This is a genomic window from Comamonas sp. JUb58 (assembly GCF_004364775.1).
In the GTDB taxonomy this organism is placed as follows: domain Bacteria; phylum Pseudomonadota; class Gammaproteobacteria; order Burkholderiales; family Burkholderiaceae_C; genus Comamonas.
Window position 1 is genome coordinate 1 of sequence record NZ_SOAL01000022.1, and the last position, 98,447, is coordinate 98,447.

Annotated in this window: 83 protein-coding genes; 42 read left to right on the forward strand and 41 right to left on the reverse strand. The window is 63.9% G+C overall.

Annotation, left to right across the window (positions count from 1 at the left end):
• Positions 1-173 precede the first annotated feature (173 nt).
• Positions 174-2,408, reverse strand: a complete 2,235-nt coding sequence (locus EDF71_RS20610; RefSeq protein WP_133858422.1) for an NADP-dependent isocitrate dehydrogenase — start codon at positions 2,406-2,408, stop codon at positions 174-176.
• Between the two features lie 364 nt (positions 2,409-2,772).
• Here EDF71_RS20610 and arfB point away from each other — a divergent pair, with 364 nt between their 5' ends.
• The 6 genes from arfB (at position 2,773) to EDF71_RS20645 (ending at position 10,987) form a co-directional block, all read left to right on the forward strand.
• Positions 2,773-3,189: an alternative ribosome rescue aminoacyl-tRNA hydrolase ArfB gene (arfB, locus tag EDF71_RS20615; protein ID WP_133858423.1), complete on the forward strand. Its 417-nt coding sequence runs from the start codon at positions 2,773-2,775 to the stop codon at positions 3,187-3,189.
• A 73-nt stretch (positions 3,190-3,262) separates the two neighbouring features.
• Complete coding sequence (locus tag EDF71_RS20620) at positions 3,263-4,012, forward strand: response regulator transcription factor (RefSeq protein ID WP_133858424.1); 750 nt, start codon at positions 3,263-3,265, stop codon at positions 4,010-4,012.
• Positions 4,009-5,427 (forward strand): ATP-binding protein, encoded by a 1,419-nt coding sequence (locus EDF71_RS20625; RefSeq protein ID WP_133858425.1) that lies wholly within the window; start codon positions 4,009-4,011, stop codon positions 5,425-5,427. Before EDF71_RS20620 ends, EDF71_RS20625 begins: the two co-directional genes overlap by 4 nt.
• Positions 5,411-5,917 carry an ankyrin repeat domain-containing protein gene (locus tag EDF71_RS20630; RefSeq protein WP_133858426.1) on the forward strand — a complete coding sequence of 169 codons (507 nt, stop codon included), beginning with the start codon at positions 5,411-5,413 and terminating at the stop codon, positions 5,915-5,917. Before EDF71_RS20625 ends, EDF71_RS20630 begins: the two co-directional genes overlap by 17 nt.
• Positions 5,918-7,440: 1,523 nt before the next feature.
• Positions 7,441-8,439 (forward strand): hypothetical protein, encoded by a 999-nt coding sequence (locus EDF71_RS20640; RefSeq protein ID WP_133858428.1) that lies wholly within the window; start codon positions 7,441-7,443, stop codon positions 8,437-8,439.
• 412 nt (positions 8,440-8,851) lie between these two features.
• Positions 8,852-10,987, forward strand: a complete 2,136-nt coding sequence (locus EDF71_RS20645; protein WP_133858429.1) for a TonB-dependent receptor — start codon at positions 8,852-8,854, stop codon at positions 10,985-10,987.
• A 69-nt stretch (positions 10,988-11,056) separates the two neighbouring features.
• On the opposite strand, the gene EDF71_RS20650 is transcribed toward EDF71_RS20645, so the two are convergent.
• The 3 genes from EDF71_RS20650 to kduD all read right to left on the reverse strand — a co-directional run bounded on the left by EDF71_RS20650 (position 11,057) and on the right by kduD (position 14,230).
• On the reverse strand, positions 11,057-12,280 hold the full coding sequence (locus EDF71_RS20650; protein WP_133858430.1) for an MFS transporter: 1,224 nt from the start codon (positions 12,278-12,280) through the stop codon (positions 11,057-11,059).
• Between the two features lie 229 nt (positions 12,281-12,509).
• Positions 12,510-13,361 carry a DNA-binding transcriptional regulator KdgR gene (gene kdgR / locus EDF71_RS20655; protein WP_133858431.1) on the reverse strand — a complete coding sequence of 284 codons (852 nt, stop codon included), beginning with the start codon at positions 13,359-13,361 and terminating at the stop codon, positions 12,510-12,512.
• Between the two features lie 41 nt (positions 13,362-13,402).
• Positions 13,403-14,230 (reverse strand): 2-dehydro-3-deoxy-D-gluconate 5-dehydrogenase KduD, encoded by an 828-nt coding sequence (gene kduD / locus EDF71_RS20660; RefSeq protein WP_133858432.1) that lies wholly within the window; start codon positions 14,228-14,230, stop codon positions 13,403-13,405.
• A gap of 257 nt (positions 14,231-14,487) precedes the next feature.
• On the opposite strand from kduD, the gene kdgT reads away from it, so the two are divergent.
• The 12 genes from kdgT to cydX all read left to right on the forward strand — a co-directional run bounded on the left by kdgT (position 14,488) and on the right by cydX (position 28,447).
• On the forward strand, positions 14,488-15,519 hold the full coding sequence (gene kdgT, locus EDF71_RS20665) for a 2-keto-3-deoxygluconate transporter (RefSeq protein ID WP_133858433.1): 1,032 nt from the start codon (positions 14,488-14,490) through the stop codon (positions 15,517-15,519).
• 84 nt (positions 15,520-15,603) lie between these two features.
• Positions 15,604-16,365, forward strand: a complete 762-nt coding sequence (locus EDF71_RS20670) for an SDR family oxidoreductase (RefSeq protein WP_133858434.1) — start codon at positions 15,604-15,606, stop codon at positions 16,363-16,365.
• Between the two features lie 98 nt (positions 16,366-16,463).
• Positions 16,464-17,309 carry an ureidoglycolate lyase gene (locus EDF71_RS20675; RefSeq protein ID WP_133858435.1) on the forward strand — a complete coding sequence of 282 codons (846 nt, stop codon included), beginning with the start codon at positions 16,464-16,466 and terminating at the stop codon, positions 17,307-17,309.
• Between the two features lie 188 nt (positions 17,310-17,497).
• Positions 17,498-17,803, forward strand: a complete 306-nt coding sequence (locus EDF71_RS20680) for a hypothetical protein (protein ID WP_133858436.1) — start codon at positions 17,498-17,500, stop codon at positions 17,801-17,803.
• Positions 17,804-17,917: 114 nt separating this feature from the next.
• The gene (locus EDF71_RS20685) at positions 17,918-18,940 is read left to right on the forward strand and encodes a P1 family peptidase (protein WP_243854378.1); all 1,023 of its coding nucleotides are present in this window, start codon (positions 17,918-17,920) and stop codon (positions 18,938-18,940) included.
• A 42-nt stretch (positions 18,941-18,982) separates the two neighbouring features.
• Positions 18,983-20,407, forward strand: coding sequence for a TAXI family TRAP transporter solute-binding subunit (locus EDF71_RS20690; RefSeq protein WP_243854379.1), 1,425 nt, complete (start codon positions 18,983-18,985; stop codon positions 20,405-20,407).
• Positions 20,404-20,892: a hypothetical protein gene (locus tag EDF71_RS20695; RefSeq protein ID WP_133858438.1), complete on the forward strand. Its 489-nt coding sequence runs from the start codon at positions 20,404-20,406 to the stop codon at positions 20,890-20,892. Before EDF71_RS20690 ends, EDF71_RS20695 begins: the two co-directional genes overlap by 4 nt.
• Positions 20,893-21,980: 1,088 nt before the next feature.
• A complete protein-coding gene (gene cydD, locus EDF71_RS20700; protein WP_133858439.1) occupies positions 21,981-23,711 on the forward strand; it encodes a thiol reductant ABC exporter subunit CydD in 1,731 nt (576 codons plus the stop codon).
• Positions 23,708-25,429, forward strand: a complete 1,722-nt coding sequence (locus EDF71_RS20705; RefSeq protein WP_133858440.1) for an ATP-binding cassette domain-containing protein — start codon at positions 23,708-23,710, stop codon at positions 25,427-25,429. Before cydD ends, EDF71_RS20705 begins: the two co-directional genes overlap by 4 nt.
• A 93-nt stretch (positions 25,430-25,522) precedes the next feature.
• Positions 25,523-27,124: a cytochrome ubiquinol oxidase subunit I gene (locus EDF71_RS20710; RefSeq protein WP_133858441.1), complete on the forward strand. Its 1,602-nt coding sequence runs from the start codon at positions 25,523-25,525 to the stop codon at positions 27,122-27,124.
• 4 nt (positions 27,125-27,128) lie between these two features.
• Entirely contained in the window at positions 27,129-28,283 is a 1,155-nt protein-coding gene (gene cydB, locus EDF71_RS20715; protein WP_133858442.1) for a cytochrome d ubiquinol oxidase subunit II, read from the forward strand.
• Between the two features lie 29 nt (positions 28,284-28,312).
• Positions 28,313-28,447, forward strand: coding sequence for a cytochrome bd-I oxidase subunit CydX (gene cydX, locus EDF71_RS20720; RefSeq protein ID WP_021025677.1), 135 nt, complete (start codon positions 28,313-28,315; stop codon positions 28,445-28,447).
• A 63-nt stretch (positions 28,448-28,510) separates the two neighbouring features.
• Here the strand turns inward: cydX and EDF71_RS20725 are convergent, their stop codons facing one another.
• Both EDF71_RS20725 and EDF71_RS20730 read right to left on the reverse strand, forming a co-directional pair.
• Positions 28,511-29,845, reverse strand: a complete 1,335-nt coding sequence (locus tag EDF71_RS20725) for a L,D-transpeptidase family protein (RefSeq protein WP_133858443.1) — start codon at positions 29,843-29,845, stop codon at positions 28,511-28,513.
• Positions 29,846-29,914: 69 nt separating this feature from the next.
• Positions 29,915-31,270: a tetratricopeptide repeat protein gene (locus EDF71_RS20730; RefSeq protein WP_243854380.1), complete on the reverse strand. Its 1,356-nt coding sequence runs from the start codon at positions 31,268-31,270 to the stop codon at positions 29,915-29,917.
• Positions 31,271-31,674: 404 nt separating this feature from the next.
• On the opposite strand from EDF71_RS20730, the gene EDF71_RS20735 reads away from it, so the two are divergent.
• Complete coding sequence (locus tag EDF71_RS20735; RefSeq protein ID WP_133858444.1) at positions 31,675-33,129, forward strand: hypothetical protein; 1,455 nt, start codon at positions 31,675-31,677, stop codon at positions 33,127-33,129.
• Between the two features lie 101 nt (positions 33,130-33,230).
• On the opposite strand, the gene EDF71_RS20740 is transcribed toward EDF71_RS20735, so the two are convergent.
• Complete coding sequence (locus EDF71_RS20740; RefSeq protein ID WP_133858445.1) at positions 33,231-34,304, reverse strand: tetratricopeptide repeat protein; 1,074 nt, start codon at positions 34,302-34,304, stop codon at positions 33,231-33,233.
• Between the two features lie 576 nt (positions 34,305-34,880).
• Here EDF71_RS20740 and EDF71_RS20745 point away from each other — a divergent pair.
• The 21 genes from EDF71_RS20745 to EDF71_RS20845 all read left to right on the forward strand — a co-directional run bounded on the left by EDF71_RS20745 (position 34,881) and on the right by EDF71_RS20845 (position 63,282).
• A complete protein-coding gene (locus tag EDF71_RS20745) occupies positions 34,881-40,130 on the forward strand; it encodes a hypothetical protein (protein ID WP_208301103.1) in 5,250 nt (1,749 codons plus the stop codon).
• Between the two features lie 101 nt (positions 40,131-40,231).
• Positions 40,232-40,750: an OmpA family protein gene (locus tag EDF71_RS20750; RefSeq protein ID WP_133858446.1), complete on the forward strand. Its 519-nt coding sequence runs from the start codon at positions 40,232-40,234 to the stop codon at positions 40,748-40,750.
• Between the two features lie 67 nt (positions 40,751-40,817).
• Positions 40,818-42,362: a hypothetical protein gene (locus tag EDF71_RS20755; protein ID WP_133858447.1), complete on the forward strand. Its 1,545-nt coding sequence runs from the start codon at positions 40,818-40,820 to the stop codon at positions 42,360-42,362.
• Between the two features lie 299 nt (positions 42,363-42,661).
• A complete protein-coding gene (locus EDF71_RS20760) occupies positions 42,662-44,533 on the forward strand; it encodes an ATP-binding cassette domain-containing protein (RefSeq protein ID WP_133858448.1) in 1,872 nt (623 codons plus the stop codon).
• The gene (locus tag EDF71_RS20765; RefSeq protein ID WP_133858449.1) at positions 44,530-45,858 is read left to right on the forward strand and encodes an HlyD family type I secretion periplasmic adaptor subunit; all 1,329 of its coding nucleotides are present in this window, start codon (positions 44,530-44,532) and stop codon (positions 45,856-45,858) included. Before EDF71_RS20760 ends, EDF71_RS20765 begins: the two co-directional genes overlap by 4 nt.
• A 3-nt stretch (positions 45,859-45,861) precedes the next feature.
• Positions 45,862-47,769: a TolC family protein gene (locus EDF71_RS20770; RefSeq protein ID WP_243854381.1), complete on the forward strand. Its 1,908-nt coding sequence runs from the start codon at positions 45,862-45,864 to the stop codon at positions 47,767-47,769.
• Between the two features lie 81 nt (positions 47,770-47,850).
• Positions 47,851-48,033: a Flp family type IVb pilin gene (locus EDF71_RS20775; protein WP_133858450.1), complete on the forward strand. Its 183-nt coding sequence runs from the start codon at positions 47,851-47,853 to the stop codon at positions 48,031-48,033.
• Positions 48,034-48,039: 6 nt separating this feature from the next.
• The gene (locus EDF71_RS20780; protein WP_243854382.1) at positions 48,040-48,594 is read left to right on the forward strand and encodes an A24 family peptidase; all 555 of its coding nucleotides are present in this window, start codon (positions 48,040-48,042) and stop codon (positions 48,592-48,594) included.
• 126 nt (positions 48,595-48,720) lie between these two features.
• A complete protein-coding gene (gene cpaB / locus EDF71_RS20785; protein WP_133858451.1) occupies positions 48,721-49,758 on the forward strand; it encodes a Flp pilus assembly protein CpaB in 1,038 nt (345 codons plus the stop codon).
• Between the two features lie 99 nt (positions 49,759-49,857).
• Positions 49,858-51,267, forward strand: coding sequence for a pilus assembly protein N-terminal domain-containing protein (locus tag EDF71_RS20790; protein ID WP_133858452.1), 1,410 nt, complete (start codon positions 49,858-49,860; stop codon positions 51,265-51,267).
• A 4-nt stretch (positions 51,268-51,271) separates the two neighbouring features.
• Positions 51,272-52,723: a pilus assembly protein CpaE gene (locus EDF71_RS20795; protein WP_133858453.1), complete on the forward strand. Its 1,452-nt coding sequence runs from the start codon at positions 51,272-51,274 to the stop codon at positions 52,721-52,723.
• Positions 52,724-52,728: 5 nt separating this feature from the next.
• The gene (locus EDF71_RS20800; protein WP_133858454.1) at positions 52,729-54,054 is read left to right on the forward strand and encodes a CpaF family protein; all 1,326 of its coding nucleotides are present in this window, start codon (positions 52,729-52,731) and stop codon (positions 54,052-54,054) included.
• Positions 54,051-55,031 carry a type II secretion system F family protein gene (locus EDF71_RS20805; protein ID WP_133858455.1) on the forward strand — a complete coding sequence of 327 codons (981 nt, stop codon included), beginning with the start codon at positions 54,051-54,053 and terminating at the stop codon, positions 55,029-55,031. The genes EDF71_RS20800 and EDF71_RS20805 overlap by 4 nt, the downstream gene beginning before the upstream one ends.
• Positions 55,032-55,120: 89 nt before the next feature.
• Positions 55,121-56,110: a type II secretion system F family protein gene (locus tag EDF71_RS20810; protein WP_133858456.1), complete on the forward strand. Its 990-nt coding sequence runs from the start codon at positions 55,121-55,123 to the stop codon at positions 56,108-56,110.
• A 2-nt stretch (positions 56,111-56,112) separates the two neighbouring features.
• On the forward strand, positions 56,113-57,132 hold the full coding sequence (locus EDF71_RS20815) for a tetratricopeptide repeat protein (protein WP_133858457.1): 1,020 nt from the start codon (positions 56,113-56,115) through the stop codon (positions 57,130-57,132).
• Between the two features lie 18 nt (positions 57,133-57,150).
• Positions 57,151-57,594, forward strand: coding sequence for a DUF3613 domain-containing protein (locus tag EDF71_RS20820; RefSeq protein ID WP_243854383.1), 444 nt, complete (start codon positions 57,151-57,153; stop codon positions 57,592-57,594).
• A gap of 24 nt (positions 57,595-57,618) precedes the next feature.
• Positions 57,619-58,170: a TadE/TadG family type IV pilus assembly protein gene (locus EDF71_RS20825; protein WP_133858458.1), complete on the forward strand. Its 552-nt coding sequence runs from the start codon at positions 57,619-57,621 to the stop codon at positions 58,168-58,170.
• Positions 58,167-58,658: a TadE/TadG family type IV pilus assembly protein gene (locus EDF71_RS20830; RefSeq protein ID WP_133858459.1), complete on the forward strand. Its 492-nt coding sequence runs from the start codon at positions 58,167-58,169 to the stop codon at positions 58,656-58,658. Before EDF71_RS20825 ends, EDF71_RS20830 begins: the two co-directional genes overlap by 4 nt.
• 14 nt (positions 58,659-58,672) lie before the next feature.
• Positions 58,673-60,511: a TadE/TadG family type IV pilus assembly protein gene (locus EDF71_RS20835; protein WP_166656609.1), complete on the forward strand. Its 1,839-nt coding sequence runs from the start codon at positions 58,673-58,675 to the stop codon at positions 60,509-60,511.
• 45 nt (positions 60,512-60,556) lie between these two features.
• Positions 60,557-61,987: a sigma-54 dependent transcriptional regulator gene (locus EDF71_RS20840; protein ID WP_133858461.1), complete on the forward strand. Its 1,431-nt coding sequence runs from the start codon at positions 60,557-60,559 to the stop codon at positions 61,985-61,987.
• 26 nt (positions 61,988-62,013) lie between these two features.
• Complete coding sequence (locus EDF71_RS20845; protein WP_133858462.1) at positions 62,014-63,282, forward strand: glycosyltransferase; 1,269 nt, start codon at positions 62,014-62,016, stop codon at positions 63,280-63,282.
• Between the two features lie 13 nt (positions 63,283-63,295).
• Here the strand turns inward: EDF71_RS20845 and queC are convergent, their stop codons facing one another.
• A complete protein-coding gene (queC, locus tag EDF71_RS20850; protein WP_133858463.1) occupies positions 63,296-63,997 on the reverse strand; it encodes a 7-cyano-7-deazaguanine synthase QueC in 702 nt (233 codons plus the stop codon).
• A 52-nt stretch (positions 63,998-64,049) separates the two neighbouring features.
• Positions 64,050-64,394 (reverse strand): helix-turn-helix domain-containing protein, encoded by a 345-nt coding sequence (locus EDF71_RS20855; RefSeq protein WP_133858464.1) that lies wholly within the window; start codon positions 64,392-64,394, stop codon positions 64,050-64,052.
• A gap of 289 nt (positions 64,395-64,683) precedes the next feature.
• On the opposite strand from EDF71_RS20855, the gene fusA reads away from it, so the two are divergent.
• Positions 64,684-66,795 (forward strand): elongation factor G, encoded by a 2,112-nt coding sequence (gene fusA / locus EDF71_RS20860; RefSeq protein ID WP_133858465.1) that lies wholly within the window; start codon positions 64,684-64,686, stop codon positions 66,793-66,795.
• Between the two features lie 97 nt (positions 66,796-66,892).
• Here the strand turns inward: fusA and EDF71_RS20865 are convergent, their stop codons facing one another.
• Positions 66,893-67,696 (reverse strand): hypothetical protein, encoded by an 804-nt coding sequence (locus EDF71_RS20865; protein WP_208301104.1) that lies wholly within the window; start codon positions 67,694-67,696, stop codon positions 66,893-66,895.
• Positions 67,697-67,847: 151 nt separating this feature from the next.
• The gene (locus EDF71_RS20870; protein WP_133858466.1) at positions 67,848-68,738 is read right to left on the reverse strand and encodes a LysR substrate-binding domain-containing protein; all 891 of its coding nucleotides are present in this window, start codon (positions 68,736-68,738) and stop codon (positions 67,848-67,850) included.
• Positions 68,739-68,869: 131 nt separating this feature from the next.
• Between EDF71_RS20870 and EDF71_RS20875 the strand changes: the two genes are divergently transcribed.
• Positions 68,870-69,607, forward strand: a complete 738-nt coding sequence (locus EDF71_RS20875; RefSeq protein ID WP_133858467.1) for an SDR family oxidoreductase — start codon at positions 68,870-68,872, stop codon at positions 69,605-69,607.
• On the opposite strand, the gene EDF71_RS20880 is transcribed toward EDF71_RS20875, so the two are convergent.
• From EDF71_RS20880 to EDF71_RS21025, 30 genes are all read right to left on the reverse strand, one after another.
• The gene (locus tag EDF71_RS20880; protein WP_133858468.1) at positions 69,604-70,353 is read right to left on the reverse strand and encodes a 4'-phosphopantetheinyl transferase superfamily protein; all 750 of its coding nucleotides are present in this window, start codon (positions 70,351-70,353) and stop codon (positions 69,604-69,606) included. The genes EDF71_RS20875 and EDF71_RS20880 overlap by 4 nt on opposite strands.
• Before the next feature lie 15 nt (positions 70,354-70,368).
• On the reverse strand, positions 70,369-70,809 hold the full coding sequence (locus EDF71_RS20885) for an excinuclease ATPase subunit (RefSeq protein WP_133858469.1): 441 nt from the start codon (positions 70,807-70,809) through the stop codon (positions 70,369-70,371).
• Complete coding sequence (locus EDF71_RS20890; RefSeq protein ID WP_133858470.1) at positions 70,806-71,240, reverse strand: hypothetical protein; 435 nt, start codon at positions 71,238-71,240, stop codon at positions 70,806-70,808. The genes EDF71_RS20885 and EDF71_RS20890 overlap by 4 nt, the downstream gene beginning before the upstream one ends.
• A gap of 54 nt (positions 71,241-71,294) precedes the next feature.
• Positions 71,295-72,548, reverse strand: a complete 1,254-nt coding sequence (locus tag EDF71_RS20895) for a beta-ketoacyl-ACP synthase (protein WP_133858471.1) — start codon at positions 72,546-72,548, stop codon at positions 71,295-71,297.
• Positions 72,545-73,291 carry a 3-ketoacyl-ACP reductase FabG2 gene (locus tag EDF71_RS20900; RefSeq protein WP_133858472.1) on the reverse strand — a complete coding sequence of 249 codons (747 nt, stop codon included), beginning with the start codon at positions 73,289-73,291 and terminating at the stop codon, positions 72,545-72,547. The genes EDF71_RS20895 and EDF71_RS20900 overlap by 4 nt, the downstream gene beginning before the upstream one ends.
• The gene (locus tag EDF71_RS20905; protein WP_133858473.1) at positions 73,292-73,756 is read right to left on the reverse strand and encodes a hotdog family protein; all 465 of its coding nucleotides are present in this window, start codon (positions 73,754-73,756) and stop codon (positions 73,292-73,294) included. It lies immediately after the preceding gene.
• A gap of 21 nt (positions 73,757-73,777) precedes the next feature.
• On the reverse strand, positions 73,778-74,974 hold the full coding sequence (locus EDF71_RS20910; RefSeq protein WP_133858474.1) for a beta-ketoacyl-ACP synthase: 1,197 nt from the start codon (positions 74,972-74,974) through the stop codon (positions 73,778-73,780).
• Positions 74,971-75,558: a DUF3261 domain-containing protein gene (locus EDF71_RS20915; protein WP_133858475.1), complete on the reverse strand. Its 588-nt coding sequence runs from the start codon at positions 75,556-75,558 to the stop codon at positions 74,971-74,973. Before EDF71_RS20915 ends, EDF71_RS20910 begins: the two co-directional genes overlap by 4 nt.
• Positions 75,555-76,808, reverse strand: coding sequence for an NAD(P)/FAD-dependent oxidoreductase (locus EDF71_RS20920; protein WP_133858476.1), 1,254 nt, complete (start codon positions 76,806-76,808; stop codon positions 75,555-75,557). The genes EDF71_RS20915 and EDF71_RS20920 overlap by 4 nt, the downstream gene beginning before the upstream one ends.
• A gap of 7 nt (positions 76,809-76,815) precedes the next feature.
• The gene (locus tag EDF71_RS20925) at positions 76,816-79,200 is read right to left on the reverse strand and encodes a hypothetical protein (RefSeq protein WP_208301105.1); all 2,385 of its coding nucleotides are present in this window, start codon (positions 79,198-79,200) and stop codon (positions 76,816-76,818) included.
• A 14-nt stretch (positions 79,201-79,214) separates the two neighbouring features.
• Positions 79,215-79,835 carry an outer membrane lipoprotein carrier protein LolA gene (locus EDF71_RS20930; protein ID WP_133858477.1) on the reverse strand — a complete coding sequence of 207 codons (621 nt, stop codon included), beginning with the start codon at positions 79,833-79,835 and terminating at the stop codon, positions 79,215-79,217.
• Positions 79,836-79,852: 17 nt separating this feature from the next.
• Positions 79,853-80,293 (reverse strand): acyl-CoA thioesterase, encoded by a 441-nt coding sequence (locus tag EDF71_RS20935; protein WP_133858478.1) that lies wholly within the window; start codon positions 80,291-80,293, stop codon positions 79,853-79,855.
• Positions 80,283-81,833 (reverse strand): aromatic amino acid ammonia-lyase, encoded by a 1,551-nt coding sequence (locus EDF71_RS20940; protein ID WP_133858479.1) that lies wholly within the window; start codon positions 81,831-81,833, stop codon positions 80,283-80,285. The genes EDF71_RS20935 and EDF71_RS20940 overlap by 11 nt, the downstream gene beginning before the upstream one ends.
• Positions 81,830-82,846 carry an acyltransferase gene (locus EDF71_RS20945; RefSeq protein ID WP_133858480.1) on the reverse strand — a complete coding sequence of 339 codons (1,017 nt, stop codon included), beginning with the start codon at positions 82,844-82,846 and terminating at the stop codon, positions 81,830-81,832. Before EDF71_RS20945 ends, EDF71_RS20940 begins: the two co-directional genes overlap by 4 nt.
• Positions 82,846-83,601: a glycosyltransferase family 2 protein gene (locus EDF71_RS20950; RefSeq protein WP_133858481.1), complete on the reverse strand. Its 756-nt coding sequence runs from the start codon at positions 83,599-83,601 to the stop codon at positions 82,846-82,848. The genes EDF71_RS20945 and EDF71_RS20950 overlap by 1 nt, the downstream gene beginning before the upstream one ends.
• Positions 83,602-83,604: 3 nt before the next feature.
• Positions 83,605-85,329 carry an AMP-binding protein gene (locus EDF71_RS20955; RefSeq protein ID WP_243854384.1) on the reverse strand — a complete coding sequence of 575 codons (1,725 nt, stop codon included), beginning with the start codon at positions 85,327-85,329 and terminating at the stop codon, positions 83,605-83,607.
• Between the two features lie 79 nt (positions 85,330-85,408).
• Complete coding sequence (locus EDF71_RS20960; RefSeq protein WP_133858502.1) at positions 85,409-85,960, reverse strand: hypothetical protein; 552 nt, start codon at positions 85,958-85,960, stop codon at positions 85,409-85,411.
• Between the two features lie 11 nt (positions 85,961-85,971).
• Positions 85,972-86,232 carry an acyl carrier protein gene (locus EDF71_RS20965; protein ID WP_133858482.1) on the reverse strand — a complete coding sequence of 87 codons (261 nt, stop codon included), beginning with the start codon at positions 86,230-86,232 and terminating at the stop codon, positions 85,972-85,974.
• Between the two features lie 45 nt (positions 86,233-86,277).
• A complete protein-coding gene (locus EDF71_RS20970; RefSeq protein ID WP_133858483.1) occupies positions 86,278-86,538 on the reverse strand; it encodes a phosphopantetheine-binding protein in 261 nt (86 codons plus the stop codon).
• Positions 86,525-87,301 (reverse strand): lysophospholipid acyltransferase family protein, encoded by a 777-nt coding sequence (locus tag EDF71_RS20975; protein ID WP_133858484.1) that lies wholly within the window; start codon positions 87,299-87,301, stop codon positions 86,525-86,527. The genes EDF71_RS20970 and EDF71_RS20975 overlap by 14 nt, the downstream gene beginning before the upstream one ends.
• Positions 87,294-88,010: a beta-ketoacyl synthase chain length factor gene (locus tag EDF71_RS20980; RefSeq protein ID WP_166656611.1), complete on the reverse strand. Its 717-nt coding sequence runs from the start codon at positions 88,008-88,010 to the stop codon at positions 87,294-87,296. The genes EDF71_RS20975 and EDF71_RS20980 overlap by 8 nt, the downstream gene beginning before the upstream one ends.
• Before the next feature lie 590 nt (positions 88,011-88,600).
• On the reverse strand, positions 88,601-89,749 hold the full coding sequence (gene dgoD / locus EDF71_RS20985) for a galactonate dehydratase (RefSeq protein WP_021027234.1): 1,149 nt from the start codon (positions 89,747-89,749) through the stop codon (positions 88,601-88,603).
• 49 nt (positions 89,750-89,798) lie between these two features.
• Positions 89,799-90,836, reverse strand: coding sequence for an L-idonate 5-dehydrogenase (locus tag EDF71_RS20990; protein WP_133858486.1), 1,038 nt, complete (start codon positions 90,834-90,836; stop codon positions 89,799-89,801).
• Positions 90,837-90,873: 37 nt separating this feature from the next.
• A complete protein-coding gene (locus EDF71_RS20995; RefSeq protein ID WP_133858487.1) occupies positions 90,874-91,899 on the reverse strand; it encodes a DctP family TRAP transporter solute-binding subunit in 1,026 nt (341 codons plus the stop codon).
• 102 nt (positions 91,900-92,001) lie between these two features.
• On the reverse strand, positions 92,002-93,282 hold the full coding sequence (locus tag EDF71_RS21000; RefSeq protein ID WP_133858488.1) for a TRAP transporter large permease subunit: 1,281 nt from the start codon (positions 93,280-93,282) through the stop codon (positions 92,002-92,004).
• On the reverse strand, positions 93,279-93,860 hold the full coding sequence (locus EDF71_RS21005) for a TRAP transporter small permease (RefSeq protein ID WP_133858489.1): 582 nt from the start codon (positions 93,858-93,860) through the stop codon (positions 93,279-93,281). Before EDF71_RS21005 ends, EDF71_RS21000 begins: the two co-directional genes overlap by 4 nt.
• 163 nt (positions 93,861-94,023) lie before the next feature.
• Positions 94,024-95,037 carry a TRAP transporter substrate-binding protein gene (locus tag EDF71_RS21010; RefSeq protein WP_133858490.1) on the reverse strand — a complete coding sequence of 338 codons (1,014 nt, stop codon included), beginning with the start codon at positions 95,035-95,037 and terminating at the stop codon, positions 94,024-94,026.
• Between the two features lie 64 nt (positions 95,038-95,101).
• Complete coding sequence (locus tag EDF71_RS21015; protein ID WP_133858491.1) at positions 95,102-96,349, reverse strand: enolase C-terminal domain-like protein; 1,248 nt, start codon at positions 96,347-96,349, stop codon at positions 95,102-95,104.
• A 14-nt stretch (positions 96,350-96,363) separates the two neighbouring features.
• Positions 96,364-97,134, reverse strand: coding sequence for an SDR family oxidoreductase (locus EDF71_RS21020; RefSeq protein ID WP_133858492.1), 771 nt, complete (start codon positions 97,132-97,134; stop codon positions 96,364-96,366).
• Positions 97,135-97,270: 136 nt separating this feature from the next.
• Positions 97,271-97,972, reverse strand: a complete 702-nt coding sequence (locus EDF71_RS21025; protein WP_166656612.1) for a FadR/GntR family transcriptional regulator — start codon at positions 97,970-97,972, stop codon at positions 97,271-97,273.
• Positions 97,973-98,447 lie beyond the last annotated feature (475 nt).

The window sequence follows — 98,447 nt, forward strand, 5'->3', positions numbered from 1 at the left end:
TACTTCTGGACCATCTTGAGCTTGAAGCTCTCATCGTATTTCGTCATGAAAAACACCCCAAAGGTTGGACTGGTGTCCAACTTTTGGGGTGCAGTCCACACGGGACTGCCGGTTTTACTTGGAGGATCACAACCCGGGCGGCATCAGCCAGCCCAGGCCAGGCCAGGGCCCTATCAGGCCAGTGCATCCACCGCTGCGTTGAAGGTGCTGCTGGGGCGCATCACGGCGTCCAGCTTGGCAACGTCAGGCTGGTAGTAGCCGCCGATGTCGGCAGGCTTGCCTTGCACGTCCTTCAGCTCGCCAACAATCTTGGCTTCGTTCTCGCTCAGGCTCTTGGCCAGTGGCGCAAACTTGGCGGCCAGTTCGGCATCGGTGGTTTGGGCGGCCAGGGCCTGGGCCCAGTACAGGGCGATGTAGAACTGCGAGCCACGGTTGTCCAGCTCACCGGTGCGGCGCGATGGCGACTTGTTCTCGTCCAACAGCTTGCCGGTGGCCTGGTCCAGGGTCTGGGCCAGCAGCTTGGCGCGCTCGTTGTTGTTCTTGATGCCCAGCTCTTCGAAGGACACGGCCAGCGCCAGGAACTCGCCCAGCGAATCCCAGCGCAGGTGGTTTTCCTCCACCAGCTGCTCAACGTGCTTGGGGGCCGAGCCGCCAGCGCCGGTTTCGTACAGACCGCCGCCTTGCATCAGTGGCACCACCGACAGCATCTTGGCCGAGGTGCCCAGCTCCAGGATCGGGAACAGGTCGGTCAGGTAGTCACGCAGGATGTTGCCGGTCACCGAGATGGTGTCCAGGCCACGGGCTGCACGCTCCAGGGTGAAGCGCATCGCGCGCACTTGCGACAGGATGTGGATGTCCAGGCCGTTGGTGTCGTGGTCCTTCAGGTAGGTTTGTACCTTCTTGATCAGCTCGGCTTCGTGTGGGCGGTACGGATCCAGCCAGAACACGGCAGGCATGCCGGAGTTGCGGGCGCGGGTGACGGCCAGCTTGACCCAGTCGCGGATAGGCGCATCCTTGACCTGGCACATGCGCCAGATGTCGCCCTGCTCCACGTTCTGGCTCATCAGCACTTCGCCGGTGGCGATGTCGACGATGTTGGCCACGCCGTCTTCGCTGATCTCAAAGGTCTTGTCGTGCGAGCCGTACTCTTCGGCCTTTTGCGCCATCAGGCCCACGTTGGGCACGGTGCCCATGGTCTTGGGGTCGAAGTTGCCATGCCACTTGCAGAAGTTGATCACTTCCTGGTAGATGCGGGCAAAGGTCGACTCAGGCATCACGGCCTTGCAGTCGTAAGGCTTGCCATCGGCGCCCCACATCTTGCCGCCAGCGCGGATCATCGCGGGCATCGATGCGTCCACGATCACGTCGTTGGGCGAATGGAAGTTGGTGATGCCCTTGGCAGAGTCCACCATGGCCAGCGCGGGGCGGCCTTCCTGGCACTTGTGCAGGTCGCGGATGATTTCTTCGCGTTGCGATGCAGGCAGGGTTTCAATCTTTTCGTACAGATTGGCCATGCCGTTGTTCACGTTCACGCCCAGCTGCTCGAACAGCTTGCCGTGCTTCTCGAACGCTTCTTTGTAGAAAATGCGCACACAGTGGCCGAACACGATGGGGTGGGACACCTTCATCATCGTGGCCTTGACGTGCAGCGAGAACAGGATGCCCGACTGCTTGCAGTCTTCGATTTCCTTTTCGTAGAAAGCCAGCAGGGCCTTCTTGCTCATGAACATCGAATCGACCACTTCGGCGTCCTGCAGCTTGACCTTGTCCTTGAGCACCACGGTCTTGCCGGACTTGGTCTCCAGCACCATCTTCACTTCGCGGGCCTTGTCCAGGGTCATGGACTTTTCGCCGTGGTAGAAGTCGCCCTCTTCCATGTGCGACACATGGGTTTGCGACCACTGCTTCCACTCGCCCATCGAATGGGGGTGCTTCTTGGCGTAGTTCTTCACGGCCAGCGGTGCGCGGCGGTCCGAGTTGCCTTCGCGCAGCACGGGGTTCACGGCCGAGCCGATGCACTTGCTGTAGCGGGCCTTGATGTCTTTTTCTGCGTCACTGGCAGGGCTGTCTGGGTAGTCAGGCAGCTTGTAGCCGTGGTCTTGCAGTTCCTTGATCGCTTCTTGCAGCTGGCCCACCGATGCGGAGATGTTGGGCAGCTTGATGATGTTGGCATCCGGCGTCAGGGTCAGCTTTCCCAGGTCGGCCAGGTTGTTGGGCACGCGCTGTGCTTCGGTCAGAAACTCGGGGAATTCACCCAGAATACGGGCTGCCAGCGAAATATCACTCTCGGCCACATTGATGCCAGCGGCGCTCGCAAAGCTGCGAACTACGGGCAGGAACGCTGCGGTCGCCAGACGAGGCGCTTCGTCGGTCAGGGTGTAGATGATGGTGGGTTGCTGGGTAGTCATCTGGTCTTTCAAGTGGCAAAAGTTCTGATGTGCGTCGCGCCTTGGCCTGTCTCCACGGCTCAGGGCGCGCCCGCGTAAACTCCCTCATGATGGACTGCTCGCCTGCCGTTGGGAAGCCTGCTCCTCAAATGCTGCAATGCAATATCACAATACGGAATTCAACGCCAAGGATTGTCGCTGCTTTTTAAGTCTTATACAAGAGTTGGCCCAGCGATTTGTTGAGGCTTCCCGGGCAGCTGCCGCAAAATACAAGGCTGGGGATCCAAGCAACGGTTATGCCAGCGCTGCACGACAGCCCTGTGAAACCCCAGCCAAGCCTCCCCCAACGCTTTACCGTTTCTTTCAACGCGATACGCCTCCTGACATGACCACGCCCCTGCCCTCCGCCCTCACCCTGCATGAAGCCGATGTGCAGTGGACGGCCATCCGCGCCCAGGGGCCCGGCGGGCAGAACGTGAACAAGGTCAGCTGCGCCATCCACCTGCGCTTTGATGTGCGTGCCTCGCGCCTGCCCGAGCCCGTGCAAACGCGGTTGCTGGCCCTGGCCGATTCGCGCATCACCCAGGAGGGCGTGGTCGTCATCAAGGCCCAGAGCTACCGCACCCAGGAGCAAAACCTCTGGGATGCGCTGGAGCGCCTCAACGCCCTGGTGGCCAGCGTGGCGGTGGAGCCGCGCAAGCGCCGCGCCACCAAACCCACCTGGGGCTCGCAGCAGCGCCGCCTGCAAAGCAAGAGCCTGCGCGCCAATGTCAAAGCCCAGCGCGGCAAGGTGCGGGATTGACCATGCACTGCTCCCACTGGCGGATGGCCGGTGATAATAAGAAGTAATCTCATTTGCCAATGCCCGAATTTCCATGAATGTGCGACGCAGCATCCTGATCGTCGATGACCACCAGAGCATCCGCGACCCTCTTGCCACCTTCATGCGCCGCTATGACTTCGATGTCGACACCGCCTGCGATGGGCTGGCCATGCGGCAGCTGCTGAAGGAGCGCAGCTATGACTTGGTCATTCTGGACGTCATGCTGCCCGGCGAAGACGGTCTGTCGCTGTGCGGCTTTGTGGCCGAACACATCGGCACCCCCGTTATCCTGCTGACCGCGATGACCGACCAGGCCGACCGGGTGGCGGGCCTGGAGATTGGCGCCGACGACTATGTGCTCAAGCCCTTTGACCCGCGCGAGCTGGTGGCCCGGGTCCGCAGCGTGCTGCGGCGCGGTGCCCGCCGCCGGGCAGACGATGCAGCGCAGGCGGCACCCGCCGCCGACGTATCAGCAGAAAAGCGCTACCGCTTTGAAGGCTGGTCCTTTGACCTGACCACCCGCGAACTGCAGGACCCCAACCTCAGCCCCGTGCCGCTGACCACGGCCGAGTTTCACCTGCTGCGCGCACTGTTGGAGAACCCCAACCGCGTGCTGAGCCGCCAGCAGCTGATGGACCTGACCCAGCGCGAGGGCGACGCATTTTTTGACCGCAGCATCGACACCCAGATCAGCCGCCTGCGCAAAAAGCTCGAATCCGACCCGCGCCAGCCGCGCATGCTCAAGACCGTGCGCGGCGACGGCTACCTGCTGGCCGCCAGAAACATCAGCCTCGCTCCATGAAGCTGCTGCCGCGCACCTTAGCCGGCCAGTTGCTGGCCCTGTTGCTGCTGGCCCTGATCGTCGCCCACCTGGTCGCCGTCTTGCTGCTGACCTGGCTGCGCCAGGACAGCGATGTTGTGCACCCGCTGTCGGCCCACACCATCGAGACCCGGGTGGCCGCCGCCTACCGCGCACTGGAGAGCAGCCCCGAATCCGCCCAGCGCCTGGTGCAAAGCATCAGCCTGCCTGATTCGCAGTTCCGCATCCGCCCACGCCCTTTTGACGACGGCCAGCCCGTCACCGAGCAGGAAGCCAAGCTCACCGCCAGGCTGCAGGAGCGCCTGGGTCTGGATGCCGGCGCCAACGCTGCTGACCCGCCTGTGCGCATCCATCTGCGCATGCGCTCGCCCCTGGCCGCCAGCCAGGCCGGCGATGTGGACCAGGACATCCTCGCGCTGCTGAGCCCGGCCTTTGAGGAAGATGGCAACTGGATGCTGCATGTCGATGTGCGCCTGCCCGATGGCCAGTGGCTCAGCAGCTGGCACCTGCCCACCATGCTGCTCAGCCACTGGAGCCGGGTGCTGAGCTTCTCCATCCCCGTGGGCATGCTGCCCATCATCGTCATTGCGGTGCTGTTTGGCCGGCGCATCATGCAGCCGCTGCGCATGCTCACCGACGCGGCCCAGCGCATCAGCCGGGGCGAACGCTCCGCCCACCTGCCGCTGTCCGGCCCCGAAGGCGTGCGCGAAATCATCGAGGCCTTCAACGAGATGCAGGACCGCCTGCTCGGCGTCGTGAACGACCGCACCCGCATGGTCGCCGCCATCGGCCACGACCTGCGCACCCCCCTCACCTCGCTGCGCATCCGCGCCGAGCTGGTGGACGACGACGAGCTGCGCCAGGCGATGGTGATCACCATCAACGAGATGCACAGCATGGTCGAAGAAATCCTGCACTTTGCCCAGGACGACGCGATGCGCGAAACCACCCAGCCGGTGGATCTGGATGCGCTGGTCGGCGAAGTGGTCGAGCAGCAGCGTACCCTTGGCCGCCAGGTGGACTGGAGCCCGCCAGACAGCATCAGCTACCGCTGCCGCCCCGCCCACCTCAAGCGTGCCCTCGCCAACCTGATCGACAACGCCGCGCGCTACGGCCGTGTGCAAGTCCGGTTGACCGTGCCGGACGCCGCAGACCCGGGCACCCCCGGCACCGTGCGCATGGAAATCGAAGACGAAGGCCCCGGCATTGCCCCGCAGGACATGGAGCAGGCCTTTCAGCCCTTTAGCCGGCTGGAGGTCGCCCGCAATGGTGAGACTGGTGGTTTTGGATTGGGGCTGGCGATTGCGCGCTCATGTGTACGGGCGCATGGGGGCGAGTTGAAGCTGCATAACCGCAGCGAGGGTGGGCTGAGGGCGGTGATTGAGTTGCCTGCTTGAATACATCTGGACGCCGGATTTCAAGGCATTTGTGAAACAGTCCATAGAGCCAATGCCAGCCGCTAAACTGCCCCAGTTTCAAGCCCAGACTATTTTTCGCCGCGCATTGAATACCGTGAACGACTCCGTACTTGAAAATTTCTTGGAGAAAATTGCCTCCTTACCAGAATTCATTGGCATGGCAGGCATTGGTGTGCACACCCGTGGTAACTGGAACTCCACACCACTGCACGTAGCGGCCACCCAAGGTGATATTGAAGCCATCGCCGCAGTGCTGGACGCGGGAGCCAATATCGACAGCCCCGGTGAGCACGGTTATCGCCCCTTGCATGAAGCGGTGGAGCAAGGCCATATCGATGCGGTCCGGCTACTGCTGGAGCGTGGCGCTTCGGCCCATGCCAAAAATGATGACGGTGCAACGCCGATTCAAACTGCAGCCATTCATGGCCATCAGGAAATCATAAAACTGCTTCAAGCCGACGCTGGCTGAGCTTGCGCTCAACAGCACCCCAAAATCGCTCCCCCGCCATATGCTCAGCCTCCCTCCATCCATTCAGCAGCTCTTCCTCGCTGCAGGATGGCAGCCGCATCCCGCATCCAAGTCTGCGGACCTCGACCATGCAAGCGCAGCGGGGCTAGCAGCCGCAATACTTCAACAGTTCGCAGGTCTTCATGTCGGTGAAGTTGGCTCTGGGGCAGAGCAAGCCAAAAGCGATATCAGTTTCTATTTCCAGCTCCGCCCCACCGTCAGCGTTGTGGCCTCACCGTGGCGCCTTCAGGTCGGCAATTGCGCCGCCTTCGCAACTGCACACCACGACCACATGGTCTTATTTGTCAACGACCAGGGGCGGTATTTCGTCTTCACGGACCCAGACAGTTGCCTTTACCCATTGGGAGATTCGTTTGGCAACGCCATGCATACGCTGCTGCTGGGCTACAGCTATGGTGCCTCACTCACTTGCGATTCCTAGCCCTGCAAAGCAATAGTTTTGGCGATAAGGCTCAGACCAAAATCCCCATCGGCACATTTTCGAGAAGCGGTTCAAAAAAATGTTGGACTATCTGCAATTTTTACATAAGCCATAGCGGAGGACCAGATCTCAGAAAATCTTCATCTCCGCTGCAGGAAACACCATGCCCCATGCTATCTGTTCGGCGTCAATTTTGTGGGCTGGTATCTTGCATACTAAGCAACACTTATTTATTGCACAACAATAACGAAGACTCGCGACTAGTTGCCGAATACAAGCTACAGTTGCTCGGTTTGGCTACTATCTAACTTATCGAGGCAAAGGCTGAGCTTTCACCGAATCTGAAATTCTGATCGAATGAAGTGCAAGCCGGCAAATCATGGACAAGTAAAAAATGAACATCGCTTCGCAAATTTTCTCTATCTCAAATTCAAATTCCTAGAAGTAAATACTATGAATTCACTATTTTCCCAATAATGCTGCTGACGAGTGGTCCGTATGCTTGTTTTCGCAATTATCACTTCTTGCGAATAAGCATGCACTTCGAGAGTACATGCAAAACAGTCAGAAGCAGCACTGTGAATCAGAGATATGGTTTTCGGGGAAACAAAGATAACACACGACACTTTCCTCCCACTGGGACATGTAATTTCTATGGCTTTATGGGACATGTAATTTCTATGGCTTTATATTCGCCAATGGATGAGCCTTTGGCGCACATATCTGTGAATTAGGGCATCACAAGCAATTTTCATATGTAGACAAAATCATCCACATCAATCTTGAGGTGGCACATTGCATCGTCAACCCTATTAACAATTTTGCCGCATACCCAGCGAAAAGGATTTTACTCCTGGGGCTAGCGTCTACAAAGTCTTATTTCTTTGATACATTGTGTATTTCAGACCTCTCAAGCATCATTGGAATCGGGATAATTTTCACGGCACTTTAAAAATCCAAAAATTATAATTTTCAAATAAAATTATTAAAATTCGATTGATAATGCACAATCAATAATTAGCCATTTAACGAGAATTAACAAATGATCAACAGCTATTCATTTCGCATAAGAATTATCCAATCTCCCAGCGACTACATTTCAGCAGATGAATCAGAAATTCTTCTAGTTAACGAGCCAAACACTCCCCTTATATCATTGAAAATCCCATCCCGGAATCAATCACTCAATCAAAAACAATATATTTCACTTACGGGCAAAGGCTACTTAAGTCAAGTAGATGCAGAAAACGCCGGAAAGGCTTATGAAACTATACTCATGATTGCATTTGCAAGCGTGCGCATTGGGGCAGACTTTGGCGATAGAGCCGCAAGAGGTATTTTTACCAACGAGGGAATTAAATATTTAGAACAATCGCATGGCCAGCGAGTATTGAATGATACTCATGGCCTAATGGTATTCCTTACCGAACCCAAACCATTATTCGCTCTTACAGAGATGAGTATGCAGCGAGGTGTAAATAAGGAAAAATTCCGACAGTCTTTCGAAGCAGCAAAAAAGGCAATTCCGACCCTTACCGAACGTGATCGCCTAGCATTCGGACTATTTAATGCATCCCTTTTTCAGACCACAGCAGAAGGCCGTTTTTTACTACTTGTAATGGCGCTGGAAGCGATGATTGAGCCAACAACTCGATCGCCTGAATGTCAAGCTCATGTCGATTGGCTCATGGCAGCTACGAAGAAAGCAGAAATCTCTAAAGAGGAGCGTGAGTCGATGCTTGGAGCAATTAGGTCGCTAAAAAAGGAATCCATAAATCAAGCAGGTCGTCGATTAGCGGAAGATCGCCTCAATAACCGTCGATATGATGATCTAAGTGCACCAGATTTCTTCACTTATGTTTATAGATTACGAAGCAACTTGGTGCACGGAAATATTCCATACCCAACTGTCCAAGCGGTAGGAAACGCTGCTGCTCCCTTGGAGGTATTTGTATCAGAGCTTCTAACAATTCCATTTATTGGAATTGTTAATGAAACGAGTTTTAACAAAACACCGCCACCCCACCCACAAATTGAATAAATATTCGCACTTATTATTAATATATTGCGAACATAGTTACACCAACTAAATTCAGGCCTCCATATTTCGACTATTGCCCAATGTTGGACTGCACAACAGTCAACTGGCGCGCTATTCACCATTAGTAGGATCAACGGTCACCCGAAAACTGCCGAGTAGACTCACATTCAGTTCACATGACTCTGCGCTCCCAATAGTAGGCTAAACAGTCACAAACTGACACAAACAGGCAAACACCAGCCACATGCGTCGCAAATGATTCCGATTGCGAATTCATTTGCTCACCCAGCCAACGTGGTCGGCTCCGCGCCGCGTCCACACCAGCCAGCTCCGCTCTGCATACCTTTGGCCTGCCCGGCTTTACCCAGGGTTGCGCCGCCTGCAGGCCGTCTTATCGCCATTGTTTGTTGTCATGTCCCATCCCGCTGCTTCATTCCCCCTTCTTCCCATTGCGCTGGCCGCAGGCCTGTGCCTGGCGTCGGCCGCTTCTGCGCAAGACCGTGCCGAGCCCAGCACCACGCTGGACACCATCACCGTGACGGCAGCCGCCACGGCCACCGCTGTCAAGGACGCGCCCGCCAGCCTGACGGTGCTGACCGCCGAAGACATCGAGCGCGTGCCTGCCACTGATTTGAACGAGGTGCTGCGCCGCGTGCCCGGCCTGACGCAGGCCACCACGCCCGATGGCGGCACCAGCATCCAGATTCGTGGTCTGCCGCAGCAGTACACCTTGATCCTGGTCGATGGCGTGCGCGTGGGCAGCTCCAGCGAGACCTTTGACCGCTACACCCGCAATGAGCTCAACTGGATTGCGCCCGAAGCGATCGAGCGCATTGAAGTGGTGCGCGGCCCCATGTCCTCGCTCTACGGCTCGGACGCGATGGGTGGCGTGATCAACATCATCACCAAGAAAGGCGGCGACAAATGGGGCGGCCAGGTGTCTGCCGGTGCCGAGATCAATCCCGAATCCATCCGTGGCAATGACTACAGCGGTGGCTTCAACATCAGCGGCCCGCTGGGCAAGGGCTTCAAGCTGCAGCTGAATGGCCAGCAAACCTACCGCCAGGCCGACAGTGGCCTGGAAGACGGCACCACGGCGTTCCGCTGGGGCGGCGGGCGGGAAGGCGCTAAGCGCCAGTCTCTGGGTGCACGCCTGGATTGGGACATCAACGACAACCACAAGCTGAGCCTGGATGTGCAGCGCGCCGAGTGGAAGACGCTGGGCGGCCCCTCGCCCTCGACCAGCAACCCGGGCGGCTTTGCGGCTGCGGCCACCACGCGCGGCCCCTCCAATATGGAGCGCGAAAACACCAGCCTGACCCACCAGGGCAAGTACAGCTTTGGTACGTCCAAGCTCTCGCTCAGCCACAGCAAGTACAGCAACGAGACGACCGCGCCTCGGATTGAAAACGGCCAGTTTGTGCCCGTGCCCGGCGGCACCGCGACCCAGACCTACAACACGCATTCGGTGTCGGAGGACCTGATCCTCGACGGCTCGGTGACCATGCCCTTCAAATTAGGCTTTGACCAGATGCTGACCGTGGGCGCGCAGTGGCAGCGCCAGGAGCTGGACAACCCAAACTCGGTGGGCTCGGTCGCCAATGAGGCGGGTGTGGTCGGCCTCAGCTACAAGCAGGCCAAGTCGCAGGCCTTGTTTGTTGAAGACCAGATCTTTCTGCGCGACAACCTGACCCTGACCCTGGGCCTGCGCGGTGACCGCCATGACGACTACGGCTCGCACATCAGCCCGCGCGCCTACCTGGTCTACCACCCGACTGCTGCCTGGACCCTGCGTGGCGGCTACTCCGAAGGTTTCCGCGCGCCCAACCTGCGCCAGTCCAACGAGAACTTTGTGAGCCAGTCGCAAGGCGCGGGCTGCGGCTTTGCCGGCTACACCGGCGGCGGTTGCAGCATCCGAGGCAATTCCGACCTCAAGCCCGAGACCTCGCAGAACTGGGAGTTTGGCGCAGCCTGGGAGCATGAAGGCTGGCAAGCGGGCCTGACCTTCTTCAACACCGACTTCAAGGACAAGATCGATTCGCAAGGCATTGGCTACCTGCCGGGCGGCAGCAACTACTGGGCCCAGTATGTGAACATCGACTCGGCCATCACGCGCGGGCTGGAAGCCAACCTGCGCGTGCCGCTGAGCCGCAGCATCACCTGGAACAACAGCCTGACCCATATGCTCAAGGCCGAGAACAAGACCACCGGCGTGGCGCTGACCACCGTCTCCAAGTGGAGCGGATCCTCGGTGCTGGATTGGCAGGTCAACTCCGCCTTGGGCCTGAGCCTGGGCGCCGAGCTGGTGGGCAAGCAGATGGGCCTGGCCCAGCGCCTGGCCGACAACTCCAACTTTGGCGAGCAGCGCATCCAGAACAGCTATGTGCTGTACGACCTGGCAGCCAACTACCGCATCAACAAGGCGCTGCGCATCAACGCCGGCGTGAAGAACCTGTTTGACCGCAATGCCAGCGGCAACCGCGATGTGGGCAACAATTTCTACCTGCCCGGCCGCCGCTTCTTTGCCACCTTGACGGCCAGCTTCTAAGCTGATTTAACGCCCTAAGGCAAAGGCGCTGAGAGTCTTATCTCAGCGCCTTTTTCTACGTCTGCTCTGTCAGGGCTGGGCCGCTGCAAAGCCATGGCGTTTGGCCAGCAGCACCACCGCCAGGCTCAGCAGCATCAGCAGCAGCACCGCTGGTGAGAAAGCCGCTACTCCCCACTGCGCCAGCAATACGCCACCAGCCATGCCGCCCCCGGCAATGGCCAGGTTCCATGAGGTCACCAGCATCGACTGCGCCACATCGGCTGCCGGCCCTGCACTCTTGGCCAAGGCCGTTTGTAGCAACGGCGGCAGCCCCCCAAAACCCAGGCCCCAGACGGCCACCGCCAGGTAGACGGCAGCGGGCAACTGCATCGCCAAGGCCAGCAACACAGCACCCAACAGGAACAGGCCCGTGCTCGCCAGGCTCAGCGCACGCAGATGGCGGTCAATCAGCAGGCCGGTGATCCAGATGCTGAGCACCGACATCAGCCCAAACACCAGCAGCACGCGGTCGATCTGCGCGCCCAGATCTGCCGGCGCAAGCAGGGGCGCGATATAGGTGTAGAGCAGGTTGTGCGCCAGCACATAGGCCAGCACCACCAGCAGCACTGGCCGCACCCCAGGCAGGCGGAAGACCTGGCCCAACCCAAAGGACTGGCCAGCAGGCTGGCCGGCAAAATCGGGCAGGCGCAGTTGCACCCAGGCCATCAGCAGCAGCGCCAGCACGCTCATGCTGGCAAAGCACAGGCGCCAGCCCAGGTGCTGGCCCATCCAGGTGCCCAGCGGCAGGCCCAGCGAAAGCGCCAGCGGCGCGCCCAGCATCGCAATCGCAATGGCGCGCCCGCTTTGGTGGGGCGGCACCATGCGCGTGGCATAGCCGGCCAGCAAGGCCCAGAGCAGGCCTGCCGCCACCCCCGCCACAAAGCGCGCCAGCAAGGTGAGCGCATAGCTGCCCGACACCGTGGTGATGCTGTTGGCCAGCACAAAGCCCGCCAACGCCGCCAGCAGCAAGGGCTTGCGGCGCATGCGCTGGGTGGCCGCCGTCAGCGGTATCGCCGCCACCAGGGAGCCAATCGCATACAGGCTGACCAGCTGGCCGGCCATGGACTGCGACACCCCCAGCCCGGCGCTGATCTGCGGCAGCAATCCGGCCGGCAAGGCCTCCGTCAGGATGGTGACAAAGCCCGCCAGTGCCAGCGCCAGCAGCGATGCCAGCGGCAGGCCGCTGCTATGGGGTGGGCAGCTGGATTCAGGATGGGGGGATAGGTGGGAGGAGAGCGAAGAAGAATCTGCCATGGCGCTACGCGAAGGTCCTGTACAAACCCGCACAGGCCAAGGGCCGCTGGCGGGTGAAAAACATCAGCCGCCATGGTGCAGCGATTGCCACAGCAAGACAATCAGGCCGAGATTCAGAACATATCGGACAGAAATGTCCGCAATCCAGCAGTAGTCAGCGGCCACCTATGGCGTGAAGGACTCTTCTCTTGGTGTGTACTGCCCATGCGCCCAAGCAGCGCCAACACCGTTAAAGCGGCGCGTCGCCTGTGCTGATCGGCTCGCCTTCTGCATCTTTCGCATCTTTGGCAATGTGCGGCGCATGCCAGCCCATTTTTTGCGAGATCGCCGCGCTGGCGGTTTTCAGCAAGCTGCGGTAGTAGTGCGGCGTGTCGGCGCCGCAGCGCATGATGGGAAAGGACACCGACAGCGCGGCAATCACATGGCCAAAGCGGTCAAACACGGGCACCGCGATGCAGCGCAGACCGGGTTCGGCCTCCTCGTCGTCCTCTGCCACCTCTTGGGCGCGCACGCGGGGCAGGATGTCCATCACAGCATCGACGGAGCTCAAGGTTCGGGGCGTGAACAGCTTGAGCGGCTGCGACGACAGAAGGCTCTGCGCCTGCTCGGCAGGCATAAAGGCCAGCAGCACCTTGCCAATGGCGGTGCTGTGCAAGGGCTTGCGCCGGCCAATGCGCGACTGCATGCGCAGTCCAAAATCCGATTCGATCTTGTGGATGTAGATGATCGCGTCTTCATCGAGCGCGCCCAGGTGGATGGTCTCGCGGGTCAGCGCGCCCAGGCGGCGCATTTCCTCATCGGCCTCGCGCACCAGGTCGGTGTTCTCCAGCGCCTTACCGCCCAGCTCAAACAGCCGCAAGGTGGCGCGGTACAGCTCCGATTCGCCATCCTGCGCCACATAGCCCAGGGCCTTGAGGGTTTGCAGCAGGCGGTGCACGGAGGACTTGGACAGCGACAGCTGCTGGGCCAGCGCGGTCACGCTGACATCGCGCTGGTTGCCCAGGCATTCCAGAATGGCAAAGGCTTTCTCCACCGCGGCGACGGTGTCGGTCTTGTCCATGGCTGCGGGGCTCTCGCTCATCGGTCCGTCCTTCTGTGTTGGGCTGTGGTGGATGGGCTCGATTATCGGGCCAGCCAGCCGCCATCGACAGCCAAGGTATGGCCGTTCACATAATCGGCCGCGCTGGAGGCCAAAAACACCGCCGCACCGCCCAGGTCTGCTGGCTGCCCCCAGCGCCCGGCGGGGATGCGCTGCAGGATCTCGCCCGCGCGGCCGGCGTCCTGGCGCAGCGCCTCGGTGTTGTTGGTCTCGATATAGCCCGGCGCAATCGCATTCACATTGATGCCCTTGGCGGCCCATTCATTGGCCATCAGGCGCGTGAGGCCCAGCACACCGCTCTTGGCTGCCGTATAGGAAGGCACACGCACGCCCCCCTGGAAAGACAGCAGCGATGCGATATGGATGATCTTGCCGCCGCGCCACTGCGCACCCTGCTGCGCGGCGCAGTCCAGCATATGGCGCGCCACCGCCTGCGACAGAAAGAACAGGCTTTTGAGGTTGGTGTTCATCACCGCATCCCAGTCCTCTTCGCTGAAGTCCAAGGCATCCGCACGGCGAATGATGCCGGCATTGTTCACCAGGATGTCGACCTGGCCCACCGCTGCCAGCACCTGGGCTAGGACATCGGCCATCGCCTCCGTACGCGACAGATCTGCCTGTACCGGCACAAATCTGCGCCCCAGCTCCTGCACCTGCGCGGCCGTCTCGCTGGCATCGCTGCGATTGAGCCCGACGATATCGGCCCCCGCTTGCGCCAGCGCCACCGCAATGCCCGCGCCAATCCCGGTATTGCAGCCCGTCACCAATGCCACGCGGCCCTGCAGATCGAAAGGGTGGCGAGGGCTGGATGGGGCCGTAACAGGCACATGGGCGATGGAGGGATGGGACATGAAACCGGGGGATAGATGGGATCAAAAACAGCCAGCCCAGGAAGCGGCCAGCCAAGAGATATGGCAACCATTGGAACACAATCTTAATTTTCTGGAACTATGTTCCGTAAATTTTTATGAACAGAAATAGATAAAGGGTTTACCAGCTATTTTTCCATTTTGAATTTATGGAACACTGTCCCGGTTGCTTCGATAGTCATCGGACAACACCTCTACAAGCGATAACAAATTCATCACCAAAGTGTGAGGAGCGAGACATGGAAATCCAGAAAACCATTGAGCGTGTGCCCGGCGGGCTCATGCTGATCCCCCTGCTGCTGGGCGCCTGCGTGCACACCTTTGCACCGGATGCCGGCAAGTACTTTGGCTCGTTCACCAACGGGCTGATGACCGGCACCGTGCCCATCCTGGCGGTCTGGTTCTTTTGCATGGGAGCGACGATCAACCTCAAGGCGACGGGCATCGTGCTGAAAAAATCCGGAACCTTGGTGCTGACCAAAATTCTGGTGGCCTGGGTCGTGGCCATGGTGGCCACGCGTTTTCTTCCCGCAGGCGGTATCCAGACAGGGTTGTTCACCGGCCTGTCGGTGCTGGCCCTGGTCACCGCGATGGACATGACCAATGGCGGCCTCTATGCCGCGCTGATGCAGCAGTACGGCACGCAAGAGGAGGCAGGCGCCTTTGTGCTCACCTCCATCGAGTCGGGCCCGCTGGTCAGCATGCTGATCCTGGGCGCCACCGGCGTGGCGGTGTTTGAGCCGCGCTTATTTGCCGGCGCGGTGCTGCCGTTTCTGATCGGCTTTGCACTGGGCAACCTGGATGCCAACCTGCGCGAGTTCTTTGGCCGCTGCGTGCACCCGCTGATCCCCTCCTTCGGCTTTGCGCTGGGCTGCTCGATTGATCTGGGCGTCATCGCCAAGAGCGGCTTTACCGGCGTCTTTGTCGGCGTGGCCGTCATCATCGTCACCGGCATTCCGCTGATCCTGGCGGACAAGTTCATTGGTGGCGGCAATGGCACGGCCGGGCTGGCCGCCTCATCCACGGCCGGTGCTGCCGTCGCCAATCCGCAAATCATTGGCACCATGGTGCCCGAGCTCAAGTCCATGGCCGATTCGGCCACGGCCATCACCGCCACGGCTTGCCTGTTGACCGCCATTCTGGTGCCCATCCTCACCGCCATGTGGGCGCACAAGTATGGCCGCCGCCCACAGACAACGGCAACCGCCCCCAGCCCGGCAACCAGTGCCGCCGGCAGCCCGCCCAAGCTGGCCCAGGACGGGCACTTCTAAACCCGCAGCGCTTTCCCCCCGCCCGGCTGCGCTGACCTGCGGCGCAGCCGGGCCTGTTGATAGTTGATGAATAGGACTGACTCCATGACCCAATCTTCCGTCTCCACCGGCCGCCTGGCAGGCAAGGTGGCCCTGGTGACCGCAGCGGCGCAAGGCATTGGCCGCGCCAGCGCCGAGCGCCTGGCAGCCGAAGGTGCCCGCGTGATTGCCACCGACTTGCACATCGGCCCGCTGGCAGGCTCCGGCCTGGATGCGCGCCAGCTCGATGTGCGCGACAGCACCCAGATCCAGACCCTGGCCGAGGTGCTCGGACCCATCGACATCCTCTTCAACTGCGCAGGCTTTGTGCATGCCGGCAGCGTGCTCGAATGCAGCGAAGAGGACTGGGACTTTGCCTTTGACCTGAATGTCAAAGCCATGTACCGCAGCATCCGCGCCTTTTTGCCGGGCATGCTGCAGCGAGGCCAGGGCAGCATCATCAATATGTCCTCGGCCGCCTCCAGCATCAAGGGCGTGCCCAACCGCTTTGCCTACAGCGCCTCCAAGGCGGCAGTCATAGGCATGACCAAGTCCATCGCCGCCGATTACTGCACCCGGGGCGTGCGCTGCAATGCCATCTGCCCGGGCACCGTCGATTCGCCCTCGCTGGGCCAGCGCATCGCCACCCAGGCGGCGCACGATGGCCTGTCAGTCGACGCCGTGCGCGCTGCCTTCGTGGCCCGCCAGCCGATGGGCCGCGTCGGCAAGCCCGAAGAGATTGCCGCACTGGTGGCCTATCTGGCCTCGGACGAAGCAGCTTTCACCACGGGCCAGGCCCATGTGATTGATGGTGGCTGGTCCAACTGAGCCTGCCGCCCCAGCTAGATTTTTTCGCTGCGCGACAGCACCCTGGCGGGCAGGCGCCTAGACTGGCGGCTGCCAGCCCTTGATCCTTTGGAGATGACATGAAATTACTGCGTTACGGCCCGGTGGGCCAGGAAAAGCCCGGCCTGCTCGACAGCAGCAACACCTTGCGCGACCTCTCCGGCGTGCTCAGCGATATTGAAGGCGCAGAGCTTGGCGATGCCGCCCTGGCCCGCCTGCGCGCAATCGACCCCAGCACCCTGCCAGCGGTGCCAGGCCAGCCCCGCATCGGCCCTTGCGTGGCGCGCGTGGGCAAGTTCATCTGCATCGGCCTCAACTATGCCGACCATGCCGCTGAATCGGGCGCCGCCATCCCCACCGAGCCGGTGATCTTCAACAAATGGACCAGCGCCATCTGCGGCCCCAATGACGCGGTCGAAATCCCCCGTGGATCCACCAAGACCGACTGGGAAGTCGAGCTGGGCGTGGTCATCGGCAAGGCCGCCAAATACATCACCGAAGCCCAGGCGCTGGAGCATGTGGCTGGCTACTGCGTGGTCAATGATGTGTCTGAGCGCGAATGGCAAATCGAACGCGGTGGCACCTGGGACAAGGGCAAGGGCTTTGACACCTTTGGCCCCATCGGCCCCTGGCTGGTGACGCGCGATGAAGTGCCAGACCCACAAAACCTGTCCATGTGGCTGGATGTGGATGGCAAGCGCTTCCAGAACGGCAACACCAAGACGATGATCTTCACGGTCGCCCAGATCGTCGCCTACGTCAGCCAGTGCATGAGCCTGCAGCCGGGCGACATCATCTCGACCGGCACGCCTCCTGGCGTGGGCCTGGGCATCAAGCCCCAGCCCGTCTACCTGAAGGCCGGGCAGACCATGCGCCTGGGTATTGAAGGCTTGGGTGAGCAGCAGCAAACCACCGTCAACGCCTAACGAGACGCAGCACCCGGCGCCAGCGCGGCAACGGGTGCTTACAGATGGAAAAATCGCAGCAGCCATCGCCATAGATTTACACCATCAAAACAGCCGCAACAGCTGATGTACAAAGCAACCATTGCTCATCTTTTGATACAGGATTTTCCGCTAAGCTGCCAGCATCGTTCACCACCCCACCCCCTGCCATGAACCGTTTGTTGACCCCTTTGCTCACTGCGTTGGCGCTCTCCTGCCTGGCCGATGCCAGCTGGGCCCATGGCGGCGGCCACCGCCACCACCACCGCAAGGAACACAAGGAACAGTTCTGGGACGGCAACTGCAAGGTGGAGCGCAAGTGGAAGCGCAATGGCGAATACAAGGAAAAGCGCCGTTGCCATGACCGCCCGGCCGCCTACTACGCGCCGCAGCCGGCCTATGCGGCCCCGGTGCTGGTGGCGCCCCGCACCCCCGATGCGATTGTCATCAGCCCGCAGATCGTCATCCGCCCCTGACCGGCACGCGCTCGCACTCCTGCCCAACCATGTTTGCGGGCTGTCAGACACCTGCTTGACAGCCCGCTGTCTTTGCCGCTGCAGCTGCAAGCCCAGTTGGCCCACAATCGGGCCATGTCCTCCTCCCCCCTCCCCATGGCTCCGGCCGGCTCCATCACCTTGGTGCAAGGCATCGAAGTGGGCCACTTCACAGACACGCGCCGCCCCACCGGCTGCACGGCCATCCTGGCCAAGGCCGGGGCGGTAGGCGGCGTCGATGTGCGCGGCGCTGCACCCGGCACGCGCGAAACCGACTTACTCCACCCCACCAACCTGGTCGAGCGCGTACACGCCATCATGCTGGCGGGCGGTAGCGCCTGGGGCCTGGATGCGGCCAGTGGCGCGATGCGCTGGCTGGAAGAGCAAGGCGTAGGCCTCGATATCTCCGTGGGCCGCATTCCACTGGTGCCTGCCGCCGTGCTGTTTGATGTGCTGGTGGGCGATATGCGCATCCGCCCCGATGCCCAGGCCGGCTATGCCGCCTGCCAGGCCGCCAGCAGCGCCATGCCCGCGCAAGGCAATGTGGGCGCCGGGGCCGGTGCAGCCGTGGGCAAGATCTTTGGCATCCAGCGCGCGATGAAGGGCGGCATCGGCACCGCGTCGGTCACCGTCGATGGTGTCACCGTGGGCGCCATCATTGCCTGCAATGCGCTGGGCGATGTGCTGCACCCGGACACCGTCCAGGTGGTAGCCGGCGCGCGCACCAGCGATGGCTTGGGGCTCATTGACACGCGCCGCGCGCTGCTGCGCGGCGAGCCACCCCAGCCACTGCTGGCAGGCACCAACACCACCATCGGCGTGATCGCCACCGACGCGACCATCACCAAGGCCCAGGCCAACCGCCTGGCGACGGTAGGCCACGACGGCCTGGCCCGCGCCATCAACCCGGTGCACACCATGTCGGACGGCGACACCTTGTTCTGCCTGGGCACGGGCGCTACCGGGCGCAGCCCCGGCATGATGGTGCTGGCCACGATGGCTGCCGAGGCCGTCGCCCAGGCCACCTTGCAGGCGGTGCTGCATGCCAATCGTTTACAAATCGATGCCGGAGAAAACCACAAGGCCTTGCACCTGCCCAGCGCGGCTGATTTACAGTAAGCGCCATTCCAACAGCGCTGCGCCGGCAGCCCGCCACACACCATGGGTGACCGCTCCACGTCCATGCGCCAAAAAGCCTACGGGCTGCGCCAAACCCTGATCACCCTGGTGCTCAATATCCGCGATGCGCTGGTCTCCGGCGGCCCGCTGGTGATCCTGGCCGTGGCCTTGATCGTGGCCGCCTACTGGTGGCTCAAGCCCAACCCGCCCTCGCAGGTCAAACTGGCCACCGGCCCGGCCCAAAGCGCCTATGCCAGTTTTGGCGAGCAGTACCGCACGCCCCTGGCCAAGAACAAGATCCGGGTTGACCTGGTCGGCAGCGAAGGCTCTTTCGACAACCTGCAGCTGCTGCGCGAGGGCAAGGTCGATCTGGCCTTTGTGCAAGGCGGCACCGCCGAGCTGACCGAGAACGACCTGGACAGCCTCACCTCGCTGGGCGCGCTGTTTGTTGAGCCCGTCTGGCTGTTCTACCGCACCGACTCGGCCCAGCGCCTGACCAAGCGCCCCCACCTGAACAGCCTCACCCAGCTCGCCGGCTGGCGCATCAACGTCGGCACCGCCGGCAGCGGCGTGCCCAATCTGTTCAACCAATTGCTGGAGGCCAACCACCTGAGCCTGGCCCAGCTGCGCGTATCGCACCTGGCCGAAACGCCTGCGACCGTGGAGTTTCTGGCCGGCAAGATCGATGCGCTGGTGCTGGTCTCCGCGCCCGAATCACCAATGGTGCAAATGCTGCTGAAAACACCCGGCGTGCAGCTGATGGATTTTCCGCAGAACGAGGCCTATGGCCGCAAGTTCAAGTTCCTGAGCCCCGTCACCCTGCCGCGCGGCATTGTTGATCTCGCCGCCAATGTGCCGCCGCAAAATGTGCACCTGCTGGCCTCCACCACCTCGCTGCTCGCCCGCGATGACACCCACCCTGCCATCAAGCAGCTCTTCGCCCAGGCCTCGCAGGGCATCCACAGCCAGGCGGGTTGGTTCAACCGCGCACGCGACTTTCCCAACACCCGCAGCAGCGAACTGGCCGTCGCCCCCGAAGGCGTACGCGCCATCAACGAACCCGCCCCCTTGCTGCAGCGCTACCTGCCCTTCTGGCTCGCCAACCTGGTCGAGCGCATGTGGCTGGTGCTGGGCGTTTTGCTGGCCTTCATGCTGCCGCTCTCACGCATCGTGCCGCCCCTCTACCAGTTCCGCGTGCGCTCCCGTGTGTTCAAGTGGTACGGCCAGCTGCGCGCCATCGAGCACGACATGGAACAACCCAACCCCGACAGGGCGAGCATCCAGGCAGAGCTGCTGGAGCTAAGCCGCAAGGTCGAGAAGATTACTGTGCCGCTGTCGTATGCGGATGAGCTGTATGCGCTGCGTAGCCATATTCATTGGGTGTTGAAGAAGTTGAGGCAGCAGGGGGACGCCGAGAATGCCAGCACTCATCCCTCCACTGAAAATCTACAGGGAGAAACCGCATGATGAAGATTTTCCTCGCCTGCGGATTTTCGCTACTTGGAACCAACACCTCCGCCAACGCACAAGCGCCAATCTATCTCACACAAAGCCAATGCGCTGCTATTTTTCAAGCAGCGGGAGATAGCTATGCAGGAATGTGGCTGGCCGAAGATGGGCAATTCGTGCTCGGTCTGACATCCGAGGTTTATTTAGACGATGCCATTTTGAAAAAACTCCGCATCGAGCGCGTCAAATATAGCGAGGTGGAGTTGGAGAGGTTCCACAACGAGGTCGTCAAAAGAAAGTTCAGCAGCCACCCTGATATTTCCAGCACGCACATCGACCGCAAGGTCAACCGGGTCGTTGTAACGGCTCCAAAAAATCGATTACAGGACGTGATCAATTTTTTCAAAGCCAGCAGTGTTGATTTGGCCATGCTTGATTTTAGAGTCCAGACCACAACGGTCACTTTTATGGCGATCTTAGACGATGGCAGTTGCAAGACGTAATGAATGCAGTTTGGCAAGCGTACGTATCTAGGTAGCAGCACAGCTCGCTCCATCTAGTTCACACTGATGCCACAACAATTCCCGGCTCTGGTACATGACGGAGACATAATTACCAGAACCTCGTGGTAAACGCTTCCTTCAAGTCCATCTTCAGCCTGCTTACCCTCACCTGAATGCAAGACCAGAGGAATTCTCTCGATGTTCATGGCATCTATGATCTTAGAGATATTCTGCATTCGATCTTGAGAAAGATCAGCGAATTTTCTATTGTTTTTTGGATAGATTGACACAATGTCAATTTCATCATGAGACCTGACATCTCTTTGATGTACAAACCATATAGCAAGAGCCACAGCTTCTTTCTTCCCAAGAGTAGATTCATCAACGCTGAATTTTATCTCGTGCTGCAATCCGGTTATTTAGCAGGCAAAAACAGAAGACGACATTCCAAACTTTAATAACGACACAAACGCGATATTCTTGGAAAAATTCAGCAATTTAGACAACATCTGCTCCTAACTTGGATCTACCCAATAATATATGCAGCGAGACCAGTTGCATTGAAACGGATTTCCAATGTCTTGAATGCATTTTCCGCTTGATGTCTAAAAGCCATGACCACCGCGATCTGGAATGATCAGCACCCCCTAAGCAGTCAGACCTAGCCGGGCCGCACCTGACTACATCACCCTGCTTTTGCCAGTTAGCGGCGATTCCAGTCGCCCCCCAACAACGCTCCATCTCCCCCAGCCCACCCCCTAGGGAGAACCCGCGTTCTTCTTGACTTACAGCAAGCTCTGTTCACACTCTAGGCAACACAATCGGCTCAAGCTCTTGGCAAAGCGGGCCCGAAACACCGTGCTGCAGCCAGGACTGAAGGCTCTTGGGACTGCAGCAACTTCTGCGTTATCTATGTTTCTAGAGCCTTTGATGCTCTGAATTTCGTAGCAATTTATGCCCATGCATTGACCGACCAGTGCAGCGCCTTTGACCAACGTAGTTCGTATCAGGTATTCGATAAATTGAATTAATGAGCGTCTTGGAGATACAATACTTTCAAGAATTTCTGAAAACTAAAAACTTTCCCCATGCCAGCCAACCGCGCCACCCCTTCCACCAGCAGCCCTGCTGTGGCAACGCGCCCCTCTGCCCAGGGAGCGTGGTGGCAGGTGCTCGCGGCCCTACTGTGGCTGCCACAAGCGGCGGTGATTGCCTGGGGGATTGAGGCGATTCAGCAGCACGCGGCCTGGTCGGCCTTGGCCAAGGCTTGCGCCCTGTTCCTGGCGCTGGGTTTGCTGCGGGCCCTGGTGGATGGCTATGGCCTGCGCCGGGCTTTTGCAGCGGCGCGCGCCCATACCCAGCAGCTGCGGCTGCAGGCACTGCAGGCCTTGGCGTTGCACTCGCCCTTGCACCCACAGCGCCCCACGGCCGGGCTGGCGGCCAGTGTGCTCAACGAGCAGGCTGACAACATCACGTCCTACTTTGCCCGCTACACCACGGCGCGCACCAAGGTCATGGTGGTGCCGTTGGTCATCCTGGTCTGTGTGTTCAGCCTCTCTTGGGTGGCTGGCCTGGTGCTGCTGGTGGCTGCGCCCCTGATCCCCATCTTTATGGCGCTGGTGGGCTGGCGGGCCGAGGCGGCCAGCAAGAAGCATTTGCAGGATGTTGGCAACCTGAACCAGTTTTTGCTCGATCGCCTGCAGGGCCTTGCCAGTATTCGCGGGCTGGGCGCCGTTGCCCAGGTGGCGCAGCAGCTGGCCAGTGCGGCAGAGCAGCTGCGCGCCAACACCATGGCGGTGCTCAAGATTGCGTTCTTGTCTTCTGCGGTGCTGGAGCTGTTCTCTGCGCTGGGCGTGGCCCTGGTTGCTGTCTATGTCGGCTTTCACATGCTGGGCCAGATCCCGTTTGGCAGCTGGGGCGGTACCTTGGGCCTCGCCCAGGCCATGTTTGTGCTGTTGCTGGCCCCCGCGTTTTTTGAGCCACTGCGCGAGCTGTCTGCGGTTTGGCACGACAAGGCCGCCGGTGTGGCTGCAGAGCAGGCACTGCAAGCGCTGCAAAAGCCTGGCCCGCAGTTGCTGGGTGGCGGAGATGGCCAGCCCGACCGCGCTGCCCGCGCCAACCAGACAACGGCTGCGGCGCTGGCGATCAACGACCTCAGCTTTCAATACAGCGCCGAGAGCCCCCGGGTGGTCCATGCCTTCAGCGCAGAGATTGGCTCTGGCGAGCGCGTCGCGCTGTGGGGTGAGAGCGGCAGCGGCAAATCCACCGTGATGGCGCTGATCGCGGGCCTGGCCGCGCCCAGCGCTGGCTACATCCTTATCGATGGCCAAGTCATGGATGCCACCCATGCAGACAGCCTGCGCAGCGGCATGGCCTGGGTCGCGCAAAAGCCCCATGTGCTGGCCGCCAGTCTGGTGGACAACATCCGCCTTGGCCGCGACATTGACGACGCCGCACTGCAGCAAGCGGTGCAGAGCGCAGCCCTGGGCCCCGTGCTGGCTTTGCGCGGCAATGCCGTGGTGGGCGATGGGGGGCTGGGCCTGTCGGGTGGCGAGGCCTTGCGCCTGACCCTGGCACGCGCAGCCGCCACGCCTGGCTGCCGCCTGGTGCTGGCCGATGAGCCCACCGCCCACCTGGATGCCGAGACCGCCCAATTTGTGCGCCAGGGCCTGCTGGCCTTGGCAGCGCGCGGCGCCACCTTGGTGGTGGCCACCCATGATCCGCTGCTGGCCGCCTGCATGGACCGGGTGCTGTCGCTCGACGGCAGCCAGCCACCCATTGCCACCGGCCTGCCCGCCGCCACGAGGAGCATCGCATGAAGGCCTGGAACGCGCTGCGCCCCATTGTTCAGCTGTTTGCGCAATCGCCCTACCGCCGGCGCATGCTGCTGGGCAGCTTGCTGGCCGCCATCACTGTGTGTGCCGGGATGGCGCTACTGGGCCTGTCGGGCTGGTTCCTTACGGCCGCCTATGTAGCGGGTCTTTCCAGCGCCACGGCGGTGGTGTTCGATGTGTTTGCACCCGGTGCCGGTGTGCGCTTTTTCTCGATGCTGCGCACCGGCGCGCGCTACAGCGAACGGGTGGTAACCCACGATGCCACCTTGCGCGTACTGGCCGCCCTGCGGGTGCAGCTGTTCTCGCGCCTCGCCGCCGCTGACACCGCATTGGCACTGCGCCAGCGCCCCGCCCGCCTGCTGCATCGCCTCACCGCCGATATCGATGCGCTCGACGCCGTCTACCTGCGGCTGCTGACCCCGGCAGTGTCGCTGCTGGTCAGCGCCTGCGTCACGGCCTTGGCGTTGACGATCTTCCTGAACTGGCAAAGCGGCTTGCTCGTTGGCGCCATGGTGCTGGCCGGCGGCCTGGCCTGCGTGGCCTGGTGTGTGCGCCATGGCTTTATGACCGCGCTGCGCCGCAGCTTTGCCGGCGAGCAGCTGCGGGCCCAGGTGATTGATGCCGTCGGCGCGCAGACCGAGCTGGTCATGGTCGGCACCCTGCCCCGCCAAATGGCCCGTATTGCTGCGGCCGAGCGCCAGCAGTTTGCTGCCGATATCCGCCTGAATCGGCTGGAATCGGGGGTCGCCGTCGCGATGGCCATGCTGGGCCACCTGGCCACCGCAGCCGCCTTGCTTTGCGCCGCCTGGCTGGCCCAGAAGGGTGACATTGGCGCGCCCATTGCCGCGCTGGCCACCTTGCTGCTGCTGGCGGCGCTGGAGCCCCTCGTCCACATCCGCCGTGGCGCGATGGAAGCGGGCCGCACCTTGCTCGCTGCACGCCGCATTGCACCGCTGCTGGGTGCCGCTGTCGACGCGCCCTCCAGCGAAACCCAAGCGCCCGCCACCGGCTTGGCCGTAGACATGCAAGCCGTCCGCCTGCAACACCCCGGCAGTGCCAGCGCCTTGCTGCAGCAGATCGATCTGCAAGTGGCCGATGGCGAATGGCTGGTGCTGGCGGGGCCCAGCGGCGCTGGCAAATCCAGCCTGATGGCACTGATAGCGGGTGACCTGGCGCCCAGCGCCGGCCAGGTACTGCGCGCGCCCTGTGCCAGCCTGCCCCAGCGCACAGAGCTGTTCCAGGCCAGTGTGGCAGCCAACCTGCGCCTGGGCCGCCCTGACGCCAGCGATGCCGAACTCTGGGCCGGGCTGCAAACGGCAGGCCTGGCTGATGTCATCCGCGCCCTGCCCCAGCAACTGAACACGCCCTTGGGCAGCCAGGGCGCCGGCCTGTCGGGGGGCGAATCACGCCGCCTGGCCCTCGCCCGCCTGCTGCTGCACCCAGCCCCCTTGAGCCTGCTGGACGAACCCACCGAGGGCCTGGACCGCCAGACCGCTGCCCAGGTGATGCAGGCGATTGCGCAATGGCATGCCCAGCGCGCAGCCAGCGGCCAGGGCGCCATCGTGATGGCCAGCCATTTGCAGCGCGAGGCGCGCCACGCCGACCGCATTGTTTGGATAGCCCCCTTGCAAGGAGGCATGGCGCAAGCGCGCAAGGGCACCGCAGAGTTTGAAGCGCTGTTACAGCGATTGCGGCCCGGCTAGCCCCGCCGCTTGCGCAAGCCAGGAATTTGTCAGTTTGGAACCCACGTAGTTTTTCTACCAGATCGAGCACTTACAACACGGAAGGACCAGTTCATGGATCTCGACATCGTCGGGCTATCAAGATTGCAGTTTGCACTCACAGCCCTGTACCACTTTCTCTTCGTACCCCTGACCCTGGGGCTGTCCATGCTGATCGCCATCATGGAGACGGTCTATGTGATGACGCGGCGCGTCATCTGGCGCCAGATGACCAAGTTCTGGGGTGTGCTCTTTGGCATCAACTTCGCCATCGGCGTGGCCACCGGCCTGGTGATGGAGTTCCAGTTCGGCATGAACTGGAGCTACTACAGCCACTATGTGGGCGACATCTTTGGCGCGCCGCTGGCCATCGAAGGGCTGATGGCCTTCTTCCTGGAGGCGACCTTTGTCGGTCTGTTCTTCTTCGGCTGGGACAAGCTCTCGCCGGTCAAGCACTTGATGGTCACCTGGCTCACCGCGATCGGCACCAACCTGTCGGCGCTATGGATTCTGATCGCCAATGGCTGGATGCAGAACCCGGTGGGTGCTGTCTTCAACCCACAGACCATGCGCATGGAAGTCAATGACTTCGCCGCCGTGCTCAGCAACCCGGTGGCGCAGGCCAAGTTCGTGCACACCGTCTCTGCCGGTTATGTCTGCGCGTCCATCTTTGTGCTGGGCGTGTCGGCCTGGTACCTGCTCAAGGGCCGCCATGTGGCGCTGGCCAAACGCTCGATGACGGTGGCCGCCGCCTTTGGCCTGGCCGGTTCGCTGTCGGTGGTGGTGCTGGGTGACGAGTCCGGCTACCTGTCGGGCGAACACCAGAAGATGAAGCTCGCCGCGATCGAAGCCATGTGGGAGACCGAGCCTGCGCCAGCCGCGTTCACCGCCTTTGGATTCCCCGACCAGGAAGCACGCGAAACCCATTACGCCATCCACATCCCGTGGGCCATGGGCCTGATCGGCACGCGCTCGCTCGACACCGAACTGCAGGGCATCAACGACCTGGTCAAGCATGCCGAGGTGCTGATCCGCGACGGTATCAAGGCCTATGACGCGCTGGAGAAGATCCGCGAAGCGGGCTCCACCACCACCATCTCGCCCGAGTTGAAGGAACAGTTCGAGGCCAATGGCCAGTCGCTGGGCTATGCGCTGCTGCTCAAGCGCTATGTCGATGATCCACGCCAGGCCACCGACGAACAGATCGCCAAGGCCGCATCGGACACCATCCCCCAGGTCGCACCGCTGTTCTGGACCTTCCGCATCATGGTCGCGCTGGGCATGTTCTTCATCGTGCTGACGGCGGTGTTCTTCTACCTCGCGTCGCGCCACCAGCTGGAAAACCGCCGCTGGCTGCTGTGGGTGGCCGTCTGGGCCATCCCGCTGCCCTGGGTCGCCATCGAGTGCGGCTGGTTCGTGGCCGAGTTCGGTCGCCAGCCCTGGATCATTGAAGGCGTGCTGCCCACCGCCGTAGCGGCCTCCAACCTGGGCGTCACCACGCTGCTGATCACCATCCTGGGCTTTGTGGCGCTGTACACGGTGCTGCTGATCATCGAGATGAAGCTGATGCTCAAGGCCATCCAAAAGGGCCCCGAGCTGGAGCCCGAGCAGCGCGACCCGCAGCCGCTGAGCTATGCCTCGATCGCCACGGCACAACCTACCTATTCGGGAAAGTAACACCATGATCTTGCATACACTTTTGAACTACGACACACTGCGTGTCATCTGGTGGGTGCTGCTGGGCGTGCTGCTCATCGGCTTTGCCGTGATGGACGGTTTTGACCTGGGCACTGGCATGCTGCTGCCCTTTCTGGGCAAGAACGATCTGGAGCGCCGCGTCATCATCAACGCCGTCGGCCCCACCTGGGAAGGAAACCAGGTCTGGCTGGTGCTGGGCGGTGGCGCCATCTTTGCCGCCTGGCCACAGCTGTATGCGGTGTCCTTCTCGGGCTTTTACCTGGCCATGTTCGTGATCCTGATCGGTCTGATCCTGCGCCCGGTCGCCTTCAAGTACCGCAGCAAGAACGAGTCCCCTACCTGGCGCAGTCGCTGGGATTGGGCGCTGTTTGCCGGCAGCTTCATCCCTGCGCTGATCTGCGGCGTGGCCATGGGCAATGTGCTGCAGGGCGTGCCCTTCCGCCTCACGCCTGAGCTCTACATCCACTACGACGGCAGCTTCTTCGGCCTGCTCAACCCCTTCGCCATCCTGGCTGGCCTGATCTCCGTCTCCATGCTGCTGATGCATGGCGCGGCCTGGCTGTGCATCAAGACCGAAGGTGCGATTGCCGCCCGGGCGCGCAGCGTAGGCAGCATCGCGGCCGTCGTCACTGCGGTGCTGTTTGTGCTGGCCGGTATCGTGCTGTGGAAGTTTGTCGATGGCTACAGCATCACCTCGGTGCTGAACACCACCGGCCCGTCGAACCCGCTGTTCAAGACTGCAGCCCACGCCCCTGGCGCCTGGATGCAGAACTACCAGCAGCACCCCTGGACGATGGCAGCGCCCATCCTCGGCGTGCTGGGTTGCCTGGTTGCTGCGGTGCTGATCCGTGCGCGCAAGGATGGCCTGGCGATGATCAGCAGCGGCCTGGGCATTGCCGGCATCATCCTGACCGTCGGCGCCTCGATGTTCCCGATGATCCTGCCCTCGTCGGTGGATCCACGCTTCAGCCTGACGGTCTGGGATTCCTCGTCCAGCCACATGACCTTGTTCATCATGCTGGTCTGCACCGTCGTCTTCATTCCGCTGATCATTGCCTACACCAGCTGGGTTTACTCGGTGCTCTGGGGCAAGGTCAATGCCAAGGACATCAATGACGGCAACGGCCACGCGTACTGAGCGCCGCCGCACACAGAAAGGATTCAACTATGTGGTATTTCTCCTGGATTCTCGGCCTGCCACTGGCCGCCGCCTTTGCGGTGCTCAACGCCATGTGGTTTGAGATGACCGAAGACCAGAAGCTGCGCCAGCAGCTGCTGGACGACCCGGACTCGCAGCACTAAGCCGCTGCACAAAGAACAAGGCCCAAACCTAGGTTTGGGCCTTTTGCTATGGATGGAGCCCGATCAGCTCTGGTTTTGCAGGTCTTCCGAGAACAAGCGCCAATCCTTGCCCACCTTGCGCCAGTACTGGCGCAGCGACAGGGGTTGGGCCTGCTCACGGCTCTTGAGCTTGAGGTTGGCGACGCGGATCTCGCCCTTGTCGTCTTTCCAGCCGTAGGTGGAGATGTCCTGCAGCTCCACCTTGCGGCCCTTGAACAGCCCGGCCATGCGCGTCTGCCAGGCCTGGCCTTCGGTCGAGGCCGTCCATTGCGGCGTGGCCAGCTGCAAGGCGGCCTGGGGGTCGTCCTGCATCCAGGCCTGGTGCCACTGCTGCAGCACGGCTGTGAAGGCCTCGCTGTTCTGGCGGTGGGAGGCATCGCTTTGCGCCACCCAATTCAGCTGGTCGCGGATCAGCACCGGTGTCAGCTTGTCCACCGTGCGCATCAGCGCGATCAAATCGGGGTTGGCCAGCACCACGCAGCCATCGCTGGCCTGGGGCAGGCGCGCAAACTGGTCCGGCGGCGCGCCATGCAGCCAGATGCCGCTGCCCGAGCGGCCCATGGCCTTGTCCCAGTCATTGGGGTAGTTCAGGGTCAGGGCACCCTTGCCATAAAACTCGGGCAGGCGCTGGCCAGCAATCTGCCGGCCAATAAAGTAGATACCTTCCGGCGTGCGCTGGTCGCCCTCTTCGAGCTTGCCTACGCCAAGCTTGCCGACGGAGACATAAAAGCTGTCCACCAACTGCAACTGGCCCTTGTCATGGCGCAGCAGGTAGAGGCGCGACTGGCTGGCATCGATGGCGATGACCTGGCGCACCGATGGCGACAGCGACAGAAACTCCGAAGGCACCTGACCAGCGGCCGGCAAGGACTGGGCGCCATGCATGCGGCGGCGGATTTCGTCCTGCAGGCCCTGGAGCTGCTCCAGGCTGTGCGCGCCTTGGGGGTTGCTGGCGGGGATGGGCAGCACCGCGGCCTCGGCCTGCGGCAGCGGAATATGTTTGACCGGCAGCATCTTGGCCCGCTGGACCACCGCAGCGGGCGTCAACGCACCGGGCTGGCCGGAGCGAAAACGCAGCAGATCGGCATACACCAGCTGCGCCGCCTGAAAATGCGGCACATCGGCCGTCAGGCTGGCAGCAGCGCGCAAGGCCTGGTCCAGCTGCTGGTTTTGCACCAGCGCAATGATCTGCACCAGGCGCTCTTCGGCATCGGGCTGGCGGGCCTTGGCGGCAGCGGCCGTATTGGCCTGCGCAGCAGCTCGCGGCGTGGCGGGGGAGCCGGCGGCCAGCGCCGCAGCTGCGGCGGCCACCATGGCTGCGCCCACCCCTGAGCGCCAAAACTGCTTGCGAAAAGGCATAGCCTGTGATTCCTTCTACTGACTTCTGTGCGGACCAACGCCGATCATAGCCTGTGCAGCTTGGCCCGTTCAGCCACCGGTGGTCTCGCGCATGATGCGCCAATGGCCTTTTTCCAGGCGCATCACCAAGGTCTTGCGGGTGGTTGTCTTGAGGGCCCCCGCCGCATAGTACTGGCGGAACTTGGCCGTTGCCTGCTCGCCATCGACACTGACCTGCAGATTGCGCACATTCACCACAATCGCCTGCTTGCCGACAATGCGTTGGCGCCGCTCTTCCTTCCAGGCGCTCAGGCTGCCGCCACCGGCCGGGCTGAAGTGGTCGCTATAGGCGGCCAGGTAGCCGGGCATGTCCTTCTTCTCCCAGGCCGTGGCCCAGGTGTTGACGGCGCGCTCCACATCCAGCTTGGCGGTATCCCGCGCTGGCTTGGGCTTGGTTTCTGCCACCGGTGCTGCCGGCTTGGCAGCTGGGGCGGCGGCCACGGCCTTGGCGGGCTCGGCAGACACAGGCGCCGGAGCGGCTGCTGGCGTGGGCGCAGGAGCCGGAGCCGCCTTGGGCGCCGGGGCCGGCGTGGGTGCTGGCGTAGCTGCAGGTGCTGGCGTTGGAGCGGGCGCCGCAGCCGCCTTGGCGGGAGCCGGCGCAGGCGTGGGTGCTGCTTGGGCCACAACGGCCGGTGCCGGGCTGGGTGCAGGCGGTTTGGGCGCTGCAACCGGGGCTGGGGCTGGGACAGGTGCGGGCACCGGTGCAGGAACCGGCGCGGGTGCTGGCGGTGGAGGCGGCGGTGCCACCGGTTTGGGCGGCACATCGGCACGGGCCTGCACCAGCGCGTTCTTTCCATTGGCGAGCGAGGCCGGAACAATCTGCGTGATCAGCGCCAGCTGAGGCCCCTGTTGCTTGGGCGCGCCTTCCAGCTGCAGCGCCTTGGCATAGGCATCGCTGGCCATGCGGGCATACAGGTCGCCCAGGTTCTCATGCGCCGTGGTGTAGCTGGGGTTGGTGCGCATCGATTGCTCCAGCGCCTGCGCTGCCTTGCGGTCCTGGCCGTCGGCTGCATACAGCACGGCCAGGTTGTTGTAAGGCTCGGGCATGCCGGGGTAGTCGCGGGTCAGCTCCTGGAAGATCTTGATCGCCTGCGCATTCTGCTTTTGTTCGGTGGCAATCACGCCCCGCAAAAAGCGCATTTCCACGTCGCCGGGTTGCTTGCGCAGATAGGCATCGGCCTCTTTGGCGGCTTGCGCGGCCTTGCCCTGTTGCAGCAACTGGCTCACTTCTGCCACGGCGGGCGATGCCGGCGATGTGGGAGTCGCCTGCGCCTGCAGCGCGGCACCCCCCATCAGCACACCGACGCAGACCGCCGCCCAGCGCTGGCGAAAAAGAACGGGCACCAGGGATCGCAGGGAAGAGCGCGCTGGAAAAGCACTTTGCATGGGGGATTTTCTCGTTGCAATGGACCAAAGCCGCAGAAAACAGCCAGAAATCTTGTGTCTCTGATGCGCAGCCGCAAGCGGCAAAAAGCGCCGCCTGGCGCGCGCCAAAAACCGGCCGATTATACAGACCCGGCCTGCGCCAAGGGCCGGCTGCCGGGCGGCGGAACGCTCCCGGCACAACGCAGGAACGTTACGTAACACCTCCGTAACAACTAGGCCAAAAACAACAATTTTCAAAGCATAGAAATGGCATCACAAACAATAAACATTATATAAAACAACGCACTTTAAAATTTCACAGATGTAACCGCATTAGGTTTTGACACTGGCATGGGAGTTGCACCAGTCAGCACAAGGCCTGGGCATTTGTCCGTCAGGCCAGCCCTTAGACCGGAGACCTGCACATGACCCAAAACGCCCCCTTGCTCAGCCCAGAGGTCTGCGAAACCCTGTTCGATGAGATGCAAGAGCGCCATATGTGCATGGAGGTGCATTGCACCCCCGGCCTGGCCCACCAGCTGAACATGGCCGCGCGCTTTGTGGCGCAGCAGGCGGTGGATCTGCCCAAGCCCTATGAGGGCTGCCTGTTGTTTTTCACCATCACGGCGCAGAACCTGCCCATCACCAGCTTTAGCATCCAGCAGCCCAGCCTGGCCGATGCCTGGTCCGAAGGCGCAGCGCGCATGCGCCAATGGGCCTGGGCCTTCAACGCCAGCGGCGTGGAACTGCGCATTGACTGGGCCAAGGCGGTACTGCCCCTGCCCGGTGATGACCCGCAGGATGCGCTGGCTGATCTGCGCCAGTCCTGGACCCTGGCCGACAGCGCGCAGGAACGCGCCGAAATGCTGGCGCTGCTCAGCCACCGCATGACGCGCTCGCTCTCGCGCCTGCAGCTGCTGAGCGATCCGGTGCCAGCCAGCACCCAGGGCCGCTGGCAACTGGTGCTCGAAGGCCTGCACATCAGCCCGCTGGGCGAGATGCGCACCCTCCCCCGCTACGACCCCTCGTCGCCCCGCAGCGGCCATGGCAACGCCGCCTCGGCCATCTATGAGGCCACGCAGGAGCTGCTGGCCCGCAGCCAGAGCGAGGACGGCAGCTGGTCGGAGGCCAGCACCTTGATCGATCACCTCGGCATCACCTACGCCTTGCTGCTGACCCAGCGCCAAATCGCGCCCACGGAAGCCTCGTCGATGACGGTGCACCGCGCCATCGCCTACCAGGCCGAGCAGATGCAGCGCTGGAGCCTGCATGAATGCGGTAGCGACCTGCTCAAGGCCATGAGCCTGATCGTGCTGGTGCAGTATGTACACCTCTACCCAGGCGCCGGCTGCGCCACCTCGCTGCGCGACCTGATTGGCCTGCTGTCCCGCCAGCTGCATGGCAAGGCTGCACGCGGTGCCAACGCCAGCGCCCCCTGGGCCCAACTGGCGCTGCAAAGCCTGCAAAAGAGTGGCCAGCAGCCCTCCGACCTGCAGGCCGCCGGCAGTGCCGCTGCCGATGGCGACAGCCAATGGCTGCATGCCGCCTGGCAGCAACTGCAAGCGCTGGCGCAGGATGAGGAACACAGCAAGCTGCATCCCGAGCCCTGGGTGTCTGCTGCGTTGATGGAATGCTCGCTGCAGCAAGGCAAGCCGCTGTTCGCCAGCCATGCGCAGCGCAGCCAGTTTGTCTCGGGCATGCAGTCCGTGTTCAAGACCTGCTACCAGCGCATGGTCTGGCCCAAGCTGCCCCACACCCAGGCCAGCCGCCAGCGCTGGGGTTCCAGCACCGCTCCCCTCACCGATTGCCGTGTGGCCAGCCAGTTGCTGATCACGATCAGCGCGGCGGTGAGCTTCTCCAACCTGTCTCAGGCACGCTAACGGCTACCCCACACAGTCATTCATAACCACCCTCCACGCCACCTAAAAAAGGCGCCTGCTCAAGAAAGAGCAGGCGCCTTTGCTTTATGCCGGAGGGTCGATCAACGCCCCACGGTCTCACTCACGATGCGCCACTGGCCTTGGTCGGCTTGTAGCACCAAGGTCTTGCGGGAGTTGCTCTTGAGTGCCCCAGCAGTGTAGGCCTGCATAAAACGGGCCGTGGCGCGTGGGCCGTCCACGGCGACTTGTACGTCGCTGAGTGCCACGCTGATCTCGCGCTTGCCCTCAATGCGCTGTCGGCGTGACTGCTTCCAGGCCGCCAGGCTGCTGCCATCCGCAGGTTTAAAGCTGGGGCTGTAGGCGGCCAGGTAGGCATCCATATCTTGCTGCGCCCACGCCTTGGCCCAGGCCTGCACGGCCGCCTCCACCGCTGCGGGAGAGGCATCCAGCGCCGGCGATGCCTTGGCCGTGGGCGCCGCCTCTGCAGCCGAGCTAGGGTTGGCGGCTGCCCTGGCCGCCTCGGCAGCGGCCAGTTGCAAGGGGGTTGCGGAGGATATGCGCTCAGTGGCCGGCGGGCTGCGCTCTGCGGTGACCGGTTCGGCGACTGGCAAGGCGGCCGCAGGCTGCACTGGCGTCAGGCTGGGGGTGGGGGCCGCTGCCACCGCAACCGCTGCCGTGGGCAAAGCGGCAGTGGGAACGGGAGCAGCAGCCTTGCCAGGCGCAATCTGTGCTATCAGTGCCTGCTTGGGCGCAATGCCCTGGCGGTTGCTGTCCAGCTCCAGGGCCTTGCCATAGGACTGGCTGGCCATGCGCGCATACAGATCACCGAGGTTTTCATAGGCGGTGGCATAGCCCGGTTGGGCGCGGATGGCCTGCTCCAGCGCATCGACAGCCTTGCGGTCCTGGCCCTGGGCGGCATACAGCACGGCCAGGTTGTTATAGGGCTCGGGCATGGCCGGGTAGTCGCGCGACAGTGCGGAAAAGATCTGGATGGCCTGCGCCGGCTGCTTTTGCTCGGTGGCGATCACACCCCGCAAAAAGCGCATCTCGGCGTCATTCGGGTTCAGCTGCAAGAACTGGTCGGCCTGCGCCGCCGCCTGCTCGGTCTGCCCCTGCTCCAGCAGCTGGGCCACGGCATCCACTTCACGTGCCGCTTGGGCAGGCAGCGCCAGCATTACAGCGCTACCACCTGCGCAAATGGCAGCCAACAGCTTGGGGAGACGTGCCTGCATTAACCGGAGAGGGGAAGAGAAATGGCGAGACGCAATGCGCATAGATGGCTTTTTAAAAGTCATGAAAACAGAAGAGTACGGCTGAAGTTCCCGGTGCCAGCGCTTCAGAGACTAGGAGAAACACTAATGTGGCAAGAGACAACAGAAATAGTATGCGAGCCCGGCAGCTGATTCATTATGTAAATTTTTATGGATAGCCCAGGATCATGATTTAAAGCCTATTAATCGCAAAAGGAGACGAGAAATGCTCCGCAGTAACGGCAGAACGTTACGTAACGGGCGAGGGAACAACATTGGACATTGCTTGAATCTCAGATCACACCATAGTTTTTAAACTGGCATTCATCGACGCCTAAATATATTTATCCATATATTTCAATGACTTATGAAATACCAAAAGAACGCAAATAAAAAACAAATCTATGGCACGCAAGTTGCACAGGCTCCACCCAGATAAGCCTCGCGAGGCGAGTCGGAGCCCTTGCGTTTGATATTCCACTCTCCAACAGGACAGAGAACATGACCACCTCTACCGCCCTCCCTTCCAATACCGCAGCTGCCGCACTGGCAACCCACGGCATGGCATCCCAAACCGGCAGCGGAGCGGCGATGGCCGCGTCGGCCAAGGGGACGCCGGCCACACTGTCCCAGGCGACTGCCGGGGTGCAGATCGTGCGCGACGGCCAGACCATGGCAGCCCCCGCAGGCACCGCCTTGCAGGTGGGTGACAAGATCATCGTCCCGGCCGATGGGAGTGCGCAGGCGCAGTTCACCGGCGCTGGTGGCCAGAAGCTGATCGGTACCTTCGCAGGTGGCACCGAAGCGACTTTGGGCTACCAAGCCGGTGCTGACGGTGGCGGCGCGATGGCCCTGGATCTCGCATCGGGCAAGGTCGATGTGGCCCCTGCCAACGACGACAGCAACGCGCTGGGCCTGATCGTGACCCAGGAAACGGCCGAGGCCGGTGGCTCCACCTTGGGTGATTTTCTGCTGGCCGGCCTGGTCGGCATTGGTGGCGGAGCGCTGATTGCGGCCGCACTGGACAGTGGTGACGATGACGACGACCGCACGCCGCCCGTTAACCCCACCAATCCAACCAACCCCACCAACCCCACGGATCCGACCAATCCGACGAACCCCACGAACCCTACTAATCCTACGGATCCGACCAACCCCACGGATCCCACGAATCCAACCAACCCAACGAATCCGACCAATCCCACGGATCCGACCAACCCTACCAACCCTACCAACCCTACCAACCCCACGAATCCTACGAACCCGACCAATCCAACGAACCCTACGAATCCGACCAACCCTACCAATCCAACGAACCCCACGAATCCGACCAACCCGACGGATCCTACGAACCCGACCAATCCAACTAACCCCACGAATCCTACGAACCCGACAAATCCAACCAACCCTACGGATCCCACCAATCCGACCAACCCTACGAACCCCACCAATCCGACGAACCCGACGGATCCTACGAACCCGACCAATCCAACCAACCCCACGGATCCCACCAATCCGACCAACCCAACGAATCCGACGGACCCTACCAATCCGACGAATCCTACGAACCCGACCAACCCAACCAACCCTACGGATCCAACGAATCCGACGAACCCGACCAATCCTACGGATCCAACCAATCCAACAAATCCAACCAACCCTACGAACCCCACCAATCCGACCAACCCAACGGACCCGACCAACCCTACCAATCCGACTAATCCAACGGACCCCACGAACCCGACCAATCCCACCAACCCCACGGATCCAACGAATCCGACCAACCCGACCAATCCTACGGATCCAACCAACCCCACCGATCCCACGGATGGCCATGGTCTGATCACCTCGGTGGAGGACGTACTGGGCGCGCTGGGTGGTGGCACCTTGGTCGCACCGGTGACGGATCTGGTGAACTCGCTGATCAACCCATCGACGGGAACCCTGGCAGTGGTGACCAGCGTGCTGGAGCAGTTGACCAACACCAACGGCGGCCCTCTGGGTGTGCTGACTGAACTGGTCGATGGCCTGGTCAATATCCAGGACCAAGGGCTGGAGCCGCTGGTGTCGACCCTCAACCAGCTGATCGCCGGTCTGGGCGATCCCACCTCCACCGAAGGCATCCCCGGCCTGGTGAACCAAGTGCTGGGCGGCCTGCTGGGTGAGAATAGCCCGCTGGGCGACCTGCTCGCCGGTGTCGGCGGTCTGCTCGGCGGTTTGCTCGGTGGTGGTTCCGGCACGCCTCCCGGCGGCACGGATGGCCCTGGCATCGTGACCACGGTGCAAGAAGTGGTGGATGGTTTGCTGGGTGGCACGGTGGCCGAACCCGTTGGCCAGTTGATCGACAGCCTGCTGCACCCCACCGATGGCACCTTGGCAACGGTGACCGGTTTGCTCGAAGGCCTGACCAGTGTGGAAGGCGGCCCGCTGGGTGTGTTGACCGAGTTGGTCAATGGCCTCACCCAAGTGGACGGCCAGGCACTGCAACCGCTGATTGGCACCTTGAACGAGCTGATTGCCGGCTTGGGCAACATTGGTGAAGGTGGACTGAGCGGTGGCCTGATCGGCTCCATCGTGGAAGGCATTTTGGGCGGCCTGGTACCTGGCGGTGGTGCCACCGACGGTGGCGTGGTCACCAGCGTGCAAGACGTGCTGGACGGTTTGCTGGGCGGCACGGTGGCCGAGCCGGTGGGCCAGCTGCTCGACAGCCTGCTCAACCCTGGCACGGGCACCCTCTCTACCGTGACCTCGGTGCTCGAAGGCCTGACCTCGGTGAACGGCGGCCCGCTGGGCGTGCTGACCGAGCTGGTCAATGGCCTGACCCAGGTCGATGGCCAGGCGCTGCAACCCGTTATCGGCACCTTGAACGAGCTGATTGCCGGTTTGGGCAATGTGGGTGAAGGCGGCCTGGGCGGCGGCATCATCGGCACCATCGTCGGCGGTGTGCTGGGCGGGCTCGTGCCTGGTGGCGGCGCCACCGATGGCGGCATCGTCACCACGGTGCAGGATGTCGTCGATGGCTTGCTGGGCGGCACGGTGGCTGAGCCTGTGGGCCAGCTGCTGGATAGCCTGCTCAACCCGGGCAGCGGCACCCTTGCCACCGTCACCAGCGTACTGGAAGGCCTGACCTCGGTCGACGGCGGCCCGCTCGGTGTGCTGACCGAGTTGGTCAGCGGCTTGACCCAGGTGGAAGGCCAAGCCCTGCAGCCTGTGATCGGCACGTTGAACGAGCTGATTGCCGGCCTGGGCAGCATCGGTGACGGTGGTGCTGGCGGCGGTCTGGGCGGTGGCCTGATTGGCAGCATCGTCGGCGGTGTGCTGGGCGGCCTGGTCCCTGGTGGCGGCGCCACCGATGGCGGCCTGGTCACCACGGCACAGGATGTCGTCGATGGCTTGCTGGGCGGCACGGTCGCCGAGCCGGTGGGCCAACTGCTCGACAGCCTGCTCAACCCTGGCACGGGCACCCTGGCCACTGTGACGAATGTGCTCGAAGGCCTGACCTCCGTCGAGGGCGGCCCGCTGGGTGTGCTGACCGAGCTGGTCAGCGGCCTGACGCAGGTCGAAGGCCAAGGTCTGCAGCCGGTCATCGGCACCCTGAACGAGCTGATTGCCGGCTTGGGCAGCATCGGTGATGGTGGTGTCGGAGGCGGCCTGGGTGGCGGCCTGATTGGCACCGTAGTCGGCGGCGTGCTGGGCGGTCTGACGGGCGGCAACGGCGGCCTGCTGGGCGGCCTCACTGGTGAAGGCGGCCTGCTCGGCGGTTTGACCGGAGAAGGTGGTCTGCTGGGTGGCCTGACGGGCGAAGGCGGTCTGCTGGGCGGCGTCGTCGGCGGCAATGGCGGCCTGTTGGGCGGCCTGACCGGTGAAGGTGGCCTGCTTGGCGGTTTGCTGGGCGCCGGCTCTGGCGGCAGCGATGGCAGCGGCGTGGTGACCACGGCGCAAAACGTGGTGGGCGACCTGGTCGGTGGCACGGCCGCCGCCCCGGTCAGTGCAGTGGTCGATACCCTGCTCAATCCACAAAGCGGCGTGCTGGCCCCCGTGACCAGCATCGTCGAGAGCCTGACTAACAGCAGCAGTGGCCCGCTGGGTACGGTTACCTCGGCCGTCAACGGCCTCACCCAAGTGCCTGGCCAGGCGCTGGAGCCAGTGGTCTCTGCCGTGCACGATGTGGTCGCGGGTCTGAGCGGCGGCCTCAGCGGTGAAGGTGGTCTGCTCGGCGGTGTTATCGGTGGCAATGGCGGCCTGCTGGGCGGCCTGACCGGCGAAGGCGGTCTGCTCGGTGGTTTGATCGGTGAAGGTGGTCTGCTGGGCGGTGTCGTCGGCGGCAATGGCGGCCTACTGGGTGGCCTGACTGGCGAAGGCGGTCTGCTCGGCGGTTTGACCGGTGAAGGTGGTCTGCTGGGCGGTGTCGTCGGCGGCAATGGCGGCCTGTTGGGTGGCCTGACCGGCGAAGGCGGTCTGCTCGGCGGTTTGACCGGTGAAGGCGGCCTGCTCGGCGGTGTTGTCGGCGGCAATGGTGGCCTGCTCGGTGGCCTCACCGGTGACGGTGGTCTGCTGGGCGGCTTGCTGGGCAATGGCTCCGGTGGTGCCGATGGCAGCGGCGTGGTCAGCACGGCGCAAAACCTGGTCGGCGATCTCGTCGGCGGCACGGTGGCAGCGCCAGTCAACGCGGTGGTCGATACCCTGCTGGATCCGCAAAGCGGCGTCCTGGCACCGGTGACCAGCCTGGTTGAAGGCCTGACCAACACCGGCAGCGGCCCACTGGGTGTGGTGACCTCGGCGGTCAACGGCCTCACCCAGGTGCCTGGCCAGGCGCTGGAGCCGGTCGTCTCTGCGGTGCACGATGTGGTCGCGGGTCTGAGCGGCGGCACATCGGGTGGCGCGGTCGGCGGCCTGCTGGGCGGTTTGACCGGTGAAGGCGGTTTGCTCGGTGGCGTGCTGGGTGGCAACGGTGGCCTGCTCTCCGGCGTCACCGGCGAAGGCGGCCTGCTCGGCGGTGTCGCCGGCGGCAATGGCGGTCTGCTCGGTGGTCTGACCGGTGACGGCGGCCTGCTGGGCGGCTTGCTGGGCTCCGGCACCGGCGGCGCCGATGCCAGCGGTGTGGTGACTACGGCGCAAAACGTCGTGGGCGACCTGGTCGGCGGCACGGTGGCAGCACCGGTCAATGCGGTGGTCGATACCTTGCTGGATCCGCAAAGCGGCGTCCTGGCACCGGTCACCAGCGTGGTCGAAAACCTGACCAGCACCAGCAGCGGCCCACTGGGCGTGGTGACCTCGGCGGTCAATGGCTTGACCCAGGAAACCGGCCAGGCGCTGGAGCCGGTGATCTCGACCGTGCACGATGTGGTCGCAGGTCTGGGTGGTGCCACCTCGGGCGGCACGGCGGGTCTGGGCGGTGTCGTCAGCGGCCTGCTGGGCGACCAGGGCGTGCTCGGCAGCGTGCTGGGCTCCACGGGCGCAACCGGCGGTCTGCTGAGCGGTCTGACGGGCAACGGTGGCCTGGTCGGCGGCTTGCTGGGTGGCAACACCGGCCTGCTCTCAGGCATCACCGGTGAGCACGGTGTCGTCGGCGGTCTGCTGGGCGGCAGTGGTGTGCTGGGTGGCTTGCTGGGCGGCACGGCAACGCCGCACCTGGCCGCCAGCAACGACAGCAGCGCGCTGCAACCGGTCGCTACCGCGATCAGCAGCGTGGCCAGCGGCGATGCACACAACGTGCTGCCGCAGGACCTGCTGCATCACCAGTTGGCCTGATGCACAGCGCGCCCCGCGCTGATCACTGACCCGCTTCCATCCCATGGGTCTGCAGCGCTTGCCTGGCAACAGGCAAGCGCGGGACCCCATCAAGGATTGCCATGTTCAAACATCTACCTCTCTCCATCGCCGCCGTGCTGGCCCTGAGCCTGACCGCCTGCGGCACCAGCTCCACCACCTCCAAACGCGAGGAGCATATTTACGCAGTGTCCAAACCGGCACCAGCGCCAGCCCAATCGGGCGTGGCACCCGTCGTGGCCACCGCACAGCCCGGCAAAAAAGGCCCGGCCGATACCGCCCATATCGTGTATTTCGACTTTGATTCCTACACCGTGCGCCCGGCCGATCGCCCGATTCTGGAAAGCCATGCGCGCTGGATGCGCAGCCACCCCGGCCAATCGCTGACCCTGCAAGGCCATACCGATGCGCGCGGCGGCATCGAGTACAACCTGGCGCTGGGCCAGAAACGCGCCGAATCCGTACGCAGCAGTTTGCAGACCCTGGGGGTCGACCCCGCCCGTGTCGAGGCGGTGAGCTATGGCAAGGAACGCCTGGCCGATACCGGTACCAGCGAAGAAGCGCACCAGCGCAACCGCCGGGTCGAGTTCGAGTACCGCTAAGCGCCGCGCTGCATGGCGTGTAGCAGCGCCATGCCTTTCCCTTGTCTCAGCCCCTGGAGGACGCGTGTTGGCGCACCAAGCACCCCACCGCTGGAGCAAACAGCCCAGCCTGGTCCAGCAACTGGGCCTGGGCCTGGACTATCTGAAGACCCGCACCAGCCCCCTGCCCGAGCCCTTTGGCGATTGCATCTTGCTGCTGAGCGTGGCCACCCCGGGTGAGCCCGTGGCCACCTTCTATGTGCGCCGTGCCACCCTGGATGCGGCCTGGCGTGCCGGCACCACCCAGGTGCGCCAATGGGCCTGGAGCCGCAGCCTGGACTGCCTGGAGCTGCGCATAGACTGGCCCTTGCACATCAGTGCGCTGCCAGCCAGCACGCCCTCCTGCAGCCCGCTGCCCGCCGTATCGGCCTGGGCGCTGGCCGACGAGAGCCTGGAGCAGGTGCAACTGGTGCCGCCCCAGCGCTGGTCATCAACAGCCCCCGCTCCCAGCGCATGGCTGCCCGGCATGGCCGAGCCGCCCGACAGCCTGCCCCGCGCCCATTGGCTGCTGCATCTGCAAGGCCTGTTTGTGAACAGCGAAGGCAGCCTGACACAGCTGCCGCGTGTGGACCCGGCCCCGGTACCCAGCACTGCGCCTGCGCTGCCGCTGCCCCTTCCTTTGGGCGATGCCAGTATCGCCATGCTGCAGTCCCTGGCTGTGCCTGAACCCGCGCTCAGCCCCTGGAGCAATGAGCGCCTGGAAGCCTTTTGCGCGCGGCTCTATGCGCTGCTGCTGGTGCAGCAGCACTACCAGCAGCAGCCGGGCGATGCGCTGCCCCAACAGCGTGGCCTGTCCCAGCTGCTGGGTCGTGCTGCGCTGCAGCTGTGCCAGCAAGTCCAGCGCCAGCAGGCAGAGCCAGCGCAGAAACTGAACCATGCACTGTGCCTGCTGGTACTGGCCCGCTATGCACAGGCCCAGCGCGCCGACGCGCTGGACAGCGTGGTGCCGGTGATGGCCCAGTTGGCCCAGCGCATCGGCCCTAAGGAACGGCCCGCGCACAGCGACCTGCAGCCGCCCTTGCCCACACCCAAACCGGCCGCCCTGGCACCCGCCTGGCGCCTGGTGGCGCTGGCGGCCTATGCCGATTGCATGGCTACCGACGGGGCAGCATCGACAGGACCCACCGCGCTGAGCGATGCCAGCGCTGCCAAACCCGGTAGCAAGCTTGCCAATGAAGCCAGCACTGCCAGCATCGCAACACCTGAAATGAATGCCATCGAAACCCTGACCCGGCACTGGCTGCAGTGGCACCTGCTGGCCCATGGCGGGGCCTCAGCGCCGCAACCCGATTGGTCCGTCATCGCAGTGGCCGAGCTGGCCTTGCAACCGGGCCTGGTCGCTGCGCGCCAGCATTTGCAAAGCTGCAGCTGGCTGGCGGCGCTGCGCCAGCCCTTGCGCGCCAGCTTGCCGCAATACATCCAGCCTGAGGCTGCGATGTTCGTTCCACCCGACACCCGGGAGCAGGCCGCGTTTATCGAGCCTTTTGCCTATGCCGATCCCTTCCAAGCCAGCAGTTGGCGCAGTTACCAGTGGATTCACCGTATCGCTGTTCCCCAATTAATCAATTTTTGATTAGCAAATACCTTTAATTTGTTGAACATTTACATAGAAAAAAGCTTTAAGAAACCCTCTCTCGCAATATTTAGATAAACCCTATATTTAGTATCTGGGTGGGAGACATTTGTCATAAAAAAATACAATTTCTTACTAACGCTGTTCCGGGATATGTTTGATAAAAATCAAAGTAAATTACAAAAAATGGCGGCTAGAACCGCAGTCGAGTTAGCGAGTTAATAAGAAAAACCAATAACGTATTTGCATATTTGTGCAGCGCAACAGTGGATCGCTGAGAGGAATTGGGAGAGACCAACATGATCGAGTACCTGCTACCCCGCGCCTTGGTGTCCCGCACCGAAGCCACGGCGCAGGCCCAGGAGGCCGAAGCGGCGACGGCCAGCCCGTTTGCCTCTGCCATGGCGACGTCGTTCGCTCATGCCAAAGGCCACCTGCACCAGGCCGTCTGGCTGTCCCTGCCCATCAGTCTGCTGGGCCTTCTGCCCTCCATCTTCTTGCTGCAGGTCTATAACCGCGTCATCTCACGCGGCGGCACGGCCACCCTCACCGCCATGGTGGCCGGCGTGCTCTGCATGCTGGGCCTGGAGCTTTACCTGCGCCGCAAGCGTGCCCGTGCACTGCGGGAAGCCGGCGCCACGATTGACCGCGAAGTCTCGCAAAGCTTGATGCGCTCCATGCTGGGCCACCCCTTGTTGACTCTGGAGCAACGCTCTGCCACGCAGTGGTTGCAGCTGTTCCGCGATGTCGGCTCGATGCGCTCCTGCATCTCGGGCGGCGTGGCCTCCTCGGTACTGGATCTGCCGATGGCCCTGCTCGCGTTGATCGTGATCGGCATCATCGCCTGGCCCGTCCTGCCGGTGATTGTGGTGGCCATGATTGTGCTGGGCGTGCTGGCCTGGTGGTGGGCCGATGAGGTGCGCAGTGGCCGGGTCGAAGAAGTCGAGCAGGCGCGCCAGTTGGACCGTGGCACGGCCGAGATCTGCAATGCACGCGGCACCCTCAAGGTGCTGGGCTATGACGCAGCGGCCCAGCAGGCCTGGCAGTCCGGTTATGACCGCTGGCTGGCCGAGAGCTTCGACAAGAACGGCGAAATGGAAAACGCCAAGGAAACCAGCCATGTGCTGCTGACCTTTTTCTCGATGGCCGTCATCACCGTCGGTGCGCTGGCCATCAATGCGCAATGGATGAGCATCGGCAGCCTGATGGCCGTGAACCTGCTGTCAGGCAAGGCCCTGGGCCCGATCGCCCAGCTGGCCAGCAACTGGCGCTCATTGGCCCGTGCCAACGAGGCCACCGTGCGCCTGCAGGAAGCGCTGGAAGAGCCGCTGGAGCCCGAAAGCCAACGCATTGCGCTGCCCCGGCCACGCGGCGTGTTCCGCCTGGAGCAGGCCAGCTTCCAGTACCCCTCGGGCCATCTGGCGCTGGACCAGGTGTCGCTGCAGATCGGCCCTGGCGGCATCCATGCCATCCTGGGCCGCAATGGCGCCGGCAAATCCACCCTGGCCAAGCTGTTGGCCGGCCTGTACCAGCCCACGCAGGGCACGATCTCGATCGACGAATACGACATGGCGCAGTTCCCGCGCAATGACCTGGGCCGTTGGGTGGGCTGCCTTGCGCAGCAGACCTACTGGTTCAGCGGCCCCATCGTCGATATCCTGCGCATGGTCAGCCCCGATGCCGATGACGGCCAGATCTTGGCGGCTTGCCAACTGGCGGGCGCGCACAGCTTCATCAGCCGGCTGCCCCAGGGCTACCAGACCATCCTGGGCGAAGGCGGCGCGGGCCTGTCCGCCGGCGAGCTGCGCAAGCTCGGCCTGGCCCAGCTGTTCTTGCGCAACCCCTCGGTGCTGATCCTGGACGAGCCCAGCAACGACCTGGATTTCGAAAGCGAAACCGCGCTGCTGCAAACCCTGCGCCAGATTGCGACCAAGCACACGGTCATCATCGTCACCCATTCGCTGCGCGTCGCATCGCTCGCCCAGCATATCTACCATGTGCGCGGCGATGGCCAGGTTGACCAGGGCCAGCCCGAGCAGATGCTGCCACTGCTCTTTGGCCTCAGCAACAAGCCAGCGGCGGCCGCCAATGAGGCCACCGCATCGCGCAGCGCAGCCGCCAAGCCATCGGCCCCATCCGGCCCCACACAAGCCCAGGGGTTGGCATCATGAGCGCCCGCACCCTCCACGACCTGCCCCAGGTACTGCAAAACCTGGAGCGCGCACCCGATCCCGGTACGCCCGCACCCGGCCGCAACCAGCGCCGCATCGCGCTGGCGGCCCTGGGCGTGCTGGTGCTGGTCGGCCTGTTCTACCCGGTAGAGAACGTCGTGGTGGCCACCGGCCAGGTGATTCCTTCCGACCGCGTGCAGACCGTGCAGCATCTGGAAGGCGGCATCGTCACCACCGTGCATGTGAAGGAAGGCCAGGAAGTACACAAGGGCGAGCCGCTGCTGGAGATTGACCTGGGCGGCAGCAGCCTGAACCTGGAGCAACTGACGGCCCGCAGCGCCACCGCGCAGGCCAGCCGCACGCGCCTGACGGCCGAGAGCCAGGGACTGGCGCTCAAGGCCACAGATTTCCCCAAGGAGCTGGAGAGCAAGATCGTGCGCGCCGAGATGGGCGCCTTCACCTCCCGTGCACTGGAATACCAGGGCAGCCTCGCATCCAGCCAGGCCATGCTGCTGCAGGCCCGCGGCGATGTGGCCCAAAGCCAGGCCCGTATTGACGGCCTGCGCAGCAGCCTGGCCCTGCACGAGCAAGAGGCGGGCATTGCCCAGCAATTGGCGGCCGAGCAGCTGATTGGCCAGCTTGAAGTGCTGGACAAGCAGCGCGCCCTGACCCTGGTACGCACCGATCTGGCGGCCGCCGTGCAAAGCCTGGTCAGCAACCGTGCCAAGGTCGAGCAGGCCCAGGCCAAGATTCTGGAAACCCAGGGCGCGTTCCGCCGCCGTGCCTCCGAAGAGCTGGCCCAGACCGAGCGCGAACTGCTCAGCCTGAGCGAAGACCTGTCCCGCGCCCGCAGCCAGCGCAGCCGCACCGTCGTGCTGGCTCCCACCGATGGCGTGGTCAAAGGTCTGCGCAGCTCGGGCGCCGGCTGGGTGGTCAAGCCCGGCGAGGCGATTTTGGAAGTGGTGCCCGACAAGGACGAGGTCATCGTCGAAGCGCGCCTGAACCCGGCCGACCGGGGCTATGTGCGCGCCGGCCAGGAAACCAAGGCCAAGGTCAGTGCCTACGACTACCTGCGCTATGGCTTTGTGCCTGGCAAGGTGACCCTGGTGTCAGCCGATGCCGACCACGACCCGAACGTGCCCGATTCGCCCTCGTATTTCCGCATCCAGGCCAGCCTGAGCCAACCCTGGGTCGGCCGCAAGGACAACCGCATCACCACCGGCATGCAGGCCGAGCTCGATCTGCTGCTGGGCCGCGAACCCTTTATCTGGTACCTGCTGCGCCCCGTGCTGCATATCCAGAGCGAAGCTTTCCGGGAGCCTTGAGCCATGCGCCTCTTTGCCCCGCTTCCCCCCAGCAGTCTGCCAGCCCGCTACCTGGTGGCCCAGCCGCGCCTGGCTTGCCCAGGGCGTGCCGAGCCGCAGGGGTCTGCGGTGTGGGGAATCGTCTGCGCGCTCACCATGGCCTTGGCCAGTAGCGATCTGCAGGCGCAGGGCTTCTCCGATGGCACCGTGCCGGCGCAGGACAGCAGCCAGGCCGAAGCCACGCCAGTGCTGGAGATGCCGCTGCGCGTGCAGATGGCCGAACCCGCGCCAGACAGCAGCGATACCGCGCTTGAACTGGCCAGCAGCGCCGAAGCCACAACCACGGCAGAACTGCCTGCTGCCCCGACACCTGCGCCAGCGGCACCAACTGCCCCCGTCATACCCGCCTACAACGGTCCGGCTGCCCTATTGCAGATGGCGCCCAAGCTGATGCCCGGCACGCTCGCCGGCAACTCGTCCCAGCAGCAGCTGCTGGCGGCGCTCTACACCATGCTCAGCGAGCATCCCGATGTGCGCAAGGCGCGCGCCGCGGTGGAATCGGCGGGCTACGACACCCACACGGCAGAAGGCGCACGCTGGCCTACCTTCAAACTGGGTACCTCGGCCGGCAATGCGGCCCTGCCCCAGGGCGGGCGCCGCAGCTCGTACACGGCAGTGAATGCCGAGGTGCGCATGAACCTGCTCGATGGCGGCGCCATCAGCGCCGGCATCGATTCGGCCCAGGCCATGGAAGCGGCGCAAGGCAGCGCCCTCTACACCACGCGCCAGAATGTGCTGCTCGACGCGCTGTCGGCCTTGCTGGAGCTGCACCGCTTTCAGACCAAGGCCCGCATTGCCTCCGAGTCGGCCGAGATCATCGGCCAGCTGGCCCGGGTGGAAGAGCGCCGCGCCGAGCTGGGTGCCGTGGGCCGCAATGACCTGCGCCAGGCCGCATCGCGCCGCGCCAGCGCACTGGCCCAGCAAAACGCCCTGGAAGCCCAGCGCATCGATGCGCAGGCCCGCTTTACCCGGTTCTTCAACTACATCCCCAGCCTCACGTGGCTGCCCGAGCCCCAGGTGCCCAGCTTCTGGGTGCCAACGAATGAACAAGCCGCACTGCTGGCCGCCGAAGACCAAAGCGCCGAGCTGCGCGAGATCGGTCATCTGATCGAGCGCGCCCAGGCCGAGGTGGACCGCAGCAAGGCCCAGCGCTGGCCCACGGTGGCAGCGGTGGTCTCGCACACCCGCGACCCCAAGAGCGTGCTCTACACCGAAGGCACGCGCTATGGCGTGGAGCTGAACTGGAACTTTGGCAATGGCTTTGAGCTACGGGACCGCATCCTCAAGGCCATCAGCGAGCTGCAGGCCCAACAAGCCCAGCAAGAAGCCGTGCGCCGCCAGGTGCATGAGGCCGCCTCATCGGCCTGGGGCCGCTGGCAAGCGGGACGCGCCCGCGAAGCCCAGCTGCGCGATGCCGTGCGCGAAGCCAGTGCCGCCTTTGAGGGCTACCGGCGCCTCTTGGAAGTGGGCCGGGGCAACCTCTCGCAGGTGCTCGATGCCCAGCTCGACGTACAGCGCCTGATGCTGGACGCCGCCGATGCCATGTATGACCAGCGCATCAATGAATTGCGCCTGACCCGCACCACCGGCCAGTTGCTGCCCCGCGACTTGCCCGAGCACTGGCTGGACCAGCTCTTTGCCCAGCGCTTTGCGAATGCCCCCGCGCCTGCCACCGCGCAGCGCCCCTTTGCCGGCCCTGGCTCCGCGCCACTGGCCAGCAGCCGCGCAGCCCCTGCCCGGCCCGGCACACCTTATACCTCCCCCCCTGTTTTGACTGCACAGCACCTGCCGCTGCGCCTGGACCACCGATGGGACACGCAGCTGCTCAGCCAGCCGCAAGGCCCTGGTGCGCCGCGCGCTCTGCGCTGGTAAGAGGTACGGGTTTCCACAGCGACAGGCGCTTGCCCACGCCTGCCACTGTTTTTCAGCTGGGCTATGTAAATGGAGAGCATCATGACCAACATCATCAAGAACTTCTGGAACGATGAAGAAGGCGCGACCGCCATTGAGTATGGGTTGATTGCGGGGCTCATTGCGGTCGGTCTCCTTGCAGCACTGACTGATATCGGGAAGGAGCTAAAAGTCGTTTTTGAAAAGATCGCTGAATCTTTGACTGCTGCTGCCACACCCGGTTGAGCAGACGTGGCTACCACTGCCTTCACCTGGATCCTGCTGCTGTGGCTCGTCGCCATAGCAGTCATGGACCTGCGCAGCCGCAAGGTGCGCAACTGGATGGTGCTACTGGGCCTGGCAACCGGCCTAGCAGCACTGTTCGGAGGTGCACAACCGTTCGACATGCTGGCCTGGCAAGGCCTGGCAGGTATGGCGGTGGCCTTTGTCGCTCTGCTGCCCCTGTACGCCATCCGCTGGATGGGCGCCGGGGATGTCAAGTTTGCGGCGGTGGCTGGGCTGTGGTTTGGGCTGTCCCCCTATCTGCTGGCCATCTGGCTGGGTGCCAGCCTGCTTGCCGGTCTGCACAGCATGGTCGTATTGGGATGCCGCATTCTGCTGCGCAGCCCCCTAGGCGCACTGCTGCTGGCCAGGCTGCCCATGCTGCAACCCGTACTGCCAGCCGGTGCCGATGCGCCTGCCAACGACCGACCCCGTGGTCCCCGGCGCAGCATTCCCTATGCCGGGTATATGGCCCTGGTGGCAATCGTGCTGATGATGCGCAATTCCGTTCCTTTCCAGGGTTGAAGGACTGCTGACATGCACCTCTATCCACCTCCCCCTTCCATGTGCTTTGCTGTCGTCCCCCTGGGCCGCATGCGCTGCCGCGACAGCAAAGCATATGCCGCGTTCAACCTCTAGGAGCCCTCGACCATGAACCTCACCAAGATACTTGCCGGCCTGCTGCTGGTACTGGCCTTGGCCCTGGGCCTGGGCGCCTTGCTGCTGGGCCGCCAGACGGCCAATCGGCCGGTGGCGCCGACCACCGCGCCAAGCAGCGGTGCTGCCAGCCAAGCTGCGCCCACCTTTGCCGTTGTGGTAGCGGCCAAGCCTATTGCGGCAGGCCAGCGGCTGGTCGCGGACGATATCAAGATCGCGCAGTTGCCGGTGGCCGTGGCCTCCAGCTTTGCCACCACCGATGTGCTGCTGGGCCGCACCACCACCATGGCCTTGGCGCCTGATGCCCCCTTGTTTGAGCAGCAGCTGATCAGCGGCTTAGCGCTGCAGGTCGAGTCCGGTCAACGGGCGGTGTCCGTCGGTATCCGCGAGGCCATGGCTGCGGGCCACCATGTGCGGCCGGGTGATTTTGTCGATGTGTTCTTCACCTTGGACGGCAAGACCGATGCCGCCGAGGTAGACAGCCAGACCCGGCTGCTGCTGGCACGCACCCGTGTGCTGGCCTATGGCGCAGCCAGTGTGGAAAACCCACCGCTCACCCAGGCCCAGCGCCAGCAGGAAGAGCAAGAAGCCGCCAAGACCGGCAGCAGCGCCAATGCGGCGCGGCGCAATACACAAGATGCCCAGGCGGCGCGCAGTGCTGCCACCGCCGTGCTGGCCGTGCCTTTGCAGGACGTAGAGCGCCTGACCCTGGCCGAGAAATATGGCCAGCTGAGCCTGGCACTGCGCAACCCCGATGACAGCCGCTTGCCCGACCCGGCGCTGTTTGCGGCCCTGCCCACCGTGCTGCAGCCCGTAGCGGGCAAGCTGGCCAAGGGCGAACAACTGCAGGACATGGACCGCTCCTTTGCCGGCCTGCGCTTCAAGGATCTGGCAACGGGCGCTGACAGCAAACCAGCGCGCCGCCCCCCCACCATCACGCAGGCCAAGGCGCCCGCGCCCGCTGCACCCATGGCGCCACCACGCTCGCTGGAGGTCTACCAAGGCGGCAGCGTGCAGACCGTACGTTATTGATGGCGGCCGGGGTTGTCAGCCCCGGTTGACCGCGCCGCCACAGGCGCACACGGGCCCGCAAGGCCCGGAACCAGAACGAGACAGACGAGGGAACCGACTATGAGAACCACCGCACTCGCATCCGCCGCCTGGCTGCCCCTGCTGGTCAGCGCCCTGGCCGTGCAGGCCCAGACTGTAGCGCCCGCTGCCAATAGCGCACAGCCCCTGGCGCTGGTGCAAGGCCAGCAGCAGCTGTTCAAGCCCGGTATCGCCATTGCACGCATCGCCATTGGCGACCCTGCCGTGTTGGATGTGCAGGTGCTGGGCGAACTGCCCCAGACTGGCAAGCCTGCCACAGGCAAGGCAGCCGGCCAGCGCCCCGTCCGCCATGCCGAGCTGCTGCTGACCCCCAAGGCCGCAGGCAGCACCACCTTCATGGTCTGGCCTAGCCAGGGTGAGCCTCAAACCTGGAACGTCGTGGTCAGCGGCCCGCGTCTCTTGCTGGAGCGCCGCCTGCAATCCTTGCCCGAGCATGCACGCGCATCGGCCGACTTGGCCCTCACCGCACCCAAGGGCACGCCACTGACCGACCTCTCCCAGGTGAATGTGCGCAGCAATACCGTGCAGGTCGATGTGCAGGTGGTGGAGTTCAAGAAGTCGGCCATGCGGCGCGCGGGCGTGCAGCTCAACAGCGGCGGTGCCAATGACCATGGCTTCCAGTTTGGGGTCTACACCCCGGGCAGCAATGGCAGCAGCAGTGGCTCGTCGAGTGGCAGCAGTGGCAGTGGTAGTGGTACTGGCAGCGGTACCGATGGGGGCACCTCGGCCATTGCCAGTGCGATGAACCTGGTGCTGGGCTTTGGCCGGGCCTTCAGCGGCAAGGGCATTACCGCGCAGCTGGGCTTTCTGGAAGGCAATGGCCTGGCGCGTGTGCTCGCCAAGCCTACGCTGGTGGCCCAAAGCGGCCAGACCGCGAGCTTCCTGGCTGGCGGCGAAATCCCCATCCCCGTGCCCAGCGGCGGCAGCAACAGCATTTCCATCCAGTACAAGGAGTTTGGCGTCAAGCTGCAGCTGACGCCGACCATTCTTTCCAATGAGCGCATCGCCCTCAAGGTCGCGCCCGAAGCCAGCGACCTGGACTACACCCAGGGCGTCACCATCAACGACATCTCGGTGCCGGCCTTGCGCACCCGCCGTGCCGACACCTTTGTCGAGCTGGCCGATAGCGAGAGCTTTGTCATCGGTGGGCTGGTCAGCCGCTCAACCCTGTCCAATGTCAACAAGGTACCCCTGCTCGGTGACCTGCCCATCCTGGGCACCTTCTTCAAAAACCTCAACTACTCGCAGGAAGAGACCGAGCTGGTGATCATCGTCACCCCACGCCTGGTGCAGCCCTTGCCCGCAGGCACCAACCTGGAGGCACTGCTGCCCGGTGCCCAGCAAGAGCTGCCCAATGCCGGCCGCGTCTGGGCGCCTTATGCCGTGGGTGCGCCCTATGCCGACTCTCCCCTGCCCGGCTTTTCGTACTGATGCCATGAACAAGGATTCTCTCGCCCCCCACGGCGCAGGCCCCACGCCCGAGAACCCCTCGCTGGCCGACCTGCTCACGCCCAGGCCCGGGCAGGCACGGCCTGCGCCGGCAGATGCCAACGAGCGCCCAGCCCTGCGCGCTGTGCCGCCCTCGCTGACGCCGGTGCCGGCCGCGGCCGAACACGCTGGCGACATGCCTGCCACCGTGCCACTGCTGCTGGTGCAGGCGCCGCCGCCGCAAGGCGCTCTGGCCCTGGTCTGGATGCAGCGCCTGCTGGGCGGCGCCCAGCCCCATGTCGCCCAAAGCCTGTACACGGTGGCCGATCAAGTGCAGCAGCTGCAACCCCAGGCCGTCCTGGTGCAGTTTGACTGCGCCAATGTCGAGGCCTCCACCGCGCTGGTCAGCCAGTTGCAGCAGGCCTTTCCGCACATCCCCCGGGTGGCGATTGGCCATGCGCAAGACGCAGAGTGCCTGCTGGCGGCACTGCGTGCAGGCGTGCAGGATTTTCTGGATCTGGATGCGCCGCTGGAGCCGGCCCAGCGCGTGGTCAGCCAGTTGCTGGCACGCCCCGCTGCTGTTGACCACCGCCGCGCGGATGCCGCGCCCATCACCGCGCTGCTCTCGGCCCGGGCGGGCCTGGGCTGCAGCCTGCTGGCATCGCACCTGGCCTGGCATCTGCAAGAAGGCCTGAGCCCGGCACGCGCAGGCAAGGCTGCTGCAACCACCAACCATGCAGCCGATGCGCAGAGCCTGCACACCCTGCTGCTGGACATGGGTGCCTCCGGCGGGGACTGCGCCATCTACCTCAACACGCCAGGCGAGTTCAGCCTGGCCGATGCGCTCAGCCAGCAGCGGCGCCTGGACAAGCGCATGGCGGCCAGTGCGCTGTCGCGCCACCCCAGCGGCCTGCGGCTACTGACCATGCCGCGCCATGCCGCATTGCCAGCGGCCGGAGAGATTGACGCGCTGGTCCAGCGCCTGGGCCAGTATTTTGAGCACCTGGTATTGGACCTGGGTGCCGATACGCCGCTGCCGGTGATGGCCGAGGTGCTGCCCCAGGCCGACCAGATCTGGTTGGTTTGCGACCAGAGCGTGGCCAGCGTGGTCTGGACGGCCGAGCTGCTGCAGCAGCTGCAGGCCATGGGCATTGCGCCCGAGCGCATCGAGCTGATCGTGAACCGCCATGACAGCCGCCTGGAGCTGGCAGCCGCGCATATGGCGGCCCAGTTGCAACTGCCTTTGCTGGCCAGCATTCCAGAGCGCCGCCGCCCCTTGATGCAGGAGGTCAACCGGGGCCAGCTGCTGCAGGCGCAGCAGCGCAGCGAGCCCTATGTGAAGGCCGTTGGCCAGCTGGCCGATCAGCTGCTGGCCGAGCACCACCCTCAGCGCCTGAGCCAGCGCAGCAGCGCGGTCGGGCCCTTGCAATACCTTCTCCAGCGCCTGCGCGGACACTGAAAACCATGACGACCACGGACTACACCCACTCCGCCACCGCTGCCAGCGAGAGCCTGCAGCATGCCCAGCTGCTCGCCGATCTGAAGAACCATGCCTATGAGCATTTGCTCAGCCGCATTGAGGAGCTGGGGGCGGAGTTTGGCCGCTGGTCGCAGGCGGCAATTGCGCAGTTTGTGAAGCTGGAGCTGGACAGCTTTATCCGCCTGCATGCGGTGCCGGTCAACGACCAGGAAGCGCGGCAGGTAGCCGAGGCGCTCAGCCGCGAGCTGACCGGCCTGGGCCCGCTGCAGCCGCTGCTGGAAGACCCACGTGTCGAGGACATCCTCATCAATGGCTACCGGGACATCTATGTCTCGCGCGGCGGCATGCTTGAGCGCGAGGCCTCGCACTTCAAGGATGACGAGCATGTGCTGCGCATCGTGCGGCGCATTCTGGCGCCGCTGGGCCGGCGGCTCGATGAATCCAGCCCCATGGTCGATGCCCGTCTGCCCGATGGTGGCCGTATCAATGTGATCATCGGCCCGCTGGCCATTGACGGCCCGACGGTCTCGATCCGCAAGTTCCGCAAGGATCCGCTCACCCCCAAGGACCTGGTGCAGCTGGGCAGCTTCAACGAAGACATCTGCCGCATTCTGGAGATGGCCGTCAAGGCCCGCTGCAACATCTTGGTCAGCGGCGGCACCAGCTCGGGCAAGACCTCCTTGCTCAATGCGCTGGCCAGCTTCATCCCCAGCAACGAGCGCATCGTGACCATTGAGGACACCGCGGAGCTGGCCCTGAACCACAGCCATGTGGTGCGGCTGGAGAGCCGGCCGGGCAGCTTTGACGGCTCGGGCCATGTGAGCATCCGCGACCTGCTGGTCAACAGCCTGCGCATGCGGCCCGACCGCATCATCGTCGGCGAAGTGCGCAGCGGCGAAGTGCTGGAACTGCTGCAGGCCATGAACACCGGCCACGATGGCTCCATGGGCACCATCCATGCCAGCTCGCCCCGTGAATGCCTCTACCGCGCCGAGATGCTGGCCGGCTTTGCCGGCTTTCAGGGCAGCGAAGTGAGCCTGCGCCGCCAGATTGCCAATGCGGTGGACTTTATCGTGCAGATCGGCCGCCTCTCCAACGGCCGCCGGCGCCTGCTGTCGCTGACCGAGGTCACCGGCATGACCGACAACATGATCTCTACCCAGGAGCTTTACCGCTACGAGTCCCAGATCGGGCCCGACGGCCAGGAGCAGGACCAATGGGTCTCCATGGGCATCTCCCCACACTCGCCCAAATTGCTGGCCTGGTGGCGGGGTCAACAGCAGGCTGGCAACAGCGGAGGGCAACGATGAACATCCACCCGGTCGTCCTGGTCATCGCCGCCCTCGCCTGCGCGCTGCTGGCCCTGGCGCTGTGGCTGTTCTCCCGTGCGCGCCAGCAGCAGGCGCGGCAATCGATTGCCGGCCATATGCAGCGCAGCCGAGATATCCAGCGCGATCTGATGGCCAGCGTTGCAGCAGCGCCCATGCCCGGCATGGTGGCCGATCCGCGTGCCTCCGCCGCCTTGCCGAGCGCGCTCAGCCCCTCGGCATCGGCACGGCAATGGCTGTATGACCATCTGGGTTATGGCGCCTGGGGCATCACCCCGCGCGGCCTGGTCATGATCGCCGGCCTGGGGCTGTTACTCGCGTGTCTGGTGGCATTGCAAGCAGGCGCCTTGCTGGGCCTGATGGTGCTGGCCGTCTACGCACTGCTGACCTGGTTTGGCATCTGGCACCGGGTGAGCAAGCGCCGCGCCAAGATGCTCTCGCTGCTGCCCGGCTTTCTGGACAATATGGTGCGCCTGATCTCCATCGGCAACTCGCCCCATGCCGCCTTCCAGTTTGCCAGCGGCAATGTGCCCGAGCCACTGGGCAGTGCCCTGCAGCATGTCAATGCCTCGCTCAGCGTCTCGCCCGATTTGGGCCAGGCGATGACCCAACTCGAACGCACCTGGAAGCTGGCCGAATTTGGTCTGCTCGCCGCCGTGTTCCGCATGAGCACGCGCTATGGCGGCCGGGTGGACCAGGTGCTGGAGCGGGTATCGGCCTATATCCGAGACCGCCAATCGGCCGAGCGCGAACTCCATTCCCTCTCCACCGAAGTGCGCCTGTCAGCCTGGATCCTGGCCTTGCTGCCCATCGTTGTGGGCAGCTTGATCATGCTGCTCAACCAGGGCTACTTTATGCGGCTGTGGCAGGACGGTACGGGCCAAAAAATGATCTTTATCGCAGCAGGCCTGGAAGTGTTTGGCTCCTTCCTGCTGTACCGGCTGGCACGCCTGAAATAAGGAGGGCTAGAGATGCTTCTATCCATTTGCCTTCAAGACCGCCGGGGTACATCGCCGTCGGCGCACGCCTGCTGTGCAGAGGAGCGCCCATGACCGCTGACCAACTGTGGATCGCAAGCCTGGTGCTGGCTGCTTTGGGTCTGCTGATGCTTGCTGGCCGGCTGCTGCTGCGCCAGCACCGCGCCGAACGCACCGAGCAGCGTGTCGTACAGCTGCTGCGCCAGCGCGAAGCGTCAGCGGCGGTAATTCAGCCTTTCCCGATACCCGGCCTGCAGCCCTTGCCCAGCTCCGCGTCTCAAAGCGAGCAGGAAGCGGCCCAGCAGGTGATCGAGCGCCTCAAGCCCCCTGCCTGGCTGGAAACGGGCTTGGCCAAGGCCTTGTTTGCCGACGAAGACCGCAAACTCATGGAGCAGGCAGGCATCGAGATGGCACGTGGTGGCCTCACGTTTGTGGTGAGCCGCACGGTGCTGTGCTTGGCCCTGCCGGCTTTGGCGCTGCTGATTTTTGAGCCCCAGGGCACCATGGCTGTGTTCTATGCTTTTGCGGCTTTCAGCCTGGGCCTGATGCTGCCCAAGTGGATTCTGCGCTCCAAGGCCACCAACCGCCGCAAGCAGGTGGTCGAAGAGCTGCCGCTGTTTGTGGACCTGTTGCGCCTGCTGCAAGGCGTGGGCCTGAGCATTGACCAGAGTTTGCATATTCTGGCGACCGAGTTTGGCAGCGTGCTGCGGGTGCTGAGCGCCGAGCTGGGCCTGGCCAACCGGCTCTACAGCTCGGGCCGCACGCGTGAGCAGTCGCTGCAGCGCCTGGCCATGCTGGGGGCCGACGACGACATGAGCGCCGTGGTCAACCTGCTGGTGCAGGTGGACCGGCATGGCGGCGCCGTGCAGGAGCCGCTGCGCGAGTTCAGCCTGCGCCTGCGTGAAAAGCGCCAGGCCAACTTCAAGGAAAAGATCGGCACCATCACGGTCAAGATGACCGGCGTGATGGTGCTGACTTTGCTCCCTGCCTTGATCGTGATCACCGCAGGGCCCGGCTTTACGGCGGTGATCCGCTCCCTGTCATCCATTGGAGGGCGATAAGCATGCGCCAAACCAACCGCAACACCTCTCTACTCGCCATGCCGCTGCTGGCCTTGGCGGCCGCGTTGCTGACCGGCTGCGCCTCCAAAGGCCCGCAAGGCTATGGCGCTGCCGAGCAAAGCACGGCGGCCCAGGCCCAGCAGCAAATGGAAAAGGCCGCGCAGCTGACCCAGATCGATCCGCAGCAAACCTATCTGAACCTGATCCGCCAGATGCAGCAGGCCAACCAGTGGTATGCGTCACTGGCGCACACGCAGGCCTTTGAGCGCCAGTACGGCAGCCAGCCGCAGATCCGCTTGATGCGCGCGGATGCACTGCGCAATACCGGCCAAGGCAAATTGGCCGAGCAGGGTTACCAGGCCTTGCTGGCGGACCCTGACAGCAGCACCGTGGCGCGTGCGCGGCGTGGCCTGGGCCTGCTGTACGCCAGCCAGGGCCAGTACCCCAACGCCATTGCGCAGCTGGAGATGGCACGCCAGATTAACCCCATCGATGCCGATGTGTTGAGCGACCTGGCCTACGCCCATATGCTCGATGGCCAGACGGAGGCTGCCCACCTGCCGGTGCTGCAAGCGGCGCAACTGGCCCCCAGCAATGCGCGGGTGCAGCTCAACCTCGCCCTCTACCTGATGGCCAGCGACCAGAAGGCACAGGCCTCGCAACTGCTGCAACGGCTCAGCCAGCCCGCCGCCAAGAATGTGCCCGCGCTGATTGATGCGAACTCGATGCAGACCCTCCAAGCGCAGTTGCAGACGGTGCAGACCGCCATGCGCCGGCGCAACGGTGGCGAATTGCCAACGCCCGCACCCGCTGCGGCGGTGCCCATGGTGGACAGTGCCACGCTTGCAGCCAGCCCGCTGACCGCTCCGGCTACTGCCCCTGTTGTAGCCCCGGCAGCAGCGCCATCCGAAGTGCCAGCGGCAGGCCCCGGGCCTGCCGTGCCCACGGCCTTGCGCAGTGCGGCCGCTGGCAGCGACAGCCCGCCCATCACCGCATCCCCGGCACGCCCCATCGCGCCTTAGCACCACCAGGAGTACCCCATGTCTCAGTCTCTTTCTCTTCCCACCTGGCGTTCCGTGCTGATGCTGGGCCTGGCTGCTGCAGGCCTCTCGGCATTCGCCGTGCATGCAGAATCCAGCCGCGCCGTGGTCTCGGTCGAAGCCGAGGTGCCCAGCCTGGAGATGACGCGGCAAGCGCCGGTGGTGGATATCCCCGAGCGCGTCTCGCCTGCCACGCAGCCCTATATCCCGCTGACCACAGAGAACAGCAATCCTTCGCTGGAGAACCCCGTCATCTGGCGCAGCCGTCCCATCATCATCGGCAGCGCTACCGAGCGCTTGCTGGCCATGCAGGTCGCATCGCCCGGCGTGCATCCACGCCCTATCGATGGCGAGCAGGCCAGCCGCAGCTACCAGCGCTATATCAAGAGCTTTGAGACCAAGATCCCCGAGCGCTTTGATACCGGCCTGGATGTGAAGAAGTAAAGCCAAGCCGCCCAGGAGCCCAGCATGCGCCCGCACCCCAACCCGTCCATGTACCGCTGCAGGCGTGCGCGCCAGCAGCGCGGGGTGTATGCGCTGGAGTGGGCGATCATCTTTCCGGTGTTCTTTGCGCTGCTCTACGGCATCGTCTGCTACGGGCTGACCTTTCTGGTGCGCCAGTCAATGCAGTACGCGGTCGAAGAAGGGGCCCGGGCGGCGCTGCGCTATCCCAGCTCCACCATCATTGGGGCCAGCCCGCCGACCTGGGTACACCGCAGCCTGCAGGCACGCCGCACCACTGCCAATGCCCTGAACTGGCTACCGCCAGCCCTCCGACCTGCCGAGGGTGATATCAGCTTTACCCTCTGCCGCCTGAACGACAGCAGCTGCAACCAGAACACTGCCTTCAACCCGGGGCTGGATTGCAATATCGACAACCCGTGCCTGGTACTCGTCAGCTACCGCATGGCCAACTATAGCCAGGGCGCCATCGCCCCTGCCATTCCCGGTTTGGGCCTCGTACTGCCTGCCAGCCTCCAGGCCCAGGCCAGTGTGTTGGTCGACAGGAGGATGCTATGAAACGCAGCGCCCTGACACAACAGATTGGATGCCTTCAGCGGCAACGCGGCGTAGCGGCCATCGAGTTTGCGCTGATTGCCGTTTTCATGATCATCATGCTGCTAGGTCTGGCGGTGTACTGGCGCGCTTTCCAGGCCCAGCAATCGCTCACCCGGGCTGCTGGCGATGGTGGGCGAGCGATTCTCAGTGTGCTGGCCGCAGGTGTGGGAGACCCTTGCGACCCTCTGCACGCCTCAGTCAACCGAGCCATGATTCAGCTGCGTGTGGAGCAATCGGTACGCGCGAGCCTGGAGCGCAGTGCCATTCCGGGCACGGTTGGCAGTCAGCTCACGGTCACGGCCATTCAATGGCAAGGTGCTTGTCCTAACAGTGCCAGCTTCGAGCTGCGTTACCAGCTCCCACCGATGTTCGACATTTCAGGCCCATGGATCGCCGAGCCGAGCCAGCTCTACGAAAAAACCGTGGTGCACTTTGCATCCATGTTGTGAGGAGGATTGCCACCATGTCCCCCCATGCCCCCCAAGCGCCTCTCCGCCCATCCGAGCGCGGTTCTGTGCTGGTGCAGTTTGCGCTGCTAGCCGCCGTGATTGTCACCCTGCTGGGTGTTGTGCAGATTGGCTATATGTACTACGCCAAGCGCGATCTGCAGCGCGTGGCAGATATTGCAGCCATTGAGGCGGTCAATGCCATTACCTATAACGACTTCGACACATGTCCACTGGGAAGAATCGCTGGCAGCCGGAGCGTGTCTACTCAATTGCGTGCTTCCATCGACCTCAACACTCCCGACCCTCAGTGCGGACACTGGGACGGTAGCAAAGCAGACGCAATGCGTTTTGATGAGGACCGTGTCGGGACATTTAATGCGATGCGCGTTCAACTTCAAGGCGAGGTGTTGCAGCTGCTCCCCATGGTGGGCTCACGCGTGATAACTGCCACCGCTACAGCTGCTAAGGACAGCGAGCCGCTAGCCGCCTTTTCTATTGGCTCTCAGCTGATGCGCTTTAACAAGAACGGCTTGCTCGGTCGTATCACTGCGGCGGTGGGCCTCGACATTGAGCGCCTGACCATCCTCGACAAGGATGGCATTGCCAACGCCAAGATCACGCCAGCCGGTCTGTTGAAGCTGATAGGTTTGCCCATTGGTGTCAGTGACTTGTCCTTGCTCACACCCAATGACCTGGCCAATGTCAACGCGTCGGTGATCGATCTGCTTAATGCGGCAATCAACGCTGGGGGGAGTAGCCTGCTCAATGCTGGGGTCGATATTGCCGCACTGATCGACCTGCGCGCCTACCTGTCGGCCTTTCAGCTCGCCAATGTCAAGATACCGCTGGGCGGCGACAAGGGCTTGCTGGCACTGATCTCCGCGGGTGGCAATGCCTCGCCTATAGGTGCCAGCTTGGATGTGGCAGTAGATCTGAGCGACCTGGTACGCACGCAGTTGCTGCTGGCCAATGGAACCAATAGCGTCGCACTGGGCCTTGGGCTGCCAGGTGTCTTGGGTGCCAAGATGACTGTTGTGGAGCCTCCTAGTTACGCCATTGGCGCAGCAACCGGCAAGACGAAAGCGCGCAGTGCGCAGGTGCGCCTGTCTATTGATATTGGCGAACAAAAGAATGTCACCACCCCCAGCTTGTTGAGTGCATTGCTGGGCGGGCTGCTGGGCATCCGCGTGCATATCCCCATACAAGTTGATTTGGTACGAAGTACCGGCACCCTGGAAGCCATTCAGTGCACCCCTGACAAGAATCAACGCACCGCCAACATCTCAGTGCGCTCTGCTGTCGGCGATGTCTGCATTGGCGAGCTGGATGCGAACGGTGTCTGCCAAAAGACTGAGTTGGTGGACCTAAATCTGTTGAATGTTCTGGGAGGCGTTCGCATTCAAAGCAAGCTGTCCACCTCATTGCTGCAAGGCGCAACCTACTCTTCAGCGCCCAATGCGCAGGCTTGCCCCCACAACAACAGCAGTGTGGACGAATGTCTGGTCGGGATGCAAGTGGGGGTAGAGAAGCCTAGCGGCCCTAATGGATTGCATTTGGGTACCACGGTAGCTGATCTGCTGAAGCAAGTGCCACCGCTGGTAGGTGATGTGAAAAACGCGGAGTTCTATGGTGTGCTGGGCGGTGTATTGGGCGTATTGCTGAACGCTCTTCTTGGAGGCGTTAGTACCCTGCTCAATGTGATAGTCACTGTGGTCACGGCGTTGCTCGCCCCCCTGCTCAACACCATCGGCGGTGTGCTGGACCTGCTGCTGCAGGGACTAGGTATTGAACTGGGACGCGCAACCGTTGAAGTACTCAAAATCCAGTGCGACACCGCCCAGATCGTGCAATGAAGACAGGAGTGAGCGCAGCGACATGAAGAACCGAGGGAATAGAACGTGAATCAGAACGATTTGGTCATCTACGTCTGGGAAGGCCAAGCGGACATTGCGGAGCGGGTCGAGCGCTGCATGGTCAACTTGGATGTGGACGTGGTGCGCGCCGATGGCCTGACCCTGTCGCCGATGGCGGCACAAGGGGGCAATGCCGTTGCCGTGGTGAGTGTGTCGGTGCTGGAAGGTGCGCGCTTTACGCGCCAGGGGATCGAGGGCAATTTTGGCGGCATGCCGGTGCTGTGGGTCAGCGCCAAGCCGCGTGGCGAAGGACCGGGCACCTATGCCACCGAGTACTCCCATGTGCTGCCCTTTGACTTTACCGGCGCCGAGCTGCGGGCCATGCTGGTGCGCATCGTGCGGCGCCTGCAAAGCACCAGGCACAGGCAGCCGCGTGCTGACGACATCATCGCCGAGGCCGAGGTCATGCTGGCCCTGCTGCGCGATGTGGACACTTTTGCCGACTGCGAGCACAGCGTGCTGATCTTTGGCGAGACGGGCACCGGCAAGGAGCGCATTGCCGAGCGCCTGCATGAGCGCAACACGCACTACGGCCAGGGGCCCTTTGTCGTGGTCAACTGCGGCGCCATCCCCGATGGCCTGTTTGAGTCGCTGTTCTTTGGCCATGCCAAGGGCTCGTTCACCGGTGCTGTAACGGCACACAAGGGATTTTTTGAGCAGGCCAATGGCGGCACCTTGTTTCTGGACGAAATCGCCGACCTGCCGCTGTACCAGCAGGTCAAGCTGCTGCGCGTGCTGGAAGAGCGCACGGTCACCCGGCTGGGTGCCACCTCGCCGGTGGCGCTGGATTTCCGGCTGGTGGCGGCCACCAACAAATCGCTGCGCGAGCTGGTGCATGCCGGGCGCTTCCGGGCCGATCTGTTCTTTCGCCTGGCGGTGATCGAGCTGCAGATGCCCAGCCTGGAAGAGCGCGGTGAGGCCGACAAGCTGGCCATCTTCAACAGCATCCTGCGCAAGGTGGTGGGTGAGGAAATGATGGAGCGCCTGGGCGGGCCGCCCATGTTCATCCTGGATGCGATTGCGCAGATGTACTTTCCCGGCAATGTGCGCGAGCTGCGCAACCTGGCCGAGCGCATTGGCGTGGCCGCCCGCCAAACCCAGGACTGGCATGCCGGTGGCGCCACCGAGCGCCTGCTGCAGCAGGCCCAGAGCCTGTCAGCCACCACCTTTCCACTGGAGCCCCATGCCGCCGAGCCGCTGCTGGCCGACCGCAGCAACTGGGATCTGGAGGAGCGCAACCGCATCATCGAAGCACTGCACGCCAATGCTTGGAAGCGCCAGAACACCGCGCAGCAGCTGGGCATCAGTCGCAAGGTGCTGTGGGAGAAGATGCGCAAGTACCAGATCTCGGACGGCGAACCGCTGGTGCCCCTGGCACGGGCGGCCGCGCAAGCCAACGACAACCTGCCCCTGTGACCCTGCAAACCCAGCCTTTGCCGACCATGATAGACATACCCCTGATCGTTTTTGTAGGCGCGGTGTACCCGAGCCAGTACAGCCTGCTGTGCAGCCACCTGCGTGCCCAGGGCCTGGCGGACGCCTGGTTCATGACCACACCCGGCCACAAGGCCAACCATGAAAAGCACTGCGACCACCTGCTGTCCTTCCAGCCCGATGGCCTGATCGTCGGCCCGCAGAGCTACTACTACTCGGACAAGGTCGAGCGCTCGGCGCGCATCTGCCGGGGCGTGCTCAAGGCGCTGGAAGACTTTGAGGCTGCGCAAGGCCGCAAGATCGATGTGGTGGTGGCCCATTCGCTCTGGGGCGCGCCCAACTGGCTGTATGGCGAGCTGGACGCCGCCATCATCAGCTACATCGAGTTCCCCAGCTACCTGGCGCATGGCTGGGATGCCGCCTACCCGCCCGACCAGGCCCAGCGCCTGGGCGACCGCAACACCGAGATGCTGAGCTTTCACCAGGTGCTGTGTAGCGACCTGACCATTGTGCCCAGCGCCTATGCGCGCTCGATGTTCCCGCCGCTGCTGCAGGACCGGGTGGCGGTGCAGTTCGAGGGCTTTGACATCCAGCCGCCGCTGCGCAATTTTGGCGCGGCCGGCGATGCAGCGGACGGTACCCAAAAGCCTTTCACCATCGCGTTCTCGGCGCGCGATCTGTCGAGTGCCAAGGGCTTTGAGACCTATATCCGGCTGGTGGACCGCATGGTGCACGAAGGCGATGGCCAGAACACGCGCTTTATCGCCATTGGCGATGCCAAGGCCTCCACCTATGGCTATGAACAGCAATGGGTGGAGCGGCGCTACGGCGGCAAGGTGGAGAGTTTTCGCGACCACCTGCTCAAGGTCTACCCGGCGGCCGATGTGATCGAGTTCCCCGGCCACCTGCCCTATGACCAGTTCTCGGCGCTGCTGGCCGAGGTCGATCTCTTCCTCTACCCACTGCGCTATGGCGTGGCCAACTGGGGCCTGATGGAGATCCTGGCGCGCGGCGGCTGTGTGATTGGCTCCAACTGGGGCTTCGCGCCCGAGCTGATTGCCCACAACGTCAATGGCCTCTTGCTGCCTGACAACGACGACGACTGGATCCAGGCGATACGGCAGCTGCGCAAGGACCCGGCCCGGCGCCAGCGCTATGCACAGGCCGCGCTGGAGACCGGCAAGGCCTACCATATCGCCAAGGTGGCGCCCCGCTTCATGGCGCTGTTTGAGCGGGCGATGGCCAACCGCAAGGCGCAGCTGGTGGCGCCGCGCTGACCGGGGCTGTTGTCTAGGCCGCTTGCTTCCAACGCGCGAAGCCCTGTGCGCGCAATGCACAGGCCGGGCATTCGCCGCAGCCATAGCCCCAGTCATGGCGCTCACTGCGGTCGCCCTTGTAGCAGGTGTGCGTGTCTTCCTGTACCAGGGCGGTCAAGGCGTCGCCGCCCAGGTCTTGCGCCAGCTGCCAGGTCGCGCCCTTGTCGATCCACATCAAGGGCGTCTCCACCACCAGTTGCCGGCCCAGGCCCAGGCTGAGCGCCACCTGCATGGCCTTCATCGTGTTGTCGCGGCAGTCGGGGTAGCCGGAGAAATCGGTCTCGCACATGCCGCCGACCAGCACCGTGCACTGGCGGCGGTAGGCCACGGCAGAGGCCAAGGTCAGGAACACCAGGTTGCGCGCCGGCACAAAGGTATTGGGCAGGCCATCGGCCTGGTAGGCCAGCGCGGCATCGCTGGTCAGCGCCGTGTCGCTGATCTGGCCGAGCACATCGATGTTCAGCAGGTGGTCATCCCCCAGCTTTGCCGCCCACTGCGGGAACTGCGCGCGCAGATTAGCCAGCACGGTGCCGCGACATTCCAGCTCCACCCGGTGGTTCTGGCCGTAGTCGAAGCCAATCGTTTCGACATGGGCATAACGGCTCAAAGCCCAAGCCAGGCAGACGGTGGAATCCTGTCCACCCGAAAAAAGTACCAGCGCCTTGGCGTCTTGCATGCTGCGCTTCTCCATCCATCAAAAATCTAAAAACCAGGCTTGTATTGGCAATCTAGCTGCGCTCGCCCCAGGCCGTGCTGGCATCAGTCAGCGCGTCGCTGCGCGTGGCTGAGAGTATCGCGTCGAGCAGACCGGGAAAGCGGGCATCGAGGTCCTCGCGCCGCAGCGACAGCAGGTTTTCGCGCCCCGCAGGGCGCTGCCAGATCACGCCGCTGCTGCGCAGCACGCGCCAGTGGTGCGTCATCGTGGACTTGGTCTGGTCGCGCAGCAGCGCCGTGCAGCTGCGCTCCTGGCCATCGGCCAGCACACGCACCACCGCCAGCCGGGTGGGGTTGCCCAGGGCGGTGAGCACATTTTCCAGATGGATCTGTGCCGCTTCAGGGTGGTGAGGAATCATCGGGGTCCAAGCGCCACAGTGGCGCACATCGATCGACCCGTCAGGCCGGGTCATTGCCAAAGGGCGCCATTCTGCCTGCGTCTGCAGACCAGTCAGCCCGAATGGCGCTATTGTCCCCAAACCGCCAATACCCATGACGACAGTACGATTGTCTTCGTACTATTAATATCACTCTTTTCTGGCCCTGTGCCGGTGCTGTCTTGAAGGCGCCGGATGTCGCAAAGTGGGAGCGCACAGGGCTGTAACACGCAGCTGAATCCGGCTGAAAAACCGACCCAAGGAGGTCAACATGGCCCGCCATACCCCCATAGAACGCTATCGCAACATCGGCATCTCTGCGCACATCGATGCCGGAAAAACCACGACGACCGAGCGCATCCTGTTCTATACCGGGGTGAGCCACAAGCTGGGCGAGGTGCATGACGGCGCCGCCACGATGGACTGGATGGCCCAGGAGCAAGAGCGCGGCATCACGATCACCTCGGCAGCGACAACGGCCTTCTGGTCGGGCATGGAACGCAACTTCCCGGCCCACCGCATCAACATCATCGACACCCCCGGTCACGTGGACTTCACGATCGAGGTCGAGCGCTCCATGCGCGTGCTCGACGGCGCCGTCATGGTCTATGACTCGGTGGGCGGCGTGCAGCCGCAGTCGGAAACCGTCTGGCGCCAGGCCAACAAGTACAAGGTGCCACGGCTGGCCTTCGTCAACAAGATGGACCGCATTGGTGCAGACTTCTTCCGCGTGCGCCAGATGATGGTGGACCGCCTGAAGGCCAACCCCGTGCCCATCGTGATCCCGATTGGCGCCGAGGCCGAGTTCTCCGGCGTGATCGATCTGATCAAGATGAAGGCCATCATCTGGGACGAGGCCTCGCAGGGCATGAAGTTCGAGTACCGGGACATCCCCGCCGAGCTGCAGGCCTCTGCGCAAGAGTGGCGCACCAAGATGGTGGAAGCCGCGGCCGAAGCCAGCGAAGCGCTGACCGACAAGTACCTGAACGATGGTGACCTGCCTGAGGCCGATATCATTGCGGGCTTGCGCCTGCGCACGATTGCGACGGAGATCCAGCCCATGCTGTGTGGCTCGGCCTTCAAGAACAAGGGTGTGCAGCGCTTGCTGGACGCCGTGGTCGAGCTCATGCCGTCGCCACTGGATGTGCCTGCGGTGACCGGCCACAGCGAAGACGAGAACGACAGCACGGTGCTGACGCGCCGCGCTGACGACGGCGAGAAGTTCTCTGCCCTCGCCTTCAAGCTGATGACCGACCCGTTTGTGGGCCAGCTGACCTTTGTGCGCGTCTACTCCGGCGTGCTCAGCAAGGGCGACCTGGTCTACAACCCGATCCGTGGCCGCAAGGAGCGCATTGGCCGCATCGTGCAGATGCATGCCAATGAGCGCCAGGAAATCGATGAGATCCGCGCCGGCGACATTGCCGCCTGCGTGGGCCTCAAAGAGGTGACGACCGGAGAGACCTTGAGCGACCCGAGCGCGCCCATCATCCTGGAGCGCATGTCCTTCCCTGAGCCCGTGATTGCGCAAGCGATCGAGCCCAAGACCAAGGCCGACCAGGAAAAGATGGGCATCGCCCTGTCGCGCCTGGCCGCCGAGGACCCTTCGTTCCGCGTGCGCACCGATGAGGAATCGGGCCAGACCATCATCGCCGGCATGGGCGAGCTGCATCTGGAGATCATCGTGGACCGGATGAAGCGGGAGTTCAACGTGGAAGCCAATGTGGGCAAGCCCCAGGTGTCCTACCGCGAGACCATCCGCAACACGGTCAAGGATGTGGACGGCAAGTTTGTGCGCCAGTCGGGCGGCAAGGGCCAGTATGGCCATGTGGTCTTCACGCTGGAGCCGATGGAGTCCGGCGAAGGCTTTGCCTTTGTCGACGAGATCAAGGGCGGTGTGGTGCCACGCGAGTACATCCCTGCCGTGGAGAAGGGGGTGCGCGAGGCGCTGACGACCGGCGTGCTGGCCGGCTACCCGGTGGTGGATGTGCGCGTGCGCCTGACCTTTGGTTCGTACCACGATGTGGACTCGTCCGAGCAGGCCTTCAAGATGGCGGCCATCTTCGGCTTCAAGGAAGGCATGAAGAAGGCCAACCCGGTCATCCTGGAGCCGATGATGGCGGTCGAGGTGGAAACGCCGGAGGACTATGCCGGCACCGTGATGGGCGACCTGTCGTCACGCCGGGGCATGGTGCAGGGCATGGACGACATCGCCGGTGGCGGCAAGAGCATCAAGGCCGAGGTCCCCTTGTCCGAGATGTTTGGCTATGCCACGCAGCTGCGCTCGATGACGCAGGGCCGTGCCACCTACACGATGGAGTTCAAGCGCTACACCGAAGCGCCTGCCCATGTGGTGGCGGGCATTGCGACCCGGTCGAACCGCTAAGGCCTAGGCCTGCCTCAGCAGGCCACGCCCCATAGGCAAGCAAGTCAACAGGCACACAGCTCCCAAGGCTGTGTGCCTGTTTTTTTATGCGCAGTCCTCAAAAGCGCCAGGTGGCACCCAGCAAAGGCCCGGCCATCGTCACGTCGATGCGCGTACCGCCCCGGCGGTAGTCCAGGGTCAGCACCCGGTAGCCCAGCGAGACAAAGGCTTGCTCGCTCCACTGGTAGTTGACGGTGGCAGCGACCTGGTGCGTGGCGCGCGAGCCTACGCCAAAGCCCCCCACATCGCCATAGGCCAGGGCTGACCAGCGTGCTGCGATGGGGATATGGGCGCGCAAGCCGAGGACGGGATCGACAAAGCGCTTTTCTGGCGAGGTCTGCACCAGACCGCCCGCCACATCGACGGAGGCCTTGACGCTCCAGGCGCGCAGGCCCGCCAGCAGATCCAGGTTGATATCAGCGTTGGAGACCGCGCGGTAGCCCGCTGCCAAAGTGGCCGAGGCCTGGCGGAAGCTGCCCGATGCCGGCAGGCCAGGCGGCAACTTGCCCGAGCGCGAACTGGACGAATAGCTGATGTCGCCCAGCAGCACCAGGCGGTCCTTGCGGGCATAGCCGGTCAAAAAGAACGCAGCATCCAGGTCCTTCATCACCTCGGAAAACGACTTGTCCATCGACACCACACTGCCACCCCGGAAAGGCCGCAGATCACCGCCCACCCCACTGGCCCAGACATAGGGCGTGAGCTGAACAGCCCAGGCGCCGGTGGCGCCCTCCTCGGCGGGTGCTGGCAGCTGCTGCGCCACAGCGGCCAAGGGCAGGCCTGCGATGGCAGCCAGCGCTGCATGGCGCCAGGCGTTGGCGCAAAGGCGCACCCGGGGGTGCAAGGTGGAAGACCCTGGCATCGCTATCCCTCCATCTGCCCGCCCGGTAGTCCCGGGCAGCTTGTTTGATTAATAAAACAACTTATAGATCGAACAAATCATCGCACGGATTCGCGGCCATGCACAGCGATGGCAGAGCGCGATAACCAGCCCACCGGGCCGGGCCGGGCCGCTAAGCTACATGCGCAAAGCGCTCGGCCAGCCAGTCGATGAACACGCGCACCCGTGCCGAAGGCTGGCGGCTGTAGGGATGGAGTACCGACACTGGCATAGGAGGTGGAGGCAGATCGGGCAGCACCTCCAGCAACACACCCTCTTCCAGCGCCTGGGCAATGCGGTAGCGCGGCACCTGCACCATGCCTAAGCCCGCCAAGGCCGCACCGGTATACAGATCGGCGCCGTTGACGGTAATGCTGGGTTTGAGGCGCCGCTCCACCACCTGCTTGCCCACACAAAACTCCAGCGCCACCGGCCGGCCCGTGGCGCTGGACACATAGGCCACCGCCGCATGCTGGGGCAGCTCATCCAGCGACGCGGGCAGGCCATGGCGCTCGGCATAGGCCCGGCTGACCACGGTCACCTGGCGCAGCGAGGCGACCTGGCGCCCGATCAGCGATGAGCTTTGCAGGCTGCCGGCCCGCAGCACGCAGTCCACCCCTTCGCGCACCAGGTCCACCAGGCGGTCGTCTTCGGCCATGTGCAGCTGCACCTCGGGGTAGCGGTCGGCAAAGTCGCCCAGGTGCGGCATCACAAAATAGCGCGCCAAGGTGCCCTGCAGGTTGACCCGCAGCAAGCCCTGCGGCGGGGCATGGCGAAAGGCGCTTTCCGCCTCCTGCAGATCGGCCAGCAGCCGGGTGCAGCGGCGGTAATAGTCCTCGCCCTCAGGCGTCAAGCGCACCTGGCGTGTGGTGCGGTCCAGCAGGCGGGCGCCCACGCGGGCCTCCAGCCGCTGAACCAGGTTGGTCACCGTGGCGCGCGGGATCTGCAGGTCGTCCGACGCCTGCGCAAAGCTGCTGCGGTCGGCCACCCGCACAAATACCTGCATTTCCTGAAAACGGTCCATTGCAACCCTGCCGCGCAAAAGCAGCGTAGATTATTAAAGTAAACCGAATTATAAAATTCAAATCAGGGTAATGATCTTTTGAATGGAATAGTGAAAAATCCATCCATCCCATCAACGACAGGAAAGCAGACATGACCAAGTCCAACTCCATTGCCCTCATCACCGGCGCATCGCGCGGCATCGGTGCCACCATTGCCCGCCGCCTGGCCCAAGAAGGCCATGCCATCGCCATCAACTACGCCAACAACGCCCAAGAGGCAGACGCACTGGCCCAGGCGCTGGTGCAAGAAGGTGGCCAGGCGACGGCCATCCGTGCCGATATCTCGCAGGCAGACCAGGTCCAGGCCATGTTCAGCGCCGTCGAGCAGCAACTGGGCAAGATTGATGTGCTCGTCAACAATGCCGGCGTGCTGACCACCAGCACCCTGGCCGAGACCAGCGATGCGCTGTTTGCCAAGACCTTTGCGATCAACACCCAGGGCGTGTTCAACACCTTGCGCGAAGCAGCCACGCGCCTCAATGACGGCGGGCGCATCATCAACCTCTCCACCACCGCATTGGCCCTGAACATGCCCGGCTATGCCATCTACAACGGCAGCAAGGCAGCGGTGGAGGCCTTCACCCGCGTGTTTGCCAAGGAGCTGCGCGGCCGCCAAATCACCGTCAATGCAGTGGCCCCGGGCCCGGTCGCCACCGAGTTGTTTTTTGCCGGCAAGAGCGAGGCCCAGATCGAACACTTTGCAAAGATGCCCCCGCTGGAGCGCCTGGGCGAGCCCGAAGACATCGCCGCCGTGGTCGCCTTTCTGGCGAGCAAGAACGCTGGCTGGGTCAATGGCCAGGTGCTGCGCGCCAATGGCGGTATTGCTTAAACCGCTGACTCAGCCACCAGGCCCAGGCAAAAGCGCTGGGCCGCAGGCAGCGGCAGATCGGACTGCGCATGCAGCGCCCAGTGCGCGACGGGGCTGCCGGTGCATACCGACACCATCGCCGCTTGGCCGGCGGGCGTCGTTGTCGCCCATGCCCAGGCATGGGCACTGCCGTCCACAGCGCCCTGCACGGCTGCAGCGGGGGCCGGCAGGCAGGCCAGACGCGGCAGCATGGCAAAGTCCACCCCCGTGCCGCGCTGCTTGAACCAGGCCTCCTTCAAACTCCAGAGCTGCACAAAGCGCTGCTGGCACTGTGCAAGGTCGGCGATCTGCGCCAGCTCCTTGCGCTGCTCCGGTGTGCAGGCTAGCTGGGCCAGGTCGGCGATGGCGCTGGCCGGCTTGCGGGTGACCAGCTCCATATCGATGCCCACCGGTTCAGGCGCCAGCGCGCAGGCAATCCAGCCATGGCTGTGGGACAGTGACAAATGCAAGCCCGCGCCTGTGCTTGCTGAAAGACGCGGCGGCTGCCCGGCCGGCGCCTCCAGCGGCCAAGCGGCAACCTCTTCCTGGTCGCCCGCCAGCAGCAACCGCAGCGCATAGCGGCAGGCGATGAACTCGGCGCGCCGCGCTGGTGCCGCCATCTGCGCCAGGCGCGTCTGCTCCGAGGCGCTCAGCCACTGCGGAGGAGCGCTGGCCTGCAGCGCGCCCTCCAACGATGCCTGCGAGACCAGCAGCAGCCGATGGGTCATGCGGGCGACCTTGCGTCAGCGCGTCTTGGCGTAGCTGCCCTTGAGGGTCACGCCCGCCACGACATTGCCGGCATGGCATTCAACATTGACCGGGTCCTTGAAGCTCTTGCGCTTGTAGAAGCTGTGCAGGTCCACCACCGCATTGGCCCCCTTTTGCTTGGCCGATTCCTGGAACGCGATCAGCGCCGACAGCGCCACCCAGCGGCAGGCGGTCAGGTCTTCCTTGCCCACGCCATTGGTCTTCTTGTTGGAGACGTCCTCGCCCAGCCTTGCCTGCACCGCAGGTGTGTTGGCACCTGACAGGTAGAACTTGACGCTGCCATCGAGCTTGCCATCGGCCAAGCCCATCTGGATGACATCATTCAGCGGAACCAGCAGGCGGGTATCGCGTGCATGCGCTGCGCTCAGGCTGCCGCAGGCCAACAGCAGTGCCATGGCATAGTGGCGTGCTGTCATTGGGCAGCTCCTGGTGCTGCAGGCACGACCATGACCGGCGCGCTGATCTGCTTGTTCAGGTTCTTGATCCAGCGGTTGTAGTTGGGGTGGATCTTGCGCTGGCCATCGCGCTCCTCGTAGGCCAGGTTGTTGCTGCCCAGGTAGTTGATGTCAAAGCCTGCGGCATCGTAGTTCACCTCGATGTAGACCTGGTGCTTGCCGGCCTTGTCATACATCAGCTCCATGCGGCCGGGCTCATCCTTGATGGGCTGCCAGCCAATGTTGTTGGCCGCGTTGAGGATTCGGGCACGCACCATTTGCTCGGTCAGCGGCGCGCCGTCGCTCAGCAGCAGGATCTTGTCGTGGTCGATCAAATCAGCCTGGCGGGCCATTGCCGTGCCGGAGCATAGTGCCAAAGCCAGAATCCAGCCTGCGGTCTTGAATGTGTTCATGCGTTTCCTCGCTTCCTGAAGTTTCTATCCACTTGAATCGGTGTTGGGGCCCGGTCAGGCGGCCCAACGCTTGAAGATCAGCGACGTATTGATGCCGCCAAAGGCAAAGTTGTTGCTCATCACCACATCGGTATCGATGGCGCGGGGCTGGCCGGTGATGTAGTCGAGTGCGGCACAGCGCTCGTCCACCTGGTCGAGGTTGGCGTTCTGGGCAAACAGGCCCTCGCGCATCATCTCCAGGCTCATCCAGGCCTCCAGCGAACCGCAGGCGCCCAGCGTATGGCCCATGAAGCCCTTGAGCGTGCTCACCGGCACCCGGTCGCCAAAGACATCGAAGGTCGCCGCCGACTCGGCGATATCGCCCTGTTCGGTGGCAGTGCCGTGCGCATTCACATAGCCGATGTCGGCAGGCGTAAGGCCCGCATCCTGCAGCGCCAGCCGCATGGCCTGCGCCATCGTGGCCGGGTTGGGATGGGTCACATGTGTGCCGTCGCAGTTGGTGCCAAAGCCGATCAGCTCGGCGATGATGGGCGCCGCCCGCGCTGTCGCATGCGCCAGCTCCTCGAGCACAAAGGTGCAGGCGCCCTCGCCCAGCACCAGGCCATCGCGCCCGGCATCAAAGGGCCGTGGCGTCAGCTCGGGCGTGTCGTTCTTCACGCTGGTGGCAAACAGGGTGTCAAACACCGCCGCTTGCGTGGCGTCGAGCTCTTCGGCGCCACCAGCCAGCATGGCCAGCTGCTTGCCGCTCTGGATCGCCTCGAACGCATAGCCAATGCCCTGGCTGGCGGAGGTGCAGGCGCTGGAGGTGGTGATCACCCGGCCCGTCAAGCCAAAGAACACGCCGATGTTGACCGCAGCCGTGTGCGACATCATCTTGATGTAGGTATTGGCGTTGATGCCCTCGGTGGTGCGGTCCATGATCATGCGGCCAAAATCACCAATGGCCGCGGGCGTGCCCGCCGATGACCCGTAGGCCACGCCCATGCTCCCGTTCTTGAGCAGCGGGTGGCCCAGCAGACCGGCGTTCTCCAGCGCCAGCTCGCTTGCGCGGGTGGCCATCAGTGCCACGCGGCCCATGCTGCGCATGGTCTTGCGGTTGTAGTGCGCGGGCAGCGCAAACTCAGGCACGGTACAGCCCAGCTGGGTGTTCAGGCCTTCGATGTCCTGCCACTCGTGCATCACGCGGATCGCATTGCGTCCGCTGTGCAGCTGTTGCCGCACCGTCTGCCAATCATGGCCCAGCGGGCTCAGGGCGCCGATGCCCGTCACCACGACACGGCGCTTGGCATTGTTGCTGTCGTTGCTCATCCCAGCATGCCTCCATTGACTGATATGACTTGCCGGGTCACGTAAGACGCATCCGGCCCCATCAAAAAGGCCACCACCCCGGCGACCTCCTCCACCGCCCCCATGCGGCGCATGGGGATCAAGTCCATCGCGTGCGCCAGCACTTCTTCGCTGACCATCTCGGTGTCGATCAGCCCGGGCGCCACACAGTTGACGGTGATGTCGCGCTTGGCCAGCTCGATGGCCAGCGACTTGGTGGCCGCGATCACCCCCGCCTTGGCGGCGCTGTAGTTGGTCTGTCCCCGGTTGCCCATCAAGGCCGACACCGATGCCAAGGTGACGATGCGCCCGGCCGCGCGTCTGCGCACCATCGGCATGACGACCGGGTGCAGCACGTTGTAGAAGGCATCCAGATTGGTGTGCACCACGGCATCCCAGTCCTCGCCGGTCATCGCCGGAAAGGCGCCATCGCGCGCAATGCCGGCATTGCAGACCACGCCGTAGTAGGCACCGTGCTCTGCCATATCGGCCTCCAGCGCGGCACTGGCAGCGCTGCGGTCGGCCACGTCAAACTGCAGCAAGCGGGCGGTGCGGCCCAGCGCCTCGATATCGCGCAGGACCGCTTGCGCCTGCGCCAGGCCGCTGCGGCAATGCACGACCAGGTCAAAACCATCGCGCGCCAGTCGCAGCGCTATAGCCCGGCCTATGCCTCGGCTGGAGCCGGTCACCAACACGGTGCCCTTGGAGAGGGATTGGGTTGTCATTCAATTCTCAGTCGTTTGCAGCGCCTGCACATAGGCACTGCCGTCTTCAGGTTCATAGACCGAAATGCGGGCCGTGGCACACACCTGGTCGTCCGCAAGGATGCTGCATGCAAACATGCCCAGTCCGTTTTCTGCAATCAGTTCGCACTGCACCTGCACCTGCAGCCGGGTGCCTGGCGCAAAGAAAAGTGCCGTGGACTCGAACTTGCGCGTACCGAGCAAAAAACCCAGTTTCACAGGCTGACCAGCCTGCAGCGCACGCCATCCGGCCCAGGCCGCCACGGTCTGCGCCATGTACTCCAGCCCCACCCAGGCGGGCATGCCTTCGTCCTGCAGGAAGAGACCGTCGCGCGGCACCTGCAGCTCGGCGGTCGCGCCGTCTGCGTCTGCCGCCAGCAGGCGGTCGATCAGCAGCATCGCGCCACGGTGGGGCATATAGTTCTCGATAGGCAGCATCTCAGTCATTGCTTGTGGTTCGTCCATAGGTCAGCCCGCCGCCAACAGCAGCGCGCAATTGCTGCCGCCAAAGGCAAAGGAGTTGCTCAGCACTGCCTGCGGCGCGCGGCCCAGCGCTGTGTGCGGCCCCACCACCTGCAGCGCCGGCAGGGCCGGGTCGGGCTTGGCATCCCACCAATGCGCTGGCAAACGGCCCTGCGGATTGTCATGCAGCACATGCCAGCACAAGGCCGCCTCCAGTGCACCTGCGGCTGCCAGGCTGTGGCCGCTGAGCGGCTTGGTGGAGCTGACCGCACAGCCCTCGCCCAGCAGCGCATGCACCGCCAGGCTTTCCATCGCGTCGTTGTGTGGCGTGGCCGTGCCATGCAGATTGATGTAGTCGAGCGCGCCTGGTTGCATGCCGGCACGCTGCAATGCCTGCTGCATGGCCGACAGCGCCCCGCGCCCGCTTGGGTCAGGCGCAGACATATGGTGTGCATCCTGGCTTTCGCCCCAGCCGGCCAGGCGCACCGGCCCGGCGTCGCGCGTCATCACAAAAAAGGCAGCGGCTTCGCCCAGATTGATGCCCTGCCGGTGCAGCGACAGCGGATTGCAGCGCTGGGCAGACACCGCTTCCAGCGCACTGAAGCCCGCCACCGTGAACGGGCTGAGCGCATCAACACCGCCGGCGATCACCGCATCCACCACCCCGGCACGCAGCAGCCTTGCACCACTGGCCAGGGCCTTGGCACCGGAGGAACACGCCGTCGAGATCGCATGGGCAGGACCGGCGACGCCCAGCGCGGAGGCCAGAAACGCGGCCACATCGCCCAGCTCCTGCACCGCGTAGTCAAAACCGGGAGGAAAAGCCCCTGTGCGGCGGTAGCTGTCTGCGGCCAACGCCCCTTCGTCCAGGCCGCCGGTGCTGGTGCCGACGACCAGCGCCACCCGCTGCGGGCCGCAACGCGCCACCAGCGCATCGATGTGCGGGCGCAGTGGCAGCATCGCCGCCCAGGCCAAGGCGTTGTTGCGTGACCGCTGCTGAGGCGGTGCAAAGTCCAGTGCCGGCAGCATGACATCCGCCGGCAGGCAGCCCAGCATCAGCGTCCGCCCGGTTGAATAGGCCTCGGTGGCCGTCAAGGTCGGCGGCAAGGCCGGGGCAAACAGGTTGGCACGCAATGCCTCCGGCGTGCCACCGACCGCGCTGATCGCTGAGCTCGCATTCAGATAGACCGTGGTAGCCGTCATGGTGCCTCCGCCGCGTTGCTGCACAGATCGGCACCGCCCGGGCTGTCGATACGCAGCGACCAGGCACCCTGCTGGTACACCAGCTCCAGGGCATTCGCACCGGCAGCACGTACCCGCACCCGCTCGCTGCCCTGGTACTGCAGCACCCGCCCGGCTTCAGACACCGCCAAGGACCAGCCCTCGGGCAGCGCGGCCGAAATCGCCTGCGGCGGCCAGAACGCCAGCTGCACATCGCTGAGCACCTGCTCGGGCTCCAGCACCGCCGGCCACCAGCGTGACAGCTGGGGCTGGAGCTGCGCACCATCCCATTCCAGCGTGCCCACCATCTGGCCCAGGTTCAGGATCGCCAGCTTCATGCTGTTCGCATCCACTTCCAGCAAGGCATCGAGTTCCTTGGCGGCCTGGCCCGGGGGCTGCACCGTCAGGCGCTGCTGCACAGCCGCCGAGCACCCCAAGGCCGCCGGCGCCAGCGCCAGCCAGGGTGAACTAGCGACCGCTTGGGCGGTGGATTCCCGCTGCGACCCTGGCTGCAGCGCACAGCCGGCCAGCAAAAGGGCCGTGCCCAGCATTCCCAGCGCCTTCATGCCACCACCTCCGGACCGGGCTGCTGGCACAGCTGGCGCAATACATCCAGGCGGCGCTGGGGTTCGGCTACATAGGGATTGCTGCGGTCCCAGGCATAGCCGGCAAGGACAGAAGCGATCATGCGGCGAATCTCTGGCGCGTGCTGGTCATGGAAGATCACATCTTGAAAGCCCCCCTCGTACCACCCGGCCACAAAGGCCCGGAAGGTGTCGACACCGGCTTGCAGGGGTACGGCATAGTCCGCCTGCCAGTCCACCGTCTCGCCCTCGTAGGCGCGGCCGATGCAGCGGGCGGCCAGGCTGGCCGACTTCATCGCGATCGTCACGCCGCTGGAGAACACGGGATCGAGGAACTCCCCCGCATTGCCCAGCAGCGCATAGTTCTTGCCCCAGAGCGAGGTGACATTGGCTGCATAGCCCGTCAGCGAGCGCCCGGGCGTATCCCATACCGCCTGGCGCAGCAGCTTGGCCAGCGTGGGCACCTCGGCAATGATGGCGCGCAGGCGTTCGACCTCCGTGCCCGGGTAGCGCGCCAGGTACTCCAGTGTAGCGACGACCCCTTGCGAGCTGCGGCCGTCGGAGAACGGAATGGTCCAGAACCAGACCCCGTGGTGCGCGGGATGTACGGTGATGAGAATCTTGTGCCGGTCCATCTCGCCCAGCGCAATGTGGTCTTCGATGTGCGTGAACAAGGCCCCGCGCACCGGGAAATCAGAGGGCCGCTCCAGGCCCAGCAGGCGCGGCAGGGTGCGCGCAAAACCACTGGCGTCGAGCAGATAGCGCGCGCTGACGGCGTAGTTCTCACCGCCTTCGCCGCGCACCTGTACCAGGGGCCGCTCAGCACCGACATCCACGGCCGTCACCGCATGGCCATAGCGGATCTCGGCGCCGGCCTTTTCTGCAACATCGGCCAGCAGCTTGTCAAACTGCGCACGCGGCACCTGGTAGGTCGTACCCCAGCCCGGCGAGAACTTGTCGCGAAAGTCAAAATCGCTCCACAACGCCCCCTTCGCAAAGGCTGCGCCATTCTTGTGCTGAAAGCCGGCCTCAACGACCTCCTGCAGCATGCCCGCTTCCTCGATGTACTGCATGCTCTGGGGCAGCAGGCTCTCACCAATGGAAAAACGCGGAAAAATCTCTTTTTCGATCACCAGCACCTGGCGGCCCTGCTTGCGCAGCAGACCCGCAGCCACCGCCCCGGAAGGGCCGGCACCGATGATCAGGATCTCTGTCTGCTCGATCTTGCCCATAGGCCGTTTATCCTTTCTCAGCCGCAGGCAGCGGCGCAGCTGACGCGCGGAACAGCGGCGCCAGCAACAGCACCATCGGCAGGCCCAGCATCAAGGTCACACCAAAGGCCCGCAGCGCCGGCGTCTGCGACAGGCCCAGCAAGCCGAACGACAGCCAGGTACTGCCAGCGCCGATGATCACCGCCAGCCAGGCCTGCGGATCGTCCTCGTGCTCCTGCAAATAGATGCCGTAGTCAATGCCTACGCCCAGCAGCAGCATCAGGGCCAGCACATTGAACAGCTGCCAGGGCTCGCCCATCAGCGCCATGGTGATGACCACGGCCAGGCTGGCCAGCACAGTCGGCAGCCAGGCACGCCAGGCACTGCGGCCAAAGCGCAGGCACAGGGCAGCCAGCACCAGCAGATGGCCCACCACCAGCAGCTCGGTCATCGAGATGCGGTAGCGCTGCAGCAATTCAGAAATCTCCGCCGGCTTGTCCACCCAGGTCACGGCCTCCAAGCCTTGGGCGGCGGCTTCCAGCGCCGGCAAGGCCGCCTGGCCACGCACACCGCGCAACATCACCATGCTGCGGTAAGCGCCTTCGTGCTCACCCAACCACAGCGGGCGCGCAGCGGCCGATATCGGTTGTGCCAACCAGGCCTGCACCGTCAGCGGCTGCTGCGGGCTGCCCGCAGCCGCGGCCTCAAAGGCCTCACCGAGCTGTGCATTCACGCCAGCCAGCACCACCTGGTTGGCATGCTGCACCAGCTGGGCATTGCGCTGCTGCATCTGCTGCGATGGCACCCAGTCCGAGACGGCGCTGTAGCCAGCGATGTCCTGCTGCGCCACCAGCGCATCCAGCCGCTCCTTCAGCTCCTCCTCCTGCTGCAGCAAGGCTTCCGGGCTTGCTGCCTTGACCAGGTAGAACTGCGCCGGGCTGGGCAGCCCCAGCATCTGGCTGACCTGTATCTGCTGCTGCAGCAGCTGGGGCGAGCTGTTCTGCAGTTGGCGCACATCATCGCGCAGGTGCAGCAGGTGGCCTTGCGTGATCCACAGCAGGGCCAGCGCGCACAGCGCCAGTGACCAGGGCAGTGCCGAGCGCCAGCGCGGCCACCACCACAGCGTCTTGCCGATCCACTGCGCAGCCGCGTTGCCCGCCACCTGGCCCCGGTCCAGCCAGGGAAACCAGCAAATCACCGTCAGCATCGCCGCCGCCAAGCCAACCACCGAGAACAAGGCCATTTGCCGCAGGCCCGGGAAGGCCGCCATGCCCAAAGCCACATAGGCGATGGCGCTGGTGCCCAGCGCCAGCCAGAGCGCGGGCAGCAGGCCTCGCATCAGCGCATGCGGCGCGCGGCCGGGTGCGCCCTGGCGCGATGCAAAGTAGTGGATACCGTAGTCTTCCGCCACGCCGACCAGGCTGGCACCGAACACCAGGGTGAGCAGATGCACCTTGCCAAAGACCAGGTCGGTCACGCTCAGCGCCACCGCGCAGCCAATCAGCAGTGACAGACCCACCAGCAGCACCGGGCGCAGCGAACGAAACGCGATCCAGGCCAGCAGCAGCACGCCCGCCAGCGAACCCCAGCCAATCACATTGATCTCGCCATTGGCCTGCACGGCAGCAGCCTCGGCATGCAGCGGCACGCCCGCCATGATCATCTGCGCATCGGGTGCTTGCCGGCGCACCTGGGCCAGCGCATCATCCATCGCCGAGCCAATTACCGGCTCCCCCGAGAGGCTGAAGGCCGAGCCATCCAGCGTGTACTGCAGCACCACCCATTGCTGGCCCTGTGCAGCCACCCACAGCTCGGCATCCCGCGGCCGGGCCTGGCTTTGTGCAGCGCGGGCCGACCACCACTGCGTCCACAGGCCAAGCGGGTCGTTCACCCAGTCGGTCAGGCGGGCTTGTGTGGCAGGTTGGTACAGGTCCTGCAGCGCGCGCTGGACCAGGGTCTCATCGCTGGCCGTGCGCAGCTCGGCACGCTGCGCAGGCGTCAGCAGCGCCGTGTGCCAGGGCTGGTAGAAGCCCAATGCCGACTGCAGTGACACATCCTTGGCCATCGCCGCTTCCTGCAGATGCGCATCTGGGTGCTGGCGCAACGCTGCGCGAAAGGTCTGCGCCGCCGCCCGCGTCTGCTCCCATTGCTCGGTGCCCAGCAGCACCACGACCTGGCGCTGGATCTGCTCGGCCAGCTGCTGCGTGGCCTGCGCCACATCGGGCGCGCGTTCATTGATCGGCAGCAGGGCCAGCACATCGGTGTCGATGCGGCCCTGCTTCCAGAAATGCCATTGGTGCGCGCCAACGGCCAGCACCAGCAAAAGCCAGAGCAGCGCAGCGGCACGCCACAGCAGGCCGGCAGGCCGCTCCTGGTGGCCGCTGTGGGTGGCAGTCTGTGAGGTAGCAGTCATCAGGCTCCCATCCTTCAGCGGAACTGCGCCAGCTCGGCATCACTGGCCTTGGACGCCGCCTCGGCCCCCTGGATGCGGATCAGGCTGCTGTCGCCCCGGGCTTCCTGCAGGCGCACTTCACGCACAAACTGCCCGCCTTCCAACTCGATCGACGCCAGCCACTGCGCCAGCATCGGGTCGCGCGGCAGCAGGCGCATCTGCCAGCCAGAAGCCTGCGCCTTGCCGCTGACCTCAAAGAAATGGTGCAGCTGCACCAGATCCGCCGACATGACGGCAAACAACATGGCGTTTACCGTGCGCAGCACCGGCTCGTCTTGGGCACGCATCTGCATGCTCAGGGAGCCATCGGCGCGGCGCGATTGCAGGCTGTCGGGCTTGACCACCAGGCTCGACTCGAAGGGCTTGCGCACATGCCAGACGATGCCCTGGCCCTTGGCCACCACAAAATCGCCGGAGGAACGCAATGGCTGCTTGAAGCCCTTGACCGTCTTCTCCTGCGTGAACTGGCCCCGCACCACGGGCGCATCCTTGAGCTGCTGGCGCACCTGCACCAACAGGTCCTGGCCTGCCGGCTCCGTCGGGGCCGCAGCGGGCTTTTGGGCGAAGGCCGGGGCGATCCCCGTAGCCAGTGCCATGCACAAGATCCAGGCCCTCATGGCGCCACCCCCAGCCGCTCCCACAGCACAGGTGGGCAGACAAAGCGCATTTCGCGGGTCTGCATGTCGACCGCCACCTGGATCGTGTAGGCCGAATTGAGCTTTTCGCCGGTCTGCGCATCGCGGATCAGGTAGTCGATGCGCAAGCGGTTCTCCCACTCCGTGATGCTGGCCTTGATCTTGAGGCGCTGGCCAAAAGCGGCCGGGCGCACGTATTTGAGGCGCATATCCACCACCGGCCATCCAAAGCCCGAATCGCGCATGCGCGGGTAGTCGTAGTCGAACTGGGCCAGCAAGGCGCTGCGGGCCAGGTCCAGAAAGCGCACATAGTTGCCGTGGTAGACAATCTCCATCACATCGATGTCATAGAACGCCGGCGTGATCTCGATTTCGCAGGACAGGCGCTCACGCGAGGCCATTTCACTCTCAGTCGGCATACAGGCTCCAGGTTTGGGCACGGATGCCGCTCAGCAACTGGTGCAGATCGCGGTCCAGCGCACGGTCCTCCTCGACCAGCGCCACGCGCTCGGCCAGGTCGGCAATCCAGGCACGCATGGCGGGGCCCACCGGCACATCGGGCTGGATGCGCTCACGCAAGGGCACTCCCTGGCGCGCGGCAATCAACATGGCCGCCAGCACCTGCTCGGTCAGCTCCAGCACCCGCAACGCATCGCGCGCGGCAATCGTGCCCATGCTCACCTTGTCCTGGTTGTGGCACTCGGTCGAGCGCGAGAACACCGAAGCCGGCATGGTCTGTTTGAGGGCTTCGGCCGTCCAGGCCGAGGCGCTGATCTGCAGCGCCTTGAGGCCATGGTTGATCGGCTGCGTTGCGCCCTGCGAGCCCGACAGGTTCGATGGCAGGCCCTGGCTGTAGCGGGTGTCCACCAGCAGTGCGAGCTGCCGGTCCAGCAGATCGGAAATATTGGCCACCGTGTTCTTCAAGGTATCCATGGCCAGCGCAATATGGCCACCATAGAAATGGCCGCCATGCAGCACCCGCTCCTCATCGGGCTCGATCAGCGGGTTGTCGTTAGCCGAGTTGAGCTCCGACTCGATCAGTTGGCGCAAAAAGGGCAAGGCATCTTCGAGCACGCCGATCACATGCGGTGCGCAACGCAGCGAGTAGCGGTCCTGCAGGCGGTGGGAGTTGCGCAGCTGCGCCTCGGCCACCAGGTCGCCCCGGATGCGCGCGGCGGCACGCTGCTGGCCGGCATGCGGTTTGGCGGCAAACAGCGTCTCGTCAAAATGGTGGGCATTACCCGCAATGGCAACCACATTGGCTGCCGTGATGCGGCAAGCCAGGCGCGAGACATAGTCCGCGCGCTGCCAGGCGAGGCAGCCCAGCGCCGTCATCACGGCCGTGCCATTCATCAGCGCCAGGCCTTCCTTGGGGCGCAGGCGCAATGGCGTCGCGCCGGTCTCTTGCAGGGCCTGCGCGGCGGGCACGATCTGGCCCCGAAACAGCACCTCACGCTCACCACAGAGCACCGCTGCCACATAGGACAGCGGGGTGAGATCGCCACTGGCACCCACCGAGCCTTCGGCCGGGATACGCGGCAGGATATCGTGCTGGATCAGGTGCTGGAGCTGCTGCAGCAGCGCCCAGCTGACGCCGGACATGCCCCGGCACAGCGAGGCCAGGCGGCAGGCCAGCACCGCGCGCGTTTCCACGTCGGTCAGAAAACGGCCCATGCCACAGCCGTGGTAGGCATAGAGGTGGTGCGGCAGATCGGGGATCAGCGCTGGCGGAATCTCGACCGTGCAGGAGTCGCCATAGCCGGTGGTGACGCCATAGACCACACCGTCTTCGCGCAACAGCCGGTCGAGAAAGTCCGCACCGCGCTGTATGCGGCTGCGGAACTGGGGATCGGGCGAGAGCTGCACTTGCGCCTGGCCCTGGGCGATAGCCGTGATCTGCTCGATCTGCAGCGGGCTGCCATCAAAGAGGATCAGCGTGGGTGGAACGTTCTGAGTCATGGGGAGCTACTTTTCTGGGCCTGTGCCAAAGGGGTGAGGGGCTGCGGCGCCTGGGCCTGCGCCCAGAAGGGAAAGAAATTGAGCCAGTCCCAGGGCGCGCTGCGCAGCCGCGCCTCCAGCGCAGCCGCATAGCGGGCGGCATACTGGGCCAGGGCCTGCTCGCGGCCAGCGCGGGGCAGCAACACCTGCGAGGCCAGGGTCTCGATCTGCAGCGCATAGCCGTGGCCGGCATGGGTGCAGGTCATCAGCAGCAAGGGGCACTTGAGCAGGGCCGCAATCACATAGGGACCGGTGGGAAAGGCCGCCTGCGCGCCCAGGAAAGGGGCTTCGGTGGTCTTGCTCTTGTGCACCGGCACCCGGTCACCCGCAATGGCGATGAACTCCCCAGCGCTGACGCGCTCGGCCAGCATCATCGCCGTGGCAGCGTTGAACTCCGTCACCTGCAGGAAGCGCACCTGGCTGCCCGGTGACAGGCGCGCCAGCATGCGGTTGAATTGCTGCGCATGGCGGGTGTGCACCAGCACATTCAGCCGCAGGCCCGCGCGCTGCTCGGCCAGCACCTGGCTCAGCTCGATGCAGCCCATATGGGCGGTGATGAACACGGCCCCCTGGCCACGTGCTATCAAATCCTGGACTGCCTGCTGCCCCTGGACCTGCACCCGGGAGGCCGGGTAACGGCCCGAGATGGCCAGCATCTTGTCGAGAATGACCTGCGCAAACACGCGGAAGTGGCGCAGGCTCTGCCGCCAGCCGGGCGGCTGCGGCCACAGGCCATGGGCCTGCTGCATGCGCTGCAGGTAGTCCAATGACGACCGCCTGGCCAGAGGCCGGCTGAGCCAGTAGTAGCTGACGACCGGGTAGAGGCACAGCAAGAACGGCCAACGCCCCAACAGCCGGTGGATCTGGTAGAGCAGCCACATGCCTGCGACAAAGCTGCTCTCCCCGATCTGGGCCCAGTGCGTGGATGGCGTCTGCGGGGAAGCCTGGGAGGCCTTGTTGTATGCGCCTGCCATCAGACCGCCCTCCGCCGCGTCAGCTTGCGCAGCAGCAGCACCGGGCTGCGCAACAGCATGCCCGCAAACAGGCGCGCATGCATCTTGGAGATCAGCAGGTTGTCACGCAGCATACGGAAGTGGGACAGGCCATCTTGCGGGTAGGTCACGCGGGTGAACTGCGTGACAAAGGGCACGCCCTGCCAGTGCATGCGCACGAGGATCTCGGTATCAAACTCCATGCGCCGCCCGATGTGGGCGCTGTCCCAGGCACGCAAGCTGGCCGCCAGCGGATAGACCCGGAAGCCGCACATGGAGTCGCGGATGTCCAGCGACAAGGTATTGATCCAGACCCAGACATGGGTGGCATAACGGCCATACAGCCTGGCCTTGGGCACGCTGTGGTCGTAGACCGGCGCACCGCAGACCATGGCCAAAGGGTGCTGCCGTGACAGAGCGGCGAAACCAGCGATGTCGGCGGTAGCGTGCTGGCCATCGGCATCGATCTGCACCGCATGCGTGAAGCCGCGTTGCTGCGCGCGGCGCATGCCGGCGATCATGGCCGCGCCCTTGCCCTGGTTCTGCGCCAGGCGCAGCAGCTCCACATGGGGCGCATGTTCGGCGGCCAGCGCGTCCAGCACGGCGGCGCAGCGCGCCTCCGAGCCATCATCGACCATGATGCAATCCTGCCCGCTGGCCAGGACACCGCGCAGCATGTCTGCCATCGTGTCGGGATGGTTGTAGACCGGGATGATGGTGATGATGGCGTGCTGCATGCGTCAAATGCCCTGGATCAGCCGGCCACTGGCATGCATGCCACGCGCCGAACGGATGGCGAACTGGACCGCGCCCTTGACCTCCAGCCACTGGAGTTCGACCTCGACGCTATCGCCCGGCAAGATCGGCTGCTGGAACTTGATGACCTCGCCCCGGCCATAGGCCGATGTCAATGCAAAGGCCTGCTGCGCCAAAGTCACCGCCCAGTGCAGCTGGGCCACGCCGGGAACCAGCAAGGCCTGCGGAAAATGCCCATCCAGCACGCGCAAGCCCGCCACGACCTGGAGGCGGGCGCAGGCCTCGGTGGCGCTGCGGCTCATCCATTGCGGCGTGGGCATCATCGGATCAAACAGCGCCAGCAGGCTTTGCTGGGTGACCTTGCTCTGCGCATTCATTGGCATGCGCTCGACATAGCGCCAGCTGCGTGGCAGCGCCACCCGCTCTACCTGATCAGCAAGCAAGGCACGCAGGGCCTGAGCCATGGCCTGGCGGCCATGGGCGAGCAGCTGCTGCCAGCCCGCGTCCGTCAGCGCCAGCACCATGCCCACGCGGGTAGGCAAGTCGCTGCGCTCGATCAGCACGGCGCGGGCCGCATGCACCCAGTCACTGGCCTGCAGGGCCTGCTCCAGTGCAGTCAAAGAAATGCGTTTTTCGGCAATTTTCACAATCCGGTCCACCCGGCCCCGGAGCACAAAGCTGGTCCCATCGCTGCTGGCCTCGGCCCGGTCTGCGGTCTCCCACCACCGTGCAGGATCAGACAGATGCGGTGAGCGCACCTTGAGCACACCGCTGTCCGCATCCAGCGCGACGGCCACACCTGGCAAGGCTTGCCATACCTCGCCCGAATCGGCGCGGCGCCGCCAGGCAATGCCACCGGTCTCCGAGCTGCCAAACACCTCGGTCGGGGAATGCCCCAGCACCGCCACACTGTGTGCCGAGGCTTCGGCGGCCAAGGGCCCGCCGGAGGAAAAAATGGCGCGCAAACGCGATGGCGCATCAGCCCAGGGCAGCTGCTGCGGCAGCCGGCCCAGCATCGCAGGGCTGGACACCAGCAGGCAGGCCGGTGCCTGGCGGAACTGCGCGAGCAGGTCTTCGGGGTAGCGCGCGAAGGCCGTGCCGAGCATGCGGCCCGCCGACAGCGGCCACAGCACCCGGAACAACAGCCCATAGATATGCTGGTGTGACACGGTGGCCAGCACCTGTAGCGGCCCACCGCCCAGCGCAGCACCAAAGGCGGTCTCCAGCGCCTGGACTTCGGCATCCAGCTGCGCCAGCTGCTTGACAATGCGCTCGGGCTTGCCGGTCGAGCCCGAGGTGAACAGCACCAGGCGCGTAGCCTGCCTGTCCAGGGGCCGCAAAGAAAGATCGCCAGCGGCATCGGCCACGGGCGCCACGGCGCCGGGCAGCAAGCCTGCGCTACCGGCCAGGCTGGGCAGCAGGGCATCGGTGTTCGTCGGCTGCAGATCGCTCAGCAGCACCGGCGTTTTGCCTGCATGCCAGGCCCCCCACAATGCGGCCGAAAAGTCCAGCGCATCGTCAAAATAAAAACCGATCTCCTGGCCGGGCAGCTCTGCAAAGGCGGCATACCAACGGCGCACCATCTGCAGCCATTCGCTGCCTGCCACGGCCTGGGCATTGCTCGGGGTGACCCGCATGGCCACGGGGCGCTGGGCGCCCTGCTCTGCCATCGTCACGGCCACGTCGGCCAATGCCACACCCTGCTTCAACTGTGTCTCCCCTTGTCCCATTGCGTTCACATCCCGGGCGCTGGCTGCCTGCAAGCTTGCAGGGCGATGCGCCTGTCCATCAATCTGCACTGGCCGGTTGCCGCACACGGCGCCGTACCAGCCACTCCCCGCCCATCAGACATCCCATCAGGACATAGGCGAGCAGCCCGTTGTAGAAAGCCCAAACGGCATCGCTGCCCCAGAGCGCAGTCATGGCAGCGACCGCACCATTGAGCACAAAGAACAGGCACCAGACCAGCGTGACCTTGCGCGTGTAGCGCACGCCGGATGCCGGCAGATCTGGCTCCTGCAGCCGCGCCAGGCGCTCGACCACCGTGGGTGGGTATACGAGGCTGTAGCCAAATACCGCCAACATCACCGCATTGACCCAGACCGGGTAGAGCTTGACCATCAGCGGATCGTTGCCCAGCCAGGCAGCCAGGCCCAGCACAGCAGCGCCTGCGGCCGCCAGCCACCAGAACTTCTCCTGGGCAATGAGCGCACGCACGACGGCCAACACCACCATCAACAGCGCCAGCCACTGGGGCGCAACCCGCCCGATGGTGGCGTAGACCACCAGCGGATAGAGCACGGTCAGCACGACCAAGGCCCATTTCAGCGAGCTGCGCATGCCCATGGCGCTCAGGCGGCCTGCTGGTCCTCGTTGACCAGCAGGTAGAGCGCGTCCACCACGTCCTGCACGGTGCGCACCGACTTGAAGGCTTCCGCATTCAGGCGCTTGCCCACCAGAGGCTTGAGCTGCACGATCAGGTCGACCGCATCGATGCTGTCGATATCCAGGTCGTCATAGAGCTTGGCCTCAGGCGTGATGCGCGCGGCCTCGATGCTGAAGTTCTCGTCCAGGATGCGGACGATATGTTCATAAATTTCTTGCTTTTTCAAAGCGGTACCCAATGAGGTCAATGAATGAGAAGGAGCCAGGGCCGCTTACTGCGCCTGGTGGCCCGCGACAAAAGCCACCAGGGCGTTGACGCTGCTGAAATGCTGGCGGGTCTGCTCGGAGTCGGCCGACATACTCAGGCCGTATTTCTTCTGCAGCGCCAGGCCCAGTTCCAGCGCGTCGATGGAGTCCAGGCCCAGGCCGTCCACAAACAGTGGTGCGGCCGAATCGATGTCCTGCGGTGCCAGGTCTTCCAGTGCCAGCGATGCGATGATGAGTTCCTTGATTTCCTGTTCAAGCTGAAGCACGTGAGGGTCCTCTGAATAAATAATCGGACAGGTAATCGGTCACCTGGCGTGCCGCCAGCGACTCGTTGCCTGCCACTGTGCAGAATTCTTGAATGGCGATGTCATCCCGCACTTCGAACGTGAAATGCGGCTTGCGCGCCGGCACTCGCCACCAGGGAACGCCCTTGGACAGCATCGGCAAGCTGGTGTGGATGTACACCGGCGTGATATCGACGCCGCCCTTGACCGCCACATGCGCAGCGCCACGCTGCAGCTTGGGCGCCCCCTGAAGCGGCGTGCGCGTGCCTTCCGGGAAAATGATCAGGTTACTGCCGGCATCGAGCGAACGTGTGCAGTCCTCGATCAGCTGTGCGCCGCCGCCATTGCAGATGAAACCTGCCGCCTGGATGGGACCGCGCGTGAAGGGGTTGCGCAGCAGCGAGGCCTTCACAATGCAGTCCGCCTTCGGGATGAAGGAGATCAAAAACACCACGTCGATCAGCGAGGGGTGGTTGGCCAGAATCAACAGGCCTTGGCGGTTGAGGCGCTCCAGATGGCGGGTCTCGTACGAGATCACGCCCACAAAGTTCATCAGGCCGACAAACCAGCGAAAGCTATGGTGTATCAATGCCTGCGCGGCATTTTTGCGCTTTTGCGGATCGCGGTTGCAGACCAGCAGCAGCGGATAGACGAGCAAGCGGATCACCAAGCCGCCCAGACCAAAGACGGCAAAACAAAAGCCCGTCGCAAAGACGCGCCAGTAACGGTTGAGACGTTCAGCCATGCATGCGCTCCCAGGTCCAGCCCCTGCCCGGCGCGGCTTGCGGGGCTGCCCATTCGGTTTGCGCGGGGTCCAGCAAGAAACGCAGCACCTGCAGGCCATGGGGCAAGCCTGCCTGGCTGCCCTCTGTGTCGCCAGCATCGCGGCCGGCAGCCCTGGCGGTCAGCGCAAAGCCTGGTCCATCGGGCTGGGCCAGGCTGACCACGACGGCCCAGGAAAATTCGGCAGCGCCTGCTTCGCCAAAAGGCGCGTACTCGCCAGGCAGGCCCTCGTCGTAGCAGACCAGCACCACCGCCGGAGCACCCTCGTGCAGCAGGCCGATGGCCTCGACGATGCCGGCCTCAGGGCCTGCGGCGGACGCCGCGACACAGATGGCATTGGACACCATGCCCCGCAAGATCGAATACTGGGCCGCAATGCCGTTGTGCACGGACAGCGCAAATGCGGTCGGAGAAAGGGCTTCCGCGCCGACCTGGGCGCGCAGCAGTTGCAGGGATTTGTCGCTGTCACCGTAGCGGGAGACCCAGACCATGGGGATGTCGGCCAGCGCTGTCTGCGCCAGCACATCGTCTGCCACCACGACGGCCATCTTGGCCAGCGGGCCGAGCCTGCGCCGTGCCATCGCCGGGATATGGGAGACATCCAGCGCCAGCTCTCCCACGGGCGCCGACGGCTGGGCCGCCCAGTCCTGCCATTGGGTTGACGTGCGCAACCCGCGCGCGACGGCCGAACTGGCTCGAACGGAAAACTCAACCCTCACGCCTGCTCCACTTGATGATGTTTGTTTGGATGATGGATACGCGTACTACGCACTGACCCGGGATTTTATCTTGCGATTGCTGCGAGCTATGAGTGGAAGCATCACAAAAGAAACCAACATTTCGACACATAAATAGCGAATGGCGTGATGCATGCCGCTCAATCAAGATTTTTGCTATTTAAAAACGCGCGTCCGAAATGGCGGCATCGCTTGCTAGCAGAGCGTTGTGTACACAAGGTAAAGACCGCGATCGGCCCGGTCCATCAGCATTCGTTGGGACAGGTTCCGTGGTGCTGTGCTGCGCTGCAAGTCCTTGTGGCTTCTTTGTTTATGTTGGCTTTGAAAAACTTGGCATTAGCAAAGCACTATGGATTCAAAATGTTTCTTTTGCACCACAAAGTGGCAAGCAGCGGGCAACAGCGCGGCAACCGACATGAAAAAACACCTGCGCCTGGCATCGCTGCCGGGTGCAGGTGTTCACAATGCTCGCCGCAGCGCCTAGACAGGCTCAGCCTGAACCATGACAGGCTCGGCGCGCTACCTCACCACTCCGCCACACTGCCATCCGCATGGCGCCAGACCGGGTTGCGCCAGCGGTGGCCTTCCTTGGCGCGCTCCACCACATAGGCTTCGTTCACCTCGATACCCAGGCCCGGGCCGCCGGGCATGGCGACATAGCCGTCCTGGTAGTCAAAGGCATCGCGGTTGTGTACATAGTCGAGCAGGTCATTGCCCTGGTTGTAGTGGATGCCCAGGCTTTGCTCCTGGATGAAGGCGTTGTAGCAGACCGCATCGATCTGCAGGTTGGCGGCCAGCGCAATCGGGCCCAGTGGGCAATGCAGGGCCACCGCCACATCGTAGGCCTCGGCCATGGCGGCGATCTTGCAGGTCTCGGTGATGCCGCCGGCATGCGAGGGATCGGGCTGGATGATGTCGACACCGCCCTGCGCAAACACGCGCTTGAAATCCCAGCGCGAATAGAGACGCTCGCCCAGCGCGATCGGCGCGGCACCGATGGCGGCCAGCTCGGGGATCACTTCCAGGTGCTCGCTGAGAACCGGCTCCTCGATGAACATCAGGTTGAAATCGCGCAACTCGCGCATCAGCACCTTGGCCATGGGCTTGTGCACCCGGCCGTGGAAGTCCACACCTATGCCGATGTGCTTGCCCACCGACTCGCGGATCATCGCCACATTGGCCACAGCCTGCTCCACCTTGGCATGGCTGTCGATGTACTGCATCTCTTCGGTGCCGTTCATCTTGACGGCGGTAAAGCCGCGTGCCACTGCCGCCTGCGCCTGGGCTGCCGTGTCCGCCGGGCGGTCACCCCCGATCCAGGAATAGACGCGGATGCGGTCGCGCACCTTGCCGCCCAGCAGCTCATGCACGGGCACACCCAGCGCCTTGCCCTTGATGTCCCACAGCGCCTGGTCCACGCCGGCGATGGCACTCATCATCACCGGGCCGCCCCGGTAGAAGCCGGCGCGGTACATCACATTCCACAGGTCCTGCACATTGCGCGGGTCGCGGCCCACCAGGTAGTCGGACAGCTCCTCGACCGCAGCGGCCACCGTGTGGGCGCGGCCCTCCACCACCGGCTCGCCCCAGCCGACGATGCCCTCGTCGGTTTCGATCTTGAGAAAGCACCAGCGCGGTGGCACGATAAAGGTGGTGAGCTTGACGATTTTCATGGGAAGAACAGAGAAAGAATGGGTGGGGATCAGCGGTTGCGGAGGCGATTCATTCGAAGTCCAGCAGCACCTTCATCGCCTGCGAGCGGTCAGCCGCCAGCGCAAAGGCGCGGGCTGAATCGCGGTAGGACAAGGTGGCCGATATCAGCGGCTTCACATCGACCAGGCCCTTGTTGAGCAAGGCCACGGCGGTGGCGAACTCCTCATGGAAGCGGAAGGAGCCGCGCCAGTCGAACTCCTTGGCCACCAGGGTGTTGATCGGCAAAGTCATCTCGGCACCTGCCAGGCCCAGCTGCACGATGGTGGCGCGCGGGCGCAGCACATCAAAGGCACCGCGCAAGGCATGCGGGTTGCCGCTGGCCTCGAATAGCACATCGAACTGGCCCTTGTCGGCCGCGTAACGCGCCAGCCCATCGGGCGATTCGCCCACATGCACGACCTCATCGGCCCCCACCTGCAAGGCCTTGGCCAGCGGGTGCGCGCTCATGTCGGTGGCCACAATGTGCGCGGCGCCTGCGCGGCGCGCTGCGATGATGGCCAGTGCGCCAATTGGTCCGCAGCCCGTCACCAGCACCTTGCGGCCCAGCAAGGGCCCCGCCCGCTGCACGCCATGCAGGGCCACGGCCAGCGGCTCGGCCATGGCGCCTTCGGCATCGCTGACCTGGGGGGCCAGCAGATGGGCCTGGTGTGCCTCGATGACGATCTGCTGGCGGAACGCCCCTTGCACATGGGGGCTGCGCATCGCGCTGCCGTAGTAGCGCATGTCCAGGCAGTGGTTTTGCAGGCCCATCTGGCAAAAGCGGCACTGGCCGCAGGGCCAGCTGGGGCTGACTGCAATGCGCTGGCCGGCAGCGAAGCCCGTCACCTCGGCACCCACGGACTCGATGACACCCGAGACCTCATGGCCCAGCACCATCGGCTCCTTGATGCGCACGGTGCCAAAACCGCCGTGCTGGTAGTAATGCAGATCAGAGCCGCAGATGCCGCCGCAGCGCACCCGCACCAGCATCTGGCCAGGCCCGGGCGCAGGCGCGGGGACGGATTGCACCCGCAGATCGCCGGGTGCGTGGATAACAAGCGCTTCCATGTCAGGAGTTCCTAGTTGGCTTGGATAAGGGAGTGGCTCAAGGCTTGGTCTTACGGTAGCTGGCCAGCGCCGCATAGAACGACTGGGCAAACTCAACGCCCACCGTCGCCTGGTTCTTGTCGATCACCGGCTGCACCGCAGCGCGGATCTTCTCCAGCTCGGCCGGCGGCATCTCGCCCACCTGCATGCCATGCGATTTGAGCTGGGCGACCACCTCGCCGGCCTGGCGCAGCTCTTCGCTGCGTTGCAAGGTGCGGGCCTTTTCGGCGGATTGCTGCACCGCCTGCTGCTGCGCGGGCGTCAAGGCCGACCACCATTTGTCCGAGGCAATCAAGGCCACCGGCGTGTAGACATGGTTGGTGATGGTCAGGTACTTCTGCACCTCGTACATCTTGTTGGCATACATGTCGACCACCGGGTGCTCATAGCCGTCCAGGGCCTTGATCTCCAGCGCGGGGTAGACCTCGGAGAAGGCCATCGGCACGGCATTCATGCCCATGGCATTGAAGCTGGCCAGCGCCATCGGGCTTTGCATGACGCGCACGCGCAGGCCCTTCATGTCCGCCAGCGAGGCCAGCTGGCGCTTGCTGTTGGACATATTCCGGAAGGCGCCGCCCGCCCAGACCAGGCCGCGCATCTTCATGTCGGCAATGCCGTCCAGCATCTGGCGGCCAATGGGGCCATCGAGCACATGGGCGGCTTCGGCATCGCTGGCAAACAGAAACGGAAAATCAAAAATCTGCAGTGCCTTCTTGCGCGCAGCGATGGGCGATAGCGCGCCCATATACAGGTCCTGCGTGCCGCTTTGCACCGCAATCAGCATCTTGTCTTCGCTGCCCAGGGTGGCGCTGCTGTACACATCGATCAGCACCTTGCCATCAGTCGCCTTGGCCACATCGGCAGCAAACTGCTTCATCGCGATGGCGCGAGGGTGCGAATCGGCAAAGGAATGGCCCAGGCGTGCACGCTTGCCCTCCTGGGCCTGGGCGGGCGCCAGGCTCAGGACTGCCAAGGTGGCGAAGGCAAGGCCTGCAACGAGGCTTCGGCGTTGGATCAGTTTCATGGTCGGCTCCTTGTCTTTTCTGGGCAAAGCCCGCCCTTGGCGCTTGCGGCTTGCAAGCGCTCATGGCTTTTCAATGAATGGGTTTGGGTAACGGTTTGGCGCTTAGCGGCTCATCATCTCCAGCGGCCACATGACGATCTGCGGGAACACCACCAGCAGGAACATCACAATCGTCTGAGCCACCATGAAGGGGATCACGCCCTTGATGGCACCACTCATCGGTATCTTGGCCACCCCGCAGACGACATTGAGCACGGTGCCCACCGGCGGTGTGACCAGGCCGATGGCGTTGTTCATGATGAACAGCACACCGAAGTAGACCGGGTCGATGCCCGCTTGCTTGAGCACCGGCATCAGCACCGGGGTCATGATCAGCACGGTGGGCGTGAAGTCCAGCGCCGTGCCTACCAGCAGCACCAGCACCATCAGCGCAAAGGTCAGCAGCATCTTGTTGTCCATCAGCGGCTCCACCAGGGCGGCCAGCTGCTGCGGGATGTTGGCGGTGGTGATCAGCCAGGCCGACACGCCAGCGGCCGACACCAGGAACATGATGATGGCGGTGGTCTCAGCGGCGCGGTAGATCAGCGCGAACAGCTGGTTCAGCTTGATCTCGCGGTAGATGAACATGCCCACGACCAGCGAGTACATCGCGGCAATGACGGCGGCTTCGGTTGGGGTGAACCAGCCGAACTTCAGGCCACCGATGATGACCACCGGAAGCACCAGCGCCCACAGCGACTGGCGAGTAGCAGTCAGGCGCTCGGCCGTCGTGCGCTTGGGCTCGGTGATGATCGGGTCGCGGCCAATGCACCAGCGCCAGGCCAGCAAGATCGCCAGCCCCATCAGCAGGCCCGGCACAATGCCGGCCATGAACAGCTTGGTGATGGACACGCCACCGGTCACGCCGTACAGGATCATCGCGATCGATGGCGGAATCACCGGCGCAATGATGCCGCCGCAGGCGATCAGGCCACAGGACCGGTTGACCTCATAGCCGGCCTTGCGCATCATCGGCACCAGCACAGCGGCCAGTGCGGCGGTATCGGCCACGGCCGAGCCCGACAGCGAGGCCATGATGACCGCAGCGCCCACGGCCACATAGCCCAGGCCGCCACGGATATGGCCAATCCAGGCCATGGCCATGTGGATGATGCGGCGGGTCATGCCGCCGGCGTTCATGAACTCACCCGCCAGCATGAAGAAGGGCACGGCCAGCAGCGGGAAGCTATTGGCGCCATCCCACATGTTCTGCACGACGATCTGCGGATCGGTAAAGCCCATGTAGTACATCAGCGCCAGGCCGCAGCCGATCAGCGCAAACGCAATGGGCATGCCCAGGGCCATCAGCCCCAGCAAGGACGAGATAAAAATGAAGATGGTCATGCGCGACCTCCTTGTGGCGGGGTCTGCTCCTGCATGGCGTGCTCGGCCTCGCGCGCCTCTTCCATGCCCTCTTCCTGCACATCGATCAACTCATAATCTGCCACCTTGCCCAGCACCAGACGCACCAGGTTGGACAGGCAGATAAAGCCAATCGCCGTGCCGGTGAAATAGCTCACGCCATAGACCCAGAGCATGCTCAGCTGCGCCACCGGCGATGCGTTGCCCGCGATGATGTCGTGCTGCAGCCAGGTGCCGTAGACGATGTAGACGCAGCACAGCAGCATGATGGCCTGGCTCAGGCCCCAGCAAACACGGCGGCCGGCCAACGGCATCATCTGCACCATCAAATCCACCCCCAGATGGGCGCGCTTGCGCATGCCCACGATGGCTCCCAGAAAGGTCAGCCACACAAAGGCAAAGCGTGGCACCTCTTCCGACAGATCAATGCCGGTATTGAAAAACAGCCGTAGCATCACATTGCCGAACACCATCACCAGCATGACGAGCATGCACAGCACCATCATGATTTCCAGCGCGCGCGTCAGCCCGTCCGCGAGCATTTTGAGTACCTTGCCCATGGCAATACCTTTCCCGGCAGCGCGGCCTTGTGCCGTGCCACCACCTGAAGCTTGTAGGTCTATGTCGGCAGCGCCGCACCAGGGGGCGCTGCCAGAACGTTGAAGAGAAGCAAAGGGAGCGGACACGGCTTAGACAGCCGCTGCCCAGCACCCTTTCTGGGCTTTACTGGGCCTTGCGGGCCTGTTCGATTTCGGCAAAGAAGCCCTTGACGAACTCGTCGCCAATCTGGGGCGAGAACTTGGCCAGCACGGGCTTGACCTTGTCCTGCATGCGCGCCAGCTCGGCTGCAGGCATGCTGTCCACCGTCACGCCAGCCTTCTTGAAGTTCTCGACAGCCAGGCTGTCGCCTTCATCGAGCAGCTTGCGTTGCAGCAGGCCGGCTTCGGTGGCGGCCTTTTGCACACCGGCCTTGTCGGCGGGCGAGAGGCTGTCCCAGAATTTCTTCGATGCAACCAGGGCCGATGGCGTGTAGACGTGGTTGGTGATGGTGATGTACTTCTGCACTTCCTGCATCTTGTTGGCCCACATGTGCTGCAGCGGGTTCTCCTGGCCGTCCAGCGCCTTGATCTCCAGAGCAGGGAACACCTCGGCAAAGGCCATCGGCGTGGCATTGGCGCCCAGGGTCTTCCAGGTGTCCAGCGCGACCGGGTTGGTCATCACGCGGATCTTCAGGCCACTCACATCCTCGGGCTTGGCCACGCGGTGCTTGCTGTTGGACAGGTTGCGAAAGCCCATGCCGGTCCAGGTCAGGCCCACCAGGTTGGCCGGTGCGATCTTCTCGAAAATCTTCTTGGACGAGGCGCCATCGAGCACGGCATAGACCTCGGCCGAGTTGCGGAACATGAAGGGCAGATCCCAGACCTGCACTTCCTTGACCCGCGAGGACAGCGGCGCCAGGGTGCCGATGTACAGATCCTGCGTGCCTGCCTGCACGGCCTGCAGCTGCTTCTCGTCGCTGCCCAGCACGGCGCTGTGGTAGGCCTGCACCTTGACATTGCCATTGGTGTAGGTGGATGCAAGCTCGGCGAACTTGTTCATCGCAATCGCTTGCGGGTGGCTCTCGGGCATCGCATGGCCCACGCGTGCCTTGACTTCGGCATAGGCCGCGCCAGCGCCCATTGCCGATGCCGCCAGGGTGGCCAGCAGAATGCGGCGCAGTTGGAAGTGAGTGGTCATCTGTCTGTCTCCGTCTTTGTTGTGAATCGAAAAAAGCCGGCGCTCTTGCCCGGCACGCTGGGAATCAGGGGGTCTGCAGGCTCCCGTCGCTCAGGCGGGTCTGCGTCCAGGTGGTGACCGCGCTGCTGCAGGGGTACTTGGCGGCCTCGCGCTCATCAATGTCCACACCCAGACCGGGTTGCTCATTGGCGTAGACATAGCCATTGCGGAAGCTTGGCAAGCCAGGGAACACAGCCAGCAAGGCATCGCGCGGGCCCTTGAGCTCCTGGATCACAAAATTGGGCGGCTCGGTGCCCGACCATTCCTGCACGCCAAAATTGCGAGAGGCCAGGTCGATATGGATATTGGCCGCATGCGCCAGCGGCGACATATCGCCCGGGCCGTGCCAAGCGGTGCGCACGCCATATTGCTCGGCAAACAGCTGCAGCTTGCGCGCGGGGGTGATGCCGCCCACCTGGCTCAGGTGCACGCGGATAAAGTCGATGAGCCGCTCGGCGATGATGCCGCGCCACTCAAAGGGGTGGTTGAACAGCTCGCCCTGGGCCAGCGGCACATTGGTCTTGTCGCGCAGCTGGCGCAGCCAGTCGCCCTCTTCCAGCGCAATCGCGTCTTCCAGAAAGAACAGCTCATAGGGCTCGAGCGCCTGCGCAAAGCGGATCGCATCGGCGGGCTTGAGGCGCTCGTGCACGTCATGGCACAGCTCCACCTCAAAGCCGATGCGGCTGCGGATGGCGTCGAACATTTTCAGCGTCTCGCGCATGTACTTGCGCGCATCGAGGTAGATGCCGTCTGCTGCGCCCTGCGGCGCCGTACCAGGCGCCGCGCCAAAGCCGCCACCGCCATAGCCTCCGCTTTGGCAGCGGATATGGGTGATACCCTGCTCGCGGTACTTCTGGATGTTGTCGCAAAGCTCTTCCAGATCACGCCCATCGGCATGGCGGTAGATGGGCACGCCCTCGCGCAGCTTGCCGCCCAGCAGCTGGTAGAGCGGCATGCCAGCCTGCTTGCCCTTCAGGTCCCACAGCGCCATGTCCACACCCGAGATCGCATTGTTCTCGATGGGGCCGTTGCGCCAGTAGGCGTTCTGGTGCATCAGCTGCCACAGCTCTTCAATCTGGCTGGCGTCACGGCCGATCAGCAGCGGGCGCAGGTACTGCTCGACCAGGCACTGCACGGCCAGGTGGCGGTAGGCAAAGGTGGCGCAGCCCAGGCCGTAGAGGCCGGGCTGGTTGGTCTCAATCTTGACGACCAGAAGGTTGATGCCCTCTGGCGCCGTTGCGATGACTTTGACGTCGGTAATCAAGGTAGCCATGCTGCTGCGCCCACTTACAGCACCGCCAGCCAGCCACCATCCACATAGATGATCTGGCCGTTGACATAGTTGGATGCGCCCGAGGCCAGGTAAATGGCGGTGCCCACCAGCTCATCGGGGCGGCCCCAGCGCTGCGTGGGGTTGCTGGCCTTGACCCAGGCGTCAAACGCCACGTTGTTGACCAGGGCCTCGTTCATGTCGGTGAGGATGTAGCCCGGGCCAATGGAGTTGGCCTGGATGCCATGCATGGCCCATTCGGCCGCCATCGCCTTGGAGAGCATCTTGATGCCGCCCTTGGCCACCGTATAGGGCGCCACCGTGGCGCGTGCCGCCTCGCTGGTGAGCGAGCCGATATTGATGATCTTGCCGCCGGTGCCGCGTTCGATCATGCGGCGTGCTGCCGTGCGGCCCACGACAAAGGCGGCCGTCAGGTTGGTGTTGATGACCCGGCTCCAGTCCTCCAGCGACACATCGAGCAACGGCTCGCGGTGCTGGATGCCGGCGTTGTTGACGACGATATCGATCGCCAGTCCCTGGGCATCAAACGCGGCAAAGGCCGCTTCCACCGCCGCCTGGTCGGCCACATCAAAGGCCGCCCCTTGGGCTTGGAGGCCCATGCCCTGCAGCTGCGCCACGGCCGCATCGACTGCGGCCTGCTGGCGGCTATTGATCACCACGGTCGCTCCTGATTCGGCCAGGCCCTGGGCCAGCGCCAGCCCAATGCCGCGCGAGGAACCGGTAATCAGCGCAGTACGGCCCGACAGATCAAACAGGGAACGAGACATGGAATGGCGACCTTGAGAATTTCAGAAGTCGCCATCATCGTTTTATTTGTATGATGATTGAATCAGAGCAAACCCTAGACTTTTATCGCTCTTGCGCTTTGCGCGACAGCCGCCTGGGGCCTGGATTTAGCGGCTTTTAGGCGGGTGCGCCCCATCGTGCAATCGTGTCGGCCAGCAGTGCCCGCATCCACAGCTGTGCATCCTCAGCACTGCGCCGCTCAATGGCGGCCAGCACCTTGCCATGCATCACCAGACCATCGTTGAACTGCCCAGCCTGCTGCGCATTGACGGTGAGCAAGGACTCCAGCGCCGAGGCCACAATGCCGCCCAGCGAGATGAGCAGAGGGTTGCCGGTGGCCTGCAGGATGCTCTGGTGGTAGGCCAGATCGGCAACTACCCATTCATCAATCGATGTTGCCGCCTCCATCGCGGCAAAGGCCTGCTGCAGAGTGAGCAGCTGGGCATCGGTGTGCATGCGTGCGGCCAACGAGGCGGCGGCTGGCTCCAGAATGCCGCGCATCACCATCAGGTGCCGGCCCAGCTCCTGGTCCACCCCCTGGCTGCAGAGCCAACCCAGCACATCCGCATCAAACAGGCTCCACTGCTCTTGCGGCCGCACGCGGGTGCCGGTGCGGGGCCGCGCCTCCAGCATGCCCTTGGCGCTCAGCGCCTTGATCGCCTCGCGCACCGCAGTACGGCTCACCCCCAGGCGCTCGCACAGCTCCTCTTCATTGGGCAAGGTGGCCCCGGGCCCGTACTCGGGGCTGGCAATCAGCCGGCCCAGGCTGTCCATCACCTGGTGGTGCAGACTGCTGCCGGACTGTGACGATAAAGACATGGCAATCGGTGGTGGTGCAGAATCATTCATCATACAAAACAAAAGGGCTTGGGGCCAGCCATGGCGTGCTGACGCCGCCCGCTGCCTCGGGCCCGATCATGCCCGCCTTCCGTGCTTGAGCGCGGGACTCGCCTTTGCTGGCACCAGCCTCCACCTTCTTGCCCCGCCACCATCAGCCACATCGCGCAGCAAAATGCCGCCCGAAGGCGGCATTTCGATTTGATCGCAATGCGCTGGCAGGTTCGGTGGCATGACAGCACTGTGCATAGGGATCACACCGCCATACCCGGTGCAAGCTTCTGCGGTCCCTCAGGCCTTGTGCTTGCGCCCGCGCGCTAAGCCCAGCATCGCTGGCAAGGCCGACAAAGCCGCCACCGCCCAGTGAACTGACCCCAAGAAGTTGGACAGTTGAATGTTAGCGGCTCAAGGCCTGAGTTCGGTACTCCACCGGGCTCAGGCCTTTTAGTTTGAGCTT

What these genes read in the sequence shown, in the direction of transcription:
- EDF71_RS20610 (WP_133858422.1), bottom strand. Translation starts at nt 2,408, where the DNA reads ATGACTACCCAGCAACCCACCATCATCTACACCCTGACCGACGAAGCG.
- arfB (WP_133858423.1), top strand. Translation starts at nt 2,773, where the DNA reads ATGACCACGCCCCTGCCCTCCGCCCTCACCCTGCATGAAGCCGATGTG.
- EDF71_RS20620 (WP_133858424.1), top strand. Translation starts at nt 3,263, where the DNA reads ATGAATGTGCGACGCAGCATCCTGATCGTCGATGACCACCAGAGCATC.
- EDF71_RS20625 (WP_133858425.1), top strand. Translation starts at nt 4,009, where the DNA reads ATGAAGCTGCTGCCGCGCACCTTAGCCGGCCAGTTGCTGGCCCTGTTG.
- EDF71_RS20640 (WP_133858428.1), top strand. Translation starts at nt 7,441, where the DNA reads ATGATCAACAGCTATTCATTTCGCATAAGAATTATCCAATCTCCCAGC.
- EDF71_RS20645 (WP_133858429.1), top strand. Translation starts at nt 8,852, where the DNA reads ATGTCCCATCCCGCTGCTTCATTCCCCCTTCTTCCCATTGCGCTGGCC.
- EDF71_RS20650 (WP_133858430.1), bottom strand. Translation starts at nt 12,280, where the DNA reads ATGGCAGATTCTTCTTCGCTCTCCTCCCACCTATCCCCCCATCCTGAA.
- kdgR (WP_133858431.1), bottom strand. Translation starts at nt 13,361, where the DNA reads ATGAGCGAGAGCCCCGCAGCCATGGACAAGACCGACACCGTCGCCGCG.
- kduD (WP_133858432.1), bottom strand. Translation starts at nt 14,230, where the DNA reads ATGTCCCATCCCTCCATCGCCCATGTGCCTGTTACGGCCCCATCCAGC.
- kdgT (WP_133858433.1), top strand. Translation starts at nt 14,488, where the DNA reads ATGGAAATCCAGAAAACCATTGAGCGTGTGCCCGGCGGGCTCATGCTG.
- EDF71_RS20670 (WP_133858434.1), top strand. Translation starts at nt 15,604, where the DNA reads ATGACCCAATCTTCCGTCTCCACCGGCCGCCTGGCAGGCAAGGTGGCC.
- EDF71_RS20675 (WP_133858435.1), top strand. Translation starts at nt 16,464, where the DNA reads ATGAAATTACTGCGTTACGGCCCGGTGGGCCAGGAAAAGCCCGGCCTG.
- EDF71_RS20680 (WP_133858436.1), top strand. Translation starts at nt 17,498, where the DNA reads ATGAACCGTTTGTTGACCCCTTTGCTCACTGCGTTGGCGCTCTCCTGC.
- EDF71_RS20685 (WP_243854378.1), top strand. Translation starts at nt 17,918, where the DNA reads ATGTCCTCCTCCCCCCTCCCCATGGCTCCGGCCGGCTCCATCACCTTG.
- EDF71_RS20690 (WP_243854379.1), top strand. Translation starts at nt 18,983, where the DNA reads ATGGGTGACCGCTCCACGTCCATGCGCCAAAAAGCCTACGGGCTGCGC.
- EDF71_RS20695 (WP_133858438.1), top strand. Translation starts at nt 20,404, where the DNA reads ATGATGAAGATTTTCCTCGCCTGCGGATTTTCGCTACTTGGAACCAAC.
- cydD (WP_133858439.1), top strand. Translation starts at nt 21,981, where the DNA reads ATGCCAGCCAACCGCGCCACCCCTTCCACCAGCAGCCCTGCTGTGGCA.
- EDF71_RS20705 (WP_133858440.1), top strand. Translation starts at nt 23,708, where the DNA reads ATGAAGGCCTGGAACGCGCTGCGCCCCATTGTTCAGCTGTTTGCGCAA.
- EDF71_RS20710 (WP_133858441.1), top strand. Translation starts at nt 25,523, where the DNA reads ATGGATCTCGACATCGTCGGGCTATCAAGATTGCAGTTTGCACTCACA.
- cydB (WP_133858442.1), top strand. Translation starts at nt 27,129, where the DNA reads ATGATCTTGCATACACTTTTGAACTACGACACACTGCGTGTCATCTGG.
- cydX (WP_021025677.1), top strand. Translation starts at nt 28,313, where the DNA reads ATGTGGTATTTCTCCTGGATTCTCGGCCTGCCACTGGCCGCCGCCTTT.
- EDF71_RS20725 (WP_133858443.1), bottom strand. Translation starts at nt 29,845, where the DNA reads ATGCCTTTTCGCAAGCAGTTTTGGCGCTCAGGGGTGGGCGCAGCCATG.
- EDF71_RS20730 (WP_243854380.1), bottom strand. Translation starts at nt 31,270, where the DNA reads ATGCAAAGTGCTTTTCCAGCGCGCTCTTCCCTGCGATCCCTGGTGCCC.
- EDF71_RS20735 (WP_133858444.1), top strand. Translation starts at nt 31,675, where the DNA reads ATGACCCAAAACGCCCCCTTGCTCAGCCCAGAGGTCTGCGAAACCCTG.
- EDF71_RS20740 (WP_133858445.1), bottom strand. Translation starts at nt 34,304, where the DNA reads ATGCTGGCGCTGCCTGCCCAAGCGGCACGTGAAGTGGATGCCGTGGCC.
- EDF71_RS20745 (WP_208301103.1), top strand. Translation starts at nt 34,881, where the DNA reads ATGACCACCTCTACCGCCCTCCCTTCCAATACCGCAGCTGCCGCACTG.
- EDF71_RS20750 (WP_133858446.1), top strand. Translation starts at nt 40,232, where the DNA reads ATGTTCAAACATCTACCTCTCTCCATCGCCGCCGTGCTGGCCCTGAGC.
- EDF71_RS20760 (WP_133858448.1), top strand. Translation starts at nt 42,662, where the DNA reads ATGATCGAGTACCTGCTACCCCGCGCCTTGGTGTCCCGCACCGAAGCC.
- EDF71_RS20765 (WP_133858449.1), top strand. Translation starts at nt 44,530, where the DNA reads ATGAGCGCCCGCACCCTCCACGACCTGCCCCAGGTACTGCAAAACCTG.
- EDF71_RS20770 (WP_243854381.1), top strand. Translation starts at nt 45,862, where the DNA reads ATGCGCCTCTTTGCCCCGCTTCCCCCCAGCAGTCTGCCAGCCCGCTAC.
- EDF71_RS20775 (WP_133858450.1), top strand. Translation starts at nt 47,851, where the DNA reads ATGACCAACATCATCAAGAACTTCTGGAACGATGAAGAAGGCGCGACC.
- cpaB (WP_133858451.1), top strand. Translation starts at nt 48,721, where the DNA reads ATGAACCTCACCAAGATACTTGCCGGCCTGCTGCTGGTACTGGCCTTG.
- EDF71_RS20790 (WP_133858452.1), top strand. Translation starts at nt 49,858, where the DNA reads ATGAGAACCACCGCACTCGCATCCGCCGCCTGGCTGCCCCTGCTGGTC.
- EDF71_RS20795 (WP_133858453.1), top strand. Translation starts at nt 51,272, where the DNA reads ATGAACAAGGATTCTCTCGCCCCCCACGGCGCAGGCCCCACGCCCGAG.
- EDF71_RS20800 (WP_133858454.1), top strand. Translation starts at nt 52,729, where the DNA reads ATGACGACCACGGACTACACCCACTCCGCCACCGCTGCCAGCGAGAGC.
- EDF71_RS20805 (WP_133858455.1), top strand. Translation starts at nt 54,051, where the DNA reads ATGAACATCCACCCGGTCGTCCTGGTCATCGCCGCCCTCGCCTGCGCG.
- EDF71_RS20810 (WP_133858456.1), top strand. Translation starts at nt 55,121, where the DNA reads ATGACCGCTGACCAACTGTGGATCGCAAGCCTGGTGCTGGCTGCTTTG.
- EDF71_RS20815 (WP_133858457.1), top strand. Translation starts at nt 56,113, where the DNA reads ATGCGCCAAACCAACCGCAACACCTCTCTACTCGCCATGCCGCTGCTG.
- EDF71_RS20820 (WP_243854383.1), top strand. Translation starts at nt 57,151, where the DNA reads ATGTCTCAGTCTCTTTCTCTTCCCACCTGGCGTTCCGTGCTGATGCTG.
- EDF71_RS20825 (WP_133858458.1), top strand. Translation starts at nt 57,619, where the DNA reads ATGCGCCCGCACCCCAACCCGTCCATGTACCGCTGCAGGCGTGCGCGC.
- EDF71_RS20830 (WP_133858459.1), top strand. Translation starts at nt 58,167, where the DNA reads ATGAAACGCAGCGCCCTGACACAACAGATTGGATGCCTTCAGCGGCAA.
- EDF71_RS20835 (WP_166656609.1), top strand. Translation starts at nt 58,673, where the DNA reads ATGTCCCCCCATGCCCCCCAAGCGCCTCTCCGCCCATCCGAGCGCGGT.
- EDF71_RS20845 (WP_133858462.1), top strand. Translation starts at nt 62,014, where the DNA reads ATGATAGACATACCCCTGATCGTTTTTGTAGGCGCGGTGTACCCGAGC.
- queC (WP_133858463.1), bottom strand. Translation starts at nt 63,997, where the DNA reads ATGCAAGACGCCAAGGCGCTGGTACTTTTTTCGGGTGGACAGGATTCC.
- EDF71_RS20855 (WP_133858464.1), bottom strand. Translation starts at nt 64,394, where the DNA reads ATGATTCCTCACCACCCTGAAGCGGCACAGATCCATCTGGAAAATGTG.
- fusA (WP_133858465.1), top strand. Translation starts at nt 64,684, where the DNA reads ATGGCCCGCCATACCCCCATAGAACGCTATCGCAACATCGGCATCTCT.
- EDF71_RS20865 (WP_208301104.1), bottom strand. Translation starts at nt 67,696, where the DNA reads ATGCCAGGGTCTTCCACCTTGCACCCCCGGGTGCGCCTTTGCGCCAAC.
- EDF71_RS20870 (WP_133858466.1), bottom strand. Translation starts at nt 68,738, where the DNA reads ATGGACCGTTTTCAGGAAATGCAGGTATTTGTGCGGGTGGCCGACCGC.
- EDF71_RS20875 (WP_133858467.1), top strand. Translation starts at nt 68,870, where the DNA reads ATGACCAAGTCCAACTCCATTGCCCTCATCACCGGCGCATCGCGCGGC.
- EDF71_RS20880 (WP_133858468.1), bottom strand. Translation starts at nt 70,353, where the DNA reads ATGACCCATCGGCTGCTGCTGGTCTCGCAGGCATCGTTGGAGGGCGCG.
- EDF71_RS20885 (WP_133858469.1), bottom strand. Translation starts at nt 70,809, where the DNA reads ATGACAGCACGCCACTATGCCATGGCACTGCTGTTGGCCTGCGGCAGC.
- EDF71_RS20890 (WP_133858470.1), bottom strand. Translation starts at nt 71,240, where the DNA reads ATGAACACATTCAAGACCGCAGGCTGGATTCTGGCTTTGGCACTATGC.
- EDF71_RS20895 (WP_133858471.1), bottom strand. Translation starts at nt 72,548, where the DNA reads ATGAGCAACGACAGCAACAATGCCAAGCGCCGTGTCGTGGTGACGGGC.
- EDF71_RS20900 (WP_133858472.1), bottom strand. Translation starts at nt 73,291, where the DNA reads ATGACAACCCAATCCCTCTCCAAGGGCACCGTGTTGGTGACCGGCTCC.
- EDF71_RS20905 (WP_133858473.1), bottom strand. Translation starts at nt 73,756, where the DNA reads ATGACTGAGATGCTGCCTATCGAGAACTATATGCCCCACCGTGGCGCG.
- EDF71_RS20910 (WP_133858474.1), bottom strand. Translation starts at nt 74,974, where the DNA reads ATGACGGCTACCACGGTCTATCTGAATGCGAGCTCAGCGATCAGCGCG.
- EDF71_RS20915 (WP_133858475.1), bottom strand. Translation starts at nt 75,558, where the DNA reads ATGAAGGCGCTGGGAATGCTGGGCACGGCCCTTTTGCTGGCCGGCTGT.
- EDF71_RS20920 (WP_133858476.1), bottom strand. Translation starts at nt 76,808, where the DNA reads ATGGGCAAGATCGAGCAGACAGAGATCCTGATCATCGGTGCCGGCCCT.
- EDF71_RS20925 (WP_208301105.1), bottom strand. Translation starts at nt 79,200, where the DNA reads ATGACTGCTACCTCACAGACTGCCACCCACAGCGGCCACCAGGAGCGG.
- EDF71_RS20930 (WP_133858477.1), bottom strand. Translation starts at nt 79,835, where the DNA reads ATGGCACTGGCTACGGGGATCGCCCCGGCCTTCGCCCAAAAGCCCGCT.
- EDF71_RS20935 (WP_133858478.1), bottom strand. Translation starts at nt 80,293, where the DNA reads ATGCCGACTGAGAGTGAAATGGCCTCGCGTGAGCGCCTGTCCTGCGAA.
- EDF71_RS20940 (WP_133858479.1), bottom strand. Translation starts at nt 81,833, where the DNA reads ATGACTCAGAACGTTCCACCCACGCTGATCCTCTTTGATGGCAGCCCG.
- EDF71_RS20945 (WP_133858480.1), bottom strand. Translation starts at nt 82,846, where the DNA reads ATGGCAGGCGCATACAACAAGGCCTCCCAGGCTTCCCCGCAGACGCCA.
- EDF71_RS20950 (WP_133858481.1), bottom strand. Translation starts at nt 83,601, where the DNA reads ATGCAGCACGCCATCATCACCATCATCCCGGTCTACAACCATCCCGAC.
- EDF71_RS20960 (WP_133858502.1), bottom strand. Translation starts at nt 85,960, where the DNA reads ATGCGCAGCTCGCTGAAATGGGCCTTGGTCGTGCTGACCGTGCTCTAT.
- EDF71_RS20975 (WP_133858484.1), bottom strand. Translation starts at nt 87,301, where the DNA reads ATGGCTGAACGTCTCAACCGTTACTGGCGCGTCTTTGCGACGGGCTTT.
- dgoD (WP_021027234.1), bottom strand. Translation starts at nt 89,749, where the DNA reads ATGAAAATCGTCAAGCTCACCACCTTTATCGTGCCACCGCGCTGGTGC.
- EDF71_RS20990 (WP_133858486.1), bottom strand. Translation starts at nt 90,836, where the DNA reads ATGGAAGCGCTTGTTATCCACGCACCCGGCGATCTGCGGGTGCAATCC.
- EDF71_RS20995 (WP_133858487.1), bottom strand. Translation starts at nt 91,899, where the DNA reads ATGAAACTGATCCAACGCCGAAGCCTCGTTGCAGGCCTTGCCTTCGCC.
- EDF71_RS21000 (WP_133858488.1), bottom strand. Translation starts at nt 93,282, where the DNA reads ATGACCATCTTCATTTTTATCTCGTCCTTGCTGGGGCTGATGGCCCTG.
- EDF71_RS21005 (WP_133858489.1), bottom strand. Translation starts at nt 93,860, where the DNA reads ATGGGCAAGGTACTCAAAATGCTCGCGGACGGGCTGACGCGCGCGCTG.
- EDF71_RS21010 (WP_133858490.1), bottom strand. Translation starts at nt 95,037, where the DNA reads ATGACCACTCACTTCCAACTGCGCCGCATTCTGCTGGCCACCCTGGCG.
- EDF71_RS21015 (WP_133858491.1), bottom strand. Translation starts at nt 96,349, where the DNA reads ATGGCTACCTTGATTACCGACGTCAAAGTCATCGCAACGGCGCCAGAG.
- EDF71_RS21020 (WP_133858492.1), bottom strand. Translation starts at nt 97,134, where the DNA reads ATGTCTCGTTCCCTGTTTGATCTGTCGGGCCGTACTGCGCTGATTACC.
- EDF71_RS21025 (WP_166656612.1), bottom strand. Translation starts at nt 97,972, where the DNA reads ATGTCTTTATCGTCACAGTCCGGCAGCAGTCTGCACCACCAGGTGATG.